This window comes from Halalkalirubrum salinum (assembly GCF_005543295.1).
Taxonomy (GTDB): Archaea; Halobacteriota; Halobacteria; order Halobacteriales; family Haloferacaceae; genus Halalkalirubrum; species Halalkalirubrum salinum.
In genome coordinates, this window is sequence record NZ_SRSG01000015.1 from 1 (window position 1) to 115343 (window position 115343).

Below are 115343 nucleotides of genomic sequence, written 5' to 3' on the forward strand. Positions count from 1 at the left end.
CACGACTCCCCAGTGACACAGTTAGTTCTGCATTAGAGAACGGTCTATGAGACTGCTACGAAATCGTCTCGACATAGAACTGCTATCCAACTACGATCTCCCAAACCACGCGTTGCGACCTCACTGACCTCTGTCGATGCAAACACATCGATAGAGGGGTGTGTGGTAGCTCTCTATACACAATTCGTTGGCCTCTGTGGTTCTTTTTGTATTTCAGGGATGTAGGACCTGTCTCGACACGACCCATGATTAACCAACGATTCGTGACGAATCAGTGTCTTTGTTGGTTAATTTTTACCTATACGCGACGTCTTGTCTCGTGTTCGGGACCAGCTACGACGAGTGTCTTGTGTAGTTAGGAGTAGCAGATCGGCGTACCTTTTCATCAGCGTCGAGAACGATGCTGTTCGACAACGAACTATCGGGTTGTACCACCATCGACGGCGTTGAGGTCGGGCTCGTCGAACTCGAGTGCTTCTGCAACAGCATCCGGAAGCTCTGGCCGGGGCGCCGATTCGTGGCGCTCGATTTTCTCGGTCTTCCGCGTGTTCTCGTAGAGGGCACGTGCGACCGGAAGGCCACGGAGATACTTGTAGTCGTGCAGGACCTCGACGCCTCGCTCTGTGAACCCGTAGAACTGTGAGGGAAGATCACGTTTTCCCTCACTTGGATCGTACGTGTAGCGTCCGAGGAGGCCGGCGTCGATCAACGTCTCCAATTGATCTTTGATCGCCGCCTGACTCTTTCCGGTCATATACTCAAGTTCGGCGAGTGACATCAGATGGGCAGGGTGGCCCAGCAGCTCCTGGATGATGAGATGGCGCGTATCTTGGGACAGCAGCTTGAACAGCCGCTGCTGTTCCGCGAACGGCCCTGCATCGGCCGCGCCAGCGTCGGTTTCGCTCATACGTGCTGGTACGGAAAGAGGCGCTATAACAGTTAGGGTTATCCAAGTTGGTTAAATCTAAAAAAGCCAAAGTGATTCAGAACAAATAAGCCGGTGTGGTTTGAATCAACAGCTAATGACCGATCCAAGCCCGCCGCCGGACGCTGCGGACATTATGACCGTTGTTCACGAGGGTGTCGGAGGCATCAAACTTGAACCAGCGGAGAAACGAGAGATCTGGCGGTTCGTCCAGCGTGAATTGCCGTATCTGTGGAGTCAGCGAACATCGTATTTTATCTTGGGGAGCTATCGCGACCCCTATCTCCGCCGGCTTCGCGCCGTCCAAAACGAACTCTCGAAGCAGCTCGGTGCCTATCCGTTCATCATGGGTGATCTCCTCGAACTCCCGACTGACCGGCTCAATACGTTCGATATCATGTTTTCGTTGCTCGCAACATACAGCGACTACATCGTCGGGGTCTTCGAAAAGGAGAGTGGTGGGGAGGCGCCTGAATTGGGTGAAATTGACGATCCGCCGTATTTCGACAAGTCGTCCGTATTCCCACGTGACTACACGTGGGTGACTGACGCGAACCTTGACTCGAAACAGCACGTCATTCAGGCCGCCCTCGAGATCGCGTTCGCAGACGATTTATCGGAAAATAAAGTCCAATCAAAGGTTGATTCGCTTATTGATCGCGCTCAAGATAGCGATCTTGATATCGACGAACGGGAGGTTTGGAATGTAATTGACCACCGGACAGCAGAGGGCGAAGAGCCAGCAACGTACAGTTGGGTCCATCTCAACAAATTCCGCAAATTCGAACTCAACGAACGGTGCTTCCCGTGGACGACAGAGGACGAACTCCGAACTCTGGTTGATGAACTCCCGTCCCCGACGCCACGTCCGGAGTGGGAAGAGCGTGATGACCAGTGAATTACACGACATCGGCTGTCTTGAGTTAACCAACTCGGTCTGCTATTCTATCGTTTTGTTGGTTAAGATACTGAGATCGGCTCCTCTTCTTGCTAGATGTAACATTATCTGAAACTCATTTATATAATAGTTTCGTAACATGTTACACTGTGCTCCGGCGCATCGAACTCGAGGTCCTTGCAACGGTCGACCGTGGCGACACGATCTCCGAGCTCGCGACGAAGCTCGACCACAGCAAGAGTTACCTCTCTCGTGCCATCGGTGACCTCTCCCAGAAGGGACTCGTCTACACGGAACGCGACGGTCGCCGAAAACGAGTCTTCCCGTCGGATGCTCGCGCCCTCGAACTCTACCAGGACCTCGTCCGGCAACACTCCCACATCGACTTTCCTGAACTGTTGACCGGCAAGGCACTCGAGGTACTGTACTACGTTGACCAGCCGCGAACCGTCTCTGAGATCGCCGATCAGAGCGAAAACTACCGCAACACGGTCAACCGTGTCCTCAAACGGCTTCGCGACCGCGGCCTCGTCGGGACGATCGACAGTCACTACCAATTCAACGGGGACTTCGACCGCCTTCATGAGTTAGCTCGTGAACTCGCACACCATCTCCATCGCCAACGCCTCGAATCTGTCGCCCCAAAGGGCACGATTCTTTGGGAGAACTACGACGAATTCCTGGCCCAGGTCGAGACGGAGATCGACGCGGAGGGGTTCCACGAAACTGGCCTCGCTCGATTCGCGGCCTTCGACCTCCAGTTCCTGCTGACCGGCCACCGCTACTACTTTTACTCCGAGAACCTTGACGTAGTCTCACCGGCAGAGCTCTGCTGTCACACGCTGCTGATTGACGACGGCAGCCGCTACCGATCGTACTGTCTCCTCCTGCTTAGTCACGTCGACGTCGACGAGGAAGACCTCCGAGAGCGAGCGGCGAAGTATGAACTTGAAGACGAAATCGACACCTTGCTCCGCTACCTCGAGACCCACGGCGAGGTCGACGACGACCGTCTTCCAGAGTGGGACGAGTTCCAAGAACTGGCGGCTGACTACGAGGTGCCACTACCAAAATGAGACCAAAATTCGGACGCAAGTACATCGAGAACGAGTTCCAGCGCATCGCGGATGGCCTCACAGCGCCGCGTACAGTTTCTGATCGGTGGTGGCGCGATGTCGCTGCGCGACCTCAAGGAGGCGACGAAAGATATTGACTTGCTCGTCCCGGATGGTGACGCGTACGGTCAACTGTGGGTAGTCCTGATTGACCTCGGGTATGCAGAGGTCATCGTGTTTAGCTAAGCGAATTCCACCAGACTGCGAACGATTGCAGCCATGTCTCTGCGGTTGCTGGGTCGACGATGTTAAAACTATTGCTAAACGAAGACGTTGGACGTTTTATTTTTCTGAAGACACGTTCGACAGCATTCCGATTTCCATGGCGAACAGTTTGAAGTCGGAGTCCTGCTCGATTCAATGCAGCTGAAAGATGGTGAGCGTGATCAACGAGAAACAAAGCGTCAGAAACATCGTGTTTCTCACGGAGTTCTCGCAAAAATTTCTGCGTCAATGCGGTTGTTGTAGTTGTAAAGAGCCGTATATGGAGGAATCTGTTTGTCTCCGGATCGACTGCCGCGTACAGCCAATACTGCTTACCATTGACCCGGATCACTGTCTCGTCCAACGCAATGTGATCCGGACTCGCATCGCTGGCGGGCTGTAAATCTGCCTTCTGAACCCAGTCGTGAATTGCTTTCCGCGAGCGTTGGACACCGAACTTCTCAAGTTCTGAGATGGTATTCGAAAGTTATAATCCAGCCAAATGTAAGCGAATACCGAGCTCCATCAGCTCACTCGGTGTCCGCTCTCGTTCCACAAAATCTAATTCAAGCCAGTCGCTACAGCCGCTGAGGCGAGTGATTTCAGCCATGGACAGCCGAAATTAACTTTCCACATTCTTCAGGCTTAACTAAATACGACCGAGAAAGTAAAGTCAAAATATAAAACACTCGTCAATTCGGGTGAATAGACGAAGTCTGGAGAGAGACCTGTCTGCGATATGAAAGCCAGCGCTGTCAGTGGTCGGGTCGTGGGGCAGTCTCGTAGCGTTTGATGTCCTCGGTTTTCTCCACGCGGTCGTAGATCTCTCGAAGTGTGTCTTGTGCGCGGAGGAGTTTGTGCCCCTCAAGGAACTGCCGACCGCTCTCACTGATCCCGTAGAACTTGTACGGCAAATCATTCTGCCGGCGATCATCCGGTAGGAGCACTTCCTTGACGATACCGGCGTTGACGAGTTTCTGGAGGTGCTGGCGAATCGTCGTCTGGCTCTTGCTCGGGTTGACGTAGTCGAGTTCCTTCAGCGTCGGTAGTTCCGACGGATGTCCGAGGATGTCCTGGAGGAGCGCGAAGCGCGTCTTCTGGGTGACGACGTTGAGCCGCTTCCGGACGGACTCTAGCTCGCTTGGTGGGTGATCGGACGTACTCATTACTTCGCTGTTTGTGTGGTACGCCCAAAAGCGTTTCGCTAAGATACGAATTGGTTAAAAGCGAATCAGTCTATGATGAGGTCGTCACATTAAAGCACGCAACCCGAGAAATCTCAATTAGATGAGTGAGAATCCGGTCACTGTCGACGAACTCGCGGAGAAAGCCGACGAATATCTCCATGAAGCCTCACTCACCCCGGAAGAGTACGAAGCGCTCAAACAGGGCGTCGCGGAGCTCACCCCAATTTTCTCGGCTGAGAAAGCGTACTTCGTCCTCGGCAGCTATGGCCAACCCGAGATTCGCCGTCTTCAGTTAGTGAAAGATCGCCTCAACCGAGAGCCTGGCGCGTATGCATTTTTGATGGTCGATATCCGAAGCGAGTGGACGAATACCTATCTCAAGTTTCGAATACTCGCCGATTATACGGATACTATCGTCGGTGTCGCCGAACACTCCCAAGGAGGATTTCTGGTCGAACAGGGCTATTTCACCGCCCTCGAGGAATATTTCACGAAAACACACGTATTCAAGCGCGAATACGACCCCCTCGATCTGGAGATGGTTGATACCGGAGTCACGAGCGAGAACCCATACAGCGGAATGCAGACGGTTATTTTCGAGATGTTGGACGATGGAGGTCGATTATGTCGATGGGTCACTGAAGACGATCTCGTTGAGTGTGTTGATACTCTCTGAGTGGAGATCGGCGGGCTGAAGGCCAGTTGATAAACTTGGTCGATGTTTGACGCGTAATGGATAGCCTGCTTGAGGCCCCCAGAGTGAGAATGGGAGTCGTCGGCCGAACACCCCACGTTTCCATCGTTTCTCCACGATGCCCTCATCATCGATGGTACAAACAACAAGAAAATCGTCGGACACACCCCCGTTTTCGAGATGTAAATGGCCGAAAACGAGGAGAAAAAGACTATATGCAATAAAACGTCGATACTCCTAGGTCACTCACCCCCCGTTTTCGAGTAGTAATGAGAAATCTCGACGGCACCCCCATTTTCGAGTTGTAACGCATCATCCAGAGCACGAATACACACCCCATTTTCGAGTAGTAAGTTTGTAAAGAGCGGTGCCGAGATCAGTTCTTGTTCCGGAACTGCTTCAGCCGTTCGCGGACAACCGCGCTGATAGTCGAATCTTCGTGAGCTAGATCTTCGAACCGAGAATCCTCACGAATCGTCTCCATGATCGTTTCCGGATCCTCGGAGAGGGAGAAATACATATGCACTCCTCGGCCTCGACCCTTGCCTCGGCGCTCGTAGTCCAACACACCGTACGTACTCTGCTCTGTGACGTGGTTGACGAACGTCTCACGACTGTACTGATCCGCATCCATCGTATCAGCAATGAATTGGTACGTTTTGAACGCAGGTCCAGCAGGTATCCACTCAGGATGTTCTCTTGCGTAGTAGGCAGTGGCCGCCACAGCGTAGATGGAAAGTTTCTTTTGAGTGGATATCCCGCTAATATGGCGGAGTTTTCGATTTTCAGTGTATTTCTCCTGAGCTTTACGGACATCAGTCTCGGTAACAGTGTCAGCTCCACGCCGCTCGGCTAATTCGCCAGCCCATCTTAGGAGGTCAATTGCTTTCCGTGCATCTCCATGCGTTTGAGATCCGAACGCGGCAACAAGCGGAACAACGTCATCTGCGAGTGATTCTGGCTTGAAGGCGTCTCGTCGGTTGTGGAGAATACTACGGAGTTGGTTCGCATCGTAATCGTCAAAAAAGATATCGTCAGGATTGTAAGAGCTCTGTGCGCGGCTGTTGAGGTCCTTCATGAAATCCGCGTAATTCGTGATAGTCGTGAGTGAGATCGGCCCATCAAAATCGGCGAGTTTTCGAGCCCGTGAAAGCTGGTAGATGAGAGAATTATACTCTGCTTCCTGATACGGTCCCTCGAGCATATCGATTTCATCGAGGATGAAGATGACACCGTCGTAGTACTCGCGCATCAGTTCGTACAGCCGTTCCAGCTTCTGATCCGTTGAGACTCCGGTTTGGGGAACACCAGGATCAACATCAAGGTCGTCGACAGCAGCTTTAACTAACCGATAGACCGCCCGATCTGCAGTCTTCGGCCCCTCACAGTTGATTGAAATGACCCCAAAGGTCTTGTCTTGAGATTCACACAATTCAACTATCTGTTTGCAGACTGCATGAATGATGAGCGACTTCCCAGTTCCAGAGGGACCACTCAGAAGCATATCTGGGATGCCTTCGTTCTGGAGCACGGGTTTTAGATTGTCGACGACGCGGCCCAGTTGATCATCACGACCGACGATACGATCCTCGTTGATGATGGTATCTGACCGAACGAGGTCTTTGTTCGCGAAGACCCCCCCAGACGACTCAGTTTGTAGTCGATCCCGGATTGAGATGCCACCACCGTCACCGTTTGCTGCCTCTTGAGAAGAATCGGCAAGTTCCGAGTCATCCTCAAACGTCAACTGTGACGTATCGGGAGAATCTATCTCCTCATCCATCGACTCGGGATTATCAGGTGCAGCAGAGGAGGATTTACGATCCTTTCGTCCCATTATGAACTCCCTCGAACTCTGGGTATAAAAATGTGGACCCTTATGGAGTTGTAACCGAGTGAAAACAGGCTACCTAACAACTACAGGCGTGTATTCTCAAAATGATCCAGATACCTTTTTCGGTATCTATCACTCCCCGTTTTCGAGTTGTAAGGGGTCGCCAAGGACCTCTGTCGCCGAATTCCCTCGATGACCCAGACACCCCGTTGTCGAGTTGTAAGACTTCGCTGAGCGTTATCACACCAGGTTCGATTCTCTTACCGACCCCATTTTCGAGTTGTAAGTAACAGTGAGTTTCACTGAGTATAGAAACTAATCTGTATTATCTGAATTTTTCGAATGATACTTAGATGAAACGCTGTATCTTACACCCCCCGTTTTCGAGTAGTAACCACCCAAATTGTCGCGGGAGGGAAACGCTCGTAGGAGCTGTTCACGAATGAGAGTAATACCGGGTTACAAACACGATGGTTGGTGAAGTTCGTATGGTGTACTCTAATATTTCACCCCCTCCCCCCTTTTTCGAGTTGTAAACTCGTAACGACGGGCAGGGGTGAACAGGAAGAGGTACTACAAAACAGTCGATTGTAGCAGATACACGCAATAGAAGGCACAGAAATTTATTTCGGTAGTTTATAACTAGACATGCGAAAGTTTATATCGTATGTTATCCAATAATGTCCGTAGTATTCACAAAAGAAATAAATCTTCTAATGAGATAGAAGATTGTATAGAGAGAACATCTTAATTTATACATAGTCTCGATCTCGAGAATTACCACGTCTCACCGCCTCTATGCCCTATTTTATGAACTCCATTCTTACTCTATTGTATATAGAGTGTTCTTCAATCGTGGACTTACAACTCGAAAAAGGGGGGAGAGGGTTCGTCAGATCCAGTCCGTGATACCGACTACAGGTGTTCCATTGAGCTCGCGTCGGATGTCATTCTGATTCCAGTCAAGGGAAGACAATATGCTCTCGACAGCTCGGACCTGCTGCATCTCGTAGTACGACGCGTCGTAGGTGTCGATCTCTTCTGCGACTGCTAGGACGTCTCGGAGGTCCGTTTCCCGGCCACTGTGGGGCTTTGCTGCGACGAGGACAGCCCCATCGATGACTCTGGCTGTCGTCGTCACTGTACCCTCGCTCATCTCCTGTTGGTGGCTGTGGTCGTACTGGTAGTCGAACAACCACTGTGCCTCCGTCTGACGACACCTGTGTCCGTTTACCAGGGGGTCGAAGCCGGTCGGCTGCTGCGGCGTGAGCCGCTTCTCGTACTCGATCACTTCGGTGTCGTAGAACTATTTCTTGCCGTGGCTGTCCGTTTCCTCGAACCCCTGCTGTTCGAGGAATTCGACGAAGTCCGCCATGGATTCCGGCCCGACGAGAATATCGAGGTCCGTGGAGAAGCGTGCATTGAACGCTGAGACAGCGTAACCGCCGACAAGGACGTACTCATGGTCCTCTTGGGTGAGCTCCTCGAGCAGTTCGATGAGCGCGTCACTTCAGTTGTGGAAGCTCATGGCTGTGCCCGTTACGTCTCCCGGTAGCTAACGCCGAGGTCGAGGTCCTCGTACATCCGGTCGAGCATCGCCAGCGCCGACTGGAACTGGGCGTAGTCCTCGCGCATGTACTCGATCGTTTCTGCTCTCGGTATCACCGGGTACCCTTCGACGTGCTCGATATCGAGTGACGCCCGTGGCTCGAGGACTATCTGGAGCGGTCCGTCCACCTCGTCTCGGGGCTGTCGCTCCAATGCGGTCGGGAGGTCGAACCACTCGAAAAATGTCTCCCAGGCGTCGACGTCCTGCTCACGAACCGCAAGGAACAGTGGATAGTCGTCGGGATCGCGACCGACCTGATAGCCGCCCTGAGTCCACACGTAGACAGCGTCGATCCGCGTGAACGCGAACGGCCAGTCACTGAACTGTGGGATGACGTACGTTTCCTCGATGGAGGGTGGACTGACGCCGGCGCTGGCAGCGACGAGCTTGAGCGCTGCGTCGTGCACGCGCTCGTCGACGACAGTGAGGCCGTTGTCATAGGAAACGTAGCCTGCGTCTTCCAGGCGATTAACGGCCTGTCTCACCGTCTCGTAGGGCGTGTGGAGGTGTTGGGCGACACGGCGGATGGAGTCACCACTCTCAATGGCGAGGATGACCTGCGCCGCGGTGTCATCGAGAATCTCGTACATCTGGTAGTTACCAATAATCTGGTAACAATTAAAACTCTTACTGGATCTACCATCTTTCAACCTCGGTAGCCGAGTTTCAATGGATACACTAGTCCACCCACTTGGGTCAGAGGTCAAGCTCACTGACAAGCCCTGCGCACGGTGGCGCGGGGCAGTTGACAGAGCAAAGATTTAATTCGCTAGACGCAGTAATTGAGCATGAGCAGGCGACACGGGAGACGATGATCCCTCCCTGAAGGGGCATGAGACTCTCGCTGTTGCCTGGTAGGATCCTTCGTGTTGTATCATTCGTCAGCAAGCCGTAGGTCATTTAATAGTGCAACTCCGCTGCCACAGTCACCGAATCTGAGCTGTCGTGCCCAAGTATACGCTGCGAGATCCGCTAACTGCAGTCCTGGTGTTTGAGCACTGTCTCGGGTTTCGAATACGAGGTTTTCAGGCACGTTTTCGACGACGTCGAGTCCTGCCTCGAGCCGTTCAATGGGAGCTTGCCATACTTGAGCGTCCAATACGACCTTGATCTGGTCGATGCGAGTGAGATCAATCATCTCTGCTTGGACAAGTGGATTCAGTATCGTTACCAGCGAAATCGATTGGAGAGCCTCGGGATGAGATGATTTTGCATTCAGATCTGTGCCTCCAAGTGTTTCTTTCAATATCTCAACCCCGAGATTAGGATTTAGATCATGCATCGTAACCCGGAGTGGGAGGCTGTCTGCCCACGGCAGCTGCTGGTGTTTTACAGAGGGATCATCATAGGCTGGTCCCCCGTTCAGACACTCGATCACCGAGAGAAGGACGCCTGTGGGAAGCTGGCTACCTTTGAGTTCAGATATTGGTTGTGAACTGTTCCGTAGTGAATTCGCTATCTCTGCCAGCGAGTCGACTGTTGATTGTAACGTTCGACTGGGATTCAACTCGTTAGAGATACACCATGTCCCCGCGACGACGTAGTATTTGCCCGAACTTGGATTACCTGATTCGTCGACAAAAATATAGAGATACCTCGTCATGGGGCGATGAACTTGTTAATGTATTCTTCAAATGGATATGTACATCCCATACTCATAAGTGCTACGGCGTAATAGTATAGGGTACGATGGCTGAGGATGATCCACCGGAGCAGGAGAACGGTTCTGATGCCCCGGATTTCGGGATGTCCGCGTTACTGACAGAGAATCAACGGAAGTATTTGACCGGCGAATCGGATATTGAGGCCAAATCGGCGCAGGAACGAGCCATACGGGCACGGATTAGAAACCGGCTCTATCAGAGTGTTCTGGATCTAGGACTGTTGCAACAGCATCTTGAGCATCGTGACTTATCGAAGGCGTTTGAGGATCCAAGTGGAACACTGATTTCGGCGACGATCCACGATAATATTGATTCAGCTCTTGGGCTCCTCCTCGAGGGGGCAATCGAAAATCGGGGTGGGGACATCGAATACGTCGGACAGACCGAGGAGATCTTGGAGGACGTTCTCGAAGAAGCTCTGACAATTATGTACCTCTCCAGAGGACAGAGCGTGGACCAGGCACGGGTGAGTCTTGATATTGATTTGGGCGAATCTCTTGATGAAATGGCTGAGGAGGATCTTGAACAGTTACGTCCCGACGAACTCCGACAGTTAGCCATTACTGGACGTATATCATTTGACAAATATGAGGAGATACTGATGAATATGTGATCGCCGGTTGCCTTGGCTCCTGATTTTAGCCGAATGCAGGCGCTAAGCCCCCTTCCTCAACGAGCACCGCAGTCCGCATCAGCGGACAAGGTGCGCAGTAGAGAGGGGATACAGCGCTGTCTTCGTTTCACTTCCACTCTGTGCCAGGTATTTACAACACTGCCAGTCGAAGACTCAAAGTGTGATGGCAGCTACTCATCGTCCCGGCTTAGAGCCCGACAAGAAAGGCGGTCGAGATGGATATCGCCATCACCAGCAAGTAGGAGTGGGTCACTCCGAATCCACGCCTGCGGAGACTGCGGTCCCTGCGCGGATGGTCGGCCTCAGTCGAGCATACGCGAAAAAGCGTGTCGCGGAACCAGGAAGCCCCTCCCTCAGCGAGCGCGTCAGCGCGAGCAGGGTGGGGTAGTTCACCCTGTTACGGTTTCGGTCTCTTCCGGATCCCAGAAGTACTCCGTGTTTGGTGGGAAACAACTACAACTCAGACCGTGGAAGTATTGTCTATGACTGTCTACGTGTTTCGTGTCTGGCTCCATCCAAACCCACCGCTGGGCTTCGACCCCGCCAAGGAAGTCTGGCGCGACATCGAGATGGACGGCTCGCACACGCTGGCGACGTTTCACGAGGCGATTTTCGAGGCGTTCGAGCGCTGGGATAGCCACGCCTACGAGTTCATCACGCGCGACGAGGACGGCATCGCGCTCCGGAGCTACGTCCTCCCGATGCTCTACGAGGGCAATCCGAGTTGGCAATCGATGGATGACGCGGAGATCGACCGCTTCATCGAACAGGCTGTACCCGACGACGCCTCGGATGACGCCAAAGCGCGATTTCGCAAACTCCAGTCGAACCCGCCGCCAGAGGGCAACGCCGCCGAGACAACGATCGACCGACTCGATCCGGACACGCTGGGCGCGCTCTCCTACACGTTTGATATGGGCGACAACTGGGAACACTACATCGAACTACAAGGCACGCAGGAGGGATCGCTGGATGGTGATCCGGTTGTTGTCGACGAACAGGGCGCGGCACCGCCACAGTACCCCGACTCTGACGAACAGTAAGCTATGCCACGCGACATCGCTCCGTTGACGAGCGCACTCGAGGACACAACGCCTGGCGAACAGAGTGATGTCTACAGTCTGCTTGCCGCGTGGAACCAGTCGATCGAGACTGCACTCGATCGCGGTGGCTGGAGTCGGTTGCAGGAGATCAGGGGTCAGTATCTCGAAGAAGTAATCGACTTCGTCGACACCGCTGCAACGACCGACGGGATCGATTGGGCCTTTCTCGAGGAGTGTGCCGATGCGTACCCGCCAGGTGTCGGCGATCACCACTGTTCGTCGATACTCGCCAACGTTGTCGCTCGCTGTGTGATCCGCACGCGAATCCGCGAGGGCGTCGATGCGATCCCGACGTGGGCACTCGAATACCTCGCCGATGTCACCGTCGAGGACGACAGCGAGTGGGCCTGGGAATCGACCGCCGCGTTCGGCTGGGCAGTCGGTCACCCGGAGATTGCCGTCCTCGATCGGACCCTCGAACGTGCTGAGAGCGGCGACGAATCGTGGGCGATGGGAATACTCGAACACGCCACGTTCGCCGACCCCGAGGCCGGAATCGACCTTCTCGAACGGCTTCTCGATTCGCCTGACGTCGTCGAGGATCTCCTGTTCGTCAGCTGTCTGCATGCGCCGTTCGAACAGAACTTTCCAGATTTCCCACAGTACTGGGTGCCAGACACGGAACTCGACTATCACGTGGAGGTTTCCGACGACCTACACGAGCGACTGCTCGCCATCATCGGCCAGTCGATCGACCCCGGCCGTCTGCGACACTTCGACGGCTCCTACCGGTTCGATCTGGAACGGGCCGCAGACGAGTACGGCCCTGGGAACGACGCATGACGGGGGACGAAACGCGCGTTCGTGCGGAAATCGAAGCCACGATCGATCGGGCGGATTTTGAACCGCTGGAGCCAGCGGCGATTCGTATCGACGTCACCGATTCCTTCCGCCGCAAGCTCGGCGAGTGTCGTCGGCTCTCCGTTGCCGACTGCGATGTCGAGGCCCCAGTCGAATACGAAATCAGAATCGCCTGCCGGCTGTTCGAGGACGGCCACGAGGGTCGGTGGCGCGATACGGTTCGTCACGAGGTCGCACACGCCTTCGTTTTGGAAACGGTCGGGTCGGATGTCGATCCTCACGGACCGGAGTGGAAGACCGCAGCACGCCGAGCGGGTGCGGACCCGGTTGCCCGGTGTGAGGATGAGGACCTCGTCGACTCGGCGTACGTACTCGCGTGCCCGAACGGGTGTTTCGAGCGCGGATACGTAAAGCGCTCCAAGCGGATCAAACAGCCCTACCAGTACACCTGTGACGAGTGTGGGGCGACCCCGATCAGCTACGATGTCGGCGGGCGACCGGCCGATCCCGACCCGGGCACCTGTTACGTCGAGAGCATCCCGTGGCAGACAGCCGACGACCGTGATGAGCCAGACGACGCCAGAAGCACTGCCCGCTATCTGTTGGCCTGTCCGAACGGCTGTACGGCCTGGCCCTACCAGCGGCGCACCAAGCGGATCAAGAACCCGTGGCTGTACTTTTGTCCTGAGTGTGAGGCGACGCTCCTCAGTTGCGACATCGACGACAGTCCGACCGACCTCGAACCCGGGCGGTGTCACGTCGGGAGTATCCCCTGGCAGGACCCGCAAATCGTCCACGCCTGCCCCAACGGCTGTTTCAGCACGGGACACGGACAACACACCGAACAGACTAGACAGCCCGAGCGCTACCGGTGTGAGGAGTGTGGCGCTCGAACGGTCGCCTATCCAGCGGATGAGCGACCCGAAACCCTCGATCCAGGAACGAACTTCCTGGAGTGACCGTCCAGCCACGCTTTCGAATGCCGTGGGAGTGAGATCCCCGAACACAGATACGTCTCCCTCTCCTATGGCCAGACGACACAAACGATGCCACACGAATGCGACGCCTGTGGCGAGACGTTCACCACGTTGAGCCGCCTTCGTCTACACGATTGTCCGGCCGACGAGCCAGACGATCCGGACCCGCTGTCGTCGTTCGACGCGTTCCTGGATTCGATCTCGGATGGGCTCGAAGCTGACATGCAGCGAAACGTACAGGAGCGCGAGAAACGGGGACTGCAAGCCGCGAGCGACGCGCTGAAAACCACGCTCGAGGAAGCCGCCCAGGGAGACGTCGACGCTGCGTTCCGGTTAATCGGTCGGTACGAGCGAGAGCTTCGGGAGTACCACCACAGAGAAGACTACGACACGTATCGCGGGCTCCTCTGGGCGTTTTACGAGCCGGCCGCAACTGCCCTCGACGAGATCGCCACGGGCGAGGGGTGGGAGTTTCTCGCCGATCTGATCGACGCGTATCCGCGAGAGAGCTCCGCCGACGAGCCCCTCGCGAGTCCGGTCATCGAGAACGCGGTCGGACGGCACGTCATCCGGACACGACTGCGCGAGGGCGTCGCGGCGATCCCCGTCGAAGCGCTGGCGTATCTCGGCTCGTTCTGGGAGTCGATGGGTGATATCAGCGGGGAGGAATCGTTCACTTACGGATGGGGCATCGGGCATCCCGAGCACTCGATCGCAGACCACGTCCAGGAGGTGGTCACCGAGGAACTGTTCTGGGTACGGGGCGTGCTCCCGCATACGTTCTACGCCGACCAACACGCCGCGGCCGACCTGCTTGAGGGGTTGCTCACCGACGAGCAGATCGACTACGAGGACCGATACCTGCTGGCGTCGATCCTAGCAACGGTCGATCACGATTCGACGCCGAAAATCCCCCGGTACTGGGATCATCGCAAGGAATTGGACTACCGGTTTGAGCTCGACGAGGCAGTTCGGTCGCGGGTGCGAGAGACGATCAAAGCCGAGGGATTCCACCGGCGACTGGGCGACGACTGGACGTTCAGCGACATGGAGCTATGAGCGACATCGAGGAGACACTCGAAGAGACGCCGCCGGAGGTGCTCCGAGCGTTTCTCGCCCGGGAGTTGGCAACCGACAGGGACCTCGAACGGCGGTTCCACTCCTTTCTCGACACGTCGGATCTCGATGTCTACGAACTGCGAGACGAAATCGAATCCAAGTACGGGTACCAGTCTGCACCGAACTTCACCACCTACGAAGACCGGGCAGCGTCGTACATCGAGAAGGGGCGATACCGCGACGCGGCGACTATCTATCGTGCGATGTTCGAGGCGATGCACGATCACCTCCACGAGTTCGATCCCCATCGGGGTGGGTTCGAACACGACGAAACCTTCCAGGACGCCATCGCGAACTACGCAACTGCTATCCGTGAAGCGAATCTCCAACACGAGGAGAAACGCGAGTACATCGAGTACTGTTTCGACCAGTGGTTCGACGAACACGAGGAGGGTGGCTTCCCACAGTACTTCCGAGAGGCACTGTGGGAGTTGTGCACGACCAAAGACGACTATCGCTACTGGCAAACTCTGCTGGGGGACCGTCTTGACGAGCGGCTCGATCCCGATCGACTCTACGGCGAGAAGTACGACGCGGACACGGAGACGTGGCACCGTGGTGATCTCACCACCCACGCCGACGAGGACGAGTTACTCGACGGCTTCACCGAAACCGCCTGGCTACGTGGCTACGTCGAACTGCTCGACCGCATCGACGAGCAGGCGGAGCTCGGAGCTATCCTCAACCGACACTATCCTGCATCTCGGCACCTCTGTCTCCGATATGCTCGACTCCTCGCGGAGGAAGGTGAACGCGAGGCCGCCATTACCGTCGCAGAGTACGGGACCGAGGCGTTCTCTGGGTCAGATACAATCGGGCTCCGTGAGTTCCTTGTCGATCAGTACGAGGAGACGGACGCCGACGCCTTCCGGGACACAATGATCGGGTTGTTCGTCGAACGGACGGACTGGCTGTACTACGAGCGGCTGCAGGCAGAAACGCCCGACGACGAATGGGAGCACGCGGTCAACACGATCGTCGACCGACTGGATAGTCGGTGGGACGCCGACACGATAATCGAAATATACCTGCGAGAGGATCGGATCGAAGACGCCTTCGAGACGGTCACGAACGCCCGCGATCTCGATCTGTTCGAAGCCTACATCGACCAACTCGGAGCCCACAATCCCGCCGAATACTTCGATGCGTACCGTCGCGAGATCAAGAAGGCCGCTGCCGACGCGAGTCGTCGCAAGTATTACAGACAGGTCGCCGAACACCTCCAGACGATACAGACGCTGGGACGTGACCGACGGTTCGAAAATCTCGTGTCGTTCTTGCGAGACGAGTACTCGAATCGCCCGGCGTTTCTCGACAAACTGGAGAAAGCTGGGATCTGAGTCTCGACCCCGATCTCATCCGAAGTAGTTCGGGAGGATGCCGTACGTTCTGGCGATCGAGATGATCTCTTCGCGGAACTCGTCTGACTCTGTACCGTGCGATTCCGCAAGTGCTTCGACCTCTGTGGAGTATGCCTCGCGAATTGCACTCGCTTCGGCCCGTCCCTCGACTGTCGGCTCCCAGAGAACTGTCGTCCCGTAGTCACCCGGTTCGAGTGGTGGACCAAGCCGCTCGCGCTCTCCGACACGCTCGATCAGGCCCAGCTCCTCGAGTGATTCGAGTGTCGTCTCGACCTCTGGTTCGAGATCCGCGTCCGCTGCGACAAACTGCTCGATCGATGGAAGTCCGGGTTCGTTCCCTGACGTGATGAGATCGAGTTCCGTACAGGCTGCGACGAGGTCGTCCGTCGTTTTTTCAACGCCACCGTAATCGTGTTTGTAGCGTCTGTCGTGGGTAGTGAGTTGGTCGATAATGGTCCGTTCGATCCACGTCTCGGTTTGCATGAAAGAAGCATGTCCCCGGTGATAGAGAAACGTGTCGCACGAGCAGGAGAGTGCTCATCGAGAGCACCAGAAGATACTGATCAGTCGAGTTCAGCCCGCTCCTTCAACTCGCCGACCAGAAGATCGAGGATCGCGTCTTTGTCTTCTTCGGGAACGTTTCTGCCGTCGAGGTCGTCGAACTTATCCTCCCAGTGGTCGATCCATGATCCGAACACGTCCTCGAAGGTCGCTTCCGGATCGTCTGCGGTCTTGACCTTCTCGATTTCCTCTTGGATGGCTCTTCCAACAGGTCCGTCTCCTAACTCGGCTTCGAGCACCATCCACGGTTCATACTCGAAGGTCGAGGAGAGCTCTTCGATATGCCACGTCTCGTCGTTGAGATCCAGTCGATACTCCGTCATGATGTGAAACCGGGCGGGTGAAGTATCGAGCCCTGGCACACCCATGTCCGAGAGATACATCGTCGGATGACGCTCGATCTGAAACGAGAGCCACTCGTCTGCTTCAAGCTGGAATCCGAAAGCCCGCTCTCTGATCTTTTCCAGTGTCAGCCCATCTTCTGGCAGACCGGTATCGCGCTCGTCCAGCGCGATGAGAACGCGGTCTCTAGTCGTCTTGTTCATGTTTTCTCATCCGGTTTCTGTCAACACGAAAAGTCCTCCAGTAGATCGTCGAGCATCGGTCGGAGCTTGTACTTTTGGTAGTGTTCGTTCCGGAGTTCCTCCACGTAGGCACACCATTCGTCGAGCTGACCCGACACCCGGGCTGCCTTCCCCGCGTACTCCAGCCACCGAACGGCGTGTCGATACCGCTGGGATTGGCCCTCCTCGATGATCGGTTCGGCCTGCTCCTTGCAGGCGTCGATCGTCCAGTGAGGGTGTTCCTCCCAGACGGCCTCGACGACCGGCTCTACGACCTTGTAGTCTGAAAAGCGATTCGCGATAGTGATGGCCTCGTCGTACCGCTCCGCGTACAGGAAGATCTCGACGTGCCGCGGCGCAACCCGCTGTCTCGTATTTTTGTCCACAAGCGATTTCAGTAACTCCTCGCGAACGTCCGGCCAGTCCTCACCGGCGAGTTCCTCCGCTGCCTGGTAGGCCGCAAGCGTCGGCGAGGCGTCGAACGCGGCGATGGCCGCCTCCAGCGCAACCTCGGATTCGCCCAAACTGACGGCCCGATCGCGGAGCCACTCGGCCAGCTCTGCTTTCCCGCTGCTGTCGTCGAGACGCAATCCGTGCTGGGCGATCTCGAGGGCGGCCTCCGGGCGGTCGTGTTTCCGAAGGGCTTTCGCCAGCGCGAGTGCTTCGTCCGGGGAGTACAGGTTTCGCCGGCCGTATTTGATTGCCTCGTCGATCCGACCCTCTTCGACGAGCATGGTGACGTAGTCGTCGATCAGGTCCGCAGCCTCCGCCAGGTTCAGGTACTCCTCGATGCGGTCCTGACGTTCGAGCACGTCGAGTCGGACCCTGATGAAGTCCTCGGCGTACCACGGCGGGTCGCCCTCCCAGAGGTCCGCGTAGCCGATGTCACCCTGCATCGCTCGCTGGACTGGCTCGAAGTCCCAGCCCCGCTGGGCGGCTTCGAGGGCAATACTGTACGGCGGGTGGTGAGTATAGCTTCCCATCTCCTGTTCCCACGTCCAGAGGCGATCCTCCCAGTCGGCACGCTCGGCCTCCGAGAGGTCGGCGGTGAGCAGCGCCTCGGCCAGCACTCGGTCAACCTCGTCGAAAAACTCGAAGATCGCGTTGGAATCGTCGTACGAGAGCGCGAGCCACTCCTCGTTCATAAGTTCGTTGGCCAGCGGTTCGAGGATATTCAGTGCCGTCTCTCCGTCGCCAGCCTCGACGGCTGTCCCTGCCTGGTCGAGCAGGTTTCGCAACTTCTCGACGTCAGTTTCGACGGCTTCATACGGGTCGTACGCATGGACGCTACGTCCCTCGGTGGGACGGAGAATGTACTGCACCTGCTGGCGGATCGACTCCCGATTGATGTCGGGCGTGCGGTCGCGAGCGTCATCGTCCGCCTCTTCGGACCGAACTGTTTCGAGCCGGGACTCGACCCGCTCTGCCAGCTCCGGGCGACTCTCGACGAGGTCAACGAGAACGCCACGGAGATCCTCGGGGTCCGCGTCGGCGACCAGTTCGGAGACTGGCGGTCGCTGGTCGATCCTGTCTGGATCACGGACGTACGTCAGGAGGACGGCGACACGGTGCTTGCAAATTCCGCCGTGATCGTACGGACAGGAACACGCCGTGTCGACGACCCCAGTTTCGTCGAGCTCGATCCGCACCTGGTAGGGCTCGTACTGGCTGCCTTCAACCGCCGCTCGGATCGTCTCACCGCGCCGGACAAGTTCGACGACGGCACCCTTGTCGTAGTAGTTCTCCCCCCGGTCGTATGACTGGGAATGTGCCAGATCCCGGACTGCTGCCTCCGTGAGTATCGGGTTGGGATCAACCATCGCTCGTACGGTATCTACGGACTGGGCCGGTAGTAATTGTGGTGGATGGCCGCGGTTGCTGTGAGCCTACGAATCTGGAACCCAGACGCCGTTCCCGGGCTGGAAGACGACGTAGGTATCGACATCCGACATGTTGGCCGGATGGGCGGTATGGAGTGTGAGTTCGCCCACCCGTTCATGTTCGCAGTTCTGTTCAGTCACCCACGCCTCCGCGTCTGCTTTCGAGTCGAACGCAATCTGACGGTACTCGGTGAAATCCCCTTCCGCGAGTGGTATCTCGCGAAAGACTGAATCTTTGAGTTCCACGAGGTAGTCGACCATGGCTGTTCGTTCGCGATAGCTCCGATTTAGACGGATCGGATACGGCCGTAACGGAAACGTTCTCCGTCGAAGTGTTCACGGCGACTGCGATCAGGTCGCCTGCAGGCCGGACCGTCTGGTGGCGTGAAGACTACGTCGATGACGCCGCCGAGTGAAGAACGGAAATCCTCTCGAAGGCCGATCCAAGGAATTACGCCGTCATCCGATCAACAACGCGTATGGATCACACTCGCGAGGCGTTCGCCGACGCGCTCTCCTCGGGCGACACCGAGCACGTGAATCGCGCGATCGACGAAATCGAGAATACCGAACTCGAGGAACGAGCCGCCCTGTTCGACGAGTGTTTCGATATGTGTCTCGACCTCTACGAGGCCGACGATGGATACCAGCGACAGTCCGTGATCCGCTTTGCGGCCGGTCTGTATCCGCGCCTGGCCTATCGAACGGTCGGTGCGGATCTCACCGGCGAGGCGTTACCGGGTGAGTGGACGCTCGACGAAATCGCGACCCACCGCGAACGACTGCGGGACCTCTACGTGGACGCGCTCCGCGACGACGACGGCCGCGTACGACGCGCGGCCGCCAAGGCGATCAAGGAACTGGCGCTGACCGCCGAGATGCTCGAAGCTGAGGATGAACTTCGGTCGATGATGGACGAACTGGACACGCTCGCCGAGGAGTGTGCAGACTCGAAGCGAAAACACGTCGATCAGGCCTACGAGAACGTTGCCTTTCACGGGGAGAAGCCGTTTTCCCTACTCCCGGTCGGGCTTGGGGACGCGCTCGAAGGCGACGATCACAGTAGTGGACGGTAGCTCACTCGAATATACTCGTCTGGAACGTGTGTCGGGGTGAGAGCGTTAGCCGCGGAGTTTTGTGCTCCCGGCGTCATTCATACAGATATGTCATTCAGCGTGAGTTGGCACACGCTTCTCGACGAGGCCGAGGAACTTCCCTCGGACGCTACTCTCATCACACCACTCTCGCACAAGCGGTTTCGCATCACCGACACCCAGGAATACCGCGTGATCATCGAGCATCAGGAGTCCGGTGACTCTCATCCGCTCCAGCGCGAGCAGTTCGAGACGCTCTACCGGCGGATCCAAGAGAGGAATGGTCGCTTCGAGCTGGACCGGATTCCGGCAGACGCAGAGCCGTATGCTGCGGTCCTGACGCTCCATCCCCGATTCGAAATCGACGAGAAAGCTGGCGTCATCATCGAGACCGAGGAGCCGAGTGCCACGCACGTCATCGATGACGAAGAGTCAACGACAGAAGACCGGGTTGAACCGGATCTCGGAGTGTACTCGGATACACTCCTTCTGATTGATTCGCTTGAACGCCACGACCTCACTAATCTGACTGAACTCGACACAGACGCACTTGTGAACCTCTACACGCTACTCTCGGACGTGCAACGTGGCGCGAACGACCTTCGGAAAGACATCGCCGATACCCTCCTTGATCGAGTCCATCACGACCAGCCAGTTCATGCCCAGTACGGCTCCGTCCAACGAACTTCGCGCCGGTCGAAGTCACTGAAAGACGACACGGAGGTCCTCGCTGCGTTGGAGGACGCCGGTATCGATCGGGATCGTGTCCTCGGCGTAGACCCGGACAAGGTTGATGATGCACTTGACGTGACTGACCTCCACGAGCAGGACGTCTACGACATCGATGAGCGAGCGTACGTCAGGAAAGCCGACGTCAACGAGGACGTGAAAGAGACGCGATTGCAGGGATTGAAGGACCGACTCGCGGCCACTGAAAGCGAAGAGGCAGACGTACTCCGAAGCGAGATCGAAGACTTGGAAAATCGAATCGACGAACTCACGAGCTTTCGCACTGGCTCCGAGGTGCAATGAGTATCGCTCTCCGGTGACTCTCGCAGCAGCTCTGGCGAAGAGGTCTTCCCGTGGTGACCGCGAGTCCGATCAATCCAGACGGTCGAGCGATCCATAGAGCTCCTCGTTCTGAATGTGGGTACAGAACTGTGCGCAGAGCCGACAACAGTCCGCGGCATCGGTGAACGTCCGGACGCTGGCGTCCCAGCGGGCGTTGACGGACCCAAGCATCGCACTTCGAACCGATGGTTCGGTCGCGACCATCACCCGTCGTGTACGCTCCGGTGGGGTCGCGTCGGCCGCAGGCCCTTGCATTCCATCCGACGACAGGAGATCCTCGAGGACGCTCCCGATCTCGATGCCGACGCCGAGGTTATCGCCGACCTCTGGGGCGATGAAAATCGTCGCGTTACTCCCCCGCGCAAAGGCTATACTCTGTGTAGCGGCATCCATCTCGTCGAGCGGAATCCCGACATCGATAGCGAGGAAGGAATTGAACCCACGGTCGCGGAGACAGTCTCGGGTTTCCTGCAGGAGCCGCAGGACGTCGTCTTCGGCGTACTCCCCGCTCGCCTCGTCCCACGTCGCAAACGACGGGACGTCGGTATCTTCTGGCAGCAGCGCCTCGACGTCGAACGTCCGGTATGGTCCCATCAGGTAGACGAGAAACTGTTCCCGCCGGACGGGGGTGAGCACATCCGAGTCTCCAGCGGCACGAGGGAGATCGTCGATAATCCGTTGCCGCATTCGACTCGTCGATTCGGAACGGTAGTATATAAATATCGGTATTTTCAGGAATATTCTAGTCGAGAACGACTAAGTACGTGGCGTCCCAACGTAGGATCTGAGGCATCTCTCAAATGTCCGAAACCGATCGCCATCCAACAGAGGAGGTTCGTCAGCCGGACCCGCCGCTGCCCGAAGAGAGCGGGCTGACGCTTGAGGAGTACCTCGCGATGCAACAGGCGATCGGCCACCCGACGCGGTTCCAGATTCTACGTACGCTCGTCGCCAACGACGAACTGAGTGCCGCCGATCTCAAGGCCGCGATCGACGTCGAATCCCACAATTTCCATTACCACCTCGACGAACTGGTCGATGTCGGACTCGTCGACAAGCGCCAGCGACGGACTGCCGATAGCCAGGGCTTTTACACGTACTATCGGCCGACGGCAATGGGGGTAGGTATTCTCGAGCACGGTGTCGAGGAGTTGATGCGCCGTGAACGGGAGTTTAATGACGCTTATTCGTAGGCTGTCGTAGGATTCTCTGCCCCCGATCAGTGATTGAGATCATCGTCATGTGGGCTCGAGATCGTATCCCCACTCTCGGAGAATTTCGGCGACGAGTTGCGGATTCTGCTGTGCAACAACCATTGCTGCCTCCCGATAATCCGATTTGTAGACACTCTCTCCAAGCATCTCTTCGAGGGTGTTTTGCAGTTCGTCCTCAGCGTCGATGATTTCCTCTCGGAGGAAGTACGGAACCTGTTCACGACCCTCGTTCACTTTCTCGCGACGCAGTTTGTATGGGATTGCACTCATTGCTGGTCGCTGTTCCGTCTCATTCGTCTCGGCTGCTGCACTTGCGGCGTCGGTGGGTTCAGATTCAATGGGGTCAGTCCGCTGTTCGCGATCGTTGTTCTCTCCATCTGCTGGTTCGGGTTTTGTCGTCTCTGCGGATTCCTCGTTTTCTTCTGTCTCTTCGAGCCCTGCGTCGCGTGATCCGGATTTGAGTCCCATTATACGGTCACCTCGGGGGTTTTGAGTCCCGCGTCCCGTTCCAGGTGACGGGCGAGTTCGTCGAACTGATCGAGTGTGTCGAGTTCATACTCGCGTTTTCGATTCCGATGCTCCTCGACGTAGGTATACGGACTACACTGTTGCTTCCAAGAGCCTTCCATCAGCGACCCCCGTTCACCGATGACGATCGGGACCGGAAAGCCACTGTTGCGAAGATCGGCGAGGATCTCTCGTTGATCTCGTGTGTCCTTGTATCCGATCGGGACCACCGCAAGCACTCCGACGTCGACACCGATGTTTTCTTCGAGGCCATCAACGAGATCGTCGAGTCCTTCGATCGATTCTTGTCCCTTCGCTGTCGCTTCGAATGGAATTACGACGTTCCGAACAGCGACAAGCGCATTATAGAGGATTGGACCTGCCTTCCCTGCTGAATCAACGATGACGACATCGTAATGATCTCGAACATTTGCCTCACGTAGAACGCGGTGAAGCTGATGATACATGCTGTACGATTCACCCAACTTTTCTGCTTGATTTTTTTCATTTAGCAGGAACTCGTGGAGGTCCTCCAGCATATTATGTGATGGGATCAGATCGACTCCGTGCTCGACTTCGTGCGTGAGATTCTGGAAATTGCCTTTGGGTCGTCCGACCAAGTGTCGAACTAGATTATCGATTTTTGGATTGCCCCGATCGTAATCTGGCCCGAAAAAGTAGGTGAGGCTTCCGTTTTGTGTATCCATATCAATTGCCAGTACGTCGTGTCCTGCTCGTGCATGGCTGACTGCGAGTGTAGCAGCCGTGGTCGTCTTGCCGACCCCGCCAGCTTCCGACACAGGGGTGTAGGTCAACATATGAATAATACTCGTAGACAATGAATATAAATCTTAGTCAGACGTCATAGTCGGATGTTATAGCTGATTGATATAGCTATTGATTATAGTTATAATTATCAGCTATACTTTGTGGCTATAGTATTTGATATAACCGGGGGAGGAGGAGTTCTCTATGCTCTTTTTTAAAAGAATGAGTTTCTGCTATGGTTCTCACATGGGCTCCAGGTATCGGATTACAGTCTACAAATTAGTAGGCACAAGATGTCTCAACAGGTCTACAGACAAGCCAGGCAGGTGCCTTGGGGCCTGACTCTGAGGCATTCACTGACACCGACCGATTTTGGATCGGAGGCGATCACCTATAGTGTATGCCTATATCGTACACCTATAGTCCTCACCTATAATCAAAGCAGGTAAAATCGCCGATGGCTCGCCGCTCGTCGTGAGAGCTGAAGCTCCACTCTGTTTTGTCAAATACTACCTTGCTGACTCAATTCGACCGATTTAGCCCACTCTATCAAAGGATCTGCCCATACAGATATTTGGAATTGGCCCCCGCCAAAAGTTGAGACTGGGGCTCTCAATGCATATGGCAGTCTGACGTAGTTCATAAATAGTATGAAGACGTAGTCTAGCATGGAACGATGGCACGAATCACCGGCTCCTATCCAGACGACCTCGACCTCCTGATCGAGGGTGCCGTCGAGGCTGGTGTGTTTGGGGGCAAGAGCGATGCGTTGCGAGAGTTCGTGCGTGAATACTTCGAGGACCACCAGAACGAACGTATTGCAGCTGCGGTCGCCCTCTATGAGCGCGAACGAATCACACTCGGTGATGCTGCGAGACTTGCTGATGTCGACCGCTGGACAATGCGTGACATCCTCCGTGAGCACGGGGTCGAACTCCGCCTCGGGCTCGAAGACGAAGACGACGCAGCCTACGAGGTAGGGACAGCAAGCGGACTTGAATTTGATGATAAGGGTTCGGACGACGCGGAGTCACCTACGAAATGACAGGTGGCGGAATTCCAGCGAATCCAAGCGTCCTGAACACGACTGTCCTCTCGAATTTTGCTTACATCGACCGGCTGTGGGTGGTTACAGGACTCTCTGGAATCTGTGCGGTTCCAGTTGTTCGCGAGGAACTCGAGGACGGCGTTGGTGACCATCCGTATCTTCAGTTGGCCCTCGATACACTCGATGACGAGATTCCAGTCGCAACGATTTCGGACACCGTCGCAAACAGGGAGGCGGTTGTCAGTGATCATCTTGACCCCGGTGAAGCACAGGCGTTTGCCTTGGCGGACGCTGCGGACGGTCGCCTACTGACCGACGACGGGGATGCCCGATCGTTTGCGAAAGACCAGGGCGTGACCGTTGTCGGGTCGGTCGGGATTCTGTTGGCTGCGATCGATGCTGGAACGATCGATGAGCCAACTGCCGATGAGTGGCTGTCGACGTGGATCGATGAAATTGGGTACTATGTTCCGTACCAGTCGATTTCGGAATATCGGTGATTATGCATGCCGTCTCCTCCATAGCGGGTGTAATCTCAACTTCCAGCCCGGCTTACAGTAGTTGAGACTGGCCGTCTCAATATATACAATTCCCGAAGTGCTTCGACGAGGCTACGGGCGAAGTATCTCCTTCAGCATTTTCTCCGCTTTCACACCTAACTCTCATTACGGCTGACACCGTATTTCTGCTCAACAATGTCCATCGACCGAGATACCTTCGAGAAGACGAGCGAGGACGAACTCGAGGAGCTTTCCGTCCCGGATCAGGTCCTCGGATTTCTCGCCGCCAACGATGATCGCGCGTTCAAGGCCCGCGAAATCGCCTCTCAGATCGGCGTCGACGAAGGCGCAGTCAGCACTGCCCTCTCAAGACTGAAGGACCGAGATCTCGTCGAACACAAAGCGACGTACTGGGCGATAACCGATGACACAGAGCGACTCAACGGCTACAGCGGGTACGAACGAGCGACCGCCCTTTTCAACCAGCGACTCGGTACAGAGGACAAGGAGTCCTGGCGCGAACACGCACCCGAGGAACCGCATCCAAGCGTCGAGGACGAACAGTGACCGACGAAGAGAGACCGATTTTCGAGCGTGGCGACGTCGTCTACGGGGATGATCCGTTCAAAGGCGAGGAAGATGCTCGGCCCTGGCTCATTCTCTCGAACCACGAAGGCCGTCCATTCCACGGCGAGCAGTATATCGCGCTCACGTTGACGTCGAAATCCTGGATGGGCGGCCTGATCGACATTCCTCGTGAGAGTTGGCTTCGTGGTGGGGTCCCGGATGAGAGTCGGATTGTCCCGTGGGGAGTCCAATCAATCGACCACAAGGATATCGACTTCTGGCAAGGTCACCTTGACAGCGATCTCGTTGATGAGGCGGTTGCTGCGCTCGTCGAAGAACTACACTAGTGGAGGCGCGTTGAAATTCTATTTATTCGACGGTCTTCTACTGAAATCGCCGTTAGGTAGATGTGCTTATTGCTCATTTGCCCGAAACCACGCATCATAGCCCGCTATATCCGCTGTAGTCTCAAGTTCCAAACGGCTCACAGAAGTTGAGACCGGCCGTTCCAATGCATAGCTGGTAGTGAGTGAACGAATCGGTTGTGTGAATACTATTCTCTTCCGAGCGAAAGCGTAGCTACAACCACCGTGACTGAGAAACTGACACAGCCGCTTAATTCGCGTCGTATGACGACACCAAGAGTCTGATAATAACAGTGCTTATCTCCTATCCGGGACGGGTTAGTATTGTGATGAATGCACAAAATAATCCCACGGGTCGGATCGGATCGCTTACCCAACCCCAGTGGCTAGCAGTTGCGTTAGTCGTGGTCACTGGCGTTCTCCACGTGTATGCTGGTATCGTCGAGGGACGGATTCCCGTTGCACTCGCAGGTGTCGGCTACGCCGGTTCACTTGTGCTATTCTTCTTCGACTACCGGCGGCGACTGCTCTACCTGCTCGGCATTCCGTATACGGCCGTGCAATTCCCCCTCTGGATCGTGGCCAAGTCAGAATACGGGATGATCGACTACGTCGACAAGGCGGTTCAGGTCGCTTTGATCCTCGTGTTGATCTACCTCTATCTGAACACGCCGGCCGATTCAACCGGAAACACGGCAACGGCAGCGGACTGAGCGTGCGAATTCACGGGCCGTCTATCTCGCTCAGTTATCTCGAATCACCATAATTTTCACCCGATTCACGCCGTCGAAGTCACGAAGGCGGTAGGTCAATTCCCGAACGCGTTCGCCGGTTCCCTGGCAGAATAAGGACTCAAGACACCACTCCCCCTGATGTGTGTGACTCGTGTTGAGGATCACGTCCTGATAGTCGTGCTGGACACCGTGGAGTTCCCCAATCACCTCGTGATGGCGGTAGTCAAAGGCGACGAGCGCGATAACGTCCTCGCTGAGGTTTTCGAGTCGGGAATGCGACTCGATGTACTCTTGCATCGCTTCACGGACGGCCCGGGATCGGTTGTCCAATCCCTCATCCTGCCAGACCTGATCGAACTCGTCGACCACTGTATCGGGGATATTGAAACTCGTTCGCATACGACCATATTCGATGCCCGGACACAAGAGTCCCGAGTATGATGGTTCCCCCAATCGGGTATTAACAACCGTTATTCGGCCCTATTGCCGAGTTCAGGGTATGACGATGGTGTCTGGAGACACGTTTGGACTACTGGCCGGTGCGGTCGCACTTGGGGCTGTCCACGGAGCCGAGCCCGGTCATGGATGGCCCGTCGCCGCTTCGTACGCATTGGATCAGACGAACAAGTGGCTCTACGGCCTTGCGGCGGGGCTCATCATTGGTGTCGGCCACCTCATCAGTAGTCTCGCGATGGTTGGCGTGTTCTTCTACGCGAAATCCTATTTTAGTCTCACCCAGATCAACGAGCCAGTCACGATTCTCAATAGTATCCAGGTCGGTGGCCCGGTCAGTCTGGTTGCGGGCGTACTGCTGATCGGTCTTGGGATCCGAGAGTACCACCACTCTCACTCGCACGAGAGTCACAATCACGAGTCGACGAACCACTCCGAACCCGACGACAGCCACGGTGATATTCACGAGCATCCAGATTCACAGGACGACGAGAGGCTTATTCCTCGCCTGAAACGCACCGTTCCGTTCATCGGGGGCCACTCACATACGGACGAGGGTTCCGATGATGTTGCCGAGAGGGGATTGCTCGGAATTGCTTGGTTTGCCTTCGTGCTCGGGTTCGCTCACGAGGAGGAGTTCGAGATTATCGCTCTCTGTGCCGGGTCGAACTACTGTCTCGAACTGATGAGTGTATACGCAATTACTGTTGTTATCGGAATCGTGGGACTAACAATGCTACTGGTCGCGGGCTATCAGCACCACGAGGAGACCGTTAAACAGTACACACCGTACTTGCCAGCCTTTTCGGCTGCGATCCTTATTCTCATGGGTATTGGATTCATCATCGGTGTATTCTGAATATATTTCTATCATTCTGTCTAAATTGTCCGTTATAGGGCCTAAACTCACGATTTAGTAAAATCATGTCTCCAACGTTTGTCTCACGTCGTGATGTTTTTCGACAGATGACCCAGCGCTCGTACGTTACCTGGCCAGCATATGATTCGACACAACTGTACGATCGAACGTCGCTGGTGGGACTGGAGTCAGATATCCGGACAGTCTCAGAAACGTGGCTCGCCCACGGGATGCATAATTCAGTTGAGGAGTTCGTCTGTGCACTCCCGTTAGCCTACTTCCGGTTCAGTGCCCACGACCGGTATGTGGGGTCGGCAAGCTACCGGATGGACACCCTCTTTCGGGTATTCGTACTCAAGGAACTCCACGGGTGGGAGCACGAAACAGCGCTTGTCGACTATCTCGGGACCCGTCCTGAACTCTGCGAGCAACTGGGGCTCGAGACGATTCCAGACCAGTCGACACTGTGGCGAAGTTGGCACCAGAGATTCACCGCTGACCTCAGGGAGACAGTCGAAACGGCGGCTCGAACGGTCCTCATCAAAGCCCAAGATGCGGGTGTTGAGGTTCCGCGTGAACCGGCACGAAAACTCCGATATCACGGGAACGAGTCTGATGAGTCAGACCTGGATGATCAAACTACGTTGGAGCAGGCAGAGAAGGTCACCGACCACGTCAGTCGCGTCGTTTTCCCGGCGTTTTCGCTGGACCGTGGGGACAGCTGTGAGATTCACGAGAACGCCTTCTGGGGATTACAGACCTATCTCGGACTTCGTGAGGGTCTGGCTGCTAACGAGGGCGCTCGTAGTTTCACTTACGAGTCGACTCGGGAGCGGACGCCGTTAGGTCACGCCCATCGGGAGCAGATTCGCGATCTCTCGGTATCAGAGACTCGCGAGATGTACCGACAGGCCGCCAACAGGCTCCTGAGCGAAGTCGCGGAGACAGAGCAGTTCTTCCGAGCTGGGATTGTTGCAATCGACATTACCGAAGCTGATCCCTTCACTGGTGACAGGACTGGGCACGAAGACGAGATCATCGGCACGAAGGAGAAGACCGATGAGTACTCCTACCAATGGGCGACGATCCAGTTAGTAGGGAATGCAGTGCCGATTGTACTGGACGCACGGCCAGTTCGGAAGGGTGAGTCTCGCTTGGAAATCGTTGAGGACCTCTTGAATTCAGCCGAGGAAATGGTTCACGTTGATAACGTGCTGATGGACCGTGAATTTGACAGTCAACACATCCTCGAGATGCTCAGCCAGCGTGGCTTGTCGTATGTCGTCCCCAAACGAATGCAAACCAGCGAGAAAGCCCAAGCGAAGCGATTGCTCCACCGTGATCAAGACCGATATGAGACTGACCGGAAGCTCCACCTCGGGAAGAACGAGTGGCACGAGACGACGCTAATCTACCGACGGAAAGAGGACTCTGAACACGAGGACCACCGGCAATACTCGGTGTTCATGACGAATCGGGGGAGCGGGCACCTCACTGAGTACGGTTACCGGTGGGAGATTGAGAGCGGCTACAAGAGCATCAAGCGGTTCATGGCCGCAACAACCTCGAAGCATTATGGACTCCGGTTTTTCTACTTCGCATTCGCCTGTCTCCTCTACTCAATCTGGCGGGCTGTCGATCTACTCGTCCAAGCCGAGTTGACTGGCGAGTATGAGCACTCACCGGTGATTACAGCGGACAACACGCTGACGCTGCTGAAGAAGGAAACTGGAATCGGGTAGTGAGGAACTCTGTTCGGGTTAGCGTGCCGTCTGAGTGGCTACGCTGCTGGAAGTCTCGAAAATTTGTCCATATAGTTGGGTGGATGACAAGAATAGCCGTTTGAGGGCCATCTGGGGCAGTACCCGCTGACCGAATCAGTCAAATTCACGCATCAGAGCCCTGCTAAACCCGCTGTAGTCTCAACTTCCACAGCCCCGACAATAGTTGAGACTAGTCGTCTCAATGTATACGATGTGTATGCTACATAATTTCGTCAGGCTTTGTTGAAATACTCTGCCGGTGATAAGTTTTAGCGGTTGTGCTGACTCGATGGAAACGCTGCTATTTCTGGAGCGTAAAATAAGCATGGGACGCAAGAGGTTGATCTGTATTCAGAGCCATTGAACACGTCGTGCTGACTGGTTTATGCGCGAAAAAGCCGAGTCATGGGCGCTACAGTCCGGGTGCCGCGTCGCGCGCCAGCCGAGAAAGGCTGAATAGGTAAAGCTCGGCTTCACGCGCTGGCGCCCCGAGTCACGAAATCGTCTATCCCGCGCAGTGCACGGGGACTCTACTCATCGGTATCATGATTGTCCGCTGAGTTTCCTCGACTACTTTTCGCAATCGCAACGTTGCACGACGTTTGATCGTGTATCCGTTCCGCGATCGACCCGGATCGATCTCGGAGTAGGTCGGACCGATCAGATAGTCCGAGACAGACCAGATCGCGTTCGTTAATTGCGTCAATAACTGCCGATTCGATGGTTTCGCCAACCAGTACTGACGTGTCGTACTCTCCGGGGTCAAGACCGGCCTGTTGGGCGACTCCCTCGATTGTCTCCTCGCCCTGCTCTACAGCGGTCTCGCTCGATTTCGTCGATCCCTCGCTCGTCTCTCCGTTGACCAACTGAACGTTGACTAGCGTCGGTCGTGCGTTCTCCCCGCTAAGGGTCGCGAATTCCGCTGCTCGACGTACGGCCGTCGGTGTGTTCGGGCCATCGCCGATGAGTGCCACTACGTCGCTAACAGGCTGTTTTCGGAAATTAGCTAACGTCACGTCCACCGGTGCATCCGTGAGAAGAGCGTCCAGATTTGCCCCGAATGCGTACTCGCCTCGGCCGAACGACCCGCGCCAGCCGAGTAGCGCGTGGTCGGCCTCCTCCGATTCGAGCACCTCAAGGATAGTTTCGCCGATGTCTTGGCCGACAACGGCACGAGTCTGGAGGGAGACGTCCATCTTTTCCGCGGTGCTGCGGGACGCTTCCAGCAGTTCGCGCTGGTACTCGAGGCGATCGACCTCGACGTTCTGTTGCGTGTCGCCGGCCACTTGGAGAACATTGAGTGCGATGATTTCCACCGATCCGTTCTCCGCGTTTGCGGACGCGTTAGCCGCGGCGAGTTCCAGCAGCCCCTGCTGTGTCTTCGGGTTCACGATGGGGACGAGGACTGTGTACGTCGGGTCCTGCCCGGGGAGCGCGTCACGAAGTAATCCCTCCTCAACCACGTTGGTTCTGGCGTAGGCGAGGTACCAGACTCCTCCGAGCCCGATGATTCCCACACCGACGATCTGGACGATCTGTGCCATCTGTGTGATGACGAACACCGATGCGAGCACACCGAGAACCGGCACGATCGGGTACAGGATCCCGGGCACCTCGAAGTCGGGATCGTACTCCGGTGGGTCGGCCCGTCGAAACGTGACCAGCGCGACGTGAACGAGACCGTAGGTCACGAGGAAGCTGAAACTCGCTACCTCGGCCAACAGCGCGACGATGGCCTCGACCTCCAAGCCGATGCCGATCAGCCCCGCTGTCACTGCCCCGGTCGCAACCACCGCTCGATGGGGCGTGTTGAACCGGTCGTGCGTTTCGTTCAGCCAGTCGCTCATCAGGTTGTCTCGCCCCATCGCGAACAGTACCCGTGAGGCTGCCAGGATAGAGGAGTTTGAACTTGAGATAGCTGCGATGACTGCTGCAAAGACGATAGCGACCACGCCAACCGACCCCGCGAATACAACTGCGACGTCGGCGACGGGAACCAGCGACCCACCGAGCTCCTGATACGGGATGACACCGGTCGAGACGATCATAATGATCATGTAGAGGATCGTCACCCCGACAACCGAGAGCACCATCGTTAGCGGGATGAGCTTGCCCGGCTTTTTGATCTCGCCGGCCACGGTCGCGATGATCTCGAACCCGAGGAACGTCACGAAAACAACCCCTGTCGTGGCGACGATCCCCGAGGGGCCGGTCGGCGCGAAGTCGACCAGGTTCGCCGTCTCGATGAAAAAGAGCCCGATCCCGGTGTAGATCAGCACGATGACGAACTCGGTGCCGATCATGATGTTCTGCGCGCCGCTGGACTCCTCGGTACCGTAGTAGTTCATTCCGACGATGAGACCGAGACCGATGAGTCCGGTCAGAACGATCAGTACACGACCGTCGAGGAACGGGACCGATTCGACGATATACTGCCCGAACCCGACCATATAGAAGGCGCTGGCGAACATCAGGCCGGTCCACATCCCCCATCCAACGATGCTGCCGAAGAAGCTCCCGAGCCCGCGGTTGACGTAGTGGTAACTCCCTCCCGAAATTGGCATCCCCGTCGCCAGTTCCGCCAACGAAAGCGCGGCGAGCAACGCGACGAAGCCCGCGATACCGAAGGAAATCGAGCTCGCCGGACCAGCGCCTTCGGCCGCAATCGCCGGCAGAATGAATATCCCCGCGCCGATCATCGTCCCTCCACCCAGTGTCATCGCCTCGGTGAAGCCGAGCGTCCGGTCAAGTTGACTCTCGCTCACGTTATCTCTCGAAAAAAGGGGGGTTCCGGTCGTGCGGTGCTGTACAGATGTTGTTCACCGTCTGATCTCACGAGATACGATGGGTCGGTGGTATATATATCCCCGGATGTGCACAACGAGAAGTCGGAACGTCACCTCTATTTAAGCGTGGTGGGAATCAGTGGTAACATATGGCTGACGGTGACCCGAACAAAGGCGATGGGGGTTCGACGGTGTTGATCCCGATAAACGCCGCCGAACCCGAGGATCTGCCTGTAGCGCTAGTTGGGACGCTCGCTCCCCTGCGCATCGTCGTGCTGGGCTACTATCCGGTCCCAAGTCAGGCGGCGCCGGAACAGGTCCGGTCGAACCGTGGAGACGAAGCGACCACCGCAATCGAGGACGCGGTCTCTCAGTTCGCCGACCGAGGCGCAGAGGTTGAGTCCGTCGTCGTCTTTACGCATGACAAAGACGAGACGGTCGACCATATCGCCGCCGAGTACGATGTCGATGCGGTTCTCACGCCCGGCGATTACGCCGAGGAACTCACTCGTGTGCTCGTTCCGATGCGGGGCGACGAGAACCTCGACAGGATTATTTCGTTTATTATCGATCTGATGCGACAAAGCGATGTTACGGTCACTCTGTACAACGTCGCTGAGTCGGACGAAGAGGCGTCTCGTGGTGAGTTACTCCTCAGAGGCGCCCGCGATCAGCTGGCGGAAAACGGGGTCGATCCCGACCGCGTTGAGTGGCAGGTCGACCGCGGGGATTCACCGGCAGATGCGATCGTCGCGACCGCACAAGAGCACGATGTATTGATCGTCGGTGAGTCTCAGCCGTCACTTCGTGAGCGGATCCTCGGTCGAACAACCGGTCGAGTCATAGGGAAGGTGGACCAACCGGTGCTCGCCGTTCGAGATATCTAACAGGGAATGTCCCACATCGAAACAGTAGTGAACGGGAAAGGCCTCTATACGTGCTCGCTGGCACAAGGATTCACTTCTTATGCGTGATCGGGGCAGGAAAGTACAATATGAAGACACTCCTCGTTGGGACAGGAATATATACGGGTTAAATTTAGAGTTGTCTCCTGTTCTAGGGGTGTTCCACACTGATCACAAGTGACAGGTTCACTCATTGGAATTACTCTTCGGAATTACTCTTCGGTTTTCCGAACGACAAAAACGGGTTTATCAGTATTTTCGATGGCCCGTGTCGGAATAGTTCCGAGAATCCGCTCCCGCAGTGAAGGCTCTGTTTCCCCGAGTACAAGAACATCGAAATCCGCTGCCAGCTCAACAATCCCGCTGGAGGGACTACCACCCTCCGAGAGACGCTTGTCGATGCGGTCACGGTCAATTCCAGAAGTGCTCAGACGGTTGATGGCGTCGTCAAGCAACGAATCTCCGGTGTGACCATTCGTATCGTCGTCGGCAGAGTGAAAAAGTGTGACAGATGTATCGCTAATACGCATCAGGTCCTCAACGAACGAGAGGATTCTATTGAGATTTGTCTTCCCTCGAAGTGGCACAAGTATCCTCTCGACAGTGTCTACGTCACCCAACGACAGGACAGCATCGCAGTCGTATTCGTCGGCAATTCGGTCGATCGCGTCCTGGTGGTCATGAGTGAACACGAGAACGTCTGTGACATTGTGGCCCTCATCTGTCAGTGTCTCCGATATTGATTCGAGACGCTGTGCTGCCTCTGACTCGTTGTCGTTTTTGATCTGAGCTGGTGCCGTCTGGCTAGGAACTGGATAGTACCCGAGCAGAACAGTATTGACTGATCCCAACAGGCGCATAATTCCGTTGGGTGGTGTCTCGGGTCCCGAGACATCGATTGGAATCAGAATTGTCGAATCAGTAGACGCGCGCATACCGATGACTTACCCCACGAGACATATATCTGTACCGTCGCCATCTTGATTCAGCGAGAGAATCCGAAGTACAGTGGAGCGGGATAGTCCATCCCTTGGCAGTGAGACGAGGACCGGAAGGGAAACGAAGACGATGGCATCGACTACTGCGAACACGTGTACACGGAGGAACGCGCGTAATCGCTGCTCTCGTTCATTTCACGAGAGTAAGCGAAGCCGCCAGAGATATTCGCGTATGTATGGATGCAGTGAACTCGTGTTGTTTGTTGGGCTGGTTCGTACTTATTTTTCTTCAGGCTAGGTCAGCGGTCCAGTTTATGGACACGACGGGTATCGGGACCGAAGTACCATGCACCGAGTAACATTAGCCCTGCCGGAACTAACGAAATGAGGCTACTTCCGAGAATTCCGCGATTCATCGTCGATAGTCCCAGAAAGACTGTCGCCCACCCGACCATGCCCGCCACGAAGCCGAGTGCTACCCGACGGCTTCGTTGCCGATAAATGGCTGCTCCAGCCGCAAAGCCGACACTACAGATACTGCTAATCACGAGCCCAGCGTTCGCGTAGTCACTCACATCGAACGGACCGAAAAGTAGAATCAGAATAAACACGGCAGTGATGAGTGACCAGACACCAGTTATCCCGGGAATCGTCCTCAACACATGTCGGGAGTCCATACGCTTACAAGTACCTCAGTATGAGAGCATCTCGTCCGTCACTCTTTAATTCATTTGTTTGTTGAACTGTCGGATTCCGTCGTCAGTCCCTGCGATGATGAGTTCGTCACCCGATTCAACTCTGATATCTGGCCCTACATCGGTGATGACGATGCCGTTCCGCTCAATGTCGACGACAGTACAGCCGGTCTTCGATCGTCGACGCGATCATCCGGCCACCAACGCTGGCGACGCTCGTACAGGACGAGCCGGCCGACCGGGAACGTCCGGATGCAATCGACGAGCGGCGTCGCGAGTGCGCTCGTGACCTCTTACTGGCGCTCGATGAGAATATTCGGCCGCCGTCAACTACGACGGATGGGGCACGGTCGATTCTCCAGCGACTTTCAGACGCAGCGGAGATCGACATCAACCATCCGAAACACGACTGTCTCGCCCCCCACGGCGGTCGACGTGGGATGGGTGAGGTCCTTGTCCGGGCCTTCGGGTACACGGTCGCAGCTCGATATCTCGACAACTCAGAGAAGATGGTCCGCGAGCGCTACTCCCATATTGAGGCTGGCGAACTAGATGATGTTGCGACAGAGGGACTCTCGGAGCTTGATGACATCAGGCTGTGAATGGATCGTCTCGATAATCATCTATCTGATCTTCAGTTTGGATGTTATGTCTATACTAATACTATGAGTGCCAGCTCGCCACCAAAGATAGCTTATCATCACGAGCGCGGCCGGAATTTGGAGTGCTGTCGGAATGAGGCCGGTCTGAGATATAAGCCAGTTCGGTCCGGTGGTAGAGAGTGAAATAACAGCAAATGACGGATCAGCGGCGGTCGGAAAGACGTATGCAGAAACAAAATTGAAGCCAGCGTGGATTCCGATTGGGAGGGCAAGCTGTCCCGAGAGAAGATACGCGAGGCCCAGTAAGAGTCCAGCACTCAGGAAATGGAGCCCATTGACGAGTTCAGGCGCTGGATGTATGAGTGCGAATAGAAGTGCGGACAATCCCAATGCAGTAGCGATCGTCACGGGCTGCGACAGCCACCGAAAATCAAGTCCTTCGATGGCGTTCGAGAGTATGTACCCCCGAAAGACGAGTTCTTCAACAGCCGCGATGCCTACTGTAATCACGATGGCAAACCCGAGATCTCGGACATAAGTGGCTGTTGGGGTGTACACTGCTTCACCAGCTGTTATCCAGCCACCGAGGAGTCCGAGTACAGTTGCTACTGTCGGGATTGCGCCCCCGATTATGAGGCCGACGAGTACGTCAACCCCCCACCGCCTGTCAATTTGAAGCCCGTAGGTGTGAATAGGGCGCTTGTCGATATAGGTTGCTGCCCCAAATAGGAGGCCGATCACACATAGGGTGAAGATCGCGCGAAGCAAAGCGGACCGGAAGAGGCTGTCGCCGGACGGCGCTACAAGGAGTGGAATCGATATGAAGATACCGGTGTAGGTTATTAAGAAGATATATACCCGGAGAAACGCCCGAGGTCGCTGCTCTCGCTCGTTCCATGCGAGGAAGCGAAGCCGCCGGAGATATTCGCGAAGGTACGAGTGCACTCTGGATCCTTATCTGGTGGTTAGGCTGTAGAGTATTAATCCGTGGTATGGTCGCGGCGTTCTCTACCCCGAATGCTTGAGTGTCGTTTCTCCTCACTTTTCACGATCGCCAGTAGGACGGCGTCAGTAGCACGAGCACCGGAATGATTTCGATCCGCCCGACCCACATAAGGAAGGTCATAACGAGCTTCGTCGATTGGGGGAACGTTTCGTAGCTTTCGAGTGGACCTGCGATACCGAACGCCGGTCCAATATTAAAGAACGTTGCTGCTGCAGCACTCATCGCCTCAAACTCCGAGACTGTTAATTGTACCCGGGAAGCGTCGAGCACGACGAAAATCGTCGCCAGAATGAAAAACACGATACTCACGAGGGTGTATGCGTAGATGTCCCGAATCGTCTCTTCGTCGATGACGGATCCGCTCAGTCGGACTGGGCGAATCGCGCTTGGACTAGCTGCCGTAAACAGGTCGCGCCGAAACGCCTTCACGACGACCAACCAGCGCAGAGTCTTGATCGAACAGGTCGTACTGCCAGCCATCCCACCGATGAACATACAAACGAACAGGAGGTGTTTGGGCCCCGCAGACCAGAGGTTGAAGTCTGTGCTCGCGTAGCCAGTGGTTGTGACGATTGAGACAACCTGGAAGATAGCGTGTCGAGCGGTCTCTTCGAGACTCGTGTATGGCCCGCCGTTCGCGAACAGCATTCCGCCAACACCGAGAGAAAAGAACCCGAGGATTGCGACGTAGAACCGAAACTCGTCGCTGTTTCGAAGCCGGTCGAAGTTTCCTTGAAAGACGAAGTAGAGTAACACGAAACTGGTTGCACCGATCGCCATAAATGGAATAATCGCCCACTGCACAGCAGGAGAGAAGGCAGCGATACTGTCACCCCGCGGTGAAAAGCCACTCGTCGCGATCGTCGTGAACGCGTGCGCTATCGCATCGTACAACGTCATCTCCGGTGCATATCCAACCAAGTGAAGCCCGTAGAGAACTGCCACCTGGAGCCCGGTCAGGCCGATATAGAGCTTCCAGAGGAGGGTGGCTGTCTCCGAAATTTTGGGGGTGAGTTTGTCGAGATCCTGTGTCTGGGTTTCGGTCTCCATGAGCTGTGCCCCACCGACGGATAGCTGGGAGAGGACCGCCGTCGCTAGCACGAGAATTCCGAGCCCACCGAGCCACTGAAGCACCGCTCGCCACATAAGGATGGCCCGTGAGTGATGTTCGAAGTTTACGATGACCGTCGCACCGGTTGTCGTGACGCCGCTCATACTCTCGAAAAGCGCGTTCACAGGTTCTGCGAGAGCGCCTTCCCCAGCCAGCAGAAATGGGACTGCACCGACGAGAGCAATGCTCAGCCACGTCAGCGACACCATTAGAAATGCCTCTCGCGCTCGGAGGTCACGCTCGTCGGTCAGTTGCTCGAGCCCGAGACCGAGTATCGCTGTGCCAAGTATCGGGAGGGCGAACGGGAGCAGTGCCGTTCCATCGTAGAGAGCGATTCCGAGTGGGAAGAGTAGTGGCACCCACAGCCACTTGAGGATCGTCCCAACCAGTCGGCAGCTAACCCGCCAATCGACGCGAATCCTCATACGATATCCATAACGGGAGAAAGGACATCTGTAGCCACAAAGAGAACGACGTGATCGCCGGGTTCGATGACGGTTTCCCCACGGGGAACGATGAACTCCTGGCTACGAGTGATCGCTCCGATGACGACGTCAGATGGGAGTTCGGTAACGCTCTCGCGGATCGGCCGATTGGTGAGGACGCTCCCCTCGTTGACTTCGATCTCCATCACTTCTGCTTGACGATCTTCGATGAGCGAGAGGTTTTCGACCTGCCCCCCCTGTGTGAAGCGGATAATTTCCTCCGCAGTTGCTTCACGGGGGTTGATTGCGACGTCGATCCCAATCGCCTCGAACAAGCCGGCGTATTGTCCTTCCTCGACAATGGCGACTGTTCGTCGAACACCGATGTTCTGTGCGAGCAGCGAGACCATGAGGTTCTTTTCGTCGCTGTCGGTCGCTGCGATGACTGCGTCTGCTTGGTCGATCTGTTCCCCGACGAGAAAATCTACATCTGTCGCATCGTGTTCCAACACGATTGTCCCCGGGAGGTCTTCTGCGAGTTGCCGGCCACGGTCCGCGTCTTGTTCGATCAGACGGGGTTCGATACCACTCTCTTCGAGCAGTTTGGCCGTGTGATATCCGATGTCGCTCCCGCCAATGATAACGATATCGTGGGCATTTTCTGAAGATTCGGCTGAGGCGACCGTTCTCGAAAAGGATTGGACACTCCCAGGACTACCGATGACGATCACCCTGTTCCCAGCTTCGATACGCGTCTCCCCACGAGCGATCAGGACATCACCGTCTTGAACCAGTGCAGCGAACGTGATTGAGTCGAATATGTCCGCTTGTTCGACGGTCTGTCCTGCGATATCACTTCCTGCCATTACCTCGAACTCGGCCATCTGGACGAGCCCAGCAGCGAACGGGTCGACATCGATTGCTGCGGGGAGTCCAACGACGCGGACGATATCATTCGCCGTGAGGATATTCGTCGAGACCATGAAGTTGACGCCGAATGCGTCCTCCGACTCTGTCCACGTCTCGAAGAAATTCGCATTTCGAGTTCTGGCAATCGTAAAAACGTCACCAACTGTTTTCGCTGTTCCACAGGTGACGAGGTTCGTCTCATCGTCGTCTGTACAGGCGATAAGCATATCTGCTTCGGCGATGCCAGCTTCTTGGAGTACCTTCAGCGAGGTACCATCACCTTCAATCGCCAATATGTCATACGAGTGGGTGAGTTCCTCGACTTTTTCGGCGTCAACATCGATGACGATGACATCGTGACTTTCGACGAGGCTGGCTGCAATATTTGATCCGACTTCACCAGCCCCAACTACGATTACTCGCATTGGTTTTCCCTCGAAGTGCTCATTAGACGTATCTAATGGATGAACCGCATAAAAAAGCCTTTGTCGGCGAGGTCATCGGTATCTGGTATGTCCAGCAGTTCCTGTTTGGGGCGATTTCAGAGGCATTCGCATCGTAGTCCCCGAACACGGTGAGTATGACGAAGCACCCATTCGTCTTTAGTTAAGCCCATTAGTAATACTTGAGTTCAAATTATGTCTATGAGTATTAGGTGTAGTAAAAATCACGGCTAAGATTCTGTTGTTGCTGATATCGAACGACAAGCAACCCTCGCAAACGCCATTTTCCACCCACTGCCGGCACGAGCGTGTCGAATCTGGACCGAATATGAAGCTGCTGAGTATTACCGAGAGTATTAACTAAAGACGAACGGACGAAGCACCATCTTGTCGTACCCTTGGGGCTGAAACACCTTTTCCGGAAGATTCGTGATATGCTATTCTCGAATAGCATACGCTCGAAGAGCAGGAGTAACAGCTCTTCGGACGAGCGGGCTTTAACAGCCATCCTGGGAGGATATACGTATGCCGACGGCGAATCCTTTGGATATCGACTATCGTTCCCACGGACGGGTCCAACGACTCATCGATATCGTCAGGTTCTGTATCGAGGATATCAGTCTCTCTTTCGACCGCTGAGATGTGCCGTATACGACAGGGCCAGGGCCAAGGCTCTATTTCGCTATTGTATCAGGACATATCGTTCGAGATCACGCAGATCCGATGGGGAATAACCAGTGGCTAGTAGCTGCCTCGCGTCAACCGCCTCGGGGTCAAGCCCCGTGGCATCCGCCTCGCTATTCCGTGAACTCTACCAGAAATGGAAGTAGTCACAGCAAGCTCAAGACCATTCGAAGTGCGGGAAGGAGTGTAACTCGGAGCAGTGCACCACCAAAGCCGAGACTGATGAATCCCATCAGGACTGCGAACTCTGACTTCTCATCTTCGACGCCCACGAGGAAATGATACAGCAAGAGCGAACCAGCATACTGGACGACGAATACCCCAACGATTGCGCCTCCAATAACGAAGACTGGATCCGATTCCAGTGATAGTGGGGGATACGGTAGGTTGAACCACCCCAGCGTATCGACTGAAAGCCCGATAATGGTATAGAGAACAAACCAACTCCCGAAGAAGATCATTCCACGGATGCCAATATAGACAGCGAGGGAGAGACATCTCTCGAGGAGGGTTACAATCTCAACGACTCTTGACTGTGGAGGTTCCATTTCTGGTTGAGACCCTGATTATTGAGAGGGAGTTTACATGCTATGGTTAAAACAGCTTGTGACACCTCCGGGAATATCGATAGACAAGATGTGAGTGTCCTAAACCGTGTTGTGCTCCCCATCGAGAACCCCGTCGGTGAATCGCCTCGGGGTCAAGCCCCGGGGCATTCTCCTAGACCGCTTGTGAAGTATCCCATGTTCAGAGCGTACGATCCCATCGAGTACGAAGACGATCTCGACGACATTCTTTCGGAAGATGAAGCGGTTGAGCGCGAGACTCACAACGTCTTTGGAACGGCACAGCAAATTGCAGACCGGTACAAACGGGATGTCGAAACTGCAACTGAGGAGGGGGACCCGTCGCAAGGGATTCTCAGGTGGCTCGACGGGAACGATGTCGATCACGTAATGATCGGGGGTCACGGACGAGACTGTGTCGCCAGATTGGTACTCAGGAGCGTCGCAGAGACGGTCGTTCGTCGCGCAACCGTTCCCGTTAGTGCGATAAAATAACTGATTGAGCTTCCGATATCGCGTTGGGCAATACTGAGGTATAACAAACCAGCCTCTGAAGAGAACTGTATAGTGGACCTGTGGTCGTCACGTACCGGATTTATTCTCGCTGCCACCGGAGCGGCCGTCAGTATCGGGAATATCTGGCGCTTCCCGTCAGTCGTCGGCCGAAACGGCGGCGGTGCGTATCTGATTCCGCTCCTCATTGCCGTATTTATCTTCGCGGTGCCGCTCATGATCCTCGAAATCCACAGTGGCCAGCGCACGCGCACCGATATCGTCGCCACGTTCCGTAGCGTCGGACCACGGTTCAGGATTTTCGGCATCCTCATCGTCGCTGTCGTCGTCCTGATTCTCAGCTACTATCTCGTCATTACGGGCTGGATTCTCGCGTTTCTGGGGTCAGCGATAACGGGAAGCGACATTTCGTTGGCTAGCTTCACCGCGACATACGCACCGGTACTTCCCTTTACTGTCTCGCTCGGTATCGTTGCAGCTATGCTCTCGCTTGGAGTTCGAGATGGGATCGAACGATTGACGACGATACTCATGCCGCTCGTGTTCGTGATTCTCCTCGGTATGGCAGCCTTCTCAGTGACGTTACCGGGATTTTCCGAGGGAATGGCGTTCTTATTGACGCCCGATCTGTCTGTCCTGGCTGACCCGCTCATCTGGAGCGCCGCGTTCGGTCAGGCCTTCTTCTCGCTGTCCGCTGGAATGGGGATTCTCATTACGTATGGGAGCTACGTGGGCGACGAGATGAACGTTCCCGAAGCCGCGACTATCATTGCGGTGGCGGACGTAATCGTCGCTGTCTTAGCTGGTATCGTCATCTTCCCCATCGTCTTCACGTTCAACCTCGAACCCTCACTCGGAACGGAACTGGCGTTCTCCACCCTTCCTGCAGCGTTTTCGCTCCTCCCGGGTGGACGGATCGTTGCGGGGGCATTCTTCGGTCTCCTCTTCGCGGCCGCGATTACTTCAGCCGTCTCCATGATGGAGGTTGGTGTCTCGACCGTTCGGGGTGCAACCGGTTCTCACGGCGACAAGCGACAGTACTCGTCTCCGTCCTCGTGTTCTTCCTCGGGATGCCGTCACTACTGAGTTATTCGCCTCTCCAACTCCAAGTGAGGGGTACGCCCTTTCTCGACCTCTTGGACAACTCTGTCGGGACGCTCGGACTACCAGTCACGGCGATCATGATCTCAATCACGTTCGGCTATTTTGCGAGACACGAGGAGGTCCGAGTACCTCGCATCGAGCGATTGACTGCCACGTCCACAAAATACCTCCTTCCCCCAGTTCTCGTCGCAATTATCGCCTCGCAGCTGCTCCTCGGGTTCGATTTTCCCGGCTGGCATACGCTTCCTGGTAGTACGCTGGACCGAGTGCTCGTCTCCGCCGCGATCCTCGTGTTTCTCAGTATTGTGGCCTACATCCTGCTTCGACTCCAACGAGCAGCAGCTAAGTGACCACTACGTCTGCTTTGAGTCCTCCGACCGACAATAGGAAATGGGATACGAAGTTAACCGATTCGACGCGGCCGTTATCGAGGGATTAGTTACTTGTTCTGATCGTGAGCAGCGGTTTCTCCGTCTCGTTAGCGAGCCTTGATTGGACATCGCCAAAGATTCGGGCTCGTACTGTCGGTGTGGATTCGCCCATAACCACGAAATCAAAGTCAGGAACTTGCGATAGAATAACCTCGATCCGTTTTCCTTCCATCGATTGCTTCCACTTGACTCGATCACGACTGATTCCGAGTTCGCTGAGTCGATCAGCGAGCCCCCGAAGCATGTATTCAGTTGCGTCATACAAGTGCTCGTTCTTGCTCCCGACGACATGGAATAGCTGGAGCTCCACGTCACTTTTCTCGAATAGTGCCCCCAACGTTGCGATAATCCGATCGAGATCAGTATTCGGTTTGATAAGAACAAGCCCACGTGTCGTTCCCGATGGCGGTGATTCTGTTCCCGGAATCAATACCGACTGACACTCATACTCGTTTGTGGCCGTATCGATTGACTGATTGCGATCGTTAGTAAACACCAATCGAGTCTGTAAGTCAACGCCTTGATCGGTAAACCGCTTTGCAACAGTCTGCAGTCGCTGTTGGGCTTCCGCTTCGAACTGATCGCGGGCTTGGTCAGATTGTGTTTGATCCGGAATCTGCCAGTAACCGAGGAGCACAGTATTTGCCAACGGTAACGTTTCGATGAGGGTTCCACCGAGTGAGAGCGGCTTCGAGACATCAATCGGGATCAGAACTCGATTGAGGGACTCTGTCATATGTAGAATGCTACAGACTCTACCCACAATAATGTACTTCTGACCGGGTATCGTCTCGGGGAAACGGAAGGGTGGAAAATATCTCTTCTCGGTTGCGCCAATAACTAACAGTGTTGTATCATTGATCTCTGCGCGCTGTCAACGATATCGATAATTGCTCGGTACGAGCTATCCAGAAGGGAGCGAGGTGAGTGTTAATATTCCCCACGCTAAAACGATAGCTATGACCCCGGAGACTCAGACCGAGACGCTCTTGGTCCCCGTCGCGAATCCAGAGACTGCTGCACGATTACTCGACACGGCTATCGATATCGCACACGGCCAGTCGATGCGAATCGTCGTGTTACACGTCGTCGAGGTTCCTCCCCAAGTTCCTCTCTCCGCGGGTGACAGCCTTCTCGAAGACGATGGTGAAGAGGTACAGGTACTCGAAGACGCAGTCGAACAAGCCACAGACGCTGGCGTCTCAGTCGAATCGCGGATGCGGTATGCCCGAGACATTGCGACCGGGATCGTGGGGGCCGTCGATGTGCACGACGCCGACGCTCTACTCGTGGGATGGCGCGGCCGTCCTCGTCGGCGCGACATCATCCTCGGGAGTTTTCTCGACCGAATTCTCGGTGAAGCACCGTGCGACGTCTTTGTCAAACGCATCCGCACACCATCGAGACACATTGACTCCATCTTGGTTCCAGTCGCAGGTGGCCCACACTGTGAGCTGGCCGTTGAGCTCGCCGGCACAATCGCATCACAGCTTGATGCGACTGTTCATCTTCTTCACGTTACTCACCCTGAAATAGATGCCTCGACGCAGGAGGACACCTCAACACTTCTCCAGAATTACGGTTCTCCTCTCAGCGAGATAGACATTGGCGTTGAGTCAACAACACTCCGGAGTGACCACGTTGCAGGCGCAATCACAGACGAAACGACGAACCACGATCTCACCATTCTCGGTGCGACGCGCGAGCCATTTCTCAAGCGAAAGCTCGTCGGATCAGTCGCCGAAGGCGTTGGGCGGGCAGCTGCCAGTTCCGTTATTTTGACGCGCAAATCCCCGAAAGCCGAAGACGCCTGATGATGTGCGGGAGCACTTAGAGCTATGAATCGCTGTTGAAATCATATGAAGTTGATAGTTTCAAACGGGTCAAAATAGTAGATTCAGAAGAGCCACATCAGGTTATCGGACGGTACACCTCAACGCAGAAATACTGTTCCACCAGCCTATGGAAAGCCACGCTACACTTAGGACCCCCTCTCATTGAGCCACTCGGATTCTCGAAGCGACCGTAATTTCGATTGCCGGAGGTCTCCTAGGGCAATATCGTCGGCGAACACCGGCTCTAAGCTCTCCAAGAGTGCATCTGCTGTGAGCTCGTCCGGTATGATCACGTAGTCCGCTGCCGCTTTGTAGGGGGCCTCAGCTTGCTCACGCGTTCTCGTGCGCACGAGGACATCAAGCGAGATGTCGAGTGCGAGCAGATGCTTTGTTACTCGTTTGTCGGAAATCGTAGTTTCCTCCAAAATCAGCTGTTCGCTGAGGGCTGTGTCCTAAGCGATTTGTGAGTCTCCTATACTGATCAGTTAGACGGATTCTTGAGCGTGTCGTGTTCAGTATCTCATAGTGGCTGGGACTCGTGAGTCACAACGCATAGTCTTTCGTCGGATTGCACACCAGCAGCACGTCGAGTGGCCCACATATGACTCGACACCGCTGTACGATCGAACCTCGCTCGCCGGGGTAGAATCGGACGTTCGAGTCGTCTCAAGTGTCTGGTTTACGCACCCTGAGCATGACTCACTCGAACAGTTTGTCTGCTCGATTCCTCTGGCCTACTTCCGCTTCGAGGCCCACGACTGCTACGGAAGTTCGACACACTACGAGATGGATACCCTCTTTCGCGTCTTCGTGCTGAAAGAACTCCACGGATGGAAGCACGAAACATCTCTCGTCGAGTACCTCGATAGCCACCCCGCACTCTGCGGACGCCTAGAGTTGGGGACGGTGCCTGATCAATCGACACTGTGGCGCAGCTGGAACGAGCGCTTCACGCGAGATCTCCGCGAGACGATCCAGAAAGCGGCTCGAACGATCCTCATCAAAGCGCAGAACGCCGATGTCGCCGTACCACGCGAACCAGAACAAAGCCTCCCGCATCGAGGCCACGATGCCGCTGAATCGAACCCTGACGACCAGGCCATTCTCGACAAGGCAGAGACGATTACCAAGCACGTCAGTCGCGTTGTGTCCCCCGCGTTCTCGCTCAACCGTGGCGAGGGCTGTGAGATTCCCGAGAACGCCTACTGGGGCTTACAGACCTACTTAGGACTCCGTGAGAACTTGGCCGCCAACGAGGGCGCTCGAAGCTTCATCCACGAGTCGACACGTGAGCGAACACCACTCGGGCATGGTCATCGCGACCAGATTCGTAATCTCCCTATCGAGCAGATTCGCGAGATGTACCGACAGGCAATCCGGCAACTCATTAACGAACTCGCGGAGACGGAGGAGTTCTTCCGCGCAGGTATCGTTGCCATCGACATCACCGAGGACGATCCCTTCACGGGCGATAGGACGGACCACGAAGACGAGATTATCGGAACGAAGGAGAAGAACGACGAGTACGCCTACCAGTGGGCGACAGTCCAGCTGGTCGGCAACGCTGTCCCACTCGTGCTCGATGCGCGACCAGTTCAACGAGGCGAGTCACGTAAGGAAATTGTTGAAGATCTGCTTGACTCTGCAGAGGAACTCGTTCACGTCGATAACATCCTGATGGACAGGGAGTTCGACAGTCAGCACGTCCTGGAGATGATCAGCCAGCGCGGGCTCTCCTACGTCGTCCCAAAGCGGATGCAGACCAGCGAGAAAGCCCAAGCCAAGCGCCTTCTCAAGCGAGGGAAAGATCGCTACGAGACTGATCGAAAACTGCACTTGGGCGACAACGAGTGGCACTCGACGACGCTGATCTACCGTCGGAAAGAGAACTCCGAACACAACGACCACCGGCAATATTCGGTGTTCATGACGAACCGAGGAAGTGGCCTTCTCACTGAGTATAGCTATCGGTGGGAGATCGAGAGCGGCTACAAGTCGATTAAACGGTTCATGGCGGCGACGACCTCGAAGAATTTTGGACTGCGATTCTTCTACTTCGCGTTCGCCTGTTTGCTGTACTCGATCTGGCGAGCGGTCGATCTACTCGTGCAGGTCGAGTTGAACGGTGAGTATGAACACTCGCCGATCGTGACAGCTGATAACACGCTGACGCTGGTGAAGAAGGAAACCGGAATCGGATAGTAATGTGGCTCTCCCCGTGGTAGCGCAGCATCTGAGTGGCAACGCTGTCGGACGTCTCCGAAATTCGCGTATATGGTTGTAAGTTCAACAAGACAGGCCGTTTGGTGAGCAATCTGAGTCAGTCTCCACTAATTGAACCGGCCGAAACCACGCATCACAGGCCCGCTAAACCCGCCATAGTCTCAACTTCACAGTTTCGGAGGATGGGGTAGAACTGAGCCGGTTCCCGTTATTTTTCAGCTATCAGAGCTAATCGAGTAGCCGACAGACGATTTTCCGTGCTCACTATTTGAGATACACCAGAAATTAATCGTCTTTTGATCTCAAATGGGAGTGTTGCCACTCAAAAAACGCGAGCCGTAGGTGATCTAGTCGTTAATCGGGTGGTATCAGTTCTCCGCAGACCAACTCTATACATTCTCCGGCTGTGAGAACCGGCGCGTAGTCCATCTCATTGTCGACACCGGCTTTCAGCAGGAAATCGGTGAGCCGCCAGATATTGTACAGTAGCACGGCGAATACGAAGTAGAATAGCCGTACCCGGTAGTCCTTCGAGGATGTCTTCGCTAGGAAGTCACCCTTGATGCTCTTGTACTCGTTTTCGATCTGCCAGCGGCGGCTGTAGCGCCGACAGAACGCCTCAGCTTCGTTCGGGCTGACTCGGAGATTCGTTGCGAAAACGGTCGTCCCATTACCTTTCGTTGACGGTACGTACAAGAACTGCATCGAATGGCTTCCTGCCTCAACATGAACAGACGCTGATTCCACCGCGATAGTCTGTCCGTCAGCTTCCATCGTCTCGATCACCTCCTGCTCAGTGCTGTTGATTCGCTTCGGGATGAGATAATTCACCCCGAGATTCGAGAGTGTCTGGTAGACTCGCTGGGCATCGAATTCTCGATCACAGAGTACCGTCTCAATTGGGACGTGTTCTTTCGCTCGTGTCACGAGTCGGCGGACGACCCGGTGGATCTGATTCGGTGGGTTCTCGTCCCATGCTGAGCTCTCACGGACAGGTTCCACAGCCAGAATGAGTGGGATGTTCAGCCCGACAATCGACAGGGTGGCGAACTTGAACGCTCGGTTCTCCTGATCAAGCCCACTAACCATCGGCATCCCGTCGACATCGCCGTAGTATGGTACAGTCGTTATGTCGATAGCAGCCGTGACTGGTCGACGGAACGAGGCTTCAGATTTGATCGCCGAGAGTAGTCGATCCGTTGCCGCCTCGAACCCATCGATCAAAGAGTCAGGCTCAAACTGTTTGACGACCCTGAGGTGAGTATCGCCGTGTGGACCGCTATCCGGCCCGTGTCGGTACTGGAAACGGGTTGCACCCTGTGGCGTCCCACAGCCGACTATCCCCATGAACGTCTGTAACTCGAAGAACTGCGTATCATCGTAGGTAGCGTTCACCGCGCGGCCAGAATCGAACCCACTAAAGCCGTGGTCACGAGCAAGACGGGTCGTCTGGTAGATTTGCTCGTCAGTGAACTCTCGAACAGCTGCCTCGTCGTCCTCAGTAGAACAATTCTCCTTGTCGACAACCTCTGATTTCGGCCGAACACCAGGAGCCGAGAAATCGCAGTCGTGGACCTCTTTGACGACGAAGTGGGCGGCAATCCGAACAAACTCGCGGACACCGTCGTCGAAGCGTTTACGCCACGTTCGCGAGAGGACCGACTCATCTGGGATATGATCTAAACCCAACGGCTTAGCAAGCTTCTGATATCGGGCCAACTCCCGATAACTATCGCCCGTGATCTCTCGGTAGATGAGGAGTCGGACCATCCCGAGAAACGAAGGCGGAGCAGGATGCCACTCGGGATACCCATCATCAAGTAATTCAGTTCGAATCGAACTTTCTGCAATACTCGACGAGAGGGTGTTGCCTGCTCGCAACTGCTCAGTGATTTCGATCCCTGTACTATAGGCGTCGATCATCCAGCAGGCACGATCCGAGAGAGGATCCAACGAGTTCCGCATTCTCCCACTTTAGTTGCCAACATAGAAGCTACCAAGGTTTCGTCTGTTTGCCCTTGCTACTAGACAGTTGAGGTGGAAATTAGGTGACGTTGCGTACCCACTCGCTGTCATCATTTTCAGCGAGGTATTCACCGTAGTATGGAATTCGGTTTGCAACAACATCTTCAAAAGTCTCGCGGATCTCGGTACGGCTCATCTCGCCCATCGACTGCAAATCATCGTTACGATTCAGGCAGCCCTTAAGATATCCATTGTGTGTGACACGGACGCGATGGCAGTTCGCACAGAAGGTTGGATTCTCGACTGGGTCGACGATCTCAACCATTCCAGGATCGCCATCGCCTACGGCGTCGGGGTCAGTACTACTAACCCAGTATCGTTTTCGGTTGTGCATCTCGCGGCGTTCGACTCGATCGGCAATGTCAGCAAGCCAATCGTGGACGCGCCCGATGTCGATGTTCCACTCGGGTCGACCCGCTAACTCGGGCATATACTCGATGAGCTGGAGTTGGAGTCCCTCACGGTTGGCGACGTGCTCGACCATCCCCTCGACGTAGCCGGCGGTCTGCTCGAAGACGACCATATTTAGTTTGACAGGGGCTAACCCGGCTTCCAAGGCGGCTTCAACGCCATCAAGTACCGTTTCGTAGGCTCCCGATTTCGTTACTGCGGCGAACTGTTCGGGATTGAGCGCGTCCTGGGAGACGTTGACGCGGGCGAGCCCAGCCGCTTTGAGGTCTTCGGCGCGACCACGGAGGAAGCTCCCGTTGGTCGTCAGCGAGACCTCCATCGATTCCGGCGTCCGACGGATGATATCTTCGAGATCGGCGCGCAGCATGGGCTCACCGCCAGTGAATTTGACTTTTTCAATGCCGAACTCTTCGACGACCTCCAGAAACCGTATGACTTCATCGGCGGTCAGCTCGTCATCGGATGGCTCCATGGGCCCTCGTGTATCGCCCAGTCCCTCGTTGTGACAGTAGATACAGTCGAAATTACAGCGGTCGGTCAGCGAAATTCGGACTTCAGTCACCTCCCGTCCGAACTCGTCTTCGAGTGGCTCACTCATACATAGCTACGGATTCCGTGTGAAGTTAAATAAGCAGGCATTACTCAGATGGCGAAACCATATTTGATTACACCCTACCAGATGTTAGGTGACACGGTCGAACTCATCGCGTGAATTGAGATCGTGTAGCGATCGCCATGTTGTACGGTCCGAAACAGTTGTCGGGGGAATCACGACGGTATCGAGTTCGGAAAGCGTTCCGTGGAGGCTACGGCTGTCGGCGGCGAGTCGCTGTGTGGCAACGGTCACTGTTCGACCGACGTGGTAGACCGCCTGCATCGGCTGTTGGTGGCCGTCTTCGAGTTCGGGAACTGCGGCGTCGTGTCCCCCTGCTTGGTCGAACAGAAACGCGATGAACGCCGGGTCGACGAAGGGCATATCACAGGCGACGACCGCAGCGTACGTCGAGTCGACCGTGTCGAAACTGTGTTTGATACCTGCCAGTGGCCCTCTGTCAGGTTCGGGGTCGATGGCAAACCGAACCGGGAGATCGAGATCGAGTTCCGAGATCGAACGCTCGAACCCCGGCTGTTGGTCGTCCCGACAGCTAACGACGATACTGTCGACGACCTCCGAAAGCCGGTTGACGACGCGGGCGACCATCGGGATGCTGTCGATCTCCGCGAGGGCCTTGTCCGCCTCGCCGAAGCGGGTCGAGTAGCCCCCAGCGAGCACGACGCCGGTTCGTGGGTGATCCGTCACGAGAGATCCTTAGTCGACAACTGTGATATCGAGACATGATTGTTCCTATGGATTCGTAATCGTCACAACAGTTTTTATCAAGTCCGTGAAACTAGGATGTATGGCTGACGAAATCGAAGATACCGAAGAGCTACCGTCGACCGCGGGCGAACTCGCCGACCAGTACCCAGAGGTCTGGGATGCCTATTCCGATCTCGGGAAAGCCTGCTCCGAGGCAGGCTCTATCGACGACGAGACCAAACGACTGGTCAAACTTGCGCTCGCGGCTGGCTCCGAGTCCGAGGGTGCGGTCCACTCCCATGTCCGGCGTGCCCTCGATGAGGGTACCGACCCCGAGACGCTCCGACATGTAGCGATCCTCTCGATTCCGACCCTCGGCTTCCCGAAGGCGATGGCGACGCTGACGTGGATCGACGACCTGATCGACGAGTAGCGGCCCTGACGACATCGGTTCGTATCGGCTCCTGATCGCCCGACTTTCATTATTCACATTCGTCCGCGAGCGATACGTGTCGATGTTCAGAATCTACTGACCAATGCCATCGCCCGTCTGCTCCGAAGACATTCACAAATGGGGGAATTCTCTTTTTCATCCAGATATGCATAAAGAACATATGACTACATAGCATATTTCTCAAAAATAGAGAACCAACACTCGATTTATATACTCAATCGTCGATCAGCTATTCAATGTCTGCCGGTGAGGGACCATCGAACGACGAAACATCGGCGTCGACAGGATCACGACAGCTGTACGTCGAGTTTGAACTCCGATCAGTTCCGTCGCTCGACTGTCCACTGGAGGAGTTCGAGGATGAAGTCACGTCGACGAGCCAGCAATTTACAGGTGAGACGTGTCACACCGACACCACCGTCGAAAGGGCCGACGACGGCAAGGATCCCCAACCGGAAGTCGTCCACACCAGAACCGACATACAGGACGACTGTCACTGTCCGGTGTTTCTCGATTTCGACTGTATTCCGGAGATTATCGCGACCGACGACGACCGGATCGTCGTCCGAACGTATCTCTCTAACAGGGAGTTGCTCACCGAATTAGTCGAGGATCTCAAGGCGGTAACTGAGACGCTCTCGCTCCGGCGTCTTATGCGCGTCGAGGCGGCCGAGGAGGGAGCGACCGAAACGACGACGCTGGATCTCTCGACGTTGACCGAACTCGAACAAGAGACGGCGATGCGGGCGGTCGGTGCTGGCTACTACCAGCGTCCCCGAGAAATCTCGCTGTCCGAGCTCGCAGCCGAGATGGAGTGTTCAGAATCGACACTCTCCCGACGGCTGAGTGCGGTCGAATCGAAACTCGCTCTCGGTGCGTTCGGGGACGCTAGAGACCGGACGTAGCCCAACCAGTAGCCGGGCGATTCAGCCGATCGACTGCCCCGGAGTATATAAAGACCTGTATTATTGTGGAATGGGGATATGGTGGAGAGTATTGTTGGAGTAGATAGAGGGTGATACCCATGTTCGAATCTCCAGCAGACATCGACGACGGTTGGAAACAGGGGGCGTTGCGGTTGCCCGCTGACGAACCGCCTGAACGCGGTTCGACACACCGATCCCACACGGAGGCAGGCCGATGAGCCAGTCGACCGGCCGCCGGGTCGAGAGCCTCAACGATATCCCGACCGGCAAACGGTTCGTCTCGTGGCTCGTGCTGATCGGGGCTGGCTTCCTCGTCGGCCTCTACGGAGCCTTCAGAGTCCTCACCGAGGGGACGATCGCTCTCGGGATCAGCAACCAGCTCCCATGGGGTATCCTGATTTCGACCTACGAGTTCTTCCTGCTGACGAGCGCCGGCATCATGGTCGGCATCGTCTCGCTGGCACTCGTCTTCGACGTCGGGCGGTTCGACCGCCTGCTCAAGCGGGGGTTGCTCCTCGCGCTGGCGACGCTTGCAGCAGGGCTGTTCACCATCGCCATCGGGCTCGGTCGACCCGAGCGCCCGATCATCCACGCGGTGATAAACGCGAACCCATCGTCGCCGATCTGGTGGGTCATCATGTTCGCTGGCACATTCGGAGCTGTCCTCGTGGCGTTGCTCGTGTTGGTCGAGACTGACTGGGTCGACTCCCCGTCGCTGACTAAACTCGTCGGCGTTGCCGGGCTCGGTGTCGGCCTCGCGGTGATGGTCGCCGCCGGGATGATCTTCGGGACGCTTCCGGCCCGACCCTACTACGGCGGCGCGCTTGCGCCGGTGTACTTCATCATCACCGGGATTCTCTCGGGAATCGCCGCGGTCGGTGCGGTCGTCATCGCCGAACACAAACTGACAGGCAGAGATATGAGTCCGGAGCTGTCGGCGCTCATGACCGACTACGTCGGCAAACTCGTCGGCGTCCTTGCGGGCGCAGGGCTGGTCATTGCCGCAATCAAGGCGATCTACGGGCTGACGTCGACGAGCGATTCGACGGCGATGGCCTACGAGCAGATGTTGCTGGGATCGTTCGCCCCCATCTACTGGGGACTCGGGATTCTGGTCGGGCTGGTCGTTCCCATCGCCCTGATGACTGCGAAGCGTACCCGAACACCGACCGGCGTGCTGGCGGCCTCTGCGGCCGCACTCGTCGGCCTGTTCGTGACCCGATACGAGTTCGTTGTCGGCGGCCAAGTCGTCGCGCTGACGGCCGACCCCGGCCACCAGTACCCGATCGTAAGCTACATTCCGTCGGGTGTCGAGATCGCACTGATCGTCTTCGCGCTCGCGTTGGCGGCGTTCATCTACACGGCCGGAACGCTGCTAATGCGACTCGACGAACCGCCGGCGGAGCCGACGGCCGACCACGGAGGATACACCCATGAGTAGCGACTCCCAAACACTCGACGACGAAATGCGCGCCGAACTCAGCGAGACCGACCTCCAGGAGGAGGGCGTCAACCTGAGTATGACCATCGACCTCCAGCGGTGTACGGGCTGTGCTGCCTGTAACATCGGTTGTGCCCAGGAGAACAACCTCCAGGAGGGGCATGCCTACTCCAGCCGCCTCATCGAGACCAGCGGCGAGTTCCCCAACGTCAGCTACGAGTACACGCCGACGCTCTGCAACCAGTGTGACGACGCGCCGTGTGCCTCGGGCTGTCCTACCTCGGCGCTCTACAAGGGCGAGGGCGGGATCACGATGCACGACCACGAACAGTGCATCGGCTGCAAGGCCTGCATGATGAACTGCCCGTACGACGAGATCCACATCAACAAGGAAGACCCCCACCCGCGGTGGGAGATCGAGGAGGCCGCCATCGAGAACGGCACCGCGACTCCAAAGGAGGTCAAAGAACGCGCGGGTGTCGAGGAGGACGCCCCGCCGTACTACAACCCCAACCGGGAGGTCGGCGAACACGAACACCCGACGCGGTATAAGGGTGTCGTCGAGAAGTGTAACTTCTGTGTCCACCGGCTCAACGAGGGCGAACTCCCCCGGTGTGTCGAGGAGTGTCCGTGTGAGGCACGGATCTTCGGCGACCTCAACGACCCCGACAGCAAGGTCAACGAGGTCCTCGGGAAGTACCACCCGGAGGTCCTCCAGGAAGACAAAGGAACCGAACCCAGCGTCAAATACGTGCGCGACTACAACGGCGGCGGCTACGAACAGGGCAAGGGCGAACCAGGACTGAGCGATTAGGACAATGAGCCAACACGATACTACATCCACGGACGACGACGGCGGGAGGTTCGGCTTCTCGTTCGGTCGCAGAGACTTCATGAAAGCAGGCGCGGTCGGTGCGGTGGCGGCGAGCCTCGGCACCGGCCTGAGTAGCCTCCAAGCAGCCGCACAGGCAGACGACTACCGCGACGCGCTGGTCGAACACACCGGCGAATGGCGGCCCAGCAACTGTGCTGGCTGTACCTCATGGTGTTCGGCCCAGATCCTGGTCGACGACAAGACCAACCGCGTGCTCCGAACCCGCGGCAACGAGGACTCAAAGGTCCACGGCAGCAACGACTGTCCGCGCCAGGATCTGGCGATCCAGCAGCTGTACGATCCCGACCGGGTCAAACAGCCAATGCGGCGGACCAACCCCGAGAAGGGCAAGGGCGTCGACCCCGAGTTCGAGCCGATCTCGTGGGAGGAAGCCATCGGCGAGATCGCCGATCGGATCATGGAACTCCGGGAAAACCAAGAGACCGAGAAGTTCATGCTCACCCGTGGGCGCTACACCTACCTCCGGCCGATTATCTACAACGATCTGCCGAAGATCATCGGCTCGCCGAACAACATTTCGCACAGTGCGATCTGTGCGGAAGCCGAGAAGTTCGGCCCGATGTACACCGAAGGCGAATGGAGCTACCGCCAGTACGACGTGACCGAGACCAACTACGTCATCGCGTGGGGGGCCGACCCCATCTCGACGAACCGACAGGTCTCACACTACTCGAACTCCTTTGGTGATCTACTGGACAGCGCGACGGTCGCGGTCGTCGAACCACGGCTCTCCTCTACGGCGACGAAATCCGACGAGTGGCTCCCGGTCAAGCCCGGATACGACGGCGCGCTCGCCTCGGCGATGGCCCACGTCCTGCTTCGGGACGGCCTGTGGAACCGCGAGTTCGTCGGCGACTTCGCCGACGGCGAGAACCGCTTCGTCCCCGGCGAGCAGGTCGACCCCTCGACGTTCGAGGACTCGGTTAACAGCCAGGGAGTCGTCACCTGGTGGAACGAAGAACTGTATGACAAAGATCCCGAGTGGGCCGCCGAACGCGCAGGCGTTCCGGCCGAACAGATCGAACGCGTGGCGACCGGCTTCGGCAAGGCCGGGCCACAGGCGATCTCGTGGCTCGGCGGCGGCCCGGTGATGCAGGTCCGTGGCAGCCCCGCCTCGATGGCGATCCACGCGCTCAACGGACTGGTCGGCTCGGTCGGCAACCGCGGCGGCACGCTGTACGCCCCGGGGACGGCGACCGAGGGCCTCCCGGCTCCCGACGACTACATCGACGACGTCGCCAAGGGCGGCCTGTACGTCGACGAGGCTAACGAAGTCCCGCGGGAGAAGATGGACCAGCGCGGCCGCCTGGAGTTCCCGGCACTGAAGAAGGGGAAATCGGGTGGCGGCGTCGTCACCAACAACGCGGCCGACGGTATCCTCCAGGAGGACCCCAACGAGGTCAAGGTGCTGCTGTCGTACTGGAACAACTTCGCGTTCTCGAACCCCGAGAGCCAGCGCTGGGAGGAGGCACTGGCGAAGATCCCGTTCCACGCGACGATCGAGACCCACGCCAGTGAGACGGCGTGGTTCTCGGATATCATCCTCCCGGCGACCCACCACCAGTTCGAACGCTGGGGCCAGCTACAGAGCACCGGGCAGGGCTACCGGACGATCAACCTGATGACGCCCGTGATGGCCGACAACCCTGACGATCCGCGGGATGTCCTCGAAAACGGTCGGCTCTGGGACACCAAGAGTTCGGAGACTGAGGTACCGTACCTCATCGCCGAAGCCCTCGCCGAGCGCGGCTTCGACAACATGCTCCGGTTCTTCGAAACCGAGTTCCCGGATCCGGAGACCGGCGAGACGGTCCGCGAGGAGTTCCCCGGCGACGACTTCGAGAGCCGTGAACTCCGCGCCCAGGCGTTCGCCCGCAACGCGGCCAAGATCAGAACCCAGCCGATCTGGGACTCCGACTACCGCAACGGCGACTACGACTGGCCCGGCGGCGAGGAGTTCGACAGCTGGGTCGAGTTCCGCGAGCGGGGCATCTGGCACACCGACAAATGGGACTACCGACACCGCTGGCCATCGGAGGGCGGCGAGTTCGGCACCGACTCGGGCGTCTTCGAGTTCGACGGCGAGACGCTCCAGAACGCACTCCAGCGTCACGCCGACAGACACGACACGGACATCAACACGGTCCTGGAGGTGTGTAACTACCAGGGACGGGTCGACGACTCCGAGGCACCGAACGCCTTCGTTCCCCACTACGAGGAGCCCTACAACATGGGCGACCCCGAGGAGTACCCACTAAAGTTCGTCGACCACAAATCGCGGCTCGGCCGCGAGGGACGGGCGCACAACACGACGTGGGTCTACGAGTTCAACGACGTCAACCCTGGCGACGAGCCCGACATGGAAGTCGCCAAGATCAACCCCAAAGACGCCGCGGAACTCGGCATCGAGAACGGCGACGACATCGTGATCAAATCGCCAGCGGGCGAAAACGAGACCACGGCCAAACTCTGGGAGGGAGTCCGGCCCGGCACGGTCGCCAAAACGTGGGGCCAGGGCCACTGGGCCTACGGAACCGAAGCCTCCGAGGAGTTCGGTGAGGAACCCCGCGGGAGCCACAACAACCGCATCATCGGCGCGGAGTACGACCGACTCAGCGGGAGTTCGGTCTACTACGGCAACGTCCAGGTCAAGATCGAAAAGCGGTGACAGACTCTCGCTGAACTGACAGTGAACCACACGCACGGTCGACACCGACACGCCGTGTCGGCTCCGTCGGCCCGATTTCTGCGCAACCTCTAACCTATGAGCACACGGAACACCACCATGAACGAGACGGACGGAGCCGACGACCAGTATGCCCCGGAACGCCGCCGGGCACGGACCTACCAGCTGCTGGCGGCGTGTTTCGGCGAGCCCAGCGACGACCTGCACGACCGGCTGGCCGAGGAGTCCCCCGAGACGGTCGCAGTCGACGTGTCGGGACTCGACGCGGCGATGACCGACCGCAAGTCGCTACGGTTGGATCACGCCCGGCTGTTCGTCGGCCCCTTCGAGCTGGAAGCACCGCCCTACGAGTCAGTATATGTCGACGCCGAAGACCGCGTGATGACCGATGCCACCGAGGCCGTCGAAGCCGAGTACCGACGGGTGGGCGTCGATATGAACCTCAGCGAACCAGCTGACCACATCATTCCGGAACTCGAATTCGTCTACCTGCTCGTTGCGACCGAGATCGAGGCCCTCGAAGGCGAGGAGTTCGAGGCCGCGGTCCATCTGCTCGAACGCCAGTACGAGTTCCTCAAAGCCCATCTCGGCCGGTGGATCTCGGAGATCGCCGATAATATGCGAGCAAACGCCGACACCGAGTTCTACCGGCTGCTGGGCGAAGAACTCCAGACGTTCGTCGAGGGCGACGGCCAGCGACTGGCCGACCGGCTGAACGCACTGGAGGAGGGCGACGAGTTGATACCGGTGCTGAACGGAGAGGAACCACAATGACTGTCGACGAAACACAGATCCGCGAACGGCTCCGGGAGGTAGACGACCCGGTGCTCGGCGAGGATATCGTCTCGCTGAACCTGGTCGACGACATACTAATCAAAGACGGGACGGCCAAGATCGCCGTGGCGTTCAACGCGCCGTATTCCACCGATGAAAAGACGATGGCCGACCGGATCCGAGAAGAGATCGAGGAGTTGGGGCTGGAACCCGACGTTCGGATCAGCCTCTCGTGGGAGGACCCCGACAGTCCCCTCCCGAAGGTTCGAAACGTCGTCCCGATCGCCTCCGGGAAGGGCGGGGTCGGAAAGACGACCGTGGCGACGAACCTCGCCAACGCGCTGGCGGAGACCGGCGCGCGCGTCGGCCTGCTCGATGCCGACATCTACGGGCCGAACGTCCCGCCGATGATGGGGATCGAAGCCAAACCCGGCCTCACCGAGGACAACCTGATCATCCCGCCCGAAGCCGACGGGATCAAGATCATGAGCATGGCCTTCCTCGCCGACGACGATACCGACCCCGCCATGCTCCGGGGGCCGATGGTCGATAAACTCCTCTCGGAGCTGATCGAGGAAACCCAGTGGGGCGAACTCGACTATCTGTTGGTCGACCTCCCGCCGGGAACGGGCGACGAACAGCTCACCCTCCTGCAGAGCGTTCCCGTTACGGGTGCGGTCGTCGTCACGACGCCCGAGGACATCGCGCTGTCCGATGTCCGAAAGGGGATTCGGATGTTCCACGACCGCGGGACGCCGGTGCTCGGCATCGTCGAGAATATGAGTTCCTTTACGTGTCCGAACTCCGGGGACGTCTACGACATCTTCGGCAGCGGCGGCGGCCAAAAGGTCGCCGACGAGTACGACCTCCCGCTGTTGGCCGAGATCCCGATCGATCCGGAGATCCGTTCGGGCGGCGACAGCGACAAGCCCGTGACTGTCCTCCAAGGGCTGGCTGCGGCCGACCACTTCTACGACCTCCGGGACGCGGTCGCCAACCGGATCGGCGCGGTCAACCGCGCGATCAAGGGCGAACTTCCGGCCGACGCGCCGAACTCGCCGCTGGTGTTCTCGCCGGAGCACCAAGAACAGATCACACAGCAGGCCGACGAGGCTGCGGGCGACGACGACAGCCTGATCTGACTGGCGCGTCGGCTCATCTCGGTAGCTGTTAAAAAACTGCTGAAGCCATCGACCCGGCCGATCAGGACCAGTCGATAATCCGGATCTCTTCGCCGTCGACTGAGTCCGGAAGGTTGGCGATCCGCTCGCGGGCCTCGTCGACCAGTGCGGCCGCCGAACGGAACCGGGCGTCCCGCCGGTCGGAGACCTCGCTTCCCTCCTCAAACCGGCCGCTCGTTGCGTTTCGGACCCGTTTCCAGCGGCCTGCCTCGGTTTCGACGAGGAGATAGTAGGCTCCGGCGGCCGAAAGCGAGTCGGCGACGGCCTCGAAGCTATTCATGTGGTCGATCTCGGCTTCGGGTGGCTCGCCGACTTCCTCCTTGGTGTCGATCACGAACGGAATGAGGTCGGCAGTGATACTTGTGACCGCCGTCCCGAGTGCCATGTCGGCGGCCGCCTCGTCGGGGAAGGCGTCGTCGTCGACACACTCGACGACCGTCGGAGTGTCATCGACCAACAGCCCGCCGAAGACGAAGCGTGCTTCCTCGACCAGCGATTCGACGTCCGGAGAATCCGAACCGGAGGACGTGTTTCCCATGCAAACAGGGTTGGAGCGTCATCATAACTGTGTTTCTATTACTAATCAGGACGGATCTGGTGCTGGGTCATCTATTTAAGTATTGGACCGAACCGTCTAGTATGACCGAGGACCAGTCGACTGCCCGCTCGACAAGCTCGGTAACGCCCCATCGTCTGTACGCCGAGTTCGAGATCACGCCCTCGGAATCAATCGACTGCCCGCTCGACGAGCTTAACGGCGAGATAACCGACATCAACCAGCAGTTCGTCGGCAATGACTGCCATACGGATACGACCGTCACCAACTCGCCTGCAACGGTCGACGGCTCCGAAACGACCGACACCGATGTCCCTGCGACGACCGATACCCCTGAGCAGGGTGTCGTCCACTCCAAACAGCAGTTCGGATCGATGTGCCACTGTCCGGTGTTTCTCGAACACGACTGTATCCCACAGACGACCGTGTTCAACGACGACCATCTGATCGTCGAGACGTATCTTCCCGACCGTGAGCGACTCAGCGAGCTGATCGAGGCGTTAAAAGACGTGACTGCAGGAGTATCGCTCCGTCGACTCAGCCGAATCGACGACATCGAAGGCGAGCAGTCGACCACTGTCACGCTCGAACTGTACGATCTGACACCCAAACAGCGCGAGGCGGCGACCAAAGCGGTCGCGGCTGGCTACTATCAGACGCCGCGTGAGACGACCATTGGCGAGCTCGCAGACGAACTCGACATCTCGAAGTCCGCGATGTCCCAGCGACTGAACGCGGTCGAATCCAAACTCGCGCTGGCGGCGTTCCGATAATCGGGTCCTGTCGACGCGATGTTGCGGCGCAGTCGACCGACTCACAATCGTCTCGAGGGACTCGCCTCGCAGCGAGCATTTAAAAAGCTGAATTGTTGAGCCGTAGGTCAATGGACGACGAGCGAGACTAGGGTGTATACCGGAACGGACACGAGGAGGTCTACCGATGAACACACAGTACACATACGAAATCGAGTTCGACGTGATGGGTGCCTGCCGGGAGCGCTACGACCGGTGGGTGTCCGAGGGGAGCCTCAAATGGGTGAGCCATCCCACGATCGCCGCCTTCGAAGTCCAGTACAACACCAACAGGCTGTCGCCGGAAGTCAAGTTCCTCTTCGGGTTTTCCTCGATCGAAGATTGGACGGCGTTTATAACGAGCGAGATACACGAGGCTGCCAAAGAAACGCTTCGCGGCGTCACCACGCGGCTTGAGGGGACGCTCTGGGAACAGGGTGGCATCAAGCTCGAGAAACCCGACTCACAGGAGTATAATACCTCCCTCCCGTCGTCGGCACCCGTACGCGAAGAACTCTCCTAACGTGTCTCGAGGTCTCTTCTCGATGTGGCAGCAGTCGAGTATATTCCGTCCCAACCGGATTCCTTCTCAGTGAGAATGGACACGGTATATCATATCGATAGTGACCATCACCACGGTATGGACGGCCACAGGCCGTCGAACGGAGCGCACCATGGACCGCTACACACTCGTGATCCTCGCCGCGAACGCCACGATACTGTTCGGCAGTGGAACGGTCGCCTTGCTGGCCCGCCGGGCATTCAGACGGAGCCGGATCGCCGCGCTCAGAACGGTCGCAGTCGGATTCGCCTGTCTCGGCGTCGGTGCCGCAACCGGTGGCTATCTGTATCTCATCGCCGGGAGCCTCTACAGATAAGCAAGGCGAGTGCCTCGGGGCTTGACCCCGAGGGTGAAGCCGACACGAATGTTTAATTAACCACGTTTCGTACAGTAGAGTACAGTCAGAGAACCCAAAAAACGGGTTAAAGACCTTAATCCAACGCTGACTGAGCAAACTTATCGAAATGTGGTACCTCTCAACACCCACGTCTTTGGCGTGGTGAGACGGGTATTATCGGGTCGTGGTGGAGCGACCGACCCTCACGGACACACCGAGTGTTCGGGTGTTAATTCCAACCGACTCATTTCGGGAAGGTCGAGGGGAATTAAATTCGCCTGCGGGCGCGGTGCAGAACCCTAAACGGTGAAGCCTCGGGGCTTGTCCCCGAGGTACTTCACATCGGCGTTGTCGCCCAGAGCACCGCCACGGCAGTCGGCGTGCTGGTCGTCGTCTACTCGCTGTATCAGACGTCGACCGACGAGATCGTTTCGTCGCCGGTCGACTCGTAGTCAGCAGCCGACTCACAGTCAGGGCCAGCGTCTGTGACAATCCGCGAAACGCAACCTGAATCAGTTACACGGGTATCCGAAAGTAATCACCGCAGCGCGACCTATGACAGTACAAATGGTTACGAGCTGGACGAACGGATCGCTCTCCCGGCGTCGGGCGCTCTGTGCGGTCGGCGCATCGGCGCTCGGCGGTCTTGCTGGCTGTCTCGCCGCCGGGAGCGGGGGTTCGGTCGACGTACTGTCGGCCGGGAGTCTCGCCCGAACCGTCGAGGACCACGTCGGCCCAGCGTTCGAGGCCGACACCGGAATCGACATCCACGGCGAGTATTACGGCACGAACGCAGTCATGCGGATGGTGACCGATCGAACCAAACACCCCGACGTGATCGTCAGCGCCGACGCAACACTCCTCCAGGACCGGCTGTATCCCGAGTTCGCCGATTGGGATATCGCGTTCGCCGCCAACAGCCTCGGGATCGGCTACAGTCCCGAGACCGAGTTCGGGCGGCGGCTCGACGGCGGCGAGCCGTGGTACGACCTCGCCCGCGAAACCGACGACGGCGATCTCGCCATCAGCGATCCGGAGCTCGATCCGCTGGGGTATCGGGCCATCCAGGCGTTCGAACTCGCCGAACGCGAACACGACCTCGCTGGCTTTCGGGACGCCATGGTCGACCGAGTCTACCGGGAGCCAGAGGAACCCCAGCTCATGGCGGGCGTCGAAACCGGCTCCCGAGTCGGAGCAGTCACCTACCGTAACATGGCCGTCGACCACGACCTCTCGTTCGCCGAATTTTCCAACCCCTACAGTTTCGCCGATCCGGCGCTTCGGGACCACTACGCGAGCGTCAGCTACACCTTCGACGACGACGAGACCATCGAGGGGCGACCGATCCTCTACAATCTCACAGTCAACACCAACGCCGACAACCCCGAGGCGGGCCACCGGCTCGTCCAGTATATCGTCGACAATCCTGGATTGCTCCAAGAAGCCGGGTTGACCGTCGGCGAGGATTTGCCCTCGACGACCGGCGAGGTGCCGGAGGCGATCTCGCTGTGAGCCTCGCCCGCGGTTGGATCGGCGGCCAGCACCGCCGCCCCGAGTTGCTCGTACCCGCGCTGCTCGGCGGTCTCTTACTGTTGTACTTCGCGCTGCCGTTCGTCACGTTCCTCGCCCGTGTCGGCTCGACACCGATCCTTGAGCAACTGTCGACGCCGGGCGCACAGGGGGCGATCCGCCACTCGCTCGTGACCGCACCGGTGTCGACGGCTATTGCGACGGGGTTCGGCGTTCCGCTGGCCTACGTGTTGGCCCGGCGGTCGTTTCCCGGCAAACGGCTCGTCGAGGCGCTGGTCGTGTTGCCGCTGGTCGTTCCACCCGTCGTCGGTGGGGCGATGCTGCTGACCGCCGTCGGGCGGTTCACGCCGCTGGGGTCGGCTGCCGCGGCAGTCGGGCTTCCACTGACCGGGAGCCTGATCGGGGTCGTCCTCGCCCAGACGTTCGTCGCCGCGCCGTTCGTGATTATCACTGCTCGCGCGGGGTTCGGGGCGATCGACGAACGGCTCGAACAGGCCTCCCGCTCGCTCGGTTACGGGCCGCTATCGACGTTTCGGAACGTCTCGCTGCCGCTGGCTCGCGGCTCGATCATCGCAGGGATTATTCTTACCTTCGCGCGGGCGATGGGGGAGTTCGGTGCGACGATGATGGTCGCCTACAACCCCCGAACGATCCCGACTCAGATCTGGGTCAACTTCATCGGCGGCGGGATCGATGCCATCCTCCCGCTGGCACTGGCCCTGTTCGGGCTGACGCTACTGGTCGTTGCGGCCCTCCAGCGTGTCGGTCGACTGCCGACGGTGGTCGAGCGATGACGCTCGATGTCGAAAGCCTCAGCCACCAGTACGGCACCGAACGGGCACTCAACGACGTGTCGTTCGGCCTCGAATCCGGGGAGTTAGTCGCGCTCGTTGGCCCAAGCGGCTGCGGGAAGACGACGCTCGTCCAGGCGATCGCCGGCCACATCTCCCCGACCAGCGGGCGGGTCCGGCTTCGTGGCGAGGACGTGACCGATCAGCCGCCGGAGGCTCGGAGGGTCGGTCTCGTCTTTCAGCAGTCGACGCTTTACCCCCACATGACCGTCGGCGAAAACGTCGCCTACGGGCTCACAGCAGGGGATATTGACCCGGACGAGCGAGAGGCGATCGTCGCGGAGTATCTGGATCTGGTCGACCTTGCCGACCAACGCGAGGCGTATCCGGGCGAACTCAGCGGCGGCCAGGGGCGGCGGGTCGAACTCGCGCGGGCGTTGGCTCCACAGCCGGACGTGCTGTTGCTCGACGAACCCTTGTCGGCGCTCGATCGGTCGCTGCGGCTCGGACTCCGCGAGGAGATCGCCCGGATCCAGCGCGAGACCGGCGTGACGACCCTGTTTGTCACCCACGACCAAGAAGAAGCAATGAGTCTTGCCGACCGGCTGGTCGTGATGAACGAGGGGTCGGTTGCGGCGGTCGGTCAGCCGCGCGAGCTCTACGAGTCGCCGCCGACACCCTTCGTCGCCTCGTTTCTCGGCCGGTCGACCGGGCTGACGGCGACCGTCGTTGACAGTGATCCGCTCCGAATCGTGATCGGCGAACACGAAATACCGATCCAGGACACACTACAGACGCCCCCGGCGGGGACGACGCTTCGCGGTCATCTCCGTCCGCAGTCGCTGTCTATCGGCTCGCCCCGCGAGGGGGAGTTCGGTCTCTCGGGGACGGTGCGCCGGGTCCGCGATCTCGGTCGGCGCTACGACGTGACCGTTCGGACAGAGACCGGCACGGAACTACTCGTCGAACAGCACGCGCGACCGCCTGCGGTCGACGAGTCGGTGACGGTTGCAGTCCCGAAATCGGCACTCCAACTGTTCGATCAAACGGACGACACAGTGGGCCGGTAGGGGGTCAGTGTGATCGGCGCGAGTCCAGGAGCTACTCGTCGAGGACCTCGGCGATGTCGAGCAGTTGGAGCACGGCCGTATCGCCGATCCGGTAGTAGGTCCACTTGCCCTGGCGGCGTTTCCTGACGATTCCGGCATCTTTGAGCTCTCGGAGGTGGCTTGCGACGGTCGACTGTGGCGCATCGAGAACGACCTGCAGCTCACAGGCACACATTTCGCCGTCACGGAGGGCATCCAGGATGCGGACTCTGTGTTCGTTCGCCAACGCTTTAAAAACCGTCAGCTGGGCGTCGACCTGTTCGTCATCTGCGCCGAGTTCGAACAGCGAGGTCAGCCGGTCGTCGGGGTTCTCGTAGAGGCGTTCGAGAGTCTGGCGTGTCGATTCCGGTACGGTGTCAGTCATGATAGGGATCTGGTGTCGACAGCGAGTCGACGCTCGAATCGATATTGTTCGGTTCGGGTCAAAAGGGTTCGGCTACGGTGAACAGCGAGGGTCGAATGTGGCCTTAGAGGACGACGTTGAACAGCAGGCCGATCAGGAGGATTCCGGTGGCCAGCGTCCCCGCGTAGGCCGCGATCAGCTCCTTGTGCATGACCTTCTTGAGGATCATGAACTGCGGGAGCGAGAGCGCGGCGACCGACATCATAAACGCGAGGCCGGTCCCGATCGGCAGCCCTTTGCCGATCAGCGACTCGACGACCGGGATCACACCGAGGATATCGGTGTACATCGGCACGCCGACTACGACCGCGCCGAAGACGCCCCACTGGCCCGAGAGGTAGGTCTCGACCAGCTGTTCGGGGAGGTAGCCGTGGATGAGCGCCCCGACACCGACGCCGATGATCACGTAGGGGATGATTTCGAGGATGATCTCTTTGGCCTCGACGTAGGCCTCTTCGAGCCGTTCGCGTCTGGTCGGTTCATCGAGGTCGACCCCCGAATCGCCGAACTCGAAGTCATCGACGTAGCGGTCGAAGCCCAATTTGTTGAGCGTGTAGCCGCTTGTCATCCCGATGGTAACGCCGCTGACCGCATACAGCGCGGTCAACTCAAGGCCCACGACACTCGGGAGGACGACCAGCGCGGCCTCGTTAATCATCGGCGAGACCGCCAGGAACGTGATCGTGATGCCGAAGGGGATGCCAGCGCCGACCATCCCAAGGAAGATCGGGATCGTCGAACACGAACAGAACGGCGAGACGATCCCCAACACCGCGGCCAGAAAGTAGCCGGTGAAGGCCGTCTTCCCGTCGAGGTAGTCCCGAATTTTCTCCGGCGGGAAGTACGTCCGGAGGTAGGTGACTCCGAAGATCACTGCAGTGAGGATCGCGAGAATCTTCAGCGTGTCGTACACGAAGAAGTGCGCCGCCGCTCTGAGAGCCCCCTCCAGCCCGAGTGCGTCGACGACATACGTCGCGAACTGGTCGAAGACCATCCCGGCTTACAGTCGCTCCGTGATGATCTCCTCGAGTTCGTCAGCCGCCGGGGTCGAACCGCTGAAGACCATCTCGTCGTCGATCTCGAAGCCTGGCGTCGACATAATCCCCTTGGCGGCCAGTTTCGTCATATCGGTATCTTTCGTTACATCGGCGTCGATGTCGTTGCGGTCGACGACCGCCTCGGTCGTCTCCTTGAGCTGTGTACAGTTACTGCACCCTGACGGGCCGTAAACGGTGATCTTCATCGGGTTCCTCCTATAGTGGCGAATTCGTCAGCAGCGGTCGTTCGTCGCTCCGTTCCGGTCGTCTCGACTGTCGTCTCCATCATACGTATCGATAAAATACGGTATGGGATAAATACGTTTCGAAGAAATTCGATTCGTACTGGCGAGCGGGAAGTCATCGTTTCACACTCGACGACGCAGTGTGATTGCAGAAAAACGGTACGATATCGTGTTTGAGCCGCCCATATGACAGTACACCCCGACTCTCGTGTGTTCGTTTCCAGTCTCTCCCAGCAGCTCTGTCGACAACATCTGTATCATATTATCGAGATATTTCGATTCAGTGCTGAGCAGGTCTGCCGAGAGTCGGCGAGCTCGGGGGCGTTGCGGATCGGTGTGCTGTAGTGGGCGATCGTGTCGTGCTGGCTATCCTCCAAGAGAGTCCACAATTACGCCCGGAAGTGTGACGAGGATCGTCGGGTCCGAACGCGGAGCTACGTTTAAATCCGTCCGCGGGCGACCGCAGGTATGAGCCGCCTTGTCGAACTCGACGGGACAGAACCGCGAATCCTCGATGAATCGGACCTCGACCCCGAAAAGGGCGATATCGCCGTCTGTCAGTGCGGGCTCTCGGCAGAGTTCCCCTTCTGTGACGGCTCCCACCGGGCGACACAGGACGAAGCCGACGGCGTCTGTTATCGATATCTCGCCGTCGAGGCTGACGACGACCGCCAGCGTCGACAGGTCGACCGCGTGCACTACGACGACGGAAACGACGATGCGGGCGAGAAAGAGATCGGCGAGACGTCCGACGGGGCCCAGTGACCGCCGTCTTCACTCGACGACGATCGCCCCTTTCATGCCGAGCGAGAGGTGGGGGTCACAGTAGTAGGCGTAGACGCCTGCTGTCTCGAACGTGCTCGAAAACGTGAACCCGGTGTCCACGATCGGATCATGGTCCTCCCACTCGGCGTCGCTCGCCGGGTCGACCTTGGAGTACGAGGTACGGGCCCGCCGCCGGATCGCTCGGTCTCTACGGGCTTCGGGAGGACGTGAACCACAGCCTCGCCAACGGGCGGCTCGTCTGTACCGTCGGGTTCCCTCAGGGAGCGACTGCCCACGGGAGCTGGCGGTACCACTCGGCAGTCGCTTCGAGCGCGTCGAGCGGGACGTACTCGTCGGCCTGATGGGCGGTGTCGCTGCCGACGGCGGCCTCAACGGCGTGGATCCCGGCGGCCCGTAGTTTCTTGACGTCGCCGCCACCGGTCGCACACCGCCGGAAGACGCGCTGATCGCCGACCTCCTGGCCGACTTCGACGACCCAGTCGACGAACGGTGCGGCGGGATCGGTGTAGCTGCCCTCCTGGATCGAGACGTCCGTAATCGAGACGTCGGGTTTCGCCCCGAGACAGGCGTCGATCCGCTCGAAGACCGCCCGTGTGGAGGCTCCCGGCGTGACACGAACGTCGACCTCGGCGGTCGCCGTGCCGGGGACGCTGTTGACAGTCGAGCCGCCTTCGAGCCGTCCAAGATTAACGGTCGGATAGGCGAAGGCCTCCTCGGAGGCAAGGGGGCTCCGGTCGCTGGCTGCGTAGTAGTCGATGGTCTCCTCGACGATGCGGTCGACCGTCTCCGGATAGCCGAGCCGACCGGTTGTTATCGACTCCCGACAGTCCGAGATCACCTCGTAGAGCCGGTCGACGGCGTTTTCGCCGCACATCGGACGGGAGCCGTGGGCGGCCTCGCCGCTGGCCTCAAGCGTCAACCAGATCCGACCCTTGTCGGCGACCGCCACCGAGTAGCGATCGGCGGTCGCAGTCGTCTCGCCGACGACGGCGGCGTCGGCACTGATCGCATCGGCCGCCAGGACGGCGTCGATACCGGCCTCGCCGCCGGTCTCCTCGTCGCTCACGAAGGCGAACTGGAGTGTGGTTGGCGGTCGTTCGTCGGCAGTAGCGAACCCCCGGAGCGTCTCGATCATCGCGGCGACCGTCCCCTTCATATCGGTCGCTCCCCGGCCATAGAGCCGGTCGTCGATGCGCTGGCCGAGCGGATCGTACTCCCATGCATCAGCCTCGTAGGGGACGGTGTCGACGTGGCCCTCGTACAGTAGCGTCCACTCGCTGTCGCCGGGAATCGTCGCTACGAGATTGGGTTTGCCGTCGACGGTCTCGATCCACTCGGTGTCGACGCCCCACTCCAGGATGACCCCTTCGAGCCACGCCAGTAGCTCGGCGGTCTCGCCGGGCGGGTTCTGCGTATCGAACGCCAGGAGATCGAGCGTCGACTCGGCGAGTCGCTCGCGGCGGGCAGTATCCGGGTGGGATGGGTGGCTCTGGGTCATGATCGGTGTCTCTGAGAGGGACGTCGACGGGGAAAACGGAGCGCGGTGTGACTACTTAGCAGCCGCCGCCAGCACCGCAGGCGCTACCGTAGTCGATGCCGATTTCGCGGCCGATGGCGTCGTTACACCGCATCAGCAGCGAGTTGAACTGGAAGCGGCTCTGTTCCTGCTGGGCGTTGCGAAGCTCTTCACCGAGTTCCTCGGCGGCCGCCAGGACTTCTTGCTCAGAAGAGCTCAACAGCACCCACCTCCCGTGGACTGGGCGAACTCCATGCCGAGCGGTTCGCTGATCACGTCGTTGGTCTCCTGGAGCAGCTCGACCAACTCCGTTTGGGCGGCCTTGTGCTGCTGGATGGTCTTGTTTTCGGACATTTCGTTCTGGATCTCCTGGAGGTCTTCCATCAGCGACTGATCGAAATTCATCTGCATCTGTCGCTGTTTCTGGCGGTACTCATTGAGCAGTTCCATGGCCTCGTCGTCGTTTTCGAGCTGCTGGTTCGCGGCCATGAACTGCTGGTAGGTTTCGCTGTCCTCGACGGCGTCAATAAACGCCTGGAGCTTCCCTTCGACGGCGTCTTCTGCGGATTGGGTTTCACTCATTGTTGTGGCACCTCTGCGGATTGGTTGTCGGTGAGTTCAGCCAGCCCGGTCACTGCGTCGCCGAACGCGCTGAGTTCGTCAAGGCCGATGGGTTCGTCCTGCCGGAGCGGCGCGAGCATCATCGGCGTCTCGAAGCGGTCCTGGATCTCGCCGAGATACTGCTGCTGTTGGGCCCGGCGGTTGGCGAAGAAGGCGTTGTCGCCGTACTCCTCGGGTAGCAGGTAGTTGGCGACGACGAAGGCGGTCTCGATGCCGACCTGGTCCTTCAGGTCCTCGGCCGCCCGATGGGCCTCCATCATCGGCGTGTACTCAGGGTACATGACGAAGGCGAACGAGCTTTTGTCGGGATTTTGCATCGTCTCGATCACCTTGTCGTACTGGTCGCCCTTGGCGGGAGCCGCACCCTTCGTCAGCGAGCCGAGATCCATAAAGCCCTTCCAGTCCGAGGGGAGCTCCAGGAGTCGGAGCGTGTGACCGGTCGGCGCGGTATCGAAGACGACGTAGTCGTAGCCATCCTCATCGAAGTAGCCCACGAACTTTTCGAGGGCGGCCATCTCTTCGGCACACGGCGATTCGAGTTCTTCCTCAACGTTGGCGATGGCCGCGTCGACGTCGATCTCGGTGTCGTCTTTGTCCTCGTACATCTCGGTGACGTGAGTGAGGACCTGCTCGCGGTACTCTTCGAGGGCTTTCTCTTGGTCGATGCGGGCTGCATCGAGATTTGCTTGGCTCACCGAGGTCGGCTCGTGGCCGACGGGTTCGCCGAAGATGTCTTCGAGGTGGGCTGCCGGGTCAGTCGTGACCACAAGCGTCTCGTAGCCCGCCTCGGCGAGTTTGGTCGCCGAGGTCGCGGCGATGGTACTCTTGCCGACGCCGCCCTTCCCAGTGAAAAAGAGATAGCGTGTCTCGCCGTCGACCGGCTGGAGTTTCTCGGCGACCGCGTCGGGATCGGTCAGCGAGTCGAAGTCGACCGCCTCGTCAGTGTCGACGTTGGTTGCCGACCCCACGTCGACAGTGGCCTCGTTGCCGTCGTAGAGGACACCGCCCACGTCAGCCAGCAGATCGAGACCGGCGATCTCGCCGGGCTGCAGCGGGTAGGTCGCCATCGCGTTGGCACCGAACTCGCGTTCGGCGCGTTCGATGACTGCCTGTTCGTCCTCTCGTTTTCCCTCGAAGAAGGGGTCCTCACAGACCGACTCGGGCAGATAGCCGTTGATAATCAGCAGTTGGGACTCGATCCCCAACTCGCCGAGATCCGATGCACTGCGGTTGATTTCGTCGATCGAGGAGTCCTCGGGTTTGCCAACGAAGGCAAACGAGGTCTTCTCGCTGTCCTGGAGCGTGTCGATGGCGCGCTCGTAGTCCTTCTTTCGTTCCTCCATCGAAGCGGCGGGGCCGATACAGGTCGAACCACCTTTTTCGAGTTCGGCCTTCCAGTCGGATGGCAGTTCCATCAGCCGGATGGTGTGGCCCGTCGGCGCAGTGTCGAAGACGACCACGTCATACTCCGGCGAGTCCATGAAGTCGACGAAGTTGTCGAACGCGGCGATCTCTTCGACACAGGGGCTGTTGAGCTGTTCTTCGACGGCGCTGATCTGCTCGTCGTCGAGCAGTTCGCGCATTGGCTCGATGGTTTCTTGGCGGTACTCGGCGGCGGCCTGATCCGGATCGATCTCGATGGCCGAGAGGTTCTCGATATTCTCGATTGCGGTTACGTCGTGACCGATCTCTTGGCCGAAGATATCCGAGAGGTTCGGCGCGGGGTCGGTCGTGACCAGCAGCGTGTTATAATCGTTGTTGGCGAGCCACGTCGCCGTTGCACAGCTGACGGTACTCTTGCCGACGCCGCCTTTCCCGCTGAAGAAGACGAACTCGGTGTCGTCGCCGCTCGGTTCTACAATGTCTCGTGCGTCAGTCGTTGGTTGCGTTGTTGCCATTTAGTGGGCCTCCTGTGGCTCAGTCTGTTTGTCGCGCAGTTCGGCTGCCAGCTCGTCGTAGGAGAGGTACTCCTCTTTGGCGACGATCTCGCCGTCGACAGTCGTAATCGGGAGGATCTCAGGGCCGTTCTCCTGGACGAGATCGTAGATCTCCTGGGTGTTGAGGAACTCGTCGATGTTGTGCTGCATATTCGCACGCGAGATCTCGGCCTCTTCGAATTCGTCTTCGAATTGGTCGAGTGCGGCGCTCACCTCGACGAGTTCGTCGTCGGGGTCGGGTCCACAGACACCTGTGGAACAACACATCGCTTCTTCGTAGAGTTTGATTTGGGTCATTGGTTTGGTTGATCAGTGGTCAAACGAGTCTCGACTGGTCGGAACCGTCGATCGTAATTTGGAGTCGTCTCGTTTCGTACTCATTTGAGCAAAACGTGAACTGCGTACCTAAACGTTTCGATGAAAACTAAATCGATTGTCGACCGATTCGAATTAGCCGACGAAGCCGTCTGCGGCCCACGAATCGTCGTCATCGGTCGTTTCAGCCGCGGTGATGCACCGGGAGGCGGGCGCACTCACGAGGACGAACGCGCTTTCGGTCTCGCCGTTCCTGATCTGACGGGTCGACGCCGGTGGGATGCGGATCGCATCGCCGCTTTCCATCTCGACGGGCTCGTCGTCGACGATGACGGTTGCACGGCCCTCCATGAGGATGTAAATCTCCTCGTGGTCGCTGTCGGCGTGGTCGTGCAGGCGGTTCCGCCACTCCGGCTCACAGCGGGCGATCGTCACGCCGACTTCCTTACTGTCGAGTGGATCGCGCAACGTGTGCATCGCCCCCGAGACCGGTTCGATGTCGGTGTAGTTGACGCGCGTGTACGACATCAGTTCCACCTCAACTGATCGGCGTGCGCTACCTGCTCTCTCACCACTATTTCTCTCACGGGCGACTGCGTCGTCTCTCGCTGTACAGTACGGATGACCATGTGCAGAGTTGTATTAGTAAATACTAAATTGTTCTGTTGTGGGTGTGACTGCGGAATGGACAGTGACTGCAAAAGAGTTAATTTATGCGTTGGTCAATTATCTGTATGTCCGCGAGCGAGCGACTCCAGCGGTATCTCACTGACGAACGAGGGAGTTGTACGAACGACGCGCTTCAAGAGCGACTCGAAGAACTCGAGGAGTTGGACGCGACCGTCGGTGGGCCCGATCTCGAATCGGACGTCGATCTGCTGTCAGCGATGGCCAACGAAACGCGGTACAAAATCGTTCGAATCATTCATACGGCCGGTGAGGAGCTGTGTGTCTGTGAGTTCGCCCCACTACTTGATGTGAGCGACAGTGCGATTAGCCACGCACTCTCCCAGCTCACTGAGGCCGGACTCCTCACACGACGAAAGGACGGGAAGTGGCGCAAATACACGGCAACGAACCGAGCCACTGCAATACTAGTCGCGCTCGACGGCTCACGATCTATCGTCCCGTAAGTATTCCCAGTCCCTGTGCCGGGCTATTGAGACATATATATTTCACATACAAGTTCTCAAGTCGGTGGCCTCGAATCTACTGTCTATGAGTGACGATTCGTCGGTAACCTTCGGATTCGTCTGTGTACAGAACGCTGGTCGCAGTCAGATGTCGACAGCGTTCGCCGAACGCGAGCGTGACCGTCGTGGCCTCGAAGACAGTGTCGAGATCATTACTGGTGGAACTCACCCCGCCGACAGCGTCCACGACGAGGTCGTGACGGTCATGCAGGATCACGATATCGATCTCTCGGATCGAGTCCCACGGGAAGTCTCGACCGATGAACTCAAATCGTGTGATGTCGTCGCCACGATGGGCTGTTCAACACTCGAACTCGATGCTGAGGACGTTGAGGTTCGTGACTGGGCGCTGGATGATCCTGATGGCCAAGGTCTCGATCAGGTCCGTGCGATCCGAGATGATATCGAACAGCGGGTTACAGACCTGTTCGACGAAGTCGACACAACCGGTTCACAGTAAATACAGGATTTGGTGGAACGGTAATCGAGTGACTGAGCGTTTTTGTCGGTATAACACCGTATTTTAGATCATTTCTTTGAGTGAGGAATTAAGGCACACATCAAAACCTATCCTCCGAAGTTGTACGCAGAACGAGGACCGATATTTTGTATAGCGACATACGATATACATTTTCTTGTAGTGCGGAATTCCGGCGCTAAGGGACTCCAGATCCTCGAATTCTCCCGATGGGATGAATACAGATAGTGGTTCTGATTACCCTCGTAATCACGACCACTTTGAGATGCCTCGCCGCCGTCGGGGAAGCACGAAACGTGGAACCGCACAATGAGGGCGTTGACCCCAGGGAAAAACTGGAGAGCATCACCATCCACCGAACCGTGTCGAGAGGCCTGTCGATAAGACCCAATAGCTACTAATCGAACTTAATACTCAAGAAGTCTACCTAGCGAACTTTCCTCACTATTGCCTGAACGATCTCCCTAACCCGTGTAGTAGTGATTCACGCGCTAAGGACACGAAATTGTCGCCGTCTTAGAGTTCCTTGCCGTTGATTGATCCCATGGAGCGGTATGGAACTGGACACACAATCACGGCGATGCTCAGGACAAGCCACTGACAATTGAGCCATCGCGGGTGGCTGCCGATGAAAAGCAGATCATGATTGACGGCGAAAAAATGGCTATACGCGGCAATTGACACTGAGTCAAATTTCCCTGCTTGAAATCGACGTACATAGTCGCTGCGGGACCGGTTCCACGGCAGTGTTTTTGCACTATCTCATCGGGAAACATGATGTTTCAGAAGTAGAGCTTCTGGTTGATTCTGGTGGATATCTGACGACCTTGTTTCGACACGATCTGAGCAGCCGGCTTAATTACAGAGAGTGGAACTACATTGAAAAATCTTCCAGACAGTGTAGATGCGAATCGACCGTTTCACTCATTTTGTCGGGGCAGTCATATGAGCGCCCGCTGCTTGCTGCGCCGTTTCAGATATCATTACAATCGCGATAGACCGAACCAAGCGCTAGATCGACCAACTACTACTGAGGAAGTGCTCACTATACAGTGGCTAATTACAGAAGTACTATTGTAATGAACAACTAACTAAATGACGAACAGCGGGCAAGTGTGAGTGTACATTTGAGCGTATTATATTCACTTTCAGAATTTCAGAAGAAGCATTGTGCGTGTAAATACAAGCGTTCACTAGAGCTGAACAATAATTAATAATCTCGGTGACTACGGCAAAATCAGCCATCCTATTCAAAAAAGCTATTCAACGGTCTATAGGGATGGGTACATCGTGGGCTTCCAGAAGGAGTAAACAATTCATATTCGCAATCTGTAGGACTGGATCAGCAATTGAAATCCTGATTCGGACTGAAGACGATCTAAGTGGGCCTGACAAAGTACGCGGTTTCGGAGTCGATGTAATATATCAATGACTGCTACTGTATCAACAACCCACCCTGATTCGTACGGCGTTCCTGTTGGATACATCACTGTCAAGAGGATAAAATTAGTAATTAGTTAGAAAGTGAGTTGTGTAATTCTGATCTCAATGACGAGGCATTATGAATATGTTATCCTTTCCCGAAGGAGTTCATCTATCGTGAACGCAACTTGTTCATTGAAGAATGCTCGGTCATCAGTGCTGAGCTACAGTAACATTTGGAACTCTCTACAACGTCCCCAAAACAGTTGATTCGAGAGGTGTCCCCAAGCGATTGATCCTGTGTAGGAAAAAATAGTGCAAACGCTACTCAAGTGATTTTCCAATTGTATTCAGTTAGCTATATCAAGATTAGTTATGGGCGACCTTTTGTCACCTTGACCATCTATTCATAACGGTCAGGACTGATTTCGAGGAACGTTTTTGTTTCTTGAATTGACTTCCTAACCCTATGTGCGAGTTTCATTCGACCACGTTGAATTTTCGTCTCGGCAAATCTCCTATCACAGCCTGTTAATTCTGGGAGACTTTCTGCTACCCTTAGATACGGTAGTTGTCGGAAAGGACGACGAGGCTCGTGCTCATGCTCAGCTGTTTCCATATAGAGTCCGGGATTGAGGAGATTCCCAAGTGTCACCTGCAAGTGTTCAATATCTGCGATTGCTGCAGGAGGCGTATCTTCGCTGTACTCGTTAACTTCTGCGCGTACACGTTCAAGTAATTCCTCGAGTTTATCGAGATCATCATGGATGTCATCGAACAATACGAGGTCATCGGCGTTCGACTCAATGTTCACGAGCGTGTTCCGTATATCTTGTACAGTCGCGGTGTAATCATGTGGGAGAACGACAGATTCGCATATCCGTGTCGCAAGCGAAACATACAGCTTCGTTTCCTCTACTAATACGTCGATATCCACTTTGTCACGAGTGTCCTCAGGCGTATGCCACCACCATCCGCCGCCTACGGGGCCACCCGCTTCCGTTTGGGGGGTTAGTCGGGCTCCAGAGAGAAGCGAACTCAGCCCAGTCCCCCAGAACGATTGATCAGAGTTTCGTGCAGGTCTACCAGTGCTCCGTAAATAGCTCTCGTCTGATTTTCGAATCGGTATGTTTGTGGCGGTTTCCATAGCGTGGATGTGTTCATCCTCCAGTTCTGCCATGTGCTGGTACCACAAACCATCAGCTCCTTTCAACCCCGGCAGGTCGATATGCAGATACGCGACACCGTTTTTCCGCAAATCGAGCCAGTTGGTATCCGCATACCACGCGCTTCCAGCGTACCGGCCAGTCGAATGACCGGGCCAAAACCCGAATTTTAGTCCTCTGCGGGGCGGTTCGTTGCGCTCGGCGAAGATGCGAGCGATTTCGATGGTTGTGGCCATCGCAGTCGCGTTGTCAGTGATGCCCTCAAACCACGAATCGACGTGATTCCCGATGAGAAAATAGCGGTCACTCTTAACGCCATCAATCGTTCCGACCGGACACGGCAGGTTCGTGAGTTCCGTCGTGACTTCTGTTTTGAGGGTTGCTTCGACCGACCCGTGTTCCAGGCGGCCTGCTAACCATTCGCCGTCCGGATGGTTGATTTCGACCACTGGAATGTCTGGAATCTCCTTTTTTGTGTCAGTACTTGGCGTCCCCCAGACGGGTGTCACGATCCCCTGATATCGGTGTTCGTTGGGAGACTGGCATATGAGGCCGCTTACACCTGCACGTTCGGCGTATCGAACAATATATGGCTTCGGCATTTCTTGAACGAAGGCAATCTTTCCTTCGAGATATCGAGACTCAGCGACAGACTGATCGAATGATTCAACACGAACCACATCTGCGTGCGTTCCGGCAACGGAAGTACTCGCGCTGAATGATACCGTAATCGCGTCGAGTTCGCGCTTCGTTGGTGAGGTAACGACCAATTTACCGGATTCGGGCACACTGATGTAGCCTTCGAATTCGTGCAACTCGGCCGTTACCCCGTATTTGTTCAGTACATCTACGATATACTCGCTCGCTTTCCACTCGTCGGCACTTCCAGAGACGCGAGTAAGACCCGAGAAGGCGTCAAGATGGCGCTCCATCTCTGTTGGATCGATCCGATCAAAAAGTGCATTCTCCGTTGAACGGTCGACAGATTTTAACATTGGTGTGAATCTTGCTATGTACTAACAAGGCATCCATATCTCATTTTGGATTCCGGCAATTTTCAATCAATGAGAATTTATGACAGGGTACATCTATAATTATTACGGAACAGATTCTTAGAAAAATAGGTTTGTCTACAATATAGGTACTCATCAGATCGACATCAGATCGTTACAGAGATCACTTCCTCTTATATCTGTAGAAACTTAGAGCAACTTTGGTTCACTACAGTTCGAACTCGATTTTCAACTCGAATTCGTTCGCTTTACCGCGTAGAAGGTTTGGAATCTGTTCATGAAGTCGCTCTCCGTTCATTCGGTACGTCGGGCCGGATACACTGAACGCGCCGAAAACATTATTATCTGGAGCCAAGATTGGTACGCCGACAGTTCGTAGTCCGTCCATTCCCTCCTCTTTATTGAAAGCGTATCCTCGTTCTCGAATTTTTTCGAGCTCCTGATACAGTTCCTCCCTGTTGGTAATCGTATTTTGTGTTTGAGCAGGAAGTCCGATGGTGTCAAGAATCGACTGAATCCGGTCGGGTGGCAAGTGAGCTAAAATTGCCTTTCCAGCACCCGTTGAGTGCAAATATATCCGCTTCCCGATGCTCGTGTTAGTATGCACAGCGTTTTGACCGATCTGTCGATGGACGAACACTCCTAAACCATACTCTTCGGTAATGAACTGCGATCGCTCGTTCGTCTCTTCTGCTAACTGTTTCACAATCGGCTTTGCCATCCGATAGGCCTTCTTTTGTTCGCGCGTGTGTTCACCAAGGCGAAGAAATTTGAAACCGATTTCGTACTTGCTACCTTCTTTCACGATGTACTCCATCTCTTCGAGGGTAGATATATGGCTGTGAACAGTACTCTTTGCCATGTCAAGGTGGTTTGCGAGGTCGGTTATGCCTGCACCGTCCAGTTCCCGTAGTGCCTCTATCACTTCGAATGATGTCTTTGTGGCGTTTACCGTTCGAGATGAGTTTTGTGAAGGCATGATATAGCCTATTGTTCTCATACCACATATATTGTTCGCTTGGTGTGAACACATTGTAGGGTGCAATATCTTGAATGTACGTGTCTTTCACGGCTGTAGATGCGGATTCTACCAATTAGCTATTTTTCAGCACTAACGTGATTGATAATCATTACTAATGTATTCACACAGTGTGAACATACTCTTCACCCAAGTCAACAGTGTTGATTTCCTCAGACAGTGTATTTAAGAGAATGCGGCATAAGGTGGATCCATGCAATTTGGATACGGATTACTGACAGGCCAACGTATCCCTGGTTCGGACAAATCGTACGAGATGACGTACGAGGAGATGATTAAGTTGGCATCCATGGCCGAAGATTACGGATTCGACACGATACATACCTCGGAGCACCATTTCTTTGATGACGGGTATTCGCCATCAGTCTTGCCGCTTTCGGCCGCGCTTGCGAGAGAAACCGAGCACGTTGGAATCGCAACGACAATAGCGCTTGCTCCGTTATACGATCCGATTCGTCTCGCGGAAGATGCGGCCACGATTGATATACTCTCAGGCGGACGCTTCATATTAGGACTTGCAAACGGGTACATGCAAGCTGAATTCGACGCGTTTGACATCCCTCGATCCGAGCGCGCTCGTCGCGTTGTGGAGACCATCGAAATCTGTCGGCGCGCATGGGTAGATGAGAAACTCTCATTCGACGGGGATATCTTCACCTACGACAATCTCCGAGTCGAACCAAAACCAGTACAAGACGGAGGGCCAGATATCTATCTGGGAGGTACGTCCAAGCCTGCGATTCGACGCTCAGCACGACGATGTGACGGCCACATTGGTATCGTTTATTATGACAGTGAGATGCAGTACAAATCCTCCTTCGAACAGTTCGCCGACAACGTCGAACTCCTCAATGAAGAGAGGACTGTCGCCGCGGACGATTTCACCATCTCGGTGATGCAGTACACGCACGTCGATTCAAGTTCGAACACCGCTTGGGAAACGCTCGCTCCGTCTTTAATCTATTCGCGTCGTAAGTATGCCGAACACGCAGACGGACGCGACGCATCACGATGGGACCGCGAATCGATGACTGACGAACGAATGGCGCAGTTGCGCGCAGGTGCGATGGTAGGCAACCCTGAAGAAGTGATAGAACGGCTTCGAGCGTACGAAGAGGCTGTTCCTGGGGAGCTCCACTTCTTAGCGCGGATGTGGCATCCTGGGCTTCCGTTTGAAGAACAGGTCGCCGCGCTCAAATTGTTCGGCGAGGAAGTAATTCCTGCACTATCATAGCATCGAAGAGGACGTATTCGGTTCATCTCCTAATTGAGGGCACCGAAGAGATTATATCGGAGTATGACAACCGGTAACAGGATCGATGGGAATTTCACAAATAGATGCAGTCGGAATGAAAATACCGTTCTCGGAGAATTTTCCACTGAATTACGGTACAGAACAGGCAACACACCATATTTTTGTCCGTGTGAAGACAGACACTGGAGGAGTCGGATACGGGGAAGGGACGGCGCTGCCATGGTTCACCGGAGACGTCGCGCCCGGTTTAGAAGAAATCGCACGCGATTGGATTGCGCCGTCAATAATGAATGACTCTCTTGACGATGCGTTCGTGCAACTCCGTCAGTTCCAGGATACGTTCCCCGGAGCGTACGGTGCGATGGCCGCCGTCGAAATGGCGTTACTAGATTTGAAGGCCAAACGATTCGATGTCCCGGTTCACGAGCTGCTTGGAGCGAAACTCCGAGATTCGATTCCTATTGTCTCTGTTTTGCCTGCACACGACACTGATACGACCGCGAGGAAAGCAACTGAGGAGGTAGAGAAAGGATATCGGCATCTTAAAATAAAAGCCAATGGGAATACAAAAACCGATATAGAACGTATCGAAGCCGTTCTGGAGGTTCTTCCAGAACGGGGAACACTCCGAATCGATGCGAACACAGCCTGGAAGACGTACCCGACAGCTGCGAAAGTACTGAGCGAAATTAACGAAGAGGAAAAAATAGAATACGTCGAACAGCCCGTCGCCGTGAACAGAGTTGACCACATGAGACGATTGTGGGAAGAGTTTGGAATTCCAATTTATGCCGACGAATCTGTGAACGGCATTGCCGACGTGGAACGCTACGGTAATAACGCACAAATTTCTGGTTGTCACCTCAAACTAGCAAAATCCGGATCGTTGTTGACATTGGCGACGATGGCCGAGCGCGCAAAAAAATACGACATGACCGTTTCGGTAGTGAGTGCGTTCGGGACTTCCCTCGAAGCAACGGCGAATCTGCACTTGGCTAGCGTCGTTGAGAACCTTTCGCAAGGCGTCGAGATTTGTACGGATTTGCTTGCGGACTCGTATGGTTCGCCGGCACTGGAACAGGCTCCAAAACTGTCGGTTCCGACCAAGCCCGGGATTGGCGTCACTATTGACGACACAGTATTCTGATTTCGGGAGCTTTGTCGACGATGCCGGTAGACCTATGTCTCGATTAGTATAGATGTCTGATAAAATCGAATACCATGTCATTCTGAACGGTGTCGTTTTAGAACGAGAGTACCGACAAACACAAGGCTGACGGCCACCCGAAATCGATCTCGGATCCGTCAAAGCTCGGCTTCTAGGTCGATCGAGGGGAACTGCCGAAATCCGTAGCCTATGACTCTAACAACTGAACTCTGTTCACGGTTCAAATCCTCAAGACATTCGAACGGCTCAGCATTTGTGGCAAGAGAGTACCACTGTTGTATGACTTATTTGGAGAGTATTTGGCTTCGACTCGCCCGTTTCCGGGGCAACGACTATAACCTCTGATTGGTTTGTTGCTACCACAATGGTCGAAGAACCCAGTATTGCAGTAATTACCGGCGGTGCCAGCGGGATCGGTCGAGCCACAGTCACTCGGTTTCTCGAAGACGACGTATACGATCTCGTCGCGTGTCTCGACATCGCCGAAGACGTCGAAAAGCGGTTCGAAGATGAGTCTATCCGGGCATTCCGGTGTGACGTGACCGACCACGACCAAGTCAGCGAAACTATCTCCGAACTCGAAGGTGAGGGACGAATCGATGCGGTGGTAAACAACGCGGGCTTTTCGAAGTACAGTTGGATCGGCGACCTGTCTCCCGATGAGTGGCGCGAAATAATTGACATCAATCTCACGAGTCAATACAACCTGGCTCATACCGCCGCACCGGCGATGTACGAACGAGAACACGGCTATCTCCTCAATGTATCGAGCGGCGCGGGAAAGCGCGGAAGCGCCAGCGGTGGCGTCCATTACTCGGCCGCAAAAGCAGGCGTGTTCGGACTCACAAAGGGTTTGGCGAAACAGCTGTCACCCTACGTCCGAGTCAACTGCGTCATTCCGGGCTTGGTCGACACCCCTCTTGCAACCGATTCAAATCTCTGGACGGAAACAGAATTAGAAGAACAGGCGGAACGTATTCCGCTTAAACGGCTAGCACAGCCAGACGACGTCGCCCGGGTAATTCACTTCCTCTGTGACGAGGGCGCGTCCTATATGACAGGAGAGCTTGTGACGGTTGACGGTGGTTCGTCGCTTAGTTAAGCCTGATTCTTTAGTCTTGAGACCGAAGAGTACGATTCTATACCGTTTAAACAAGTTCCCAATTAAGCTGTCTTGGAGCGTCGCGCCGTGAACCTGCTGGCACCGATTCCCTTGCATAACGGCAGTTATTGTCCACGTTGTCGTGCCGTATCTTGGTGAACGAATCCGATCTGCGGGTGTTTGAGAAAATCAGCAAGTAGAATCGGTATCCTCGTATTCGGATCGTTTTCGCATCTATTTACCTGTGTACACGGACGAACGACTATGCGTGACCTATTTTCCTACCAGCTGGCTCGTCGGTTGTAAACCCAACTGGGTCGGGGTGGAAAATCTTTCCCCACTAATTGTCAACGGCAAACCGACAAATGAGCACTCCATGAGGGTCTTACCGACTAAGCCTTTGAGCAATTGTTTTAAGAGATCTTCAAAGAATGGCTTACTCTGTACTTTCGAGAATTTTATTTGGTAACACACTCATCTGAAATCAAGGTCAGAGGCTCGTAATACCACTCTCGAAAACGCACTTTGATTAACCAGCAATCTTCGTCATAAGAGGGTCAGTTATTTATTTACATACTGTATATGCAGTGAAATTATACGAAGCTTTAATACGTTTGGTATGAGTTCACAATACGATGTACATAGGAGATCCAGAGTCCGGGGAGTCCCCGGATACATCTAGTACCTCGAGCGATCGGCGAAAATTCATGAAGGGAATTGGATTAGCTGGTGTGACCGGCATCCTCAGTTCAATTGCTGGATGTTCTTCCGATGATGGCAGTTCAGAAGAGCGCGGGGAACAAGTTCCCACCCTAGAAGTTATAGGATACCCTGAATCAAACCGCTCGAGTTTCGACACCCTCACCGAGATTGTGGACGAGGTCGAAAATCTCGGCTTCGACCTCGAATACAACCCAGTTAGCCGTGATCGACATCTCGACCTAGTGTTCTACGAGCATGACTATGAGATTAGCAGTCTCGGCTACACTGGCCGACCGGAGCGACTAGACCCAAACGCGCTTCCGTGGGGGAACTATCACTCCTCCGAAATCGAGGGAGGTGCGTACAACTGGACCGGAACCGACTATCCGGAAATTGATGAGGCTCTGGAGGCCCAACGCGAATTGTTGGATCCCGATGAGCGCCAGCCCCTCGTCCACGAGATGCAAGAAGTCATTATGAGTATCCCCGGGGGTGAGATGCCGATCGAACATCCAGACCTCGTCAACGTATACAACTCGGAAAAATTCGACGGCTTCGTCGCCGTGCCCGGGCTGGGTATGAATAATTACGACACTTGGCTCAACGTCGAGGCGCTCGGCGACGATCGCGAAATGACCTGTGGGTATCCCCTCGACGTACCTCACATTACGCCGTTGCAAGCGAACGAAACGAACCAAATTGTCAACCGTATCTGCCACGATACCCTGACCGTTGTCGGTGATGATGGTCTGCCGACCGAGTGGTTGGCAACAGATTGGGAGATATCGGCAGATAACACCCGAATAGACTTCACAATTCGTGAGGGCCACGAATTCAACGACGGCGAACCCTGCACGGCGGAGGATGTCGTATTCACGTACGAATACATTATGGAGTGGGAAGTTCCATTCCTCATCTCCAGCCTTGGCGCGCTAGATGAGGTTTACGCTGACGGAAACATTGTCACCTTCGAACTATCCGAACCAGACGCGCCAATCTTCAATGATGCCTTCTCTCGCATACAAATCCTTCCCGAACACATCTGGTCGCAAATTCCCGACGCTGATGACGACATCGATGCGCCGTTCGAATGGTCACCCACGGAAAGTGACCTCACAGATAACGGACTCATCGGTAGCGGTCCATACGAATTCGACGAATGGCGTCGTGGCTCCGGCGTTCGCTTGACCGTCAGAGACAGCCACCCAGTCGGAACCCCGGATATCGACTCGATATTTATCCAGACTATTGAGAGTCCATCTGCGCTGACAACCGCACTTCGGAACGAAGAGATCGACTTTGTCATCGACACCGACGCTGACTCGCAGGTACTGGACGATCTCGCATCCGAGGAAGACCACTTGGAATTTGTCGCAACCGAGTCTGTCGGCTATGACGAGTGGGCTATGAATACACGTGTCGAGCCGCTTGGTCGAGAATCGGTTCGCCAGGCAATGTCTGCGATGATTCCAAAGGAACGTATCGCCCAAGAGGTATGGCGTGGCTATGCGCAACCCGCGATCTCGCCAATCAGTCCAGCATTGGAATTCTGGCACAACCCCGACGTAGAGAAGTGGCACGAATACTCGATGGAAGACGCTGTCGAATGGCTCGAAGAGGATGGATTTGTCGTCGAAGAAGACGGTATCTACTACCCAGTTGACGGCTTCGAGGACTGAAGCGCCTCTCTCTGTACAGCGTATTATGAACACAAAAAAGTACATATTAAAACGCATTGTCAGTACAGTAGCAACGTTCTTTGCAATAGCTACGATCATCTTCTTTTTGTTCCGGATGGTTGGTGACCCGGCATCACTGTTTATGTCACCTGGAATGGGTGGTGAGCAATTAGAACGAATTCGATCGAGTTTCGGTCTCAATGACCCACTTTATGTTCAGTACTACCGATACATGGTAAACATTGTCACACTTGACTTCGGCGTGAGTTTCTACTATCAATCTTCGACAGGTCCGATTGTGATTGAGCGGATGATAAACAGCCTGTTTCTCACTATGCCGGCCATCCTACTCGCGTATGTATTCGGCTCTATCGGAGGCGTCGTCATGGCTTGGAGACGTGGAGAACCACTCGAGCGTGTCGGCTTGCTCGGCGCAATTATCTTCCGATCGACGCCCCGCTTTTGGCTAGGCATCATCCTGCTGTTTGTGTTCGCAGGAATACTCGGTTGGTTCCCCAGTTTCGGGATGCTTTCTCAGGACATCGAGTTCCGAGGACATCTAGCCCTCCTCCTCGAACCAGACTTCTATCACCATATCATCCTTCCAATCGCCTCAATGACCTTCTACCTGATGGGCCTCCCATTGCTTTTGATGCGTACGAGCATGCTGGAAGTCATAAACGAGGACTTCGTTGATGTCTGTATAGCAAAAGGACTCACACAGCGGGAAGTTATGTTCAAACACGTCGCGCGGAACGCGTTACTTCCCGTAGTCACCGCATTCGCGGTCGGCATTGCATTCTCGTTCGGCGGGAATGTTCTCGTTGAAACCGTATTCTCGTACCCCGGAGTCGGGCGACTCATGGTTGACTCCGTGTTCCGGAGCGACTACCCTGTTGCGCAGATGTCGTTCCTAATGATGGCTGCGGTGGTATTGACGATGAACTTTCTCGCAGACCTCACGTACTTTTATCTTGATCCGAGAGTGAAAGCCGAATGACAATGAAGCAGCGTTCACAATGGAGAGTACGATGATCGGAACTAAAACTATCAATGGATATATCAAGCGGCTTCGTTCACTCGATCGAGAGAGTTTACAACAAGACATAGAACTTCGAGTAGAGAAAGCCCGTGATGTGTTCGAAATCATCGTTGCCAATGATCTCGCGAAGATCGGAATGGTTCTGCTCGCGATATTTCTCATTGTCGGGTTATTTGCACCGGTTATTGCACCTCACGAACCAAACGAGCGGCAGACGAACGATCAAGGTGATTGGCTCCGCGGCGAAGACCCATCAATCACGTATCCGATGGGGACTACCGACAACGCACACGACATCTTCTCCCAAGTCGTGTTCGGAACGCGGGTCGCGTTGATGGCGGGTATGCTCACCGCACTGATGGTTGGTGGGCTCGGAACCTTTGCTGGTATCATTGCAGGCTACTCCGGTGGTTACACTGAGACTGCAATTATGCGAATCGTTGACCTCGCGTACGGAGTTCCGTTCCTCCCGTTTGCGATCGTCTTGGTGATCGTACTCGGAGCGAACCTCTGGAATATCGTCCTCGCAATCTCGCTGATACTCTGGCGTGAGACGGCTCGTGTCGTTCGGTCGGAGGTGCTCTCGATACGCGAACTTGCGGACATCGAATCCGCAAAAGCGAGCGGCGCCAGCGATACGCGTATCATTCTCTACCATATCTTCCCGAAAGTGCTTCCCACAGCTGTTCTTTATTCCGTATTCGCAATCGGATGGGCAATCCTTGCTGAGGCGGGTCTATCGTTCTTAGGATTCAGTGACCACGAGATGGTCAGCTGGGGCTCAATGCTTCAAGCTGCCTACAACGGACAGGCACTTGACCAGAGCATGTGGTGGTGGATTTTCCCGCCGGGAATCTGTATTAGCCTGCTCGTGATCTCAGTGTATCTTATAAGTCAAGGTATCGAAGAAGTTGTTAACCCTCACCTGAGGGAGGTGTAAAATGTCGCTACTCGAAGTAAAGAATCTAGATATCGAATACCAGACTAAGAAAGGTAGTATCAAAGCTGCAAACGACGTTTCGTTCTCAATCGATCAAAATGAGAAGTTTGGACTGGTTGGAGAGAGCGGGTGCGGGAAATCGACAATAGCCAAAAGTCTACTTCGATTACTCCCCGACAACGGTGCTGTGACAAACGGCTCGATTATGTTCGACGGGACAGACCTCGTCTCCACAGACGAAAAGACGCTCCGGGATATCCGATGGGATGAGATCTCGTTCATCACACAGAGTGCAATGAACGCACTCGATCCGGTGTACACAATCGGTAATCAAATCGTCGAGGCGATTCAGACCCACGAGAATGTCTCTAAAAAGAATGCTCGGAATCGTGCGGGAGATTTAGTCGAACTGGTGGGTCTGGAGCGTGAAAGAATTGATTCGTACCCGCATCAACTGTCGGGTGGAATGCGCCAGCGTGCGATGATCGCAATGGCATTGGCGCTAAATCCCAGGCTCATAATCGCAGACGAGCCGACGACGGCGTTGGATGTTATTACCCAGGACCACATCCTTGAGGAAATTAACACGCTGACCGACACCATCAACAGCTCCCTGTTCATCATCACCCACGACATCAGCGTCGTCGCTGAGACGTGTGATAAGGTCGGTGTGATGTATGGCGGTGAGCTCGTCGAAGTCGGACCCATAGAAGAGGTCTTTGTCAACCCGCAACATCCCTACACACTGGGACTGCTGAATGCGTTCCCGACGATAGAGGGGGGCGAGGACGAACTAATCACGATGCCGGGACAGCCGCCAGATTTGCAAGACCCACCTCAAAACTGTAGTTTCTACGAGCGGTGTCCCTACCGGGAGGAGAGATGCGCTCATGCAGACCCTGAGCTTACTCGACGGAGCGATTCTCAGTACGCTGCGTGCTTCGTGAGTGAGGAACGAGATATCGGAGCGGAGTACGAATCCGTCGTCGACAAGGAGGAAGTATGGTTGAAACTATAATGCAAGTCCACGGACTGAAGAAGCACTATCCGGTCAATACCGGATTACTTGCTCAACTTCGTGGCAATCAGCGCTATGTCCACGCAGTCGATGGGGTAGATTTTGACATCCGCAAGGGAGAAATTCTCGGATTAGCAGGCGAATCTGGGTGCGGTAAAACAACGACCGGGAAGTGTCTGACTCGACTCACTGATCTGACCGATGGAGAGGTACTATTCGGTCCGGATAATACCGATATCTCCAAACTCGAAAACGACGAACTCAAACAATATCGGCGTGAAGCGCAGCTCATCTTTCAGGATCCATTCGAATCTATCAACGATCGATTTACGGTGAAAAAGTGGGTCGGCGAGCCGCTCAAAATCCACCACATGGTTCCTGCAGACGGTATCGAAGGACCAGTTTTGGAGGCGCTCGAAAACAGCGGCTTGGAACCTGCCGAAGAGTATCTCAACCGCTATCCACACGAATTGAGCGGTGGGCAGCGCCAGCGGGTTGCCATCGCTCGTGCATTAGTGTTGAATCCGTCGTTCATTGTCGCAGACGAGCCGACGTCGATGCTAGACGTTTCGGTTCGAGCGGGAGTGCTCCGAGTGATTCGAAATCTGGTCAAAGAAAACAACGTGACTGTGTTGTATATCTCTCATGACCTCTCGCTCCTTCGGTACGTTTGTGACCGAATCGGGATCATGTATCAGGGGGAACTCGCGGAAATCGGCGACGCGGACATAGTGCTTAACGATCCAAAGCACCCGTACACACAGGCGCTCGTCTCCGCAGTACCTCGGTCCGACCCGAGACAGAAGCGCGAGCGGATCCGGATACCCGACGAAGTTATCGACAGGTACGGTGGAATCGAGGGGTGCTCGTTTAAAAATCGCTGTCCGTACCGCTTCGAAAAGTGCGAAGAGAAGCCACGATTGCTTCAGACCGAGGAGGGAACGGGGCCGGATCGACACGTATCGTGTCACCTACACGACGACACCATCGACACGACGATTGACGATATCGACCCCGACTTCGAGCGCAAAAAAGAGTTCACCGACCACGACATTCTATAACAATGGCAAATCTTACAACGTGGCTAGCAGTCGGTGGGCTACTTAGCATCGCCGGAAGCCTCGCATTCGCGGTATACTGGCTGTATCGGTACGCTCCGTCAGTTGTACATGAGCGAGACCGACAGCAGTTGGTAATTCAGAAGCGGCTTGAAGTGTATCACGACATCATGAATCACATCGTTGCTTTCAACCGTGTTTGTGTCGGACTGAGTGAACGACACTTTGAGGACCAGATGCAACGGTTGGCGTTTGGAAACGAGTCGGAGCTACAAGAGCCCTCTGAGGAACTAACGGCAACATATCAAGCATACTATTATATCCTAGATCCAACTGTTCGAGAGGAAATAAGTGATTATCTGGATTACGTAAAAACGTATCACGACGAAGGCGCGCAGGTGGGAAAAGTACTCGCCAAGAGCGGAAACGTCGTTGTTGCAATGCGTGAGGATCTGGAGTTGGAATCTATCTACCCGACTGGACCGGCGGAGCCGAAAGACAATTCTGCGTAAGATGCGGCACCGAGAGGTCAGTCTCGAAGGTATGTTTTCTCACCTCTTGTCGTGAAAATCGAACGACAGTGGACGAAGTAGTATGTATTTATTCCTGATTATCCCGGAATCTGACCGCCACATCTAAGCACATGGAATACCCCTTGACAAGTAGTTTTCAGAGTAGCTATGACAACACCGACAAAATTCGATACTATCGTGATCGGCGGCGGAATTATCGGTGCCAGTTGTGCGTGGCACCTTCTAGAAGCTGGAGTTGACAATGTACTTCTCCTCGAAAAAGATACACCCGCGAGCAAAGCGAGCGGTCGGGCGGCAGGCCATTTGAGTACCTACACGTCACGAAAGTTCGAGGAATCGATCCGACGCTACTGTATCGAATTTCACGAATCGATAGCAGCGAGACACGACAACGTATCGCTCCGCGAGGACGTTGATCACGTACTTGCATACACGGAACGCGGGGTAGAGAAGCTTGAGGAGCTTTTGAAGCTAGACTCTGAAAAACTCACACTCGTGGATCGGTGCGAGCTTGCAAATCGAGAGCCAGTGTTCAATACCGAAGAGATTCTGGCAGCGTTATTGTACGAGGAGGCAGTACACACCGATCCGTATTCGCTCACGATGGCCGTACTTTCGGAAGCCAAAGAGTCTGGTGCGACACTTCGGACGGAAGAAGTAACCGATATCGAGTGTGGCGAGGATGAATTCACCGTCACTACCGAAGACGCCTCCTACGAGACATCGACTGTCGTGAATGCCGCAGGTGCGTGGAGCGGAGATCTCGCGTCGATGGTTGGTATATCGTTGCCGGTTAAGCCTCGAACAAGCCAAATCGTGGTATTAGAGCCCAGAGATTCTATTAACATCCCAATGTTCCACTGTCCCGACATTGGGTTGTACGGTCGCCAAGAACTAAATGGGGATGTGCTCGTTGGCGGCGGAACTAGTACCGTAATCCCAGATCCAGACAACTTTTCGACGAATGCTCGCGAGGAATTTCTCCAGTACGTCTCCGAACAGGTGTGGAAAATTGCCGACGTTCTAGACGATACCCGCCTCGTGAACCACTGGGCAGGTCGATGTACGGCGACACCCGACCGCCGGCCCATTATTGGTCCGACAGACGTTTCGGGATTTTATCTATGTACGGGATTCAACGGAGGCGGTGTTGCCCGATCGCCGTTCGCTGGGAAGTTGATTGCTGACTACGTGGCCGAGCGCTCTCTTTCGTTCACAGCGGAACCGTATCATCCGAATCGGTTTAACGGTAGAGAGCGATTCGATGTGAAAAGCGCGAGTACCGACTGGTGATGGGGGCGGAAAGAAGAGATAGACTTTTGTAACGAATTGTCCGATTATAAAACATATTTATTAGAATGTTGTCTCTCATGAGTATGGCGTCTGATATCGGGCGACAGTCTAGGAGGGGACTGTTCAACGGCGCTTATGCGTAACGGTATGGTTTCTGGTGTTGGCCAGACGATCGCGGGGCTACGCGGCGAAGGCCGAGGATGGATGATCCTCACAATTGCCTTCGGGTGGTTTTTAATCACCGGTACGATGCTCGCTCTTCCGGCGCTCCTCCCACGAATCATCTCCGAATTTTCAGTTTCCAATGCGACGGCTGGAACGGCAATCACGCTCCTCTGGCTCGTTTACGGAATTGCACAGTTCCCCGCCGGACTTCTCACTGACCGTCTCGGGGAACGGAAGATGCTTTTCTGGAGTATGACGATTGGTGTGCTGGTCGCAATGTGGTTCACGTTTTCCTCGTCTTTCACTGTGTTCCTCGTCGCTTGCGGACTCCTCGGAATCGTCGGAGGCCTGTTCGCCACACCAAGAATCACCTTGCTTTCGCAGTTGTACCCCGATCGGATCGGTACTGCAATCGGTGCGGTCATGGCTGCTGGAAATATCGGGTCGGCGGTTCTCCCAATTGTCGTCGGCTTTGTCGCAACTGTATTGGGGTGGCGGTTAGGATTCGGTACGATTATTCCGTTGTTCCTCATAGCTGTTATCGCAGTGTGGTTCGTCATACCCGGCAAAACGGACGCGGGCGACGCTGCACCGGACACGCCGATACGGGAAGTCATCACACCGTTACTACAAGAAGTAACTAGCCGGGAAGTCGTGTTAGTCACTGCCGGAATAACGCTGACGTTTTTCACGTTTCAAGGGCTGACCGCCTTCCTAACGACATATCTCATATCGATGAAAGGTTTAGACGGTGGGACGGCAGCGTTGTTGTACGGTATGATGTTCGCGGTTGCGGCTATTGCTCAGCCGATCGCAGGTAGCATCGCAGATTATCTGGGAAAACGATTGATTCTCACACTCATCACCGGTTCATATGCCGTTCTTTTGGTCGTTTTGGTCGTCACCAACTCATTTGTCGTCGTTGTGCCAATGGTCCTGTTATTAGGGACCCAACGCGGTGCGACACCAGTCGCAACTGCGTACCTTATCGCCACTCTCCCCGAGGACATCCAGGGAACGGGCTATGGGTTACTTCGGTCAGTGTTCACGAGTGTCTCGTCCTCGGCAGCTGTGATCGTCGGAATATTCGCCGACGCTGATCTGTTTGACGCGGCGTTTCTGTTCCTTGCGGGAATATCTGTCATCGCGACGCTCTGTTATTTTCTGCTGCCAGAATCTGAATTATATTAAAAACAGTCTTGGACTGTTAGATTGACCAGCCGCCATCGACGGGAAGCGTCTGTGCCGTAATGAACCGTGCGGCGTCACTGCACAGGAAGGCAACTGCTTCTGCGACGTCTTCGGGTTTGCCGATATAAGGAAGCAGTGTTCGGTTGGTCGCACTCACAAGGCGGGCTTGTTCGCCAAGTTCTTCGGCACTCTTTCCTTCCAAATCCGCTTTTTCCAAGTCTGGTCGGATGATTCCAGGTGCGACAGCATTGACGCGAATACCGTGCTCCGAGTAATCACCGGCCAACTGACGAGTCATACTGATAAGTGCACCCTTCGCCGATGCGTAATCCGCAGATTCACGATAAGGGACAAGTGCACCAACCGACGCCATGTTGACGATGCGACCATCTCCACGATCGGTCATTTTCGGAATTGCGCGTCGGCAAACGTGATACGCTCCTTCAACGTGAATGCTGTACATTTTACGCCACATCTTTAGATCGATTTCCTCAATGGTACCACGACTCCCGATACCTGCGTTATTGACGACGATAGATGGGTCATCGTACTCTCGACAGATATCGAATAGTTCGTCTACGCTATCAGGATCCGACACATCGCCGACGACGAGTTCTCCTGATTCGACGAGATCATCAAAATGTGGGCCGCCGTCGTGTGGTTCCGAATTGATATCCAGTCCGACGACTGTCGCGCCTCGGTCGGAAAACAGGCTTGCAGTTGCTCGGCCGATGCCAGCACCGGCACCGGTCACAATAGCTGTATGTCCATCAAGTGCTGTCTGCATACAAACTATGTCGCAGGAACAGAGTATAAATCTCTGGGTATGGGTAGTCACAGGGTATTTCGAATCTTGATCACAAAACGATGCTCACTGTAGTATGTTAACCAATAAAACAATATAGATGCCATTCTTCTTGTTTATTATGGGAACCGTCGTAACCGTCACTGGCGAGAAGTCCGCCGATGAACTCGGAGTCACTCTCCCCCATGAGCATCTTTTTATCGACACGTCGGTGTGGATTCCGACCGGCCTAGAACTAACGGCGGTTCAACGGCAAAAACTCCACGAAAGCGTCGACAAAAATAATCTGTGGTGGCTCTCTACGTACGGCCGTGTTCCCGAATGGAACGCGCTGGACAACCGCCGCCTGGACGATGAGGAGACCGCAAAAACCGAGGCGATGCGGTTCGTACAAGAAGGCGGTGGTACTATTGTCGATGTCACGCCGATGACCGCCGGACTAGGCAGAGACCCGAAAGCACTCAAAAGAGTCGCAAATTACACCGGGCTCAATGTTATTGCTGGAACCGGACACTACGTTCGTTTCTCTCATCCGCCCGATATGGACGAACAAACCGAAGACGATATTGCTGACGAGATAATTTCTGACGTGTCGGAGGGTATCGAAGAGACGCCTATCCGGGCCGGTGTTATTGGGGAAATTGGCGCGACAAAAGGGTTCGAGAACCATGAGAACGAGCGCAAAGTGTTTCGTGCGGCGGCCCGCGCACAGCGGGAAACCGGGGCGCCGATTACGATTCACCCGCCAGTTCATCACATGGAAGGCCACGATCTACTTGACGTTCTTGAAAATGCCGGTGCTAACCTCTCGAACGTTATTCTCGGCCATCTTGACGGTGTATTAGAACTCAAAGGCGCTTCAGAGTACTACGATTCACTAGCTAAACGGGGTGTCTATCTCGAGTTCGATCTTTTTGGACGCATTGGCTATCTCTCATCGCAGGATATCTGCTTCCCACTTGATGAAACCCGTATTCGGGAACTTAGGCGCTTGTTCGACGAGGGATACCGAAATCAATTGCTAATCTCGCAGGACATCTGCAAAAAAAACCAACTCACAAAATACGCTGGGCATGGATACGATTACATCCTCCGCGACATCGTCCCACGGTTCCGACGGCGCGGGTTTTCTGAATCCGAAATAACCACATTACTCTCTGAAAACCCCGCCCGAGCGCTCACCCACGACCAGTAGCTTACAAGAAGTGGCAAATTACCGTTCAGAAAGGCCCCCAGTCCTGACTGCTCTTCTCAGAGTCCCTCATGTTTATGCTTTCGCCCTACACGTATAAGATATGTTCACACCTATCGACAGAACTACCGAAATTAATCTCCAAGACGAAATTGATCCGGCGAATCTCGAAGCACACGTAACGCGGTTTTCAGGGCTTCACCGATACCCAGCGACCGATGATCAATGGGAGGCCGCAGAGTACATTGTGGATGAACTGTCCGCTTCGGGGGTCGAAGTTGAAATGCAAACTGTTGAGGCGTACACGAGTGTACCTGAATCTGCCTGTGTGACTGTCACGAGTCCGGTTACAAAAGATTTCGACGACGCAATAACCACCGCATTCAGTGTGAGTACTCCAACAGGTGGTGTGAGCGGAAAAGTAGTTTTTGTGGATTCTATCGACCATAACCCCATCGATTTGGCACATGTCGAGAATAAGATTGTCTTTACTCGCGGTCTCCCCACGCCAGCGCCCGTCCAGACGCTCGAAGAGGCGGGGGCGAAAGCAGTCATCTTCCAGTCACCCGGCGAGCACACTGTCCACGATATGATCGTCTCGCCGGTCTGGGGAAATCCATCGGTAGACGATGTGGCTGAACTCCCGAATATTCCGATCGCAGAGATCCACCACGAAGACGGAGAGTGGCTCGCAGAGCAAATCTTCGGAGACGCTGTTGAGGTGACCGTTGAAGCACAGACGCGGACAAAACAGCGAGAACTGCCGTGTCCGATTGCGCGCGTGGAGGGTACAGAGAGCGACCGGTATGTCGTTGTTGGAAATCACATTGATTCGTGGTACGAAGGCGTTACCGACAACGGGACGGCTATCGCCGCGTCGATGGAACTCGCGCGCATCTTCGCAGAAAATCCGCCGAAACGAGGCCTGGTCGTAGGTTTCTGGCCGGGGCACTCGATGGGTCGATACGCTGGAAGCGCCCGGTACGCCGATGAGAACTGGCTTGACCTCCGAAATAACGGCGTTGCCTATCTTCATCTGGATTTGAACGGGCTCGACGGCGCTGACCAATTATGGTTCCAGCACATGGCTGAAGTCGAAGATGAGCATTTCGACATATTGGAGGATGCATCGCTCCCGCTCGGAACCGAGGGGGGTGACGGTGACCTCATTGGAACTACCGATCGACCGGGTCGGAACTCTGATCAGTCGTTCTGGGGAACGGGACTTTCATCGTTACTCTCGGGTGCTCGATTCGGAGCTGATAACGAAGCAGGGGGTCCAATAGGCGGCGGCTGGTGGTGGCACACGCCCGAGGACACGCTCGACAAGGTCGATTTTGAGGTTCTCTCCGAGGAGATGGAGTTGTACACCGCGATCATCTCTCGGTTCTGTAACTCCGTGGTGCTCCCACACGACTTTCGAAAGACGGCAGCAGAGATCCGCAGCGTGGTGGAAGAACTTGATGCCGCCGCTGAGGGTAGAGCCGACTTCACCCCAGTTTACACACGCCTCGATTCGCTTGAATCGTCTCTCGACGAGTTTACGGCTATCGTAAATGATGTCGAACAAGACGAAATCGTCGATCGAATCGAAGACGTACAGGTCGAACTGGGAAATAAGCTCATCCCGGCGCTGTACATGGAAGCCCCAGAGTACGAACACGATCCGGCGCTACCTCACAAATTATTACCGTATCTCCGTCTTGCGGCGACGCTTCCCGATCGGAGCGGCCCGCGAAGAGGCTTCGCACAGACGAAAGTTACCCGAAGTATTTCGAAACTCGCTCATCGAATTGAGGAAGCGACTACTGTCGTTCAGTCTTTCGTGATCTCTCAGTAAAGGACGAGGCGTGAGGCTACCGAAATTCAGGAACAACCGTTTCGGCGAACAATTCCACACCAGTCGGGTCAGGGAAGTCTACGAACTCGAGGTCGACTTCGTCGACACCAATAGCTTCGAAGCGTTTGAGATCATTTATCAACTGCTCCGGTGTCCCGATTAGGTTGTGGTACGACGCGAGCGGATCGTCGGGTTCGGGGTCACGGAATCTCGGTGCCTGGTCAAGAATTTCTTCGACTTCTGTTTCGGTTTCACGGACGATGCACCGTGCGAACCAGGAAATATCGATACTGTCGAAATCGGTGCCATAGGTCTCACAGTGGCTTCGAAGTACGTCGAGTTTGTGCTCGATGAGATCTGTTGACCCCCAGTAGTTCCATTCGTCAGCATGCTTCGCAGCGATACGGAGTGTGAACTCCTCACCACCGCCTCCAACCATGATCGGTGGATGTGGATCTTGTTTCGGGTGAGGCCTGCAGACAGCGTCTTTCAAAGTGTAATACTCTCCCTCAAAGCTAACCTCGTCTTCCGTCCAGAGCTTTTTTGTCAACTCTATGGTTTCTTCCATTGCGCGAAGACGCGTCGGTGCGTTCGGCCATTCGTATCCGTAAGCGACCGCCTCATCTTCTTTCCACCCGGCACCCATACCGAGTTTCATTCGACCATCGCTTACGTTGTCGAGGGTTGCTCCGATTTTCGCCAACAATGGCCCATGTCGAAGTTCGTTATTGACGGTTTTGGGGAAGAGCGTCACCGTTTCTGTTTCGCGTGCGAGCGCAGCGAGCGTTGTAAAACATTCTGTCGTGGCGCCGTCGCCGGTCATTAGATGGTCAGGAACCGCAATTCCGTCAAATCCCGCGGCTTCGACTGCCCGCGCGTAGTCTCGCTGTTTTTTCCATGTGATACCGTCACAGAACACCAATGTGGAATACTCCGAATCGCCGGCGCTTGTCGGAATATTTGCTGCGAATCGCATACCTTTACGATGTTCGAGTGGTGTTATAATCGTTCCGTACAATCACTGAACAGGCCGGTCAACAATAATGAGAATTTCGCTTGAATAAGCTGGAGATATCTTTTAGATAAGATCTCACCCCTCTGTCTTAGCGTTTTAGAAGGAGGAATCACGTTCCCATATAGGCTCTATTTATTTGTTCTTACACGTACAGAGAGTAATGGTAAGTAGCCTCTTTAGCAGCCTCCGTCTCGCCGAGCTAACGATACCAAACCGCATCTTCGTATCACCGATGTGTCAGTACTCCTGCGAGGACCGCGACGGCCTCGCTACCAATTGGCATCTCGTTCATTTGGGAAGTCGAGCGACCGGCGGGTCGGGGATAGTTCTTGCAGAAGCAACAGCCGTCGCGCCGGACGGTCGCATCACCCCCGAAGATTTGGGACTCTGGAGCAACGAACATGCTGAGGCGCTTCGACCAACGGTTGAGTTCATCAAATCACAAGGAAGTATTCCAGGTATTCAGCTATCACACGCCGGTCGCAAAGCTTCGAAAACTCGCCCGTGGGAAGGCGGTGTCCCACTTCAGCCTTCTGGAGGCGGCTGGTCCGTTATCGCGCCAAGCGAGGTTCCGTGGCCATACGACGAGGAACCACCGAAAATGCGGGTGATGACAGAGACAGATATTGACCGGACAGTCGAGCAGTTTCGAGACGCCGCGGAGTATGCACTCGAAGCTGGATTTCAAATAATCGAACTACACGCCGCTCACGGCTACTTACTTCACGAATTCCTCTCACCGTACACGAACCGTCGGGATGACAAATATGGCGGGAGCTTCGAAAACCGAATTCGGTTCCCCATGAAGGTCATCAAAGCAGTTTCCGAGGTATGGCCGGCAGAGAACCCCCTAATGGTTCGTATCTCCGCGACAGACTGGATTGAGGAGGGAGAATCATGGACGCTCGAACAATCTGTGCGGCTCGTGCAGCGCTTCGCCGATGCTGGTGTCGACCTCATCGACGTGAGTACGGGGGCGCTGGACCCAGTTGCTCAAAATATACCGCAGACTGGTCCCAACTATCAAGTCCCGTTCGGTGAAACGATACGCAAGCAGGCCGACGTTGCGGTGGGTACCGTCGGCGGTATTACTTCTCCGCAGCAAGCGGATGCGATCGTGCGAAATGAACGAGCGGACGCAGTTATCATCGGTCGTGAGCATCTTCGTGATCCTTACTTCGCGCTCCACGCCGCGGAAGAACTCGGAGTCGAAGACGAAATTGAGTGGCCCGATCCATACGCCTACGCGGTATAATATGAACGGCCAGGCTATTGCAGTACTTTTGCATCGGAAGAATCGAAAGGTTGGCCGTCTACCACTCGCCTATTAGCTCTCAGCGACTTCTTCCATATCGGATTTCAGACCTTGCAGGATGCGTTCGGTCGTATCGGAGACAACCTTCTCAAGAAATTCTGGGTCCGAGTTGGTTGGATCTCCGAGCCCACCTTGCTCGGTGATGTCGTCGAAGTACGCGTACTGGCGCGTCTCAAAATCGGCTTTTCGGGTCTGTGGCTCCTTTTTTTCCTCGCGGACAAGGTTAGGGTGGAACAATTCTATAACGCTCGTTTCGTAGTCGCCGGCGTGACCCCATCCTTCCCCGAATTTTTCTTGCAGTTGGTCACGCGCGTAGTCGGTCCAGTGAATCAAGAAGGTCGGCAAACCATAGTCGCGCTGGATCCGGTCTGCGGCGAGCTTTAGCGGTTCAATATTGCCTCCGTGAAAATTGAGTAGTGCCAACCGTTTCGCCCCGTGGGCCACTATCGACTGACCGATCTCCTTGATGACCATCTGATACGTCTCTGCAGATAATGTTACCGTCCCTGCATAGTTCATGTGGTGCTCGGAGTAGCCGTACGGAAGCGTTGGAAGTCGGATTAACGAAATGCCGTGCTCAGGCGCTTTTTCGGCGAGATCGCGTGTGAGGTCCTCGGCTCGAAGAGTATCGACGGTCAAAGGGAGATGGAGCGAGTGTTGCTCGACGCTTCCGCATGGAAGGACCACGAAATCTGCGTCTACGAGGGCATCCTCTGCATCTGTCCACGTCATACTCCCCAGGTCGTACTCGTCGTAATCCAGTGATACTGGCATGAGTGTTGTTACCGTATCAATAAATTAACTCTGTCGGACGGTCGTCCCTTCTCGGCTGGAATGCTAAAAAATTGCTGCGTGAGAAATATCACCTCTCTGGTAAATTATCTCCGTACACAAAATCTACACAAGCTTATTCCTTATACACAGCAACAGCGCCGGCTCAAACAGGCCCGGGTTCAGAAAGAGTAGTTGAGCGGCTTTTTAACGGTCTATCTCGGTGGCACCAGTATCAATAATCAGGTTTAGCGCTTTGTCAGTCCGGCAGCTGTGACCGGGGTAGATGACTGTAGTCGTGTCGCTTTGCTCAACGATCGCAGGGCCCTCGAAGGACTCACCAACAGGGAGCTGCTCCCGATCGTAAACGGGCGCCTCATAAGTTCGATCGTCGCCGACAAAGTGTGCCTCACGGGTGGTTTTTCGTGCGTCGGCGAGTGAATTACCACCAACCGATGAAGGTGTGTCGAGCTGCTCGGGTGAGAAGGAGTTGATTACTCGCAGGTTCACGAACTCGACTGGATCGTCCACGTTCTTGTGCCCATACACCTCTTCGTGGCGATCATGGAACTGTTCACGAATCTCATTGATGATCGCCTCGTTGTACTCCTTGGCGATCGGTACCTCATGTTCGATCTCAAACGACTGGCCTTCGTACCGCATGTCGGCCTGGTAGGTCGTCTCGACCGCATCGAAGTCAATCCCCTCTCGTGCCATGGCCTCTTTGCCTCGCTCAGTCAACCGAGCGTACCGTGTGGCCAGTTCGCCTGGCTTGAGATTTCCAAGCGAGCGGAGGAACGTGAGTTCGTGATCGTGTTCGACATCTGCAGAGAGGAGTCCAGCTGCGGACAAAACGCCGGGCGACCGTGGGATAATCACCTCGGGGATTGCCAATTCTTCGGCGAGTTTGCCGGCGTGGATCGGTCCTGCACCGCCCATGGCGAACAGGCTGAAGTTCCGGGGATCGAATCCGCGCTGGACAGTTGTCAGGCGGAGCTGTTGTGCCATTTTGGTATTCATAATCTGATGAATTCCCTTAGCAGCCCGCACCAGATCGTACCCGAGCGGCTCTGCAACCATCTCAGCTATTGATTCTCGAGCCGCGTCAGGATCGAGTTCGAAGGCACCGTCAGCGAAGTTGTTCGGATTCAGATAGCCGAGGACGAGCGATCCGTCGGTGACGGTCGGCTCCGTTCCCCCTTGCCCGTAGCACGCAGGACCGGGATCTGCCCCGGCACTCTCCGGTCCCACGCGTAGACTGTCTGCGTCGTCAAGCCACGCGACTGACCCGCCGCCGGAACCGATCGTGCTGATATCGACCATCTGCATGCGGAGAGGATAATCCTGGATGTTGCCTTCGCTCGTGATCTGAGGCTTTCCGTCCTCGATAAGCGAGACATCACTCGAGGTTCCCCCGATATCGATGGTGATCATGTCCTCGCGGTCGATCTGTCTCCCGACGTCATTCGCACCTGCGACCGCGGCAGCTGGTCCGGAGAGCACCGACCCAACCGGCTTTTCTTGCATAAGTTCCGCGCCGGCGATGCCGCCGCGTGACTGCATGATCTGGAGTTCGCAGCGGATACCCTCTGCGTCGAGCATTTCATTCATGCGGGTAACGTACGACTCGATCACCGGTCGAAGGTACGCGTCGAAGGCAGTAACGACCAATCGCTCATACTCACGGAAGCGGGGGTTGATCGTTGAGGAGAGAGAGACATCCACATCCGGGAATACTTCTTTAATCAGTTCGGCCGTTCGCTCCTCATGGTCGCTGTTAGTGAATGAAAAGAGGTAACAGACTGCGACCGAGTCGACGTCGTGCTCTTCGACGAGATAGTGGATTCCCTCGATGACATCCTCCTCGTCAAGTTCGGAGAGAACCTCCCCGTCCGGACCGATCCGCTCGTCAATCTCAAGTCGGCGTTCGCGTGGCGCGAGGAAGGTTGGCGTCTGCTCGTCAAGGAACAGGTCGTACATATCCTCACGTTTCTGTCGGCCGATCGCCAAGGTGTCCCTGAAACCCTTAGTCATCAATATGCCGACTGTTCCGCCGTTTCTTTCGATTACCGCGTTGGTTCCCGCGGTTGTCCCATGAACGAACCTCTCGACCTTCCCTCGGTCGCCTTTGGTTTCCACGATAATCTCATCGATACCTCGTTGAACACCCTGGATCAGGTTCTCCGGCGTCGTGGGTACCTTCGTCGAATACACCGCCCCGTCTTCCCGTGCGATGACATCGGTGAAGGTACCGCCGATATCGATCGCTATCTGAACGGTCATATAGTCCTATGAGGATGGTTCTCTCACATAACGATTTGCATAGCAGAGAAAGAATATCAATCTAAGCTACAATAGCCCGTTGCACGTCTTCAAAATTAGTGCGAATCTACCCCCTATTTCGCTGCTTTTGCAGTACAAACCCCGACATTAGAGTACATATATGTCCGCTGGGGCCCAGCTAATAATGAAGATGCAATAGGCTATACAAGTAAACGACGATTGTTTCAAACTCAATCAGCTACCGTTTGTAGCCCCGAGCAGCGAGGCGATCTCGCCAACTGGTTCACTGCCCGGCATCGCCCGAATGCGACTCTCTAACTCCTGGCTCGCGTTCGCTCCAAGTAGTGGTTCAGCGAGTTGGCGATACTTATTACGGACCTCAGCGTAAGGAAGCGGTCGCTCTGGTTCACCGCGGGGGTGATCGACGCTCGCAGTGCACTCGGTACCGTCTCGCAGTCGCACGGTCACATCCGCAGCCATCTGTCCGGTCGACTCATACCAGCTGGACATAGTCTCGTCTGGCTTGATGTCGACCCGTTTCATCAGTGCCCAGACATCAGGGTCTGACAGCCGCTCCTCAGCAAGCCATTCGAACCCGGGATCGTAGCCCAACAGTGCGACTGCGACGACGAACGGCATGCTGAACTGAGCGTCCAGCACCGTATCGGGGATCGAATCGAGGTTCGCACCCTCGTGAAATGTCGATACCTCAACGCGCTCGACCGCGTCGGGGTCAAGCCCTTCTGCACGGAGTTCGCGGACGCAGTCGAGTGTTGCGTGTGTCCAGCGACACGAGGAGTACGGTTTAAATGAAACATCGGTGATCGCACACCAGTTGTCGAGATCTGCATGGAGGACCGACTCCTCGAAAGAGTCGGAGGCAGCCATCCGCCAGAACCCCGACGGACCGTCGAAGATGTCGCGGCTCCCGCGGAATCCGCGTGAGGCAAGCTCGCCGGCAATCACACCGCCGAGACAGGCCCACCCATAGTTGTTCTTCAGCCACTGGAACCGGTCGGTGTTGATACCAACCTTCCGTACCAGTGGAACCGGTGCATTCATCCCGGCGATCCCGAGAGCATCGGCGACTGCCTCCGGCGAACAGTCGAGCAGCTTAGCAGTGGCGACCGCAGGGCCAAAGATCTGCCAAGTGCCCGTGCCGACAACCTCTTGTGACCGTTCTGGACTGGGCATGATTGCGTCGCCGATACGGATCGAGACCTCATATCCGATGATCACCGCCTCGAGGAACGATCGAGTGTCGGCGCCGTACGCCTCAGCGACGGCGAGTGTGGGCGGGATAACGGTAGCACCGGGATGACCGATCGCCCGCCCGCTGTAGGTGTCGTCGTAATCGAGGAGGTTCGCGAGGTAACCGTTCAGGTACGCTGCCGTGGTGACGGGCAGCCGAGTATCGGTGCTAGGGACCGTCGCCTCCGCCGCTCCGCCGCGCTCACTCCAAAAAGACGTCACGATGTTGGCTTGCCGGAGTTGGCTTCCGCCGAGCATAACACCAACAGAATCAAGCACAAGGTGAGTGGCGTGCTCAATCGCATCTTCAGGGAGGTCCTTCAGAGAGAAGTCGGTGACGACCTTCCCAATCTCTAGTGCATGTGTCGACGCTGGTGGTGGCTGACCCGTCATGATACGCCCTTCTATGCGGAACAGAATAAATCTCTGGTCACTAACGTTAAGAAGCCAAGTGGAGGTGACAGTACCGGTAGATCGCAGGTAATAGTGAACGGATTTTCGACAGAGGATATAAATATCTCCTCGTCACTTCTTTCCATGTTATAACATCTCATGACCCACGACGACATTACTCAGACAGTGTTGCGTCATAAGTTCGACTCGATTGCTGACGAAATGGAGGCAACATTGATCCGGAGCGCGTACTCGAGCATTGTGAAGGAAGCACAGGATGCCTCAGCAGCTATTTTTGACGCGGAGGGGCGGACGATCGCGCAGGCAATGGCTATCCCGGCACATCTTGGGATGATGGTTCCAGCGGTCGATCGTATCCTTGAGAAGTTTCCAACCGAAGGTATGGAGCCCAATGACGTCTATCTAATGAACGATCCATACGACGGTGGGACGCACATCCCCGACATCACCGTCCTGAAGCCAATCTTCAGCGAAGACGAAGTGATTGCCCTCGGTGCGACAATGGCTCATCATCAAGAGATGGGTGGACTGACGCCAGGGAGCCTCCCACCGAGCGCAACTGAAATTTACCAAGAGGGGCTCCGGCTCCCGCCGCTGCAGTACCACGACCGTGGCAAGGTCAACGAGACAATCGTCTCGCTCATCGAAAAGAACGTCAGGACTCCGTACACAACGCTTGGCGACCTGCGCGCACAGGTTTCGTCGGTGTCGATCGCAGAGCGCCGAATTGAGGCCGTCACCGAAGAGTACGGCAACGAGACATTCCGGGCGGTCGTCGATCAGATCATCAATCACTCAGAGAAACTAACCAGATCGAAGATCGCAGAAATCCCCGACGGGGCGTACACATTCCACGACTACATTGACGACGACGGGGTGGACATCCACAAACCGATCCGGATCGAGGCGACAGTCACCATCGACGGCACCGACATGCATGTCGACTTCACCGGCACGGGCGAGCAGGCCCGTGGCCCAGTGAATGCCGTCCCATCAGCGACACTATCGGGCGTCTATTACGTTGTCAGAGCGGTTACAGACCCAACAATTCCGAATAATGCCGGCTGCTTCGCACCTGTCGAGGTGAAGATGCCGAAGGGAACGGTGATCAATCCAGAACCCCCGGCGGCGGTTAACGCCCGGAGCTTGACCGTCAAGCGGATCGTAGACGTACTGTTTGGTGCGCTCGCAGAATCGATCCCAGAGAAGGTCACTGCAGCGGGGAATGGTCAACTGCTCTCTCACCGTTTCAGCGGCATGCAGGATGGCGAGCAGTGGATTTACGGCGAGGTCGGTGCCGGCGGGAGTGGCGCTCGCCCTACGAAGGACGGGATCGACTGCATCGATACTGATATCACCAACTGCATGAACACGCCCGTCGAGGCAACCGAGATGACTGCGCCGATTCGGATCCGCCGGTATGATCTCTGGCAGGACTCCGGCGGCCCTGGGCAGTACCGAGGCGGGCTCGGATACCGTAAACAGTTTGAGATTCTCGTAGATGACGTGACGTTCACGCACCGTCGGGACAGGCACGACTTCCAGCCATGGGGGCTCCTTGGCGGCCGACCCGCACCAACCTGTAAGACACTGATCCAGCGGGCTGACGGCGCCACGGAACAGCTTCCCTCGCAGGCGACAGTACATCTCGACACTGGCGACGTGGTTGACATCTTCACGACCGGAGGTGGGGGCTACGGGCCGTCGATTGAGCGGCCGATAGGTGCGGTCAAGCGCGATCTCGATGGGGAACGGATCTCCGAGACAGCGGCCGAAACCGAGTACTGCGTGGTCATCGAGGACGGTGAGATCGATTATAAGGCCACCCAGCGCCGGCGCGAACGACTGCGCAAGGACCGTTCACCTGGAGAGAAGCTGTTCGACCGCGGTAATGTGCCTGTTTCGGACTGAGCCGAATCCGTCACTTTTCTGCGTTCTGATTGTCCCGTTGTCGACGTTCGTCCCGATGATTGAATAGCTCCCGCCCGAAGGGGGGGCCATGCGCAATAGAGACACGTTCACATTGGCCGCGGCGGGCGATGCGATCTTGAACCGGCGGCTGCGAGTCTACGAAGATGAAGAATTCCGCGGAGTCGTCGATCGGGTTCGCGGGGCAGATCTATCGATTGTTAACCTCGAGACGCTCCTCCACGAGTACGAGGAGGGGTACCCGTGGGCGAACGCACCCGGAACGTACATGCAGTCGCCGCCGTGGGTCGCTGACGAACTCACATGGGCCGGTTTCGACGCGTTCGCGACCGCAACGAACCACGCGCTTGACTACTCTCACGGCGGGATCGAGACGACTATATACGAGCTTGAAAAGCGGGATATCCCGTATGCGGGGCTCGGACATAACCTTGCTCAGGCGCGAGCGCCGACATACGTCGAAACGCCTGCTGGCCGAGGAGTGCTAATTTCGGTCTGCTCGACGATCACGCCTGGCAGCATCGCCGGCGAGCAGCGCCCAGAAGTCGGCGGACGGCCGGGCATCGCGCCGCTCAGGCTTGAGACCCGGCACCGGGTGTCCGCGGATGCGATGGAGTCGCTTCTGAGCATCAGCGAGGCGCTCGGCCTAGAGACGCTAAAGAAGCAGCAGGCGGAACTTGGCTTCCCGATCGCCGGCCACGACGATGAGACGTTTCGGTTGTTCAACTTAGCGGACGGCGACCACCCCGCGTTTGAGGTCGCTGACGAGTTCGGTATCAAGCAGCGCGCAAAATCTTCGGATGTCGAGGCTGTCCGAAAGCGAATCCTCGACGCAAAGCGCCAGGCGGACTGGGTTGTCGTCTCCCTTCACGCACATGAGGGAGCTGAAGGGCGGAGTAACGACCACTCCGTTCCCTCTTTTATTGAATCGTTCGCCAAGACGTGCATTGAGGAGGGCGCGGACGCCTTTATTGGTCACGGCCCGCACGTCCTCCGTGGGATCGAGATCCATGAAGGAGCACCGATTTTCTACAGCCTCGGGAACTTCATAATGCAAAACGAGACGGTGGAGTTCCTCCCGACTGAGATGTACGAACGCTACGGACTCGACAAATCGGCATCGCCCGCAGACGCATTCGACGCGCGTGTCTTCGACGAGGAGGGTAACCGCACAGGATTCCTCGGTGATAGTGCTTTCTGGGAGAGCGTCTTGCCGGTGTGTGAATTCGACACCGAGACGGGCGATCTCGAGAGCATAGAGCTGCACCCAATCGAACTGGGTCACGAACTCCCACGCCCGCAACGCGGGCGACCGCTGATAGCTGAGGGCGAGACGGCGGCAAAGATCCTTGAGGATCTTATTGAGTTCTCAGCGCCGTACGGCACGAAAATTAGCGTCGAGGGCAATCGCGGGCGGATCAATATATAAAACAACATAGTCTATCGGGCTTGGGCGGTAATCCTCTTGAAGATTATCAGGTCTGTGCCGCTCGATTCGTACACGAGGTTTATATTGATACGGGAAGAGGAGTCGACACATGAGTCAACAACACACAGACGCTGAACAACAAGTGGACACTGTCACCCGCACCGTGTTACGTCACAAATTTGATTCGATCGCCGACGAGATGGAGTCGACACTGTTACGGAGCGCGTATTCGAGTATCGTAAAGGAGGCACAGGACGCCTCCGCAGCAATCTTCGACCCACAGGGGCGGACGATCGCACAGGCGGTCGCAATTCCGGCACACCTTGGGATGATGGTCCCTGCTGTCGAGAGTGTCCTCCAGGAGTTCCCACCGGCGGAGATGTCACCCGACGATATCTACATGATGAACGATCCCTACGACGGCGGAACGCACCTTCCCGACATCACCGTCGTTAAGCCCGTTTTTAACGATGACAAGGTGATTGCCCTTGGTGTGACGATGGCGCACCATCAAGAGATGGGCGGGAAAACACCGGGGAGCATTCCAACAGACGCAACCGAGATTTATCAAGAGGGCATCCGATTTCCCCCGCTGAAGTACCACGACCGCGGCGAGGTCAACGAGACAGCCCGCGATGTATTGACGAAGAATGTCCGGATTCCGGACGTCGTTATTGGGGATCTGAACGCGCAGATCTCCGCGGTGACGACCGCTGAGCGACGCCTCGCGGCCGTCGTTGAGGAGTATGGCAATGACACGTTTATTACCGCGGTTAAAAATATCATGGGCCACGCGGAGGAGCTCACTCGCTCGAAGATTGCGGACATCCCTGACGGGGAGTACGATTTCTACGATTACATAGACGACGATGGAGTCAACATTCGAGTGCCGATCCGAATTAAAGCGACAGTCACCGTTGATGGTACCGACATGCACGTCGACTTCACCGGTACCGACGAGCAAGCCGACGGCCCAGTGAATGCGGTTCCGGCGGCGACACTGTCGGCGGTATACTATGTCGTTCGTGCGATCACGGATCCCGATATCCCAAACAACGCTGGCTGTTTCATGCCGGTATCGGTAACTATGCCCAAAGGAACGCTCGTCAACCCGCTTCCGCCTGCGCCGGTCAACGCCCGCACGGTAACGTTCAAGCGAATCGCCGACGTGCTGCTCGGGGCACTTGCACGCGCAGTTAAAGACCGGGTCTCGGCACCCGGTAGTGGCCAACTCGCGGCACTCACCTTCGGTGGGATGGAGGACGGCGAGCAGTGGATTTACGGCGAAGTTGGCGCCGGCGGGAGTGGCGCTCGCCCTACCAAGGACGGGATCGATTGCATCGAAACTGACGTGACCAACTGTATGAATACGACTGCGGAGGCGACGGAAATCGAGTATCCGATTCGTGTACATCGCTACGATCTGTGGGAGGATTCAGGCGGACCAGGGCGGTACAGGGGAGGCCTCGGTTATCGTAAACAGTTCGAGATTCTCGTGGACGATGTAACCTTTACACACCGTCGCGACAGGCACGACTTCCAGCCGTGGGGACTCCTTGGCGGTCGACCCTCGCCCCGGTGTCGGACAGAGATTCATAGACCCAACGGAAAAACCGAAGATATCCCTTCAAAATGGATTACCAGCCTTGAGAAAGGGACAATTATCGATGTTTATACGACTGGAGGTGGCGGTTACGGCCCTCCGGTGGACCGTTCCCTCAGGGACGTTGAGCGCGACCTTCAAGAGGAGAAAATCTCCGTAACGACTGCAGAGGAGGAGTACATCGTCGTTGTAAACGAGGGAGAGATTGATCGTAAGGCCACTCGTGATCGGCGCAGTCAGCTGGAATCTGGCTCAGGTGACGAATTTCGGGTTGACCGTGGCGAGCTGCCAGAGACGATCGAAGAGGGGCGGACCGATGACTGACAGTGTAGGTGGCGACCATAGAACGCATCTGCAAGGTAGTGGGATCGATCGTGATCAACATCATCTACGAGCCCACCTACTACACACAGGATGCGTACCCACTACTCTCTTAGCTGTATCCGTCGATGAAATTACCAAGAGTTCGCTCAAAACTGACTCCTGAGTATTGAAAATTGATCCAGTCATCATTAAACGATGATAGCGATCGAACTATTCTGATCCCGGCATTTTTTACGCAGCGAACTGGAGAATCGCCTCTGCGACGAGATCGATTCCGAGTTCAATCGCATCTTCATCGATGTCGAACTCGGACGTGTGGTGGCCCGAGGGGTTGCTGGCGCCGATCCCGATGTAGGTTGCCGTTCCACCCGTCTCTTGGACGCGCCGGATCAGGAATGATGCATCCTCACTTCCGGCGATGGGTTCCCGCAGGATCACGTGATCAATGTCGGGAACCGCATTGGCAGCATCCGAGACAATCCCGACCATTTCTCCGTCAGGTTCGAAGGTTGTCGTTTGGCCGTACACCGAGCGGGCAACGTCCACATCGTGCATCTCTGCGGCGGCCTCGACAATCCGGACGGCTTCGTCGGTCATGTAGTTTTCGAGCTCCGGCGTTTCTCCTCTGAGTTCAACTCGCATCATTGCTTGATCGGCGATAACGTTCTGCTGATTCGGGGCAGATACTTCCCCGATGTTGACCCGAGTCCCCCCGTCACCGTGCCGGGGGATCGCGTAGAGGTTTTGAATCGCCGCGGACATCGCTTGGAGCGCATTTCTCCCCTCGTTCGGAGCATGTCCCGCGTGGCTAGGGGCACCCTCATAACGGACATCGTACTTCGTGTTCGGCAGCGGCGTCTCACGACCGGCGATAATCGTCCCGGTCTCGTGACCGAGGCCGAGGTGGACTGTCATGAAGTGATCGACTGCCTCAAGATGATCTGTCTCACTCATCGGCTTTCCGCCGCGGCCGCCCTCCTCAGCAGGTTGAAAAAACAACTTGAGCGTTCCATCGAATTCGCTTCGATTGATCGCGCGGGCGACGCCGACGCCAATCGCCGTATGGCCGTCGTGTCCACAGGCGTGCATCAGACCCCTGTGTCGACTTATGAATTCTTCGCGTGCAGGCGCGTGATCTGGGATAGTTGATTCTGTGATTTTAAGAGCGTCCATGTCAATCCGGATACCGACAGTGGGACCATCGCCGTAGCGTTTCGTCGCGACGAGACCTGTAACATCACCCATTTGCTCGAGGTATTCTTCGGGGGCGCCGTGGTCAAGTGCCCGTTGGCGAGCAGCGGCAATCTCTTCGGAGGACGGTACACCAAGTCGGGATGCCTCGTTGACAGCGTTCGCACCAAGCGCCAGTTCGAATCCCAGTTCGTCGAGAATCGCAGCCACGATTGCGGTCGTTCGAAACTCGGTCCACCCTACTTCGGGGTGGCAGTGAAGGTCCCGACGCAATTCGATCACGGAGAGGTCACTGTACTCCATTAAAATGAATTCGGTGGGTAGAACGCAAAAAGCTGCCTGTAGCTTTCATCGTCTTGTCAAATGATCTTGGAGTGTCGAGCTAACAGTCGATCCAGACCAGTGGCTTTCGTCGAAGATCTCATTTGTATTAATCGTTACATCATGACTTCTCCACATAAACGACAACTGCAGGCCGATTCCGGTCTGGCACACCCGGCGCACGTCTGAGGCGATTATTTAATAACACGAGTGCTACACTCACCATGCGCCGGCGCACACTCCTCGTAACCGTCGCAGCAATTACCAGCGGGGGGTGTACATCACTGATCGATGACAACCGATCAACTGAGAATTCGGATGGTGGCAACGAGGTCGCAGAGAACGAGACGGCGTCGGGCGAGACAGTGCTGGCTCGACTCCCCAATCCAGAGGCGTTCGACGCAGACTACGAGGTCGTAGATAGCGAGTTTTCGCCTCGTCGAGAGGATAGTACAGGTCGGACGTACCAGTACAGCGGCCCCCGTGAGGACCGTCCCCAGAGGCTCCGTATCGGTTTAGTGGAGTTTCCGTCCAACGCCGAAGCTGCAGCCCATTTTCATGATGTTCTCGAACATATTCAGGAGTTGTATTCTGATGCGAGCGAACACGTATACACCGCTGGGAACGTTCGTTCGGTTCGGGAGTTCCGGACGTGGACTTCCGAAGAAACGTATCTTGCGATAGTGATCGCTCATGCCGGCCACACTGTCGTTCTGGGCAGATCTGAGGATCGCACGCAGTACGATCACTCGGTGCTTCGCAACGCTGTTCATGCGATCGAGTTCTAATAATTTTTGACAGATTATAAACTGGTATTGTGACTTTCGAAGATAGTCTTCACATAAGAATACAGCGGGAACATATATTTTTGCGTACTCTCAACGGCAGTACTAACTTTGCCTAAGAGATGGAAAATCAGGCTATATTGGAGCCGATCAAATGAGTCTTTCCGAACTTACAGAAGTTTTGGACGAGATTGACTCTTTTGAGCGTGAGAGAACGTATCTCTAGGTCATTGAGCTGGCGATCTTGTTGTATAATTCTGGAAAGCTTTTATGAAGATCGCGCGCACGTACTCGGGTGGCTTCGAGTGGTCAGATGTTGAGGTGTAGAACTGGGTCCAAAGGTTTGGTACACGCTTGCGTGAGACCGGTCGGCGGCGCTGCGCCGACCTGCCATCGATGCTGCTGATGAATGAGATCACGATCAAACAGCACGGCGAAGAGTTCGTATTGTTTGTAGCTGCTAATTTTGAGACACGCCATCTCATCCACGCCTCAGTTGTACCATCGGGGAACTACCTCACAACCCGGCAATTTCTGACGAAAATCGTGCCGAATTATATGGCCGAATCCTCGCCTTTTTTCACTTGTCTCTCTATCAGCACATATGCGAGCCGCGCACATCACGCAGTACGGCGACCCCGAAGAGACACTCAAACTCGTCGACATGGAGGCCCCCGAACCCGGTCCAAACGAGGTTCGTATAGCGGTAGAGGCTGTCGCGCTCAACCATCTGGATGTGTTCGCGCGAAAGGGACATCCGGCGGATGAGGGCAAGTTCCCAAAACAGACAGGCAGTGACATCGCGGGCGTTGTGGACGCAGTTGGCGACAACGCCGACGACGCGTGGGTCGGGGAAGAGGTTGTCGTTTACCCAGGCGTCTCCTGTGGGGAGTGCGAGTTCTGCATGGCCGGCGAGCACACAATGTGTCATGAGTACGAGATTATCGGCGAAGACCGATCCGGTGGGCTCGCAGAGGACGTCGTCGTCCCCGAGTGGAATCTCGAACCCAAGCCTGAATCGATAGACTTCGTCACAGCGGCGGCGGTCCCTGTGACATTCACTACCGCATGGCGGATGATCGTCACCGCGGGCAAGCTCCGACCCGCCGAGCGCGCGCTGATCCTCGGCGCCAGCGGCGGCGTCGGCAACGCCGCACTCAAGATTGCCGAGCGATTGGGCGCAACCGTCTACGCGACCACCTCCACGGAAAAAAAAGCCGCCGTCGTGCGCGAGCACGCTGACGAGGTCATCGACCACACTGCGGTTGAGTTCGACGAGGCGGTGATGACACTGACCGACGGTCGCGGCGTCGATCTCGTCGCAGAACACGTCGGACAGACGACGTGGCAGCAGTCGATTAACGCGATGGCAATGGGTGGACGGATGGTGGTCTGTGGCGCGACCTCCGGTCCAGAGCCAAATATCGACATCCGATCGCTCTACCAGCACCACCGCCAGATCCGTGGCGCGCCGATGGGGAATCGTCAGGACTTCGGTGATGTGCTCTCACTGGTCGCCAACGGTGAACTTGAACCGCGAATCGACCGCATTCTTCCGCTCCACCGGATCGCCGAGGGTCACGCCGCCATCGATAATCGCGACGTGATTGGGAAAGTTGTGATCCGTCCGTAACCGGGCATTCACAGTGACGATCTGCGGAAAACGTATTAGATTCCTATGGAGGGCTGAAACTTATAGATCATTTGTTCGATATTTATGAAGAGACTTCAGTTCGGACGTCCTACTGATTATTCTATTAAAAGAATTAGAATGCTATCTATAATATTAACATAACTTTTTTACCACCTCAGTAAAATGAGGTAGTGTATCACATAGCATCCAAAGATGATCCACACAACCTACATATGAATATTCGAACTATCACCGGCATAGTACCAAGAATGAAGCTCCTAGCGGCGATTCTCGTCGTTGGCCTGTTGCTCGGGCCAGGTACTGTCGCCGCACAGGACGCGCAACCGTCGGCCGACCTCGCAGGCGCGTCGATCACTGTTGACGTCGGCGAGACCAACACCGTTACCGCAGAATACCAGTTTAATGTATCTGAGGCTGGGAGCGGCGACAGCGAGATCAGCTCGATCAGCGGCACGATTTGGAAGCTTCCAGATCGAGACATTAGCGACATCTCTGCAACTGTTGACGGTGAAAGCGTCGACCCATCCGTGAGCGAGGGAGATCGTCATCTCGACGTCTCGTTCCCCGTTGGGGGGGTTGAGGACGGCGACACCGTGACGGTCACCTTAGAGTACGAAGTCGCCGGACCGGCCGGCAAGATCCGGGCCCCACTCTGGGTTCCGGAGTACTCGACGCCCGGACAGGCCAACGTTATCGACATGACATTGAACTTCCCCGAGGAGACAACGGTGTCCGGGAGCACCTTCCCGAGCCCCGATGGCGTTGACGGCAACGTCGCGAGCTACGACCTGCTCCACACTCCAGGGTTCGTCGCAGCAGAGTATGATGATACCGGACCGGGAATCCTCACCACAGACACGCTCTACTCCATCCTTGGCGTGGTTGTGATGGTGGGATTCATTGTCGGGGGACTAGCAATTGACCGCAAGACAGCGTGAAAAAAATGTCTGTACTAATCGCAATGCTCACACCGTTCGTTCTCGTCGGATTCCTGTTTGTGACGGCGGCGCTGCTGTGGGCACGACACAAGGGCGGCGAGGTATCGGAGCAAGAGATTGGCAGCGAGGAACTCGAACGCGGGGGTGATAACTGATGGCAGTGATCGGCACCGTCGGTTGGGTATTCATTATTACCATCGCGCTGTACTTCCTCGTGATCTTCGGGATCGGAGTGTACGGCTACCTCACGACCAAAGATGAGGATGATTTCCTTGTCGCGAACCGAGAGATTGGCCCCGCGGTCGGGGCGGCGACACTCTCGGCGACGCAGATGAGTGCTGGGACGTTTGTCGGCACGCTCGGGGTCCACTACCTCACAGGTGTGAGCTTTGTCTACATTTGGGTCGGACTCTGGCTGGGGTGGATGGTCTCGCTGGTGTTCGTCGCACCACAGATGCGACGGTTCGGCAAAATAACTGTCCCTGACTTCATCGCGGTACGGTTCGGTGACGACGGCGCCGGCGGCGACCGAATGAGGGCGTTCTCGGCAACCCTGATTGTCGTCGCCTACACAGTGTACATCAGCGCCCAGTACACCGGCGCTGGACTGATCTTCCAGTCCATCTTCGGTGTCTCGAATACGGTGGGGATGGCAATCATGGTCGCCATCATCATCGCCTACACGGCGTTCGGCGGGATGCGTGCGAGCGCGCTGACGGACTTCGTGCAAATAATTATCATGACCGTTGGTGCCATCATAGCGATCCCGATCTTACTCGGGAACATCGGTGGGGTCATCGAACTGGAACTGATGCTGACCTCAATCAACCCAGCGCTACTGGGCTGGGCGAATACCCCTCTGCAGGTGGGCACAATCGCGCTCGCGTTCGGCTTCGGGATGCTCGGCGCACCCTACGAGATCGTCCGTATCTACTCGATGCGTGACGAGCAGACGGTGCGCTACGCAATCGGGACGACGTTGATCTTCCAAATCCTGATTGGCGCCGGCGTCGCCGTAGTCGGGATGAGTATGCGTGTGCTCTACCCGCAGCTCACCACTCCCGACCTCGCGAGCGTCATCATGAGCATCGACGTACTGGGGCCGATCCTTGGTGCGCTCGTCATCGGCGCGATACTCTCGGCAATGTTGAGTACCGTCGACTCGATCATGATCGTCTCGGCGGGCGCCATCGCCCACGATATCTACGCCGAACTGCTCAATCCCGAAGCGAGCGAGAAGCGAAAGCTCTGGGCCAACCGGCTTGCAGTGATCGCTGTGGGAATCATCCCGTTCTTCCTCGCGCTGTACGGTGAGGTGTTGGGCGGATTGGTCCAGTTCATCGTGCTGCTTCAGGCGGCGATCATCGGGGCGACATTCTCGATGCCGCTGCTGCTGGGATTACATTGGGATCGCATCAACACCCCCGGGACGTTCATCGGGATGTTGATCGGATTCATCACGGTACTCGTCTGGCACTTCTCGGTCGACGGCGGCGTCGTCACGGGTGTCCTCGCCCAGATCGATCCTGTCGTTCCGGGCGTGTTGATGTGCCTGATCGGGATGATCGGCGGCTCCTACCTCACTTCAAAGCCGACGAAGGAGGCGCTCGCGCCGTTCTTCGACGTGCAGTAACCACCTTCCACGTGGGAGGCTTCACGACCACTCTTAACCCATGCAGCCAATCACGACCGTCGACATCGAGACACGCACTATTCCACTCGCGGACTCATTCCCAACCAGCTACGGCAATCTGCCAACGACCACTGCTACGTTCGGGTGAGTGACGGCGAAACCGTCGGCTATGGCGATGGTGTCGCACTGCAGATGTTCACTGTGGAGGCCGCCGAGCGCACGCTCCGGGCGATCTCACCCATCGAGCGCCCCGAGTACGTTGAGTACATTGAACAGCTGGTCGCACCCGAAGCAACCATAGACCTCCAGCATCTGCGCTGCCACAGTGGCTTGCCGATTTTCGCTGACGAGTCGATCCACGGTCTCGGAGACGTTCGCATATGGCTGGCTGAGCCGGCGGCAGTCTCGGGCGTCTGTCTGAAGCTGAGGGTGTCATAGAACTCTTGTCACACCGTGATGATCGTGCTTCCCGGATTGTCTCCTCGTTCGTAGTTGGTGATCGCAGTGACGAGACGTAGACACAGCGACAGGAACACCTGTGCTCGTGCATGGACGCGGCCTCGGGCGCGGACGTGCCCGAGGCCGCAGTCCTTCACTGCGTTGTTAGTTCGTTCGACACCTGTCCGGCGGTTGTACGTCTCATCTAACGTCGATTGCTTCAGCTTCACATCCTCGCTGTGTTCTTTGATACGATCTTCGACCCTGTACTCAATGTATTTCGGATCGTTGGTGTTTCGCGGGTTGTATGGGGCAATTGGCACGACTCCTGCGGCCAGCAGGTAGTCGTGCCACTTGAGTGTATCGTACGCGCTGTCACCCACCATCCACATCGGTTTCCCGACGGCGAGCGCGTCACGTGTGACGCGCATCGCCGTCTCTTCTGGTGCTTGTTTGCTTTCAGTGAACTCCGCCGCAATCGGGATTTTTGACCCGGTCGAAACAATCGTGCAGCCATAGCCATAGTAGTACTCTTCAGCCGTCGGATCGTAACACTTCGACGCATCTTGATCGGCGGCATCGTCCTCACGTCTGTCGAATCAATGGAGTAGGTCAACTCGAGCAGGCCGCGGATGGCGGCCTGCTCGACGAGATGGTCGAAGACCTCGTCTACGACGTGTTCAAGATCGGTGAGGAACCGATCGACCGCGTCTCTCGACGGCGGTCGATCGAAGTCACAACTAAGCCAGACCAGAGGATTGTTCAGTTCCCGTACAACCGGGCGAATCCCGTAGATGTCCTTGTAATAGCAATGGAGAAAGCCACGCATCATTTCGGGGGGTTTTAGATCTCGTGTTCGCCCCGTCTGCGCCGGGGCG

At 56.1% G+C, this 115343-nt stretch carries 108 protein-coding genes and 7 pseudogenes (1 of these 115 running past the window's edge); 67 read left to right on the forward strand and 48 right to left on the reverse strand.

Annotated features, from left to right (window positions below):
* Positions 1 to 418 precede the first annotated feature (418 nt).
* Entirely contained in the window at positions 419 to 907 is a 489-nt protein-coding gene (locus tag E5K03_RS06170) for an ArsR family transcriptional regulator (protein WP_138005481.1), read from the reverse strand.
* 115 nt (positions 908 to 1022) lie between these two features.
* Between E5K03_RS06170 and E5K03_RS06175 the strand changes: the two genes are divergently transcribed.
* From E5K03_RS06175 to E5K03_RS17880, 3 genes and pseudogenes are all read left to right on the forward strand, one after another.
* Positions 1023 to 1823, forward strand: a complete 801-nt coding sequence (locus tag E5K03_RS06175; RefSeq protein WP_138005482.1) for a hypothetical protein — start codon at positions 1023 to 1025, stop codon at positions 1821 to 1823.
* Positions 1824 to 1972: 149 nt separating this feature from the next.
* Complete coding sequence (locus E5K03_RS06180) at positions 1973 to 2899, forward strand: MarR family transcriptional regulator (protein ID WP_138005483.1); 927 nt, start codon at positions 1973 to 1975, stop codon at positions 2897 to 2899.
* Positions 2896 to 3109, forward strand: a pseudogene (locus E5K03_RS17880) (hypothetical protein); the annotation flags it as partial. The gene E5K03_RS06180 and the pseudogene E5K03_RS17880, both read left to right, overlap by 4 nt.
* Positions 3110 to 3116: 7 nt before the next feature.
* Here the strand turns inward: E5K03_RS17880 and E5K03_RS06185 are convergent.
* Positions 3117 to 3752: pseudogene (locus E5K03_RS06185) on the reverse strand (IS6 family transposase).
* Between the two features lie 145 nt (positions 3753 to 3897).
* Positions 3898 to 4308, reverse strand: a complete 411-nt coding sequence (locus E5K03_RS06190) for a helix-turn-helix domain-containing protein (protein ID WP_138005484.1) — start codon at positions 4306 to 4308, stop codon at positions 3898 to 3900.
* Positions 4309 to 4429: 121 nt separating this feature from the next.
* Here E5K03_RS06190 and E5K03_RS06195 point away from each other — a divergent pair, with 121 nt between their 5' ends.
* Positions 4430 to 5005 (forward strand): hypothetical protein, encoded by a 576-nt coding sequence (locus E5K03_RS06195; RefSeq protein ID WP_138005485.1) that lies wholly within the window; start codon positions 4430 to 4432, stop codon positions 5003 to 5005.
* A 394-nt stretch (positions 5006 to 5399) separates the two neighbouring features.
* Here the strand turns inward: E5K03_RS06195 and E5K03_RS06200 are convergent, their stop codons facing one another.
* From E5K03_RS06200 to E5K03_RS17125, 4 genes and pseudogenes are all read right to left on the reverse strand, one after another.
* Positions 5400 to 6806 carry a Cdc6/Cdc18 family protein gene (locus E5K03_RS06200; protein ID WP_138005681.1) on the reverse strand — a complete coding sequence of 469 codons (1407 nt, stop codon included), beginning with the start codon at positions 6804 to 6806 and terminating at the stop codon, positions 5400 to 5402.
* A 943-nt stretch (positions 6807 to 7749) separates the two neighbouring features.
* A pseudogene (locus E5K03_RS17885) lies at positions 7750 to 8355 on the reverse strand (hypothetical protein).
* Positions 8356 to 8396: 41 nt separating this feature from the next.
* Positions 8397 to 9056, reverse strand: a complete 660-nt coding sequence (locus tag E5K03_RS06210; protein WP_138005486.1) for a helix-turn-helix domain-containing protein — start codon at positions 9054 to 9056, stop codon at positions 8397 to 8399.
* A 284-nt stretch (positions 9057 to 9340) separates the two neighbouring features.
* On the reverse strand, positions 9341 to 10069 hold the full coding sequence (locus E5K03_RS17125) for a DUF3800 domain-containing protein (RefSeq protein WP_171006611.1): 729 nt from the start codon (positions 10067 to 10069) through the stop codon (positions 9341 to 9343).
* A gap of 86 nt (positions 10070 to 10155) precedes the next feature.
* Here E5K03_RS17125 and E5K03_RS06220 point away from each other — a divergent pair, with 86 nt between their 5' ends.
* The 6 genes from E5K03_RS06220 to E5K03_RS06250 all read left to right on the forward strand — a co-directional run bounded on the left by E5K03_RS06220 (position 10156) and on the right by E5K03_RS06250 (position 16104).
* The gene (locus E5K03_RS06220; RefSeq protein ID WP_138005488.1) at positions 10156 to 10743 is read left to right on the forward strand and encodes a hypothetical protein; all 588 of its coding nucleotides are present in this window, start codon (positions 10156 to 10158) and stop codon (positions 10741 to 10743) included.
* 503 nt (positions 10744 to 11246) lie between these two features.
* Positions 11247 to 11807 carry an IS1096 element passenger TnpR family protein gene (locus E5K03_RS06230; RefSeq protein WP_138005490.1) on the forward strand — a complete coding sequence of 187 codons (561 nt, stop codon included), beginning with the start codon at positions 11247 to 11249 and terminating at the stop codon, positions 11805 to 11807.
* Positions 11808 to 11810: 3 nt separating this feature from the next.
* A complete protein-coding gene (locus tag E5K03_RS06235; RefSeq protein WP_138005491.1) occupies positions 11811 to 12650 on the forward strand; it encodes a hypothetical protein in 840 nt (279 codons plus the stop codon).
* On the forward strand, positions 12647 to 13627 hold the full coding sequence (locus E5K03_RS06240) for a SprT-like domain-containing protein (RefSeq protein ID WP_171006612.1): 981 nt from the start codon (positions 12647 to 12649) through the stop codon (positions 13625 to 13627). Before E5K03_RS06235 ends, E5K03_RS06240 begins: the two co-directional genes overlap by 4 nt.
* An 87-nt stretch (positions 13628 to 13714) precedes the next feature.
* Positions 13715 to 14704, forward strand: a complete 990-nt coding sequence (locus E5K03_RS06245) for a hypothetical protein (RefSeq protein WP_138005492.1) — start codon at positions 13715 to 13717, stop codon at positions 14702 to 14704.
* On the forward strand, positions 14701 to 16104 hold the full coding sequence (locus E5K03_RS06250) for a hypothetical protein (protein ID WP_138005493.1): 1404 nt from the start codon (positions 14701 to 14703) through the stop codon (positions 16102 to 16104). The genes E5K03_RS06245 and E5K03_RS06250 overlap by 4 nt, the downstream gene beginning before the upstream one ends.
* Positions 16105 to 16119: 15 nt before the next feature.
* On the opposite strand, the gene E5K03_RS06255 is transcribed toward E5K03_RS06250, so the two are convergent.
* From E5K03_RS06255 to E5K03_RS06270, 4 genes are all read right to left on the reverse strand, one after another.
* Entirely contained in the window at positions 16120 to 16608 is a 489-nt protein-coding gene (locus E5K03_RS06255) for a hypothetical protein (RefSeq protein ID WP_138005494.1), read from the reverse strand.
* Positions 16609 to 16688: 80 nt separating this feature from the next.
* Positions 16689 to 17231 (reverse strand): hypothetical protein, encoded by a 543-nt coding sequence (locus E5K03_RS06260; protein ID WP_138005495.1) that lies wholly within the window; start codon positions 17229 to 17231, stop codon positions 16689 to 16691.
* Between the two features lie 20 nt (positions 17232 to 17251).
* Entirely contained in the window at positions 17252 to 19069 is a 1818-nt protein-coding gene (locus tag E5K03_RS06265) for an SWIM zinc finger family protein (RefSeq protein ID WP_138005496.1), read from the reverse strand.
* 66 nt (positions 19070 to 19135) lie between these two features.
* The gene (locus tag E5K03_RS06270; RefSeq protein WP_138005497.1) at positions 19136 to 19390 is read right to left on the reverse strand and encodes a hypothetical protein; all 255 of its coding nucleotides are present in this window, start codon (positions 19388 to 19390) and stop codon (positions 19136 to 19138) included.
* 218 nt (positions 19391 to 19608) lie between these two features.
* Here E5K03_RS06270 and E5K03_RS06275 point away from each other — a divergent pair, with 218 nt between their 5' ends.
* The gene (locus tag E5K03_RS06275) at positions 19609 to 20205 is read left to right on the forward strand and encodes a hypothetical protein (RefSeq protein WP_138005498.1); all 597 of its coding nucleotides are present in this window, start codon (positions 19609 to 19611) and stop codon (positions 20203 to 20205) included.
* An 87-nt stretch (positions 20206 to 20292) separates the two neighbouring features.
* Complete coding sequence (locus tag E5K03_RS06280) at positions 20293 to 21255, forward strand: hypothetical protein (protein WP_138005499.1); 963 nt, start codon at positions 20293 to 20295, stop codon at positions 21253 to 21255.
* A gap of 69 nt (positions 21256 to 21324) precedes the next feature.
* Here the strand turns inward: E5K03_RS06280 and E5K03_RS06285 are convergent, their stop codons facing one another.
* Positions 21325 to 21981 (reverse strand): DUF7509 family protein, encoded by a 657-nt coding sequence (locus E5K03_RS06285; RefSeq protein WP_138005500.1) that lies wholly within the window; start codon positions 21979 to 21981, stop codon positions 21325 to 21327.
* A 113-nt stretch (positions 21982 to 22094) separates the two neighbouring features.
* Between E5K03_RS06285 and E5K03_RS06290 the strand changes: the two genes are divergently transcribed.
* Positions 22095 to 22487 (forward strand): winged helix-turn-helix domain-containing protein, encoded by a 393-nt coding sequence (locus E5K03_RS06290; protein WP_138005501.1) that lies wholly within the window; start codon positions 22095 to 22097, stop codon positions 22485 to 22487.
* Positions 22488 to 22532: 45 nt separating this feature from the next.
* Here E5K03_RS06290 and E5K03_RS17130 read toward each other — a convergent pair whose 3' ends face one another.
* Both E5K03_RS17130 and E5K03_RS06300 read right to left on the reverse strand, forming a co-directional pair.
* Positions 22533 to 22976: a hypothetical protein gene (locus tag E5K03_RS17130; RefSeq protein WP_171006613.1), complete on the reverse strand. Its 444-nt coding sequence runs from the start codon at positions 22974 to 22976 to the stop codon at positions 22533 to 22535.
* A complete protein-coding gene (locus tag E5K03_RS06300) occupies positions 22976 to 23833 on the reverse strand; it encodes a ParA family protein (RefSeq protein WP_138005502.1) in 858 nt (285 codons plus the stop codon). The genes E5K03_RS17130 and E5K03_RS06300 overlap by 1 nt, the downstream gene beginning before the upstream one ends.
* A gap of 626 nt (positions 23834 to 24459) precedes the next feature.
* On the opposite strand from E5K03_RS06300, the gene E5K03_RS06305 reads away from it, so the two are divergent.
* From E5K03_RS06305 to E5K03_RS06325, 5 genes are all read left to right on the forward strand, one after another.
* The gene (locus E5K03_RS06305) at positions 24460 to 24828 is read left to right on the forward strand and encodes a UPF0175 family protein (RefSeq protein WP_138005503.1); all 369 of its coding nucleotides are present in this window, start codon (positions 24460 to 24462) and stop codon (positions 24826 to 24828) included.
* On the forward strand, positions 24825 to 25331 hold the full coding sequence (locus E5K03_RS06310; protein ID WP_138005504.1) for a twitching motility protein PilT: 507 nt from the start codon (positions 24825 to 24827) through the stop codon (positions 25329 to 25331). The genes E5K03_RS06305 and E5K03_RS06310 overlap by 4 nt, the downstream gene beginning before the upstream one ends.
* Positions 25332 to 25526: 195 nt before the next feature.
* Complete coding sequence (locus E5K03_RS06315; protein ID WP_138005505.1) at positions 25527 to 25898, forward strand: MarR family transcriptional regulator; 372 nt, start codon at positions 25527 to 25529, stop codon at positions 25896 to 25898.
* The gene (locus tag E5K03_RS06320) at positions 25895 to 26245 is read left to right on the forward strand and encodes a type II toxin-antitoxin system PemK/MazF family toxin (RefSeq protein ID WP_138005506.1); all 351 of its coding nucleotides are present in this window, start codon (positions 25895 to 25897) and stop codon (positions 26243 to 26245) included. Before E5K03_RS06315 ends, E5K03_RS06320 begins: the two co-directional genes overlap by 4 nt.
* Before the next feature lie 347 nt (positions 26246 to 26592).
* Positions 26593 to 26976 (forward strand): hypothetical protein, encoded by a 384-nt coding sequence (locus E5K03_RS06325; RefSeq protein WP_138005507.1) that lies wholly within the window; start codon positions 26593 to 26595, stop codon positions 26974 to 26976.
* Between the two features lie 30 nt (positions 26977 to 27006).
* On the opposite strand, the gene E5K03_RS06330 is transcribed toward E5K03_RS06325, so the two are convergent.
* The gene (locus E5K03_RS06330) at positions 27007 to 27396 is read right to left on the reverse strand and encodes a CopG family ribbon-helix-helix protein (RefSeq protein WP_138005508.1); all 390 of its coding nucleotides are present in this window, start codon (positions 27394 to 27396) and stop codon (positions 27007 to 27009) included.
* A gap of 106 nt (positions 27397 to 27502) precedes the next feature.
* On the opposite strand from E5K03_RS06330, the gene E5K03_RS06335 reads away from it, so the two are divergent.
* Both E5K03_RS06335 and E5K03_RS06340 read left to right on the forward strand, forming a co-directional pair.
* The gene (locus E5K03_RS06335) at positions 27503 to 28309 is read left to right on the forward strand and encodes a hypothetical protein (protein WP_138005687.1); all 807 of its coding nucleotides are present in this window, start codon (positions 27503 to 27505) and stop codon (positions 28307 to 28309) included.
* 65 nt (positions 28310 to 28374) lie between these two features.
* On the forward strand, positions 28375 to 30051 hold the full coding sequence (locus E5K03_RS06340; protein ID WP_138005509.1) for a transposase: 1677 nt from the start codon (positions 28375 to 28377) through the stop codon (positions 30049 to 30051).
* A 551-nt stretch (positions 30052 to 30602) separates the two neighbouring features.
* Here the strand turns inward: E5K03_RS06340 and E5K03_RS06345 are convergent.
* A complete protein-coding gene (locus E5K03_RS06345) occupies positions 30603 to 32837 on the reverse strand; it encodes an amino acid permease (protein ID WP_138005510.1) in 2235 nt (744 codons plus the stop codon).
* A 170-nt stretch (positions 32838 to 33007) separates the two neighbouring features.
* On the opposite strand from E5K03_RS06345, the gene E5K03_RS06350 reads away from it, so the two are divergent.
* Positions 33008 to 33745, forward strand: a complete 738-nt coding sequence (locus E5K03_RS06350) for a universal stress protein (RefSeq protein WP_138005511.1) — start codon at positions 33008 to 33010, stop codon at positions 33743 to 33745.
* Between the two features lie 230 nt (positions 33746 to 33975).
* Here the strand turns inward: E5K03_RS06350 and E5K03_RS06355 are convergent, their stop codons facing one another.
* The 3 genes and pseudogenes from E5K03_RS06355 to E5K03_RS17890 all read right to left on the reverse strand — a co-directional run.
* Positions 33976 to 34698, reverse strand: coding sequence for a universal stress protein (locus E5K03_RS06355; RefSeq protein ID WP_138005512.1), 723 nt, complete (start codon positions 34696 to 34698; stop codon positions 33976 to 33978).
* Positions 34699 to 35000: 302 nt separating this feature from the next.
* On the reverse strand, positions 35001 to 35378 hold the full coding sequence (locus tag E5K03_RS06360; RefSeq protein WP_138005513.1) for a hypothetical protein: 378 nt from the start codon (positions 35376 to 35378) through the stop codon (positions 35001 to 35003).
* A gap of 45 nt (positions 35379 to 35423) precedes the next feature.
* Positions 35424 to 35564: pseudogene (locus tag E5K03_RS17890) on the reverse strand (cation:proton antiporter regulatory subunit); the annotation flags it as partial.
* A gap of 35 nt (positions 35565 to 35599) precedes the next feature.
* Here E5K03_RS17890 and E5K03_RS06370 point away from each other — a divergent pair.
* A pseudogene (locus E5K03_RS06370) lies at positions 35600 to 35998 on the forward strand (site-specific integrase); the annotation flags it as partial.
* A 21-nt stretch (positions 35999 to 36019) separates the two neighbouring features.
* On the opposite strand, the gene E5K03_RS06375 reads toward E5K03_RS06370, so the two are convergent.
* From E5K03_RS06375 to E5K03_RS06390, 4 genes are all read right to left on the reverse strand, one after another.
* Positions 36020 to 36739: a CPBP family intramembrane glutamic endopeptidase gene (locus E5K03_RS06375; protein ID WP_171006614.1), complete on the reverse strand. Its 720-nt coding sequence runs from the start codon at positions 36737 to 36739 to the stop codon at positions 36020 to 36022.
* 304 nt (positions 36740 to 37043) lie between these two features.
* Positions 37044 to 38540 carry a TrkH family potassium uptake protein gene (locus tag E5K03_RS06380; protein WP_138005515.1) on the reverse strand — a complete coding sequence of 499 codons (1497 nt, stop codon included), beginning with the start codon at positions 38538 to 38540 and terminating at the stop codon, positions 37044 to 37046.
* Entirely contained in the window at positions 38537 to 39874 is a 1338-nt protein-coding gene (trkA, locus tag E5K03_RS06385) for a Trk system potassium transporter TrkA (RefSeq protein ID WP_138005516.1), read from the reverse strand. Before trkA ends, E5K03_RS06380 begins: the two co-directional genes overlap by 4 nt.
* Positions 39875 to 40722: 848 nt before the next feature.
* The gene (locus E5K03_RS06390; RefSeq protein ID WP_138005517.1) at positions 40723 to 41124 is read right to left on the reverse strand and encodes a hypothetical protein; all 402 of its coding nucleotides are present in this window, start codon (positions 41122 to 41124) and stop codon (positions 40723 to 40725) included.
* 195 nt (positions 41125 to 41319) lie between these two features.
* Here E5K03_RS06390 and E5K03_RS06395 point away from each other — a divergent pair, with 195 nt between their 5' ends.
* From E5K03_RS06395 to E5K03_RS17375, 3 genes are all read left to right on the forward strand, one after another.
* Positions 41320 to 41637, forward strand: a complete 318-nt coding sequence (locus E5K03_RS06395; RefSeq protein ID WP_171006615.1) for a universal stress protein — start codon at positions 41320 to 41322, stop codon at positions 41635 to 41637.
* Between the two features lie 72 nt (positions 41638 to 41709).
* On the forward strand, positions 41710 to 42741 hold the full coding sequence (locus E5K03_RS06400) for a sodium-dependent transporter (protein WP_205742966.1): 1032 nt from the start codon (positions 41710 to 41712) through the stop codon (positions 42739 to 42741).
* Between the two features lie 23 nt (positions 42742 to 42764).
* Complete coding sequence (locus E5K03_RS17375) at positions 42765 to 43109, forward strand: hypothetical protein (RefSeq protein ID WP_205742967.1); 345 nt, start codon at positions 42765 to 42767, stop codon at positions 43107 to 43109.
* Between the two features lie 85 nt (positions 43110 to 43194).
* Here the strand turns inward: E5K03_RS17375 and E5K03_RS06405 are convergent, their stop codons facing one another.
* Positions 43195 to 43926, reverse strand: a complete 732-nt coding sequence (locus tag E5K03_RS06405; RefSeq protein ID WP_138005519.1) for a universal stress protein — start codon at positions 43924 to 43926, stop codon at positions 43195 to 43197.
* Positions 43927 to 44149: 223 nt separating this feature from the next.
* On the opposite strand from E5K03_RS06405, the gene E5K03_RS06410 reads away from it, so the two are divergent.
* A complete protein-coding gene (locus E5K03_RS06410) occupies positions 44150 to 45004 on the forward strand; it encodes a universal stress protein (protein WP_138005520.1) in 855 nt (284 codons plus the stop codon).
* Between the two features lie 167 nt (positions 45005 to 45171).
* Here E5K03_RS06410 and E5K03_RS06415 read toward each other — a convergent pair whose 3' ends face one another.
* On the reverse strand, positions 45172 to 45450 hold the full coding sequence (locus E5K03_RS06415; RefSeq protein ID WP_138005521.1) for a hypothetical protein: 279 nt from the start codon (positions 45448 to 45450) through the stop codon (positions 45172 to 45174).
* Between the two features lie 100 nt (positions 45451 to 45550).
* On the opposite strand from E5K03_RS06415, the gene E5K03_RS17500 reads away from it, so the two are divergent.
* Entirely contained in the window at positions 45551 to 47227 is a 1677-nt protein-coding gene (locus tag E5K03_RS17500; RefSeq protein ID WP_138005522.1) for a transposase, read from the forward strand.
* A 375-nt stretch (positions 47228 to 47602) separates the two neighbouring features.
* Here the strand turns inward: E5K03_RS17500 and E5K03_RS06425 are convergent, their stop codons facing one another.
* The 3 genes from E5K03_RS06425 to mobA form a co-directional block, all read right to left on the reverse strand.
* Complete coding sequence (locus E5K03_RS06425; protein ID WP_138005523.1) at positions 47603 to 49213, reverse strand: transposase; 1611 nt, start codon at positions 49211 to 49213, stop codon at positions 47603 to 47605.
* Positions 49214 to 49292: 79 nt separating this feature from the next.
* Complete coding sequence (moaA, locus tag E5K03_RS06430; protein WP_138005524.1) at positions 49293 to 50282, reverse strand: GTP 3',8-cyclase MoaA; 990 nt, start codon at positions 50280 to 50282, stop codon at positions 49293 to 49295.
* A gap of 84 nt (positions 50283 to 50366) precedes the next feature.
* Positions 50367 to 50984, reverse strand: a complete 618-nt coding sequence (mobA, locus tag E5K03_RS06435) for a molybdenum cofactor guanylyltransferase (protein WP_138005525.1) — start codon at positions 50982 to 50984, stop codon at positions 50367 to 50369.
* A 100-nt stretch (positions 50985 to 51084) separates the two neighbouring features.
* Here mobA and E5K03_RS06440 point away from each other — a divergent pair, with 100 nt between their 5' ends.
* From E5K03_RS06440 to E5K03_RS06470, 7 genes are all read left to right on the forward strand, one after another.
* Positions 51085 to 51417: a carboxymuconolactone decarboxylase family protein gene (locus E5K03_RS06440; protein ID WP_138005526.1), complete on the forward strand. Its 333-nt coding sequence runs from the start codon at positions 51085 to 51087 to the stop codon at positions 51415 to 51417.
* Between the two features lie 257 nt (positions 51418 to 51674).
* Positions 51675 to 52343 (forward strand): helix-turn-helix domain-containing protein, encoded by a 669-nt coding sequence (locus tag E5K03_RS06445; protein ID WP_138005528.1) that lies wholly within the window; start codon positions 51675 to 51677, stop codon positions 52341 to 52343.
* A 235-nt stretch (positions 52344 to 52578) separates the two neighbouring features.
* A complete protein-coding gene (nrfD, locus tag E5K03_RS06450) occupies positions 52579 to 53805 on the forward strand; it encodes an NrfD/PsrC family molybdoenzyme membrane anchor subunit (protein WP_138005530.1) in 1227 nt (408 codons plus the stop codon).
* Positions 53798 to 54619, forward strand: a complete 822-nt coding sequence (locus E5K03_RS06455) for a 4Fe-4S dicluster domain-containing protein (RefSeq protein ID WP_138005532.1) — start codon at positions 53798 to 53800, stop codon at positions 54617 to 54619. Before nrfD ends, E5K03_RS06455 begins: the two co-directional genes overlap by 8 nt.
* A 4-nt stretch (positions 54620 to 54623) precedes the next feature.
* A complete protein-coding gene (locus E5K03_RS06460) occupies positions 54624 to 57368 on the forward strand; it encodes a molybdopterin-dependent oxidoreductase (protein ID WP_138005534.1) in 2745 nt (914 codons plus the stop codon).
* A gap of 117 nt (positions 57369 to 57485) precedes the next feature.
* On the forward strand, positions 57486 to 58160 hold the full coding sequence (locus tag E5K03_RS06465) for a TorD/DmsD family molecular chaperone (RefSeq protein WP_171006616.1): 675 nt from the start codon (positions 57486 to 57488) through the stop codon (positions 58158 to 58160).
* Positions 58157 to 59302 (forward strand): Mrp/NBP35 family ATP-binding protein, encoded by a 1146-nt coding sequence (locus E5K03_RS06470; protein ID WP_138005538.1) that lies wholly within the window; start codon positions 58157 to 58159, stop codon positions 59300 to 59302. The genes E5K03_RS06465 and E5K03_RS06470 overlap by 4 nt, the downstream gene beginning before the upstream one ends.
* A 61-nt stretch (positions 59303 to 59363) precedes the next feature.
* Here the strand turns inward: E5K03_RS06470 and E5K03_RS06475 are convergent, their stop codons facing one another.
* Complete coding sequence (locus E5K03_RS06475; RefSeq protein ID WP_138005540.1) at positions 59364 to 59879, reverse strand: hypothetical protein; 516 nt, start codon at positions 59877 to 59879, stop codon at positions 59364 to 59366.
* Between the two features lie 101 nt (positions 59880 to 59980).
* On the opposite strand from E5K03_RS06475, the gene E5K03_RS06480 reads away from it, so the two are divergent.
* The 6 genes from E5K03_RS06480 (at position 59981) to E5K03_RS06505 (ending at position 64978) form a co-directional block, all read left to right on the forward strand.
* Entirely contained in the window at positions 59981 to 60670 is a 690-nt protein-coding gene (locus tag E5K03_RS06480; RefSeq protein ID WP_138005542.1) for a helix-turn-helix domain-containing protein, read from the forward strand.
* A gap of 166 nt (positions 60671 to 60836) precedes the next feature.
* Positions 60837 to 61211, forward strand: a complete 375-nt coding sequence (locus tag E5K03_RS06485; RefSeq protein ID WP_138005544.1) for a hypothetical protein — start codon at positions 60837 to 60839, stop codon at positions 61209 to 61211.
* A gap of 151 nt (positions 61212 to 61362) precedes the next feature.
* Positions 61363 to 61566, forward strand: a complete 204-nt coding sequence (locus tag E5K03_RS06490; protein WP_138005546.1) for a DUF7521 family protein — start codon at positions 61363 to 61365, stop codon at positions 61564 to 61566.
* 576 nt (positions 61567 to 62142) lie between these two features.
* Positions 62143 to 63099 carry an extracellular solute-binding protein gene (locus tag E5K03_RS06495; RefSeq protein WP_240729963.1) on the forward strand — a complete coding sequence of 319 codons (957 nt, stop codon included), beginning with the start codon at positions 62143 to 62145 and terminating at the stop codon, positions 63097 to 63099.
* The gene (locus E5K03_RS06500; RefSeq protein WP_138005548.1) at positions 63096 to 63911 is read left to right on the forward strand and encodes an ABC transporter permease; all 816 of its coding nucleotides are present in this window, start codon (positions 63096 to 63098) and stop codon (positions 63909 to 63911) included. Before E5K03_RS06495 ends, E5K03_RS06500 begins: the two co-directional genes overlap by 4 nt.
* Positions 63908 to 64978, forward strand: coding sequence for an ABC transporter ATP-binding protein (locus E5K03_RS06505; RefSeq protein ID WP_138005550.1), 1071 nt, complete (start codon positions 63908 to 63910; stop codon positions 64976 to 64978). The genes E5K03_RS06500 and E5K03_RS06505 overlap by 4 nt, the downstream gene beginning before the upstream one ends.
* A 31-nt stretch (positions 64979 to 65009) precedes the next feature.
* On the opposite strand, the gene E5K03_RS06510 is transcribed toward E5K03_RS06505, so the two are convergent.
* From E5K03_RS06510 to E5K03_RS06520, 3 genes are all read right to left on the reverse strand, one after another.
* Positions 65010 to 65381, reverse strand: coding sequence for an ArsR/SmtB family transcription factor (locus E5K03_RS06510; protein ID WP_138005552.1), 372 nt, complete (start codon positions 65379 to 65381; stop codon positions 65010 to 65012).
* Between the two features lie 103 nt (positions 65382 to 65484).
* On the reverse strand, positions 65485 to 66414 hold the full coding sequence (locus tag E5K03_RS06515) for a permease (protein ID WP_138005554.1): 930 nt from the start codon (positions 66412 to 66414) through the stop codon (positions 65485 to 65487).
* A gap of 6 nt (positions 66415 to 66420) precedes the next feature.
* Positions 66421 to 66663, reverse strand: a complete 243-nt coding sequence (locus tag E5K03_RS06520; RefSeq protein WP_138005557.1) for a thioredoxin family protein — start codon at positions 66661 to 66663, stop codon at positions 66421 to 66423.
* Positions 66664 to 67170: 507 nt separating this feature from the next.
* Here E5K03_RS06520 and E5K03_RS06525 point away from each other — a divergent pair.
* Positions 67171 to 67467 (forward strand): CDGSH iron-sulfur domain-containing protein, encoded by a 297-nt coding sequence (locus E5K03_RS06525; protein ID WP_138005559.1) that lies wholly within the window; start codon positions 67171 to 67173, stop codon positions 67465 to 67467.
* 9 nt (positions 67468 to 67476) lie between these two features.
* On the opposite strand, the gene E5K03_RS17680 is transcribed toward E5K03_RS06525, so the two are convergent.
* From E5K03_RS17680 to E5K03_RS06560, 7 genes are all read right to left on the reverse strand, one after another.
* The gene (locus tag E5K03_RS17680; protein ID WP_138005561.1) at positions 67477 to 67860 is read right to left on the reverse strand and encodes a plastocyanin/azurin family copper-binding protein; all 384 of its coding nucleotides are present in this window, start codon (positions 67858 to 67860) and stop codon (positions 67477 to 67479) included.
* On the reverse strand, positions 67745 to 68986 hold the full coding sequence (locus E5K03_RS06535; protein WP_138005563.1) for a M20 family metallopeptidase: 1242 nt from the start codon (positions 68984 to 68986) through the stop codon (positions 67745 to 67747). Before E5K03_RS06535 ends, E5K03_RS17680 begins: the two co-directional genes overlap by 116 nt.
* Before the next feature lie 55 nt (positions 68987 to 69041).
* Positions 69042 to 69230, reverse strand: a complete 189-nt coding sequence (gene hcsS / locus E5K03_RS06540) for a halo-CC-star protein HcsS (protein ID WP_138005565.1) — start codon at positions 69228 to 69230, stop codon at positions 69042 to 69044.
* A complete protein-coding gene (gene hcsL / locus E5K03_RS06545; RefSeq protein ID WP_138005567.1) occupies positions 69221 to 69586 on the reverse strand; it encodes a halo-CC-star protein HcsL in 366 nt (121 codons plus the stop codon). Before hcsL ends, hcsS begins: the two co-directional genes overlap by 10 nt.
* Positions 69583 to 71523 (reverse strand): arsenical pump-driving ATPase, encoded by a 1941-nt coding sequence (arsA, locus tag E5K03_RS06550; protein WP_138005570.1) that lies wholly within the window; start codon positions 71521 to 71523, stop codon positions 69583 to 69585. Before arsA ends, hcsL begins: the two co-directional genes overlap by 4 nt.
* Complete coding sequence (arsD, locus tag E5K03_RS06555; protein ID WP_138005572.1) at positions 71524 to 71859, reverse strand: arsenite efflux transporter metallochaperone ArsD; 336 nt, start codon at positions 71857 to 71859, stop codon at positions 71524 to 71526. It abuts the gene before it with no gap.
* Between the two features lie 153 nt (positions 71860 to 72012).
* Positions 72013 to 72405: a cupin domain-containing protein gene (locus E5K03_RS06560; protein WP_138005575.1), complete on the reverse strand. Its 393-nt coding sequence runs from the start codon at positions 72403 to 72405 to the stop codon at positions 72013 to 72015.
* Positions 72406 to 72611: 206 nt separating this feature from the next.
* Between E5K03_RS06560 and E5K03_RS06565 the strand changes: the two genes are divergently transcribed.
* The 3 genes and pseudogenes from E5K03_RS06565 to E5K03_RS17510 form a co-directional block, all read left to right on the forward strand.
* Positions 72612 to 73010 (forward strand): ArsR/SmtB family transcription factor, encoded by a 399-nt coding sequence (locus tag E5K03_RS06565; RefSeq protein ID WP_138005578.1) that lies wholly within the window; start codon positions 72612 to 72614, stop codon positions 73008 to 73010.
* Positions 73011 to 73095: 85 nt separating this feature from the next.
* Positions 73096 to 73530 carry a low molecular weight phosphatase family protein gene (locus E5K03_RS06570; RefSeq protein ID WP_138005580.1) on the forward strand — a complete coding sequence of 145 codons (435 nt, stop codon included), beginning with the start codon at positions 73096 to 73098 and terminating at the stop codon, positions 73528 to 73530.
* A 519-nt stretch (positions 73531 to 74049) separates the two neighbouring features.
* Positions 74050 to 74628 (forward strand): annotated as a pseudogene (locus tag E5K03_RS17510) (IS6 family transposase); the annotation flags it as partial.
* A gap of 745 nt (positions 74629 to 75373) precedes the next feature.
* Here E5K03_RS17510 and E5K03_RS06575 read toward each other — a convergent pair.
* Both E5K03_RS06575 and E5K03_RS06580 read right to left on the reverse strand, forming a co-directional pair.
* Positions 75374 to 77131, reverse strand: a complete 1758-nt coding sequence (locus E5K03_RS06575; protein WP_138005583.1) for a M28 family peptidase — start codon at positions 77129 to 77131, stop codon at positions 75374 to 75376.
* Positions 77132 to 77357: 226 nt separating this feature from the next.
* Positions 77358 to 78128, reverse strand: coding sequence for an IclR family transcriptional regulator (locus E5K03_RS06580; RefSeq protein ID WP_138005584.1), 771 nt, complete (start codon positions 78126 to 78128; stop codon positions 77358 to 77360).
* 253 nt (positions 78129 to 78381) lie between these two features.
* Here E5K03_RS06580 and E5K03_RS06585 point away from each other — a divergent pair, with 253 nt between their 5' ends.
* The 11 genes from E5K03_RS06585 (at position 78382) to E5K03_RS06635 (ending at position 91334) form a co-directional block, all read left to right on the forward strand.
* Positions 78382 to 79422, forward strand: a complete 1041-nt coding sequence (locus E5K03_RS06585) for an LLM class flavin-dependent oxidoreductase (RefSeq protein WP_138005587.1) — start codon at positions 78382 to 78384, stop codon at positions 79420 to 79422.
* 85 nt (positions 79423 to 79507) lie between these two features.
* Entirely contained in the window at positions 79508 to 80590 is a 1083-nt protein-coding gene (locus tag E5K03_RS06590) for a mandelate racemase/muconate lactonizing enzyme family protein (RefSeq protein ID WP_138005590.1), read from the forward strand.
* Between the two features lie 385 nt (positions 80591 to 80975).
* Positions 80976 to 81713, forward strand: a complete 738-nt coding sequence (locus E5K03_RS06595; protein ID WP_138005593.1) for an SDR family NAD(P)-dependent oxidoreductase — start codon at positions 80976 to 80978, stop codon at positions 81711 to 81713.
* A 707-nt stretch (positions 81714 to 82420) separates the two neighbouring features.
* Positions 82421 to 84094, forward strand: coding sequence for an ABC transporter substrate-binding protein (locus E5K03_RS06600; RefSeq protein WP_171006617.1), 1674 nt, complete (start codon positions 82421 to 82423; stop codon positions 84092 to 84094).
* A 25-nt stretch (positions 84095 to 84119) separates the two neighbouring features.
* On the forward strand, positions 84120 to 85094 hold the full coding sequence (locus E5K03_RS17135; RefSeq protein ID WP_394343966.1) for an ABC transporter permease: 975 nt from the start codon (positions 84120 to 84122) through the stop codon (positions 85092 to 85094).
* Between the two features lie 31 nt (positions 85095 to 85125).
* Positions 85126 to 86076 carry an ABC transporter permease gene (locus E5K03_RS06610; RefSeq protein WP_171006619.1) on the forward strand — a complete coding sequence of 317 codons (951 nt, stop codon included), beginning with the start codon at positions 85126 to 85128 and terminating at the stop codon, positions 86074 to 86076.
* A 1-nt stretch (position 86077) separates the two neighbouring features.
* Positions 86078 to 87094, forward strand: a complete 1017-nt coding sequence (locus E5K03_RS06615; protein ID WP_138005603.1) for an ABC transporter ATP-binding protein — start codon at positions 86078 to 86080, stop codon at positions 87092 to 87094.
* A complete protein-coding gene (locus tag E5K03_RS06620) occupies positions 87079 to 88155 on the forward strand; it encodes an ABC transporter ATP-binding protein (protein ID WP_240729965.1) in 1077 nt (358 codons plus the stop codon). The genes E5K03_RS06615 and E5K03_RS06620 overlap by 16 nt, the downstream gene beginning before the upstream one ends.
* 2 nt (positions 88156 to 88157) lie before the next feature.
* Positions 88158 to 88664, forward strand: coding sequence for a hypothetical protein (locus tag E5K03_RS06625; RefSeq protein WP_138005605.1), 507 nt, complete (start codon positions 88158 to 88160; stop codon positions 88662 to 88664).
* 168 nt (positions 88665 to 88832) lie between these two features.
* Entirely contained in the window at positions 88833 to 89978 is a 1146-nt protein-coding gene (locus E5K03_RS06630) for an NAD(P)/FAD-dependent oxidoreductase (RefSeq protein WP_138005608.1), read from the forward strand.
* Positions 89979 to 90125: 147 nt separating this feature from the next.
* Positions 90126 to 91334: an MFS transporter gene (locus E5K03_RS06635; protein WP_171006620.1), complete on the forward strand. Its 1209-nt coding sequence runs from the start codon at positions 90126 to 90128 to the stop codon at positions 91332 to 91334.
* A 16-nt stretch (positions 91335 to 91350) separates the two neighbouring features.
* Here the strand turns inward: E5K03_RS06635 and E5K03_RS06640 are convergent, their stop codons facing one another.
* Positions 91351 to 92121 (reverse strand): SDR family NAD(P)-dependent oxidoreductase, encoded by a 771-nt coding sequence (locus E5K03_RS06640; protein ID WP_138005612.1) that lies wholly within the window; start codon positions 92119 to 92121, stop codon positions 91351 to 91353.
* Between the two features lie 118 nt (positions 92122 to 92239).
* On the opposite strand from E5K03_RS06640, the gene E5K03_RS06645 reads away from it, so the two are divergent.
* A complete protein-coding gene (locus E5K03_RS06645) occupies positions 92240 to 93334 on the forward strand; it encodes a phosphotriesterase family protein (protein WP_138005614.1) in 1095 nt (364 codons plus the stop codon).
* 100 nt (positions 93335 to 93434) lie between these two features.
* Positions 93435 to 95171, forward strand: a complete 1737-nt coding sequence (locus E5K03_RS06650; RefSeq protein WP_138005616.1) for a M28 family peptidase — start codon at positions 93435 to 93437, stop codon at positions 95169 to 95171.
* Between the two features lie 16 nt (positions 95172 to 95187).
* On the opposite strand, the gene E5K03_RS06655 is transcribed toward E5K03_RS06650, so the two are convergent.
* Entirely contained in the window at positions 95188 to 96147 is a 960-nt protein-coding gene (locus E5K03_RS06655; protein ID WP_138005618.1) for an LLM class flavin-dependent oxidoreductase, read from the reverse strand.
* Between the two features lie 199 nt (positions 96148 to 96346).
* Here E5K03_RS06655 and E5K03_RS06660 point away from each other — a divergent pair, with 199 nt between their 5' ends.
* On the forward strand, positions 96347 to 97441 hold the full coding sequence (locus E5K03_RS06660) for an NADH:flavin oxidoreductase/NADH oxidase (RefSeq protein ID WP_138005621.1): 1095 nt from the start codon (positions 96347 to 96349) through the stop codon (positions 97439 to 97441).
* Between the two features lie 72 nt (positions 97442 to 97513).
* On the opposite strand, the gene E5K03_RS06665 is transcribed toward E5K03_RS06660, so the two are convergent.
* The 3 genes from E5K03_RS06665 to E5K03_RS06675 form a co-directional block, all read right to left on the reverse strand.
* The gene (locus tag E5K03_RS06665) at positions 97514 to 98233 is read right to left on the reverse strand and encodes a creatininase family protein (RefSeq protein WP_171006623.1); all 720 of its coding nucleotides are present in this window, start codon (positions 98231 to 98233) and stop codon (positions 97514 to 97516) included.
* Positions 98234 to 98479: 246 nt separating this feature from the next.
* A complete protein-coding gene (locus E5K03_RS06670; RefSeq protein WP_138005625.1) occupies positions 98480 to 100555 on the reverse strand; it encodes a hydantoinase/oxoprolinase family protein in 2076 nt (691 codons plus the stop codon).
* A 234-nt stretch (positions 100556 to 100789) separates the two neighbouring features.
* Positions 100790 to 102199 carry an MmgE/PrpD family protein gene (locus E5K03_RS06675; RefSeq protein WP_138005627.1) on the reverse strand — a complete coding sequence of 470 codons (1410 nt, stop codon included), beginning with the start codon at positions 102197 to 102199 and terminating at the stop codon, positions 100790 to 100792.
* 159 nt (positions 102200 to 102358) lie between these two features.
* Here E5K03_RS06675 and E5K03_RS06680 point away from each other — a divergent pair, with 159 nt between their 5' ends.
* From E5K03_RS06680 to E5K03_RS06690, 3 genes are all read left to right on the forward strand, one after another.
* Positions 102359 to 104131: a hydantoinase B/oxoprolinase family protein gene (locus tag E5K03_RS06680; protein ID WP_138005630.1), complete on the forward strand. Its 1773-nt coding sequence runs from the start codon at positions 102359 to 102361 to the stop codon at positions 104129 to 104131.
* Between the two features lie 88 nt (positions 104132 to 104219).
* Positions 104220 to 105578 (forward strand): CapA family protein, encoded by a 1359-nt coding sequence (locus tag E5K03_RS06685; RefSeq protein ID WP_138005631.1) that lies wholly within the window; start codon positions 104220 to 104222, stop codon positions 105576 to 105578.
* Between the two features lie 109 nt (positions 105579 to 105687).
* The gene (locus tag E5K03_RS06690) at positions 105688 to 107505 is read left to right on the forward strand and encodes a hydantoinase B/oxoprolinase family protein (RefSeq protein WP_138005633.1); all 1818 of its coding nucleotides are present in this window, start codon (positions 105688 to 105690) and stop codon (positions 107503 to 107505) included.
* A 231-nt stretch (positions 107506 to 107736) separates the two neighbouring features.
* Here E5K03_RS06690 and E5K03_RS06695 read toward each other — a convergent pair whose 3' ends face one another.
* Entirely contained in the window at positions 107737 to 108999 is a 1263-nt protein-coding gene (locus E5K03_RS06695; RefSeq protein WP_138005634.1) for an amidohydrolase, read from the reverse strand.
* Positions 109000 to 109241: 242 nt separating this feature from the next.
* Between E5K03_RS06695 and E5K03_RS06700 the strand changes: the two genes are divergently transcribed.
* The 6 genes from E5K03_RS06700 to E5K03_RS06720 all read left to right on the forward strand — a co-directional run bounded on the left by E5K03_RS06700 (position 109242) and on the right by E5K03_RS06720 (position 114465).
* Positions 109242 to 109805, forward strand: a complete 564-nt coding sequence (locus E5K03_RS06700; RefSeq protein ID WP_138005637.1) for a hypothetical protein — start codon at positions 109242 to 109244, stop codon at positions 109803 to 109805.
* 601 nt (positions 109806 to 110406) lie between these two features.
* Positions 110407 to 111435, forward strand: a complete 1029-nt coding sequence (locus E5K03_RS06705; RefSeq protein WP_138005640.1) for a zinc-binding dehydrogenase — start codon at positions 110407 to 110409, stop codon at positions 111433 to 111435.
* Between the two features lie 269 nt (positions 111436 to 111704).
* Complete coding sequence (locus tag E5K03_RS06710) at positions 111705 to 112394, forward strand: hypothetical protein (RefSeq protein WP_138005642.1); 690 nt, start codon at positions 111705 to 111707, stop codon at positions 112392 to 112394.
* A 5-nt stretch (positions 112395 to 112399) separates the two neighbouring features.
* Complete coding sequence (locus E5K03_RS17140) at positions 112400 to 112549, forward strand: hypothetical protein (protein ID WP_171006621.1); 150 nt, start codon at positions 112400 to 112402, stop codon at positions 112547 to 112549.
* Positions 112549 to 114027 carry a sodium:solute symporter family transporter gene (locus E5K03_RS06715; protein ID WP_138005643.1) on the forward strand — a complete coding sequence of 493 codons (1479 nt, stop codon included), beginning with the start codon at positions 112549 to 112551 and terminating at the stop codon, positions 114025 to 114027. Before E5K03_RS17140 ends, E5K03_RS06715 begins: the two co-directional genes overlap by 1 nt.
* A 144-nt stretch (positions 114028 to 114171) precedes the next feature.
* Positions 114172 to 114465 (forward strand): enolase C-terminal domain-like protein, encoded by a 294-nt coding sequence (locus E5K03_RS06720; RefSeq protein ID WP_138005646.1) that lies wholly within the window; start codon positions 114172 to 114174, stop codon positions 114463 to 114465.
* Between the two features lie 8 nt (positions 114466 to 114473).
* On the opposite strand, the pseudogene E5K03_RS06725 reads toward E5K03_RS06720, so the two are convergent.
* A pseudogene (locus tag E5K03_RS06725) lies at positions 114474 to 115343 on the reverse strand (transposase); it runs 122 nt beyond the window's last position.

What these genes read in the sequence shown, in the direction of transcription:
- E5K03_RS06170 (WP_138005481.1), bottom strand. Translation starts at nt 907, where the DNA reads ATGAGCGAAACCGACGCTGGCGCGGCCGATGCAGGGCCGTTCGCGGAA.
- E5K03_RS06175 (WP_138005482.1), top strand. Translation starts at nt 1,023, where the DNA reads ATGACCGATCCAAGCCCGCCGCCGGACGCTGCGGACATTATGACCGTT.
- E5K03_RS06190 (WP_138005484.1), bottom strand. Translation starts at nt 4,308, where the DNA reads ATGAGTACGTCCGATCACCCACCAAGCGAGCTAGAGTCCGTCCGGAAG.
- E5K03_RS06195 (WP_138005485.1), top strand. Translation starts at nt 4,430, where the DNA reads ATGAGTGAGAATCCGGTCACTGTCGACGAACTCGCGGAGAAAGCCGAC.
- E5K03_RS06200 (WP_138005681.1), bottom strand. Translation starts at nt 6,806, where the DNA reads ATGGATGAGGAGATAGATTCTCCCGATACGTCACAGTTGACGTTTGAG.
- E5K03_RS06210 (WP_138005486.1), bottom strand. Translation starts at nt 9,056, where the DNA reads ATGTACGAGATTCTCGATGACACCGCGGCGCAGGTCATCCTCGCCATT.
- E5K03_RS17125 (WP_171006611.1), bottom strand. Translation starts at nt 10,069, where the DNA reads ATGACGAGGTATCTCTATATTTTTGTCGACGAATCAGGTAATCCAAGT.
- E5K03_RS06220 (WP_138005488.1), top strand. Translation starts at nt 10,156, where the DNA reads ATGGCTGAGGATGATCCACCGGAGCAGGAGAACGGTTCTGATGCCCCG.
- E5K03_RS06230 (WP_138005490.1), top strand. Translation starts at nt 11,247, where the DNA reads ATGACTGTCTACGTGTTTCGTGTCTGGCTCCATCCAAACCCACCGCTG.
- E5K03_RS06235 (WP_138005491.1), top strand. Translation starts at nt 11,811, where the DNA reads ATGCCACGCGACATCGCTCCGTTGACGAGCGCACTCGAGGACACAACG.
- E5K03_RS06240 (WP_171006612.1), top strand. Translation starts at nt 12,647, where the DNA reads ATGACGGGGGACGAAACGCGCGTTCGTGCGGAAATCGAAGCCACGATC.
- E5K03_RS06245 (WP_138005492.1), top strand. Translation starts at nt 13,715, where the DNA reads ATGCCACACGAATGCGACGCCTGTGGCGAGACGTTCACCACGTTGAGC.
- E5K03_RS06250 (WP_138005493.1), top strand. Translation starts at nt 14,701, where the DNA reads ATGAGCGACATCGAGGAGACACTCGAAGAGACGCCGCCGGAGGTGCTC.
- E5K03_RS06255 (WP_138005494.1), bottom strand. Translation starts at nt 16,608, where the DNA reads ATGCAAACCGAGACGTGGATCGAACGGACCATTATCGACCAACTCACT.
- E5K03_RS06260 (WP_138005495.1), bottom strand. Translation starts at nt 17,231, where the DNA reads ATGAACAAGACGACTAGAGACCGCGTTCTCATCGCGCTGGACGAGCGC.
- E5K03_RS06265 (WP_138005496.1), bottom strand. Translation starts at nt 19,069, where the DNA reads ATGGTTGATCCCAACCCGATACTCACGGAGGCAGCAGTCCGGGATCTG.
- E5K03_RS06270 (WP_138005497.1), bottom strand. Translation starts at nt 19,390, where the DNA reads ATGGTCGACTACCTCGTGGAACTCAAAGATTCAGTCTTTCGCGAGATA.
- E5K03_RS06275 (WP_138005498.1), top strand. Translation starts at nt 19,609, where the DNA reads ATGGATCACACTCGCGAGGCGTTCGCCGACGCGCTCTCCTCGGGCGAC.
- E5K03_RS06280 (WP_138005499.1), top strand. Translation starts at nt 20,293, where the DNA reads ATGTCATTCAGCGTGAGTTGGCACACGCTTCTCGACGAGGCCGAGGAA.
- E5K03_RS06285 (WP_138005500.1), bottom strand. Translation starts at nt 21,981, where the DNA reads ATGCGGCAACGGATTATCGACGATCTCCCTCGTGCCGCTGGAGACTCG.
- E5K03_RS06290 (WP_138005501.1), top strand. Translation starts at nt 22,095, where the DNA reads ATGTCCGAAACCGATCGCCATCCAACAGAGGAGGTTCGTCAGCCGGAC.
- E5K03_RS17130 (WP_171006613.1), bottom strand. Translation starts at nt 22,976, where the DNA reads ATGGGACTCAAATCCGGATCACGCGACGCAGGGCTCGAAGAGACAGAA.
- E5K03_RS06300 (WP_138005502.1), bottom strand. Translation starts at nt 23,833, where the DNA reads ATGTTGACCTACACCCCTGTGTCGGAAGCTGGCGGGGTCGGCAAGACG.
- E5K03_RS06305 (WP_138005503.1), top strand. Translation starts at nt 24,460, where the DNA reads ATGGCACGAATCACCGGCTCCTATCCAGACGACCTCGACCTCCTGATC.
- E5K03_RS06310 (WP_138005504.1), top strand. Translation starts at nt 24,825, where the DNA reads ATGACAGGTGGCGGAATTCCAGCGAATCCAAGCGTCCTGAACACGACT.
- E5K03_RS06315 (WP_138005505.1), top strand. Translation starts at nt 25,527, where the DNA reads ATGTCCATCGACCGAGATACCTTCGAGAAGACGAGCGAGGACGAACTC.
- E5K03_RS06325 (WP_138005507.1), top strand. Translation starts at nt 26,593, where the DNA reads ATGAATGCACAAAATAATCCCACGGGTCGGATCGGATCGCTTACCCAA.
- E5K03_RS06330 (WP_138005508.1), bottom strand. Translation starts at nt 27,396, where the DNA reads ATGCGAACGAGTTTCAATATCCCCGATACAGTGGTCGACGAGTTCGAT.
- E5K03_RS06335 (WP_138005687.1), top strand. Translation starts at nt 27,503, where the DNA reads ATGGTGTCTGGAGACACGTTTGGACTACTGGCCGGTGCGGTCGCACTT.
- E5K03_RS06340 (WP_138005509.1), top strand. Translation starts at nt 28,375, where the DNA reads ATGTCTCCAACGTTTGTCTCACGTCGTGATGTTTTTCGACAGATGACC.
- E5K03_RS06350 (WP_138005511.1), top strand. Translation starts at nt 33,008, where the DNA reads ATGGCTGACGGTGACCCGAACAAAGGCGATGGGGGTTCGACGGTGTTG.
- E5K03_RS06355 (WP_138005512.1), bottom strand. Translation starts at nt 34,698, where the DNA reads ATGCGCGCGTCTACTGATTCGACAATTCTGATTCCAATCGATGTCTCG.
- E5K03_RS06360 (WP_138005513.1), bottom strand. Translation starts at nt 35,378, where the DNA reads ATGGACTCCCGACATGTGTTGAGGACGATTCCCGGGATAACTGGTGTC.
- E5K03_RS06380 (WP_138005515.1), bottom strand. Translation starts at nt 38,540, where the DNA reads ATGAGGATTCGCGTCGATTGGCGGGTTAGCTGCCGACTGGTTGGGACG.
- trkA (WP_138005516.1), bottom strand. Translation starts at nt 39,874, where the DNA reads ATGCGAGTAATCGTAGTTGGGGCTGGTGAAGTCGGATCAAATATTGCA.
- E5K03_RS06390 (WP_138005517.1), bottom strand. Translation starts at nt 41,124, where the DNA reads ATGGAACCTCCACAGTCAAGAGTCGTTGAGATTGTAACCCTCCTCGAG.
- E5K03_RS06395 (WP_171006615.1), top strand. Translation starts at nt 41,320, where the DNA reads ATGTTCAGAGCGTACGATCCCATCGAGTACGAAGACGATCTCGACGAC.
- E5K03_RS06405 (WP_138005519.1), bottom strand. Translation starts at nt 43,926, where the DNA reads ATGACAGAGTCCCTCAATCGAGTTCTGATCCCGATTGATGTCTCGAAG.
- E5K03_RS06410 (WP_138005520.1), top strand. Translation starts at nt 44,150, where the DNA reads ATGACCCCGGAGACTCAGACCGAGACGCTCTTGGTCCCCGTCGCGAAT.
- E5K03_RS06425 (WP_138005523.1), bottom strand. Translation starts at nt 49,213, where the DNA reads ATGCGGAACTCGTTGGATCCTCTCTCGGATCGTGCCTGCTGGATGATC.
- moaA (WP_138005524.1), bottom strand. Translation starts at nt 50,282, where the DNA reads ATGAGTGAGCCACTCGAAGACGAGTTCGGACGGGAGGTGACTGAAGTC.
- E5K03_RS06440 (WP_138005526.1), top strand. Translation starts at nt 51,085, where the DNA reads ATGGCTGACGAAATCGAAGATACCGAAGAGCTACCGTCGACCGCGGGC.
- E5K03_RS06445 (WP_138005528.1), top strand. Translation starts at nt 51,675, where the DNA reads ATGTCTGCCGGTGAGGGACCATCGAACGACGAAACATCGGCGTCGACA.
- nrfD (WP_138005530.1), top strand. Translation starts at nt 52,579, where the DNA reads ATGAGCCAGTCGACCGGCCGCCGGGTCGAGAGCCTCAACGATATCCCG.
- E5K03_RS06455 (WP_138005532.1), top strand. Translation starts at nt 53,798, where the DNA reads ATGAGTAGCGACTCCCAAACACTCGACGACGAAATGCGCGCCGAACTC.
- E5K03_RS06460 (WP_138005534.1), top strand. Translation starts at nt 54,624, where the DNA reads ATGAGCCAACACGATACTACATCCACGGACGACGACGGCGGGAGGTTC.
- E5K03_RS06465 (WP_171006616.1), top strand. Translation starts at nt 57,486, where the DNA reads ATGAACGAGACGGACGGAGCCGACGACCAGTATGCCCCGGAACGCCGC.
- E5K03_RS06470 (WP_138005538.1), top strand. Translation starts at nt 58,157, where the DNA reads ATGACTGTCGACGAAACACAGATCCGCGAACGGCTCCGGGAGGTAGAC.
- E5K03_RS06475 (WP_138005540.1), bottom strand. Translation starts at nt 59,879, where the DNA reads ATGGGAAACACGTCCTCCGGTTCGGATTCTCCGGACGTCGAATCGCTG.
- E5K03_RS06480 (WP_138005542.1), top strand. Translation starts at nt 59,981, where the DNA reads ATGACCGAGGACCAGTCGACTGCCCGCTCGACAAGCTCGGTAACGCCC.
- E5K03_RS06485 (WP_138005544.1), top strand. Translation starts at nt 60,837, where the DNA reads ATGAACACACAGTACACATACGAAATCGAGTTCGACGTGATGGGTGCC.
- E5K03_RS06490 (WP_138005546.1), top strand. Translation starts at nt 61,363, where the DNA reads ATGGACCGCTACACACTCGTGATCCTCGCCGCGAACGCCACGATACTG.
- E5K03_RS06495 (WP_240729963.1), top strand. Translation starts at nt 62,143, where the DNA reads ATGACAGTACAAATGGTTACGAGCTGGACGAACGGATCGCTCTCCCGG.
- E5K03_RS06505 (WP_138005550.1), top strand. Translation starts at nt 63,908, where the DNA reads ATGACGCTCGATGTCGAAAGCCTCAGCCACCAGTACGGCACCGAACGG.
- E5K03_RS06510 (WP_138005552.1), bottom strand. Translation starts at nt 65,381, where the DNA reads ATGACTGACACCGTACCGGAATCGACACGCCAGACTCTCGAACGCCTC.
- E5K03_RS06515 (WP_138005554.1), bottom strand. Translation starts at nt 66,414, where the DNA reads ATGGTCTTCGACCAGTTCGCGACGTATGTCGTCGACGCACTCGGGCTG.
- E5K03_RS06520 (WP_138005557.1), bottom strand. Translation starts at nt 66,663, where the DNA reads ATGAAGATCACCGTTTACGGCCCGTCAGGGTGCAGTAACTGTACACAG.
- E5K03_RS06525 (WP_138005559.1), top strand. Translation starts at nt 67,171, where the DNA reads ATGAGCCGCCTTGTCGAACTCGACGGGACAGAACCGCGAATCCTCGAT.
- E5K03_RS06535 (WP_138005563.1), bottom strand. Translation starts at nt 68,986, where the DNA reads ATGACCCAGAGCCACCCATCCCACCCGGATACTGCCCGCCGCGAGCGA.
- hcsL (WP_138005567.1), bottom strand. Translation starts at nt 69,586, where the DNA reads ATGAGTGAAACCCAATCCGCAGAAGACGCCGTCGAAGGGAAGCTCCAG.
- arsA (WP_138005570.1), bottom strand. Translation starts at nt 71,523, where the DNA reads ATGGCAACAACGCAACCAACGACTGACGCACGAGACATTGTAGAACCG.
- arsD (WP_138005572.1), bottom strand. Translation starts at nt 71,859, where the DNA reads ATGACCCAAATCAAACTCTACGAAGAAGCGATGTGTTGTTCCACAGGT.
- E5K03_RS06560 (WP_138005575.1), bottom strand. Translation starts at nt 72,405, where the DNA reads ATGTCGTACACGCGCGTCAACTACACCGACATCGAACCGGTCTCGGGG.
- E5K03_RS06565 (WP_138005578.1), top strand. Translation starts at nt 72,612, where the DNA reads ATGTCCGCGAGCGAGCGACTCCAGCGGTATCTCACTGACGAACGAGGG.
- E5K03_RS06570 (WP_138005580.1), top strand. Translation starts at nt 73,096, where the DNA reads ATGAGTGACGATTCGTCGGTAACCTTCGGATTCGTCTGTGTACAGAAC.
- E5K03_RS06575 (WP_138005583.1), bottom strand. Translation starts at nt 77,131, where the DNA reads ATGTTAAAATCTGTCGACCGTTCAACGGAGAATGCACTTTTTGATCGG.
- E5K03_RS06580 (WP_138005584.1), bottom strand. Translation starts at nt 78,128, where the DNA reads ATGCCTTCACAAAACTCATCTCGAACGGTAAACGCCACAAAGACATCA.
- E5K03_RS06585 (WP_138005587.1), top strand. Translation starts at nt 78,382, where the DNA reads ATGCAATTTGGATACGGATTACTGACAGGCCAACGTATCCCTGGTTCG.
- E5K03_RS06590 (WP_138005590.1), top strand. Translation starts at nt 79,508, where the DNA reads ATGGGAATTTCACAAATAGATGCAGTCGGAATGAAAATACCGTTCTCG.
- E5K03_RS06595 (WP_138005593.1), top strand. Translation starts at nt 80,976, where the DNA reads ATGGTCGAAGAACCCAGTATTGCAGTAATTACCGGCGGTGCCAGCGGG.
- E5K03_RS06600 (WP_171006617.1), top strand. Translation starts at nt 82,421, where the DNA reads ATGAAGGGAATTGGATTAGCTGGTGTGACCGGCATCCTCAGTTCAATT.
- E5K03_RS17135 (WP_394343966.1), top strand. Translation starts at nt 84,120, where the DNA reads ATGAACACAAAAAAGTACATATTAAAACGCATTGTCAGTACAGTAGCA.
- E5K03_RS06610 (WP_171006619.1), top strand. Translation starts at nt 85,126, where the DNA reads ATGATCGGAACTAAAACTATCAATGGATATATCAAGCGGCTTCGTTCA.
- E5K03_RS06615 (WP_138005603.1), top strand. Translation starts at nt 86,078, where the DNA reads ATGTCGCTACTCGAAGTAAAGAATCTAGATATCGAATACCAGACTAAG.
- E5K03_RS06620 (WP_240729965.1), top strand. Translation starts at nt 87,079, where the DNA reads ATGGTTGAAACTATAATGCAAGTCCACGGACTGAAGAAGCACTATCCG.
- E5K03_RS06625 (WP_138005605.1), top strand. Translation starts at nt 88,158, where the DNA reads ATGGCAAATCTTACAACGTGGCTAGCAGTCGGTGGGCTACTTAGCATC.
- E5K03_RS06630 (WP_138005608.1), top strand. Translation starts at nt 88,833, where the DNA reads ATGACAACACCGACAAAATTCGATACTATCGTGATCGGCGGCGGAATT.
- E5K03_RS06635 (WP_171006620.1), top strand. Translation starts at nt 90,126, where the DNA reads ATGGTTTCTGGTGTTGGCCAGACGATCGCGGGGCTACGCGGCGAAGGC.
- E5K03_RS06640 (WP_138005612.1), bottom strand. Translation starts at nt 92,121, where the DNA reads ATGCAGACAGCACTTGATGGACATACAGCTATTGTGACCGGTGCCGGT.
- E5K03_RS06645 (WP_138005614.1), top strand. Translation starts at nt 92,240, where the DNA reads ATGCCATTCTTCTTGTTTATTATGGGAACCGTCGTAACCGTCACTGGC.
- E5K03_RS06650 (WP_138005616.1), top strand. Translation starts at nt 93,435, where the DNA reads ATGTTCACACCTATCGACAGAACTACCGAAATTAATCTCCAAGACGAA.
- E5K03_RS06655 (WP_138005618.1), bottom strand. Translation starts at nt 96,147, where the DNA reads ATGCGATTCGCAGCAAATATTCCGACAAGCGCCGGCGATTCGGAGTAT.
- E5K03_RS06660 (WP_138005621.1), top strand. Translation starts at nt 96,347, where the DNA reads ATGGTAAGTAGCCTCTTTAGCAGCCTCCGTCTCGCCGAGCTAACGATA.
- E5K03_RS06665 (WP_171006623.1), bottom strand. Translation starts at nt 98,233, where the DNA reads ATGACGTGGACAGATGCAGAGGATGCCCTCGTAGACGCAGATTTCGTG.
- E5K03_RS06670 (WP_138005625.1), bottom strand. Translation starts at nt 100,555, where the DNA reads ATGACCGTTCAGATAGCGATCGATATCGGCGGTACCTTCACCGATGTC.
- E5K03_RS06675 (WP_138005627.1), bottom strand. Translation starts at nt 102,199, where the DNA reads ATGACGGGTCAGCCACCACCAGCGTCGACACATGCACTAGAGATTGGG.
- E5K03_RS06680 (WP_138005630.1), top strand. Translation starts at nt 102,359, where the DNA reads ATGACCCACGACGACATTACTCAGACAGTGTTGCGTCATAAGTTCGAC.
- E5K03_RS06685 (WP_138005631.1), top strand. Translation starts at nt 104,220, where the DNA reads ATGCGCAATAGAGACACGTTCACATTGGCCGCGGCGGGCGATGCGATC.
- E5K03_RS06690 (WP_138005633.1), top strand. Translation starts at nt 105,688, where the DNA reads ATGAGTCAACAACACACAGACGCTGAACAACAAGTGGACACTGTCACC.
- E5K03_RS06695 (WP_138005634.1), bottom strand. Translation starts at nt 108,999, where the DNA reads ATGGAGTACAGTGACCTCTCCGTGATCGAATTGCGTCGGGACCTTCAC.
- E5K03_RS06700 (WP_138005637.1), top strand. Translation starts at nt 109,242, where the DNA reads ATGCGCCGGCGCACACTCCTCGTAACCGTCGCAGCAATTACCAGCGGG.
- E5K03_RS06705 (WP_138005640.1), top strand. Translation starts at nt 110,407, where the DNA reads ATGCGAGCCGCGCACATCACGCAGTACGGCGACCCCGAAGAGACACTC.
- E5K03_RS06710 (WP_138005642.1), top strand. Translation starts at nt 111,705, where the DNA reads ATGAAGCTCCTAGCGGCGATTCTCGTCGTTGGCCTGTTGCTCGGGCCA.
- E5K03_RS17140 (WP_171006621.1), top strand. Translation starts at nt 112,400, where the DNA reads ATGTCTGTACTAATCGCAATGCTCACACCGTTCGTTCTCGTCGGATTC.
- E5K03_RS06715 (WP_138005643.1), top strand. Translation starts at nt 112,549, where the DNA reads ATGGCAGTGATCGGCACCGTCGGTTGGGTATTCATTATTACCATCGCG.